Origin of the sequence: Pseudomonas sp. PDM24, assembly GCF_019218905.1 — a bacterium.
Classification (GTDB): Bacteria; Pseudomonadota; Gammaproteobacteria; order Pseudomonadales; family Pseudomonadaceae; genus Aquipseudomonas.
In genome coordinates this window covers 288,097-403,439 of the sequence record NZ_JAHUWR010000003.1, presented here as the reverse complement: position 1 = coordinate 403,439, position 115,343 = coordinate 288,097, and the positions used below count along the sequence as shown (strand labels likewise).

General features: G+C 60.3%; 102 protein-coding genes (2 of these 102 only partly in view). 46 read left to right on the top strand and 56 right to left on the bottom strand.

The window, feature by feature from the left end:
- Positions 1-959, top strand: the 3' portion of a protein-coding gene (locus KW837_RS13460) for a NahK/ErcS family hybrid sensor histidine kinase/response regulator (protein WP_218396368.1). 727 nt of this gene lie to the left of the window's left edge; 959 of the gene's 1,686 nt are visible here — the last part of the coding sequence; the start codon falls outside the window, past its left edge; the stop codon is at positions 957-959.
- On the opposite strand, the gene KW837_RS13455 is transcribed toward KW837_RS13460, so the two are convergent.
- The 7 genes from KW837_RS13455 to KW837_RS13425 all read right to left on the bottom strand — a co-directional run bounded on the left by KW837_RS13455 (position 944) and on the right by KW837_RS13425 (position 8,097).
- Positions 944-1,819 (bottom strand): aldose 1-epimerase, encoded by an 876-nt coding sequence (locus tag KW837_RS13455; protein WP_218396366.1) that lies wholly within the window; start codon positions 1,817-1,819, stop codon positions 944-946. The two genes, KW837_RS13460 and KW837_RS13455, sit on opposite strands and share 16 nt — an antisense overlap.
- Before the next feature lie 126 nt (positions 1,820-1,945).
- The gene (locus tag KW837_RS13450) at positions 1,946-3,226 is read right to left on the bottom strand and encodes a TRAP transporter large permease (RefSeq protein ID WP_007899501.1); all 1,281 of its coding nucleotides are present in this window, start codon (positions 3,224-3,226) and stop codon (positions 1,946-1,948) included.
- Entirely contained in the window at positions 3,227-3,754 is a 528-nt protein-coding gene (locus KW837_RS13445) for a TRAP transporter small permease (protein WP_218396363.1), read from the bottom strand.
- A 76-nt stretch (positions 3,755-3,830) separates the two neighbouring features.
- Positions 3,831-4,814, bottom strand: coding sequence for a TRAP transporter substrate-binding protein (locus tag KW837_RS13440; RefSeq protein ID WP_218396361.1), 984 nt, complete (start codon positions 4,812-4,814; stop codon positions 3,831-3,833).
- A 60-nt stretch (positions 4,815-4,874) separates the two neighbouring features.
- Positions 4,875-5,768, bottom strand: coding sequence for an SMP-30/gluconolactonase/LRE family protein (locus KW837_RS13435; RefSeq protein WP_218396359.1), 894 nt, complete (start codon positions 5,766-5,768; stop codon positions 4,875-4,877).
- 45 nt (positions 5,769-5,813) lie between these two features.
- Positions 5,814-6,626 carry an NAD(P)-dependent oxidoreductase gene (locus KW837_RS13430; protein ID WP_218396357.1) on the bottom strand — a complete coding sequence of 271 codons (813 nt, stop codon included), beginning with the start codon at positions 6,624-6,626 and terminating at the stop codon, positions 5,814-5,816.
- 175 nt (positions 6,627-6,801) lie between these two features.
- A complete protein-coding gene (locus tag KW837_RS13425; protein ID WP_218396355.1) occupies positions 6,802-8,097 on the bottom strand; it encodes an OprD family porin in 1,296 nt (431 codons plus the stop codon).
- A gap of 237 nt (positions 8,098-8,334) precedes the next feature.
- Between KW837_RS13425 and KW837_RS13420 the strand changes: the two genes are divergently transcribed.
- Positions 8,335-8,955, top strand: a complete 621-nt coding sequence (locus tag KW837_RS13420) for a TetR/AcrR family transcriptional regulator (RefSeq protein ID WP_007899508.1) — start codon at positions 8,335-8,337, stop codon at positions 8,953-8,955.
- 143 nt (positions 8,956-9,098) lie between these two features.
- Here KW837_RS13420 and preA read toward each other — a convergent pair whose 3' ends face one another.
- The 3 genes from preA to hydA form a co-directional block, all read right to left on the bottom strand.
- Positions 9,099-10,373 carry an NAD-dependent dihydropyrimidine dehydrogenase subunit PreA gene (gene preA / locus KW837_RS13415; RefSeq protein WP_218396353.1) on the bottom strand — a complete coding sequence of 425 codons (1,275 nt, stop codon included), beginning with the start codon at positions 10,371-10,373 and terminating at the stop codon, positions 9,099-9,101.
- Complete coding sequence (locus tag KW837_RS13410) at positions 10,374-11,741, bottom strand: NAD(P)-dependent oxidoreductase (protein WP_218396746.1); 1,368 nt, start codon at positions 11,739-11,741, stop codon at positions 10,374-10,376. It lies immediately after the preceding gene.
- 157 nt (positions 11,742-11,898) lie between these two features.
- Positions 11,899-13,338, bottom strand: coding sequence for a dihydropyrimidinase (gene hydA, locus KW837_RS13405; RefSeq protein ID WP_218396351.1), 1,440 nt, complete (start codon positions 13,336-13,338; stop codon positions 11,899-11,901).
- A gap of 622 nt (positions 13,339-13,960) precedes the next feature.
- Between hydA and KW837_RS13400 the strand changes: the two genes are divergently transcribed.
- Positions 13,961-15,445, top strand: coding sequence for an NCS1 family nucleobase:cation symporter-1 (locus KW837_RS13400; protein ID WP_218396349.1), 1,485 nt, complete (start codon positions 13,961-13,963; stop codon positions 15,443-15,445).
- A gap of 142 nt (positions 15,446-15,587) precedes the next feature.
- On the top strand, positions 15,588-16,871 hold the full coding sequence (locus KW837_RS13395; protein WP_218396347.1) for a Zn-dependent hydrolase: 1,284 nt from the start codon (positions 15,588-15,590) through the stop codon (positions 16,869-16,871).
- A 41-nt stretch (positions 16,872-16,912) separates the two neighbouring features.
- Here KW837_RS13395 and KW837_RS13390 read toward each other — a convergent pair whose 3' ends face one another.
- Together KW837_RS13390 and KW837_RS13385 are read right to left on the bottom strand one after the other, a co-directional pair.
- Positions 16,913-17,326, bottom strand: a complete 414-nt coding sequence (locus KW837_RS13390; protein WP_052964169.1) for a DUF6691 family protein — start codon at positions 17,324-17,326, stop codon at positions 16,913-16,915.
- Between the two features lie 2 nt (positions 17,327-17,328).
- The gene (locus KW837_RS13385) at positions 17,329-17,763 is read right to left on the bottom strand and encodes a YeeE/YedE family protein (protein WP_218396344.1); all 435 of its coding nucleotides are present in this window, start codon (positions 17,761-17,763) and stop codon (positions 17,329-17,331) included.
- A 167-nt stretch (positions 17,764-17,930) separates the two neighbouring features.
- Here KW837_RS13385 and KW837_RS13380 point away from each other — a divergent pair, with 167 nt between their 5' ends.
- Both KW837_RS13380 and KW837_RS13375 read left to right on the top strand, forming a co-directional pair.
- A complete protein-coding gene (locus KW837_RS13380; protein ID WP_218396340.1) occupies positions 17,931-19,427 on the top strand; it encodes a helix-turn-helix transcriptional regulator in 1,497 nt (498 codons plus the stop codon).
- A 193-nt stretch (positions 19,428-19,620) separates the two neighbouring features.
- Positions 19,621-19,869 (top strand): DUF1652 domain-containing protein, encoded by a 249-nt coding sequence (locus tag KW837_RS13375; protein WP_218396338.1) that lies wholly within the window; start codon positions 19,621-19,623, stop codon positions 19,867-19,869.
- A gap of 627 nt (positions 19,870-20,496) precedes the next feature.
- Here the strand turns inward: KW837_RS13375 and KW837_RS13370 are convergent.
- From KW837_RS13370 to KW837_RS13360, 3 genes are all read right to left on the bottom strand, one after another.
- The gene (locus KW837_RS13370) at positions 20,497-21,612 is read right to left on the bottom strand and encodes a Gfo/Idh/MocA family protein (protein ID WP_218396336.1); all 1,116 of its coding nucleotides are present in this window, start codon (positions 21,610-21,612) and stop codon (positions 20,497-20,499) included.
- 191 nt (positions 21,613-21,803) lie between these two features.
- A complete protein-coding gene (locus KW837_RS13365; RefSeq protein ID WP_008009686.1) occupies positions 21,804-22,571 on the bottom strand; it encodes an SDR family oxidoreductase in 768 nt (255 codons plus the stop codon).
- Between the two features lie 24 nt (positions 22,572-22,595).
- Positions 22,596-23,663 (bottom strand): phosphotransferase family protein, encoded by a 1,068-nt coding sequence (locus tag KW837_RS13360; RefSeq protein WP_218396334.1) that lies wholly within the window; start codon positions 23,661-23,663, stop codon positions 22,596-22,598.
- A gap of 190 nt (positions 23,664-23,853) precedes the next feature.
- Here KW837_RS13360 and KW837_RS13355 point away from each other — a divergent pair, with 190 nt between their 5' ends.
- Complete coding sequence (locus tag KW837_RS13355; protein WP_218396331.1) at positions 23,854-24,249, top strand: DUF4280 domain-containing protein; 396 nt, start codon at positions 23,854-23,856, stop codon at positions 24,247-24,249.
- Positions 24,250-24,449: 200 nt separating this feature from the next.
- Here the strand turns inward: KW837_RS13355 and KW837_RS13350 are convergent, their stop codons facing one another.
- The 11 genes from KW837_RS13350 to tssB form a co-directional block, all read right to left on the bottom strand.
- A complete protein-coding gene (locus KW837_RS13350) occupies positions 24,450-24,992 on the bottom strand; it encodes a toxin-antitoxin system YwqK family antitoxin (RefSeq protein ID WP_218396328.1) in 543 nt (180 codons plus the stop codon).
- A gap of 12 nt (positions 24,993-25,004) precedes the next feature.
- Positions 25,005-27,014 carry a type VI secretion system tip protein VgrG gene (tssI, locus tag KW837_RS13345; RefSeq protein ID WP_218396326.1) on the bottom strand — a complete coding sequence of 670 codons (2,010 nt, stop codon included), beginning with the start codon at positions 27,012-27,014 and terminating at the stop codon, positions 25,005-25,007.
- 10 nt (positions 27,015-27,024) lie between these two features.
- Positions 27,025-27,675 carry an endonuclease/exonuclease/phosphatase family protein gene (locus KW837_RS13340; protein WP_218396322.1) on the bottom strand — a complete coding sequence of 217 codons (651 nt, stop codon included), beginning with the start codon at positions 27,673-27,675 and terminating at the stop codon, positions 27,025-27,027.
- A 34-nt stretch (positions 27,676-27,709) separates the two neighbouring features.
- Positions 27,710-28,204 (bottom strand): hypothetical protein, encoded by a 495-nt coding sequence (locus KW837_RS13335; protein WP_218396319.1) that lies wholly within the window; start codon positions 28,202-28,204, stop codon positions 27,710-27,712.
- Positions 28,205-28,282: 78 nt separating this feature from the next.
- Positions 28,283-30,826 (bottom strand): type VI secretion system ATPase TssH, encoded by a 2,544-nt coding sequence (gene tssH, locus KW837_RS13330; RefSeq protein WP_218396317.1) that lies wholly within the window; start codon positions 30,824-30,826, stop codon positions 28,283-28,285.
- Positions 30,827-30,828: 2 nt separating this feature from the next.
- Positions 30,829-31,854 (bottom strand): type VI secretion system baseplate subunit TssG, encoded by a 1,026-nt coding sequence (gene tssG, locus KW837_RS13325; protein ID WP_218396315.1) that lies wholly within the window; start codon positions 31,852-31,854, stop codon positions 30,829-30,831.
- Positions 31,818-33,611: a type VI secretion system baseplate subunit TssF gene (tssF, locus tag KW837_RS13320; RefSeq protein ID WP_218396313.1), complete on the bottom strand. Its 1,794-nt coding sequence runs from the start codon at positions 33,609-33,611 to the stop codon at positions 31,818-31,820. The genes tssG and tssF overlap by 37 nt, the downstream gene beginning before the upstream one ends.
- The gene (gene tssE, locus KW837_RS13315; protein ID WP_192343647.1) at positions 33,595-34,038 is read right to left on the bottom strand and encodes a type VI secretion system baseplate subunit TssE; all 444 of its coding nucleotides are present in this window, start codon (positions 34,036-34,038) and stop codon (positions 33,595-33,597) included. The genes tssF and tssE overlap by 17 nt, the downstream gene beginning before the upstream one ends.
- 15 nt (positions 34,039-34,053) lie before the next feature.
- Positions 34,054-34,557 (bottom strand): Hcp family type VI secretion system effector, encoded by a 504-nt coding sequence (locus KW837_RS13310; RefSeq protein ID WP_038984147.1) that lies wholly within the window; start codon positions 34,555-34,557, stop codon positions 34,054-34,056.
- Positions 34,558-34,631: 74 nt separating this feature from the next.
- Entirely contained in the window at positions 34,632-36,119 is a 1,488-nt protein-coding gene (gene tssC, locus KW837_RS13305) for a type VI secretion system contractile sheath large subunit (protein ID WP_008067879.1), read from the bottom strand.
- A 28-nt stretch (positions 36,120-36,147) separates the two neighbouring features.
- Positions 36,148-36,696 (bottom strand): type VI secretion system contractile sheath small subunit, encoded by a 549-nt coding sequence (gene tssB / locus KW837_RS13300; protein WP_007906307.1) that lies wholly within the window; start codon positions 36,694-36,696, stop codon positions 36,148-36,150.
- Between the two features lie 228 nt (positions 36,697-36,924).
- Here tssB and KW837_RS13295 point away from each other — a divergent pair, with 228 nt between their 5' ends.
- The 5 genes from KW837_RS13295 to tssA all read left to right on the top strand — a co-directional run bounded on the left by KW837_RS13295 (position 36,925) and on the right by tssA (position 44,613).
- A complete protein-coding gene (locus tag KW837_RS13295; protein WP_218396311.1) occupies positions 36,925-37,374 on the top strand; it encodes a type VI secretion protein in 450 nt (149 codons plus the stop codon).
- Between the two features lie 203 nt (positions 37,375-37,577).
- Positions 37,578-38,909 (top strand): type VI secretion system baseplate subunit TssK, encoded by a 1,332-nt coding sequence (gene tssK, locus KW837_RS13290; RefSeq protein WP_218396309.1) that lies wholly within the window; start codon positions 37,578-37,580, stop codon positions 38,907-38,909.
- Between the two features lie 18 nt (positions 38,910-38,927).
- Entirely contained in the window at positions 38,928-39,695 is a 768-nt protein-coding gene (locus KW837_RS13285; RefSeq protein WP_218396307.1) for a DotU family type IV/VI secretion system protein, read from the top strand.
- Positions 39,692-43,528, top strand: coding sequence for a type VI secretion protein IcmF/TssM N-terminal domain-containing protein (locus KW837_RS13280; protein ID WP_218396304.1), 3,837 nt, complete (start codon positions 39,692-39,694; stop codon positions 43,526-43,528). The genes KW837_RS13285 and KW837_RS13280 overlap by 4 nt, the downstream gene beginning before the upstream one ends.
- On the top strand, positions 43,525-44,613 hold the full coding sequence (tssA, locus tag KW837_RS13275; protein ID WP_218396302.1) for a type VI secretion system protein TssA: 1,089 nt from the start codon (positions 43,525-43,527) through the stop codon (positions 44,611-44,613). Before KW837_RS13280 ends, tssA begins: the two co-directional genes overlap by 4 nt.
- Here tssA and KW837_RS13270 read toward each other — a convergent pair.
- Positions 44,610-45,581, bottom strand: a complete 972-nt coding sequence (locus KW837_RS13270) for a 2-hydroxyacid dehydrogenase (protein ID WP_218396300.1) — start codon at positions 45,579-45,581, stop codon at positions 44,610-44,612. The genes tssA and KW837_RS13270 overlap by 4 nt on opposite strands.
- A gap of 431 nt (positions 45,582-46,012) precedes the next feature.
- On the opposite strand from KW837_RS13270, the gene KW837_RS13265 reads away from it, so the two are divergent.
- Together KW837_RS13265 and KW837_RS13260 are read left to right on the top strand one after the other, a co-directional pair.
- On the top strand, positions 46,013-47,293 hold the full coding sequence (locus KW837_RS13265) for a serine/threonine transporter (protein ID WP_218396298.1): 1,281 nt from the start codon (positions 46,013-46,015) through the stop codon (positions 47,291-47,293).
- Positions 47,294-47,498: 205 nt separating this feature from the next.
- A complete protein-coding gene (locus KW837_RS13260; protein WP_218396297.1) occupies positions 47,499-49,175 on the top strand; it encodes a SulP family inorganic anion transporter in 1,677 nt (558 codons plus the stop codon).
- Between the two features lie 51 nt (positions 49,176-49,226).
- Here the strand turns inward: KW837_RS13260 and acnB are convergent, their stop codons facing one another.
- The gene (acnB, locus tag KW837_RS13255; RefSeq protein ID WP_218396744.1) at positions 49,227-51,827 is read right to left on the bottom strand and encodes a bifunctional aconitate hydratase 2/2-methylisocitrate dehydratase; all 2,601 of its coding nucleotides are present in this window, start codon (positions 51,825-51,827) and stop codon (positions 49,227-49,229) included.
- 674 nt (positions 51,828-52,501) lie between these two features.
- On the opposite strand from acnB, the gene KW837_RS13250 reads away from it, so the two are divergent.
- The gene (locus tag KW837_RS13250) at positions 52,502-52,972 is read left to right on the top strand and encodes a DUF1289 domain-containing protein (RefSeq protein ID WP_048394589.1); all 471 of its coding nucleotides are present in this window, start codon (positions 52,502-52,504) and stop codon (positions 52,970-52,972) included.
- Positions 52,973-53,101: 129 nt separating this feature from the next.
- On the opposite strand, the gene KW837_RS13245 is transcribed toward KW837_RS13250, so the two are convergent.
- Positions 53,102-53,965, bottom strand: a complete 864-nt coding sequence (locus KW837_RS13245; protein ID WP_218396296.1) for a universal stress protein — start codon at positions 53,963-53,965, stop codon at positions 53,102-53,104.
- A gap of 161 nt (positions 53,966-54,126) precedes the next feature.
- Between KW837_RS13245 and KW837_RS13240 the strand changes: the two genes are divergently transcribed.
- On the top strand, positions 54,127-54,735 hold the full coding sequence (locus KW837_RS13240; protein ID WP_038984135.1) for a tRNA-(ms[2]io[6]A)-hydroxylase: 609 nt from the start codon (positions 54,127-54,129) through the stop codon (positions 54,733-54,735).
- A gap of 106 nt (positions 54,736-54,841) precedes the next feature.
- On the opposite strand, the gene KW837_RS13235 is transcribed toward KW837_RS13240, so the two are convergent.
- The 4 genes from KW837_RS13235 to KW837_RS13220 form a co-directional block, all read right to left on the bottom strand.
- A complete protein-coding gene (locus tag KW837_RS13235) occupies positions 54,842-55,330 on the bottom strand; it encodes a GFA family protein (protein ID WP_218396295.1) in 489 nt (162 codons plus the stop codon).
- A 197-nt stretch (positions 55,331-55,527) separates the two neighbouring features.
- Positions 55,528-56,145, bottom strand: coding sequence for a DNA-3-methyladenine glycosylase (locus KW837_RS13230; protein WP_123495125.1), 618 nt, complete (start codon positions 56,143-56,145; stop codon positions 55,528-55,530).
- Between the two features lie 75 nt (positions 56,146-56,220).
- Positions 56,221-57,033, bottom strand: coding sequence for an isocitrate lyase/phosphoenolpyruvate mutase family protein (locus KW837_RS13225; RefSeq protein ID WP_218396294.1), 813 nt, complete (start codon positions 57,031-57,033; stop codon positions 56,221-56,223).
- A 45-nt stretch (positions 57,034-57,078) separates the two neighbouring features.
- Positions 57,079-58,161: a bifunctional transcriptional activator/DNA repair enzyme AdaA gene (locus KW837_RS13220; RefSeq protein WP_218396292.1), complete on the bottom strand. Its 1,083-nt coding sequence runs from the start codon at positions 58,159-58,161 to the stop codon at positions 57,079-57,081.
- Positions 58,162-58,286: 125 nt separating this feature from the next.
- Between KW837_RS13220 and KW837_RS13215 the strand changes: the two genes are divergently transcribed.
- Entirely contained in the window at positions 58,287-58,700 is a 414-nt protein-coding gene (locus tag KW837_RS13215; RefSeq protein WP_218396290.1) for a VOC family protein, read from the top strand.
- 3 nt (positions 58,701-58,703) lie between these two features.
- Here the strand turns inward: KW837_RS13215 and KW837_RS13210 are convergent, their stop codons facing one another.
- From KW837_RS13210 to KW837_RS13200, 3 genes are all read right to left on the bottom strand, one after another.
- On the bottom strand, positions 58,704-59,324 hold the full coding sequence (locus KW837_RS13210) for a LysE family translocator (RefSeq protein WP_218396288.1): 621 nt from the start codon (positions 59,322-59,324) through the stop codon (positions 58,704-58,706).
- A 389-nt stretch (positions 59,325-59,713) separates the two neighbouring features.
- Positions 59,714-60,004, bottom strand: coding sequence for a hypothetical protein (locus KW837_RS13205; RefSeq protein ID WP_192343663.1), 291 nt, complete (start codon positions 60,002-60,004; stop codon positions 59,714-59,716).
- Positions 60,005-60,154: 150 nt separating this feature from the next.
- On the bottom strand, positions 60,155-60,367 hold the full coding sequence (locus KW837_RS13200; RefSeq protein ID WP_008074349.1) for a DUF1059 domain-containing protein: 213 nt from the start codon (positions 60,365-60,367) through the stop codon (positions 60,155-60,157).
- Between the two features lie 242 nt (positions 60,368-60,609).
- On the opposite strand from KW837_RS13200, the gene KW837_RS13195 reads away from it, so the two are divergent.
- Complete coding sequence (locus KW837_RS13195; protein ID WP_218396286.1) at positions 60,610-61,197, top strand: LysE family translocator; 588 nt, start codon at positions 60,610-60,612, stop codon at positions 61,195-61,197.
- 156 nt (positions 61,198-61,353) lie between these two features.
- Here KW837_RS13195 and KW837_RS13190 read toward each other — a convergent pair whose 3' ends face one another.
- Together KW837_RS13190 and KW837_RS13185 are read right to left on the bottom strand one after the other, a co-directional pair.
- Complete coding sequence (locus KW837_RS13190) at positions 61,354-62,187, bottom strand: AraC family transcriptional regulator (RefSeq protein WP_218396284.1); 834 nt, start codon at positions 62,185-62,187, stop codon at positions 61,354-61,356.
- Between the two features lie 34 nt (positions 62,188-62,221).
- Positions 62,222-62,725: a VOC family protein gene (locus KW837_RS13185; protein WP_218396282.1), complete on the bottom strand. Its 504-nt coding sequence runs from the start codon at positions 62,723-62,725 to the stop codon at positions 62,222-62,224.
- Positions 62,726-63,095: 370 nt separating this feature from the next.
- Between KW837_RS13185 and KW837_RS13180 the strand changes: the two genes are divergently transcribed.
- The 4 genes from KW837_RS13180 (at position 63,096) to KW837_RS13165 (ending at position 67,009) form a co-directional block, all read left to right on the top strand.
- Positions 63,096-63,551, top strand: coding sequence for a (2Fe-2S)-binding protein (locus KW837_RS13180; RefSeq protein WP_007906916.1), 456 nt, complete (start codon positions 63,096-63,098; stop codon positions 63,549-63,551).
- A gap of 24 nt (positions 63,552-63,575) precedes the next feature.
- The gene (locus KW837_RS13175) at positions 63,576-65,744 is read left to right on the top strand and encodes a xanthine dehydrogenase family protein molybdopterin-binding subunit (protein WP_218396281.1); all 2,169 of its coding nucleotides are present in this window, start codon (positions 63,576-63,578) and stop codon (positions 65,742-65,744) included.
- Between the two features lies 1 nt (position 65,745).
- Entirely contained in the window at positions 65,746-66,324 is a 579-nt protein-coding gene (locus KW837_RS13170) for a hypothetical protein (RefSeq protein ID WP_218396279.1), read from the top strand.
- 73 nt (positions 66,325-66,397) lie between these two features.
- Positions 66,398-67,009, top strand: a complete 612-nt coding sequence (locus tag KW837_RS13165) for a GGDEF domain-containing protein (protein ID WP_218396276.1) — start codon at positions 66,398-66,400, stop codon at positions 67,007-67,009.
- Positions 67,010-67,044: 35 nt separating this feature from the next.
- On the opposite strand, the gene KW837_RS13160 is transcribed toward KW837_RS13165, so the two are convergent.
- Positions 67,045-67,470, bottom strand: a complete 426-nt coding sequence (locus KW837_RS13160; RefSeq protein ID WP_218396274.1) for a VOC family protein — start codon at positions 67,468-67,470, stop codon at positions 67,045-67,047.
- 114 nt (positions 67,471-67,584) lie between these two features.
- Here KW837_RS13160 and KW837_RS13155 point away from each other — a divergent pair, with 114 nt between their 5' ends.
- Positions 67,585-68,451, top strand: a complete 867-nt coding sequence (locus KW837_RS13155) for a LysR family transcriptional regulator (RefSeq protein ID WP_218396272.1) — start codon at positions 67,585-67,587, stop codon at positions 68,449-68,451.
- 179 nt (positions 68,452-68,630) lie between these two features.
- On the opposite strand, the gene fabI is transcribed toward KW837_RS13155, so the two are convergent.
- From fabI to gloB, 8 genes are all read right to left on the bottom strand, one after another.
- Positions 68,631-69,425, bottom strand: coding sequence for an enoyl-ACP reductase FabI (gene fabI / locus KW837_RS13150; protein WP_007906751.1), 795 nt, complete (start codon positions 69,423-69,425; stop codon positions 68,631-68,633).
- A 21-nt stretch (positions 69,426-69,446) separates the two neighbouring features.
- Complete coding sequence (locus KW837_RS13145; protein WP_218396270.1) at positions 69,447-71,057, bottom strand: ABC transporter ATP-binding protein; 1,611 nt, start codon at positions 71,055-71,057, stop codon at positions 69,447-69,449.
- A 1-nt stretch (position 71,058) separates the two neighbouring features.
- On the bottom strand, positions 71,059-72,078 hold the full coding sequence (locus KW837_RS13140; RefSeq protein ID WP_008074378.1) for an ABC transporter permease: 1,020 nt from the start codon (positions 72,076-72,078) through the stop codon (positions 71,059-71,061).
- Between the two features lies 1 nt (position 72,079).
- On the bottom strand, positions 72,080-73,153 hold the full coding sequence (locus tag KW837_RS13135) for a microcin C ABC transporter permease YejB (RefSeq protein WP_123495110.1): 1,074 nt from the start codon (positions 73,151-73,153) through the stop codon (positions 72,080-72,082).
- Positions 73,154-73,157: 4 nt separating this feature from the next.
- The gene (locus KW837_RS13130) at positions 73,158-74,999 is read right to left on the bottom strand and encodes an extracellular solute-binding protein (protein WP_218396268.1); all 1,842 of its coding nucleotides are present in this window, start codon (positions 74,997-74,999) and stop codon (positions 73,158-73,160) included.
- A complete protein-coding gene (locus KW837_RS13125; protein ID WP_218396265.1) occupies positions 74,996-76,828 on the bottom strand; it encodes an extracellular solute-binding protein in 1,833 nt (610 codons plus the stop codon). Before KW837_RS13125 ends, KW837_RS13130 begins: the two co-directional genes overlap by 4 nt.
- Positions 76,829-77,110: 282 nt before the next feature.
- Positions 77,111-78,565 carry a transglycosylase SLT domain-containing protein gene (locus KW837_RS13120; protein ID WP_218396262.1) on the bottom strand — a complete coding sequence of 485 codons (1,455 nt, stop codon included), beginning with the start codon at positions 78,563-78,565 and terminating at the stop codon, positions 77,111-77,113.
- Between the two features lie 99 nt (positions 78,566-78,664).
- Positions 78,665-79,432 carry a hydroxyacylglutathione hydrolase gene (gene gloB, locus KW837_RS13115; RefSeq protein ID WP_218396742.1) on the bottom strand — a complete coding sequence of 256 codons (768 nt, stop codon included), beginning with the start codon at positions 79,430-79,432 and terminating at the stop codon, positions 78,665-78,667.
- A 65-nt stretch (positions 79,433-79,497) separates the two neighbouring features.
- On the opposite strand from gloB, the gene KW837_RS13110 reads away from it, so the two are divergent.
- The 5 genes from KW837_RS13110 (at position 79,498) to KW837_RS13090 (ending at position 85,030) form a co-directional block, all read left to right on the top strand.
- Positions 79,498-80,256: a class I SAM-dependent methyltransferase gene (locus KW837_RS13110; protein WP_218396259.1), complete on the top strand. Its 759-nt coding sequence runs from the start codon at positions 79,498-79,500 to the stop codon at positions 80,254-80,256.
- A 92-nt stretch (positions 80,257-80,348) separates the two neighbouring features.
- Positions 80,349-80,801 (top strand): ribonuclease HI, encoded by a 453-nt coding sequence (gene rnhA, locus KW837_RS13105; protein WP_014339041.1) that lies wholly within the window; start codon positions 80,349-80,351, stop codon positions 80,799-80,801.
- 291 nt (positions 80,802-81,092) lie between these two features.
- On the top strand, positions 81,093-81,851 hold the full coding sequence (gene dnaQ, locus KW837_RS13100; protein ID WP_218396256.1) for a DNA polymerase III subunit epsilon: 759 nt from the start codon (positions 81,093-81,095) through the stop codon (positions 81,849-81,851).
- Between the two features lie 294 nt (positions 81,852-82,145).
- Positions 82,146-84,401 (top strand): Orn/Lys/Arg decarboxylase N-terminal domain-containing protein, encoded by a 2,256-nt coding sequence (locus KW837_RS13095; protein ID WP_218396253.1) that lies wholly within the window; start codon positions 82,146-82,148, stop codon positions 84,399-84,401.
- Between the two features lie 14 nt (positions 84,402-84,415).
- The gene (locus KW837_RS13090; protein ID WP_008074397.1) at positions 84,416-85,030 is read left to right on the top strand and encodes a GNAT family N-acetyltransferase; all 615 of its coding nucleotides are present in this window, start codon (positions 84,416-84,418) and stop codon (positions 85,028-85,030) included.
- Here the strand turns inward: KW837_RS13090 and KW837_RS13085 are convergent.
- Together KW837_RS13085 and KW837_RS13080 are read right to left on the bottom strand one after the other, a co-directional pair.
- The gene (locus KW837_RS13085; protein ID WP_123495102.1) at positions 84,996-85,889 is read right to left on the bottom strand and encodes a LysR family transcriptional regulator; all 894 of its coding nucleotides are present in this window, start codon (positions 85,887-85,889) and stop codon (positions 84,996-84,998) included. The genes KW837_RS13090 and KW837_RS13085 overlap by 35 nt on opposite strands.
- Before the next feature lie 88 nt (positions 85,890-85,977).
- Positions 85,978-86,214, bottom strand: coding sequence for a hypothetical protein (locus tag KW837_RS13080; protein WP_123495100.1), 237 nt, complete (start codon positions 86,212-86,214; stop codon positions 85,978-85,980).
- A gap of 184 nt (positions 86,215-86,398) precedes the next feature.
- Between KW837_RS13080 and KW837_RS13075 the strand changes: the two genes are divergently transcribed.
- Positions 86,399-86,959, top strand: coding sequence for an NADPH-dependent FMN reductase (locus KW837_RS13075; RefSeq protein WP_218396251.1), 561 nt, complete (start codon positions 86,399-86,401; stop codon positions 86,957-86,959).
- A 144-nt stretch (positions 86,960-87,103) separates the two neighbouring features.
- On the opposite strand, the gene KW837_RS13070 is transcribed toward KW837_RS13075, so the two are convergent.
- A complete protein-coding gene (locus tag KW837_RS13070; RefSeq protein WP_218396249.1) occupies positions 87,104-88,054 on the bottom strand; it encodes a DUF1853 family protein in 951 nt (316 codons plus the stop codon).
- 124 nt (positions 88,055-88,178) lie between these two features.
- On the opposite strand from KW837_RS13070, the gene KW837_RS13065 reads away from it, so the two are divergent.
- From KW837_RS13065 to pepN, 6 genes are read left to right on the top strand one after another with little or no spacing between them, the layout of a single operon-like run.
- Positions 88,179-89,069, top strand: coding sequence for an NAD(+) kinase (locus tag KW837_RS13065; RefSeq protein WP_007906781.1), 891 nt, complete (start codon positions 88,179-88,181; stop codon positions 89,067-89,069).
- Positions 89,066-90,040 carry a metallophosphoesterase gene (locus KW837_RS13060; RefSeq protein WP_185022091.1) on the top strand — a complete coding sequence of 325 codons (975 nt, stop codon included), beginning with the start codon at positions 89,066-89,068 and terminating at the stop codon, positions 90,038-90,040. Before KW837_RS13065 ends, KW837_RS13060 begins: the two co-directional genes overlap by 4 nt.
- Positions 90,037-90,909, top strand: a complete 873-nt coding sequence (locus KW837_RS13055; RefSeq protein WP_123495097.1) for a rhomboid family intramembrane serine protease — start codon at positions 90,037-90,039, stop codon at positions 90,907-90,909. The genes KW837_RS13060 and KW837_RS13055 overlap by 4 nt, the downstream gene beginning before the upstream one ends.
- Positions 90,910-90,939: 30 nt before the next feature.
- The gene (locus KW837_RS13050; RefSeq protein WP_008074411.1) at positions 90,940-91,200 is read left to right on the top strand and encodes a YeaC family protein; all 261 of its coding nucleotides are present in this window, start codon (positions 90,940-90,942) and stop codon (positions 91,198-91,200) included.
- Positions 91,197-92,027 carry a DUF2797 domain-containing protein gene (locus KW837_RS13045; RefSeq protein ID WP_218396247.1) on the top strand — a complete coding sequence of 277 codons (831 nt, stop codon included), beginning with the start codon at positions 91,197-91,199 and terminating at the stop codon, positions 92,025-92,027. The genes KW837_RS13050 and KW837_RS13045 overlap by 4 nt, the downstream gene beginning before the upstream one ends.
- A 10-nt stretch (positions 92,028-92,037) precedes the next feature.
- Positions 92,038-94,695 (top strand): aminopeptidase N, encoded by a 2,658-nt coding sequence (pepN, locus tag KW837_RS13040; protein WP_218396245.1) that lies wholly within the window; start codon positions 92,038-92,040, stop codon positions 94,693-94,695.
- A 217-nt stretch (positions 94,696-94,912) separates the two neighbouring features.
- Here the strand turns inward: pepN and KW837_RS13035 are convergent, their stop codons facing one another.
- The 4 genes from KW837_RS13035 to KW837_RS13020 all read right to left on the bottom strand — a co-directional run bounded on the left by KW837_RS13035 (position 94,913) and on the right by KW837_RS13020 (position 98,593).
- Positions 94,913-95,311, bottom strand: a complete 399-nt coding sequence (locus KW837_RS13035; protein WP_123495094.1) for a putative zinc-binding protein — start codon at positions 95,309-95,311, stop codon at positions 94,913-94,915.
- Between the two features lie 74 nt (positions 95,312-95,385).
- The gene (locus KW837_RS13030; protein WP_063340214.1) at positions 95,386-96,060 is read right to left on the bottom strand and encodes a Crp/Fnr family transcriptional regulator; all 675 of its coding nucleotides are present in this window, start codon (positions 96,058-96,060) and stop codon (positions 95,386-95,388) included.
- Between the two features lie 86 nt (positions 96,061-96,146).
- Positions 96,147-96,794 (bottom strand): two-component system response regulator NarL, encoded by a 648-nt coding sequence (narL, locus tag KW837_RS13025; RefSeq protein ID WP_052964418.1) that lies wholly within the window; start codon positions 96,792-96,794, stop codon positions 96,147-96,149.
- Complete coding sequence (locus tag KW837_RS13020; RefSeq protein ID WP_218396243.1) at positions 96,791-98,593, bottom strand: HAMP domain-containing protein; 1,803 nt, start codon at positions 98,591-98,593, stop codon at positions 96,791-96,793. Before KW837_RS13020 ends, narL begins: the two co-directional genes overlap by 4 nt.
- A 439-nt stretch (positions 98,594-99,032) precedes the next feature.
- Between KW837_RS13020 and KW837_RS13015 the strand changes: the two genes are divergently transcribed.
- The 11 genes from KW837_RS13015 to KW837_RS12965 all read left to right on the top strand — a co-directional run bounded on the left by KW837_RS13015 (position 99,033) and on the right by KW837_RS12965 (position 113,628).
- Positions 99,033-100,337, top strand: a complete 1,305-nt coding sequence (locus tag KW837_RS13015) for a nitrate/nitrite transporter (RefSeq protein ID WP_218396241.1) — start codon at positions 99,033-99,035, stop codon at positions 100,335-100,337.
- Entirely contained in the window at positions 100,315-101,712 is a 1,398-nt protein-coding gene (locus tag KW837_RS13010; RefSeq protein WP_218396238.1) for a NarK family nitrate/nitrite MFS transporter, read from the top strand. Before KW837_RS13015 ends, KW837_RS13010 begins: the two co-directional genes overlap by 23 nt.
- Positions 101,713-101,780: 68 nt before the next feature.
- Positions 101,781-105,554 carry a nitrate reductase subunit alpha gene (locus tag KW837_RS13005; RefSeq protein ID WP_218396236.1) on the top strand — a complete coding sequence of 1,258 codons (3,774 nt, stop codon included), beginning with the start codon at positions 101,781-101,783 and terminating at the stop codon, positions 105,552-105,554.
- Between the two features lies 1 nt (position 105,555).
- Positions 105,556-107,094 carry a nitrate reductase subunit beta gene (narH, locus tag KW837_RS13000; protein ID WP_038982852.1) on the top strand — a complete coding sequence of 513 codons (1,539 nt, stop codon included), beginning with the start codon at positions 105,556-105,558 and terminating at the stop codon, positions 107,092-107,094.
- Between the two features lie 2 nt (positions 107,095-107,096).
- Positions 107,097-107,852, top strand: a complete 756-nt coding sequence (gene narJ, locus KW837_RS12995; protein ID WP_218396234.1) for a nitrate reductase molybdenum cofactor assembly chaperone — start codon at positions 107,097-107,099, stop codon at positions 107,850-107,852.
- Positions 107,845-108,525: a respiratory nitrate reductase subunit gamma gene (gene narI / locus KW837_RS12990; protein ID WP_192343689.1), complete on the top strand. Its 681-nt coding sequence runs from the start codon at positions 107,845-107,847 to the stop codon at positions 108,523-108,525. The genes narJ and narI overlap by 8 nt, the downstream gene beginning before the upstream one ends.
- Positions 108,526-108,535: 10 nt before the next feature.
- Positions 108,536-109,495, top strand: coding sequence for a peptidylprolyl isomerase (locus KW837_RS12985; RefSeq protein ID WP_218396232.1), 960 nt, complete (start codon positions 108,536-108,538; stop codon positions 109,493-109,495).
- A gap of 25 nt (positions 109,496-109,520) precedes the next feature.
- The gene (gene moaA / locus KW837_RS12980; protein WP_123495087.1) at positions 109,521-110,513 is read left to right on the top strand and encodes a GTP 3',8-cyclase MoaA; all 993 of its coding nucleotides are present in this window, start codon (positions 109,521-109,523) and stop codon (positions 110,511-110,513) included.
- Between the two features lie 207 nt (positions 110,514-110,720).
- Positions 110,721-112,736, top strand: a complete 2,016-nt coding sequence (locus tag KW837_RS12975; protein ID WP_218396230.1) for a ribonucleoside triphosphate reductase — start codon at positions 110,721-110,723, stop codon at positions 112,734-112,736.
- Positions 112,737-112,768: 32 nt separating this feature from the next.
- A complete protein-coding gene (nrdD, locus tag KW837_RS12970; RefSeq protein WP_017338867.1) occupies positions 112,769-112,936 on the top strand; it encodes an anaerobic ribonucleoside-triphosphate reductase in 168 nt (55 codons plus the stop codon).
- The gene (locus KW837_RS12965) at positions 112,933-113,628 is read left to right on the top strand and encodes an anaerobic ribonucleoside-triphosphate reductase activating protein (RefSeq protein WP_218396228.1); all 696 of its coding nucleotides are present in this window, start codon (positions 112,933-112,935) and stop codon (positions 113,626-113,628) included. The genes nrdD and KW837_RS12965 overlap by 4 nt, the downstream gene beginning before the upstream one ends.
- A gap of 15 nt (positions 113,629-113,643) precedes the next feature.
- Here the strand turns inward: KW837_RS12965 and KW837_RS12960 are convergent, their stop codons facing one another.
- Positions 113,644-115,023 (bottom strand): 4Fe-4S binding protein, encoded by a 1,380-nt coding sequence (locus tag KW837_RS12960; protein ID WP_218396226.1) that lies wholly within the window; start codon positions 115,021-115,023, stop codon positions 113,644-113,646.
- Positions 115,011-115,343, bottom strand: partial view of an FTR1 family protein gene (locus KW837_RS12955; RefSeq protein ID WP_218396224.1) — the final stretch only. It continues 522 nt past the right edge of the window; only the last 333 of its 855 coding nucleotides appear in the window; its start codon lies beyond the right edge, outside the window; its stop codon occupies positions 115,011-115,013. Before KW837_RS12955 ends, KW837_RS12960 begins: the two co-directional genes overlap by 13 nt.

Genomic DNA, 115,343 nt, shown 5'->3' with positions numbered 1-115,343 from the left:
GCACGCATCAGGCGCTGGAAGGGGCGGAAGATTTGCTCACCGATCTGCTGGATATTTCCCGGCTCGATCAGGCCGCGGTGAAGCCGGATATTGCCCTGTACCGCCTCGACGAATTGCTCGCGCCACTGGTCTCGGAGTTTCAGTCGGTGGCTGCGGCAGCCGGGTTGAACCTGCGGGTCCACATGGGCGATTACGCCATTCATACCGACTTGCGCTTGATGACGCGGATTTTGCGCAACTTCCTCAGCAATGCCTGCCGCTACACCGACGAAGGCTGCATTCTGCTGGGGGCAAGACGCCGGGGCGATGCGCTGCGTATCGAAGTCTGGGACACCGGGCGCGGGATTCCTGCGGATCGTCTTGACTCGATCTTCCTCGAATTCAACCAACTGGACGTCGGGCGCGCCGCCGATCGCAAGGGCGTGGGCCTGGGACTGGCGATTGTCGAACGCATCGCCAAGATCCTCGACTACAGGATTCAGGTTCATTCGCTGCCGGGGCGCGGTTCGATGTTCAGCATCGAAGTGCCGATTTCCCTTGAGATCCCACTGCCGATCAGTCAGGCCGCGCCGCAACCAAGTACCGGCAACCCGTTGCCGGGCCGGCGGCTGTTGGTGCTGGATAACGAAGTCAGCATTCTTGAAAGCATGAGCGCGCTGCTTGGGCAGTGGGGCTGCGAGGTGGTCATCGCCACCGACGAGGCCACCGCGCTGGTGGCATTGCAGGGACAGGCGCCGGAATTGATTCTGGCGGATTATCACCTGGATCACGGCGTGGTGGGCTGTGAAGTGGTTCGGCATTTGCGCGAGCATTTCAGCCAGGCGATTCCAGCGGTGATCATCACCGCCGACCGCACCGACCAGTGTCGGCGCTCACTGCAGCGACTCGACGCGCCGCTGCTGAACAAACCGGTGAAACCCGGCAAGTTGCGCGCGGTGCTGACTCAGCTGTTGGCGTAGCGATAGCCCAGGCTGAAACCCAGCTCGGCAGATTGCCCTTGCTCCAGCAAACGCAACCCTGGCCGGCCCGGCAAGTGATGGGCGTTGACCGGATGGCTCACCGGTTCGATACAGAAAAACTCCAGGCCCACGGGGCAGTAGAGCAGATAGTAGTCGCTGCCGGTGGCTTGGCATTCCAGTTCATAACCCAGCTCGGGTTGCTTGATCAGGCAGTAGCCATCCCATGCGCAAAAGCCGTTGTCCACCAGCGTTTCGGGTAATGCCCGGGGCTGGCTGAAGTCCCATTCCTCAGGAATCGAACTGAGTTGCGTCGGCAGTTTTGCGCCGTCGCACAACCAGACCTCTCGCGCCTGCGTCTGCAACCGAGTGTCTGCAGTGCGCGGGAAGTAGGGGTGTAAACCGAGCCCATGCCAGGCGGCGTGTTCAGCCAGATGGGTGACCTGCAAATCGATGCTCAACTGGCCCTCACTCAGATGGAAACGTTGCCTTGCGCGATAAGCGAAGGGCGTGGTGCTGTCGAGTTGCAGGACGATTTCATCGCGGGTGTGCGAGACGATCTGCCACGGCTGTTGCCAGGCACTGCCATGGATCGGCAGCGGATCGGTGAGGCTGTTGGGCGTCAGCGCAAGCCAGCCATCCGGGCAGTTGAAACCACCTTCGGCGATGCGGTTCGACCATGGCGCCAGGGGATAACAGGCGAGTTTGCCGGGCAGGCCGGTGTTCAAGGCGTGTTGGTCACTGTGGCGCAACAGTGGCTGGCCGGTGCTGCGCACAGTCCAGTTGACGATGCTCGCCCCGAGTTCGGGGGCGAGGGTGAGGCGGGTGAGTTCGTCTTCGAGTTCCAGGAGTGTTGGCGTCATGTTGACCAGCGATATGAATGTTTGTGGGACATGAATGAATGGAGCTTTTTGTAGGAGCCAGGCTTGCCGGCGAAGGCGTCCTCAAGAACGCTTTCGCCGGCAAGCCTGGCTCCTACAAATAAAGGGTCACAACACCAAATGCGGCAACCACAGCGAAATGGCGGGAATGTAGGTCACGGCCATCAGCACCAGGAACAGCACGCCATAGAACGGCAGCAGCGCTTTCACGGTGCTTTCGATGCTGACCTTGCCCACCGCCGAGCCGACAAACAGCACCGCGCCCACCGGTGGCGTGATCAAGCCGATCCCCAGGTTCACCAGCATGATCATGCCGAACTGCACCGGGTCCACGCCAATGCCCAGAATCACCGGCATCAGAATCGGCGTAAGGATCAGGATCAGCGGCGCCATGTCCATCACCGTGCCGAGCAACAGCAGCATCACGTTGATGCACATCAGGATCACGTAACGGTTGTCCGACAGGGTCAGGAACATCGTGGTGATCTTCGCCGGGATCTGCATCAGCGTCATGATGTAGCCGAAGCTGGCGGCGAAGCCGATCAGGATCATCACGATCGAGATCGTGCGCACCGTGCGGTGCATCAACTTGGGCAGCTCACGCCACTTGTAGTCGCGGTAGATGAACATGGTGACGAAGAATGACCACAGCACCGCGATCGCCGCCGATTCGGTGGCGGTGAAGATGCCCGAGAGAATCCCGCCGAGAATGATGACCATCGCCATCAGGCCCCACATCGCTTCACCGCAGATTTTCAGCGCTTGCCGCAGGGGAATGACTTCGCCCTTGGGGTAGTTGCGCTTTCTGGCGAAGATCAGGCACAGCACCATCAGGCACGCGCTCATCAGCAGGCCCGGCACCACGCCGGCCATGAACAGCGAAGCGATCGAAACGGTCCCGCCAGCGGCCAGCGAGTACAGCACTGAGTTATGGCTGGGTGGCGTCAACAGGGCTTGTACTGAACCGCTGACTGTCACGGCGGTGGAGAAATCCCGCGGATAGCCGCGACGCTCCATCTCCGGAATCAGCACTGAACCGACCGACGCCGTGTCTGCCACTGAAGACCCGGAAATCGCGCCAAAGAAGGTCGAGGCCATGATGTTCACCAGCGACAAGCCGCCGCGCACGAACCCCACCAGCACCCCGGCAAAAGCCACCAGCCTGCGGGACATGCCACCCTCGGCCATGATCGCGCCGGCGAGCACGAAGAAAGGAATCGCCAGCAACGAGAATTTGTTAACGCCGCCCGCGACCTGAATCATCAGCGCCTGGAACGGGATGTCGATCCACCACGCCCCGATCAAGGCAGAAAGCCCCAGGGCGTAGGCGACCGGCATGCCGATCAGGATCAAAGCGATAAAACTGCCGAGCAGAATCAGAGCGTCCATTTAGGCGGCACCTTCGCTTTCTTCAACCAGGTCGAAACGCACGACCCGACGGTTGCTCTGGTCACCGAGCAAGAGTTTTTCCAGCACGAAAATCAGCGTCAGCACACCGCCTACGGGGATCGGCATGTAGGTGATGCCCACGCGCAAGGTAGGCAAGGCGCTCATGAACTGGTTCCAGGTGGACATGCAGAGCTTGGTGCCCCAGATGGCCATAAACAGGCAAATGGTCGCCATCAGCAGTTGCGAAACAATGCTCATGGTCTTGCGCAGTTCGGGGGCCATACGGTCAGTGAGCATGGCCACGGCCATGTGCGCTCCGGCCCGATAACTGGCGGCGGCGCCGATGAAGGTGAAGACCATCATCAGCAAGATCGCGGTGGGCTCCGGCCAGCTGGAACCGGTGCCGAGGATGTAACGGGCGAAGACGCCCCAGGGAATGATCAGGGAAATAGCCAGGACCGACAGGCCGGCGACCCAGATGCAGGTCATGTAAATCCTGTCGTTGATGCGCAGCAGCAAATTCTTCATCGGATTTCACCGTAACCGGGCGCCGCTGACGATTCACTCGTCAACGGTGCCGGGCCTTTCATGAATGCAGGGGGGGTTACTGAATGGCTTCGATGCGCTTGATCAGGTCGGCGTAAGGCGCGCCGTATTTCTCCCGGACCGACGCCGTGGCTTCATAGAAAGGTTTTTTGTCGACGGTGATGAACTCGACGCCGGCGGCCTTGAGTTTTTCTTCGCTGCTGGCGGACTTCGCATCCCACAGTGTGCGTTCCTGGGCCTGTGCGGCTTTGGCGGCTTTTTTCACCAACACTTGCTGGTCGGGGCTGAGTTTTTCCCAGGTGATTTTCGACATCACGATCGGCTCGGGCAGGATCAGGTGCCCGGTCAGGCTGTAGAACTTGGCGTTCTGGTAGTGGTTGTGTTCGAGCAGGGTCGGCGGGTTGTTTTCCGCGCCGTCGATCACCCCGGTCTGCAAGGCACTGAAAATCTCGCCGGTATCCATCGCGATGCCATTGCCGCCCATGGCATTGATGGTGTCGATGAACATCGGGTTGCCCTGCACGCGGATCTTCATGCCTTTGAGGTCGGCGAGGCTGCGAACCGGTTTCTTGGTGTAGATATTGCGTGTGCCGCCGTCCATCCAGGCCAAGGCGACCAGGTTGAATTCGGAGTGGGTGATCTTGTCGAGGATTTCGTCACCGACTTCACCGTCGATGACTTTGCGCATGTGCGCCTGGTCGCGGAACACGAACGGCATGTTGAACACGTTCACGTCCGGCACCACCGGCCCGACGATGCCTAGGCTGACCCGGGCCATCTGAATGGCGCCGACCTGGGCCTGTTCGATGACCTCTTTTTCCGAACCGAGCACACCGCCGGCGAACATCTTGAAAGTCAGTTTGCCGTTGCTGTCGGCCACCAGGGTTTTACCCAGTTGTTCTTCGGCGACCACGGTCGGGTAACCGGCGGGGTGAATGTCGGCGAATTTGATTTCCAGCGCCTGGGCGGCGCTGCTGAGGGTGAAGGTGAGTGCTGCAGTGATGGGAAGTGCGGCGGCGAGCAAGGTGCGTTTGAAATCCATGGGGTGTGTCTCCAGTCTTGTTGTTGTTTTTATTCAAGGCACAGCGATGCAGCAGAGGGGTTACAGCAATTCGTTGAACACCGGCTCGGGCAAGCCTTTGACGCCGGGGTTGAGGGCAAACACGCCGCCGGCCAGCGACTGTTCGTCATGGTCGTCAGCGGGGCGGATCGAGGTCACAAACAGCGTATCGAGCTGGCTGCCACCGAAGGCGCACATGGTCGGTTTCTTCACCGGCACGGGGAGGGAACGATCCAGTCGGCCATCGGGGGTGAAACGGTGAATCAGCCCGGCGTCGTTAGCGCAGATCCAGTAGCAACCTTCGGCATCCACCGCCGCGCCATCGGGGCGGCCGAGGAAGTGATGCATGTCGACGAACAGCCGACGGTTGGACGGCGTGCCGCTGTCGATGTCGTAATCGAAGGCCCAGATCTGCTGCACGTTCGGGTGCGAATCCGAGAGGTACATGGTCTTGCCGTCCGGGCTGAAACCCAGGCCGTTGGGCACGATGAAACCGCTGAGCCGGGCGTCGAGCGGCCCGGGTTGTCCGGCGCTGTAGCGATAGAGCGTGCCGTCGGCGGCGTTGGCGCCCATGTTCTGCACCATGCTGCCGGCCCAGAAACGGCCCTGACGATCACAGCGGCCATCGTTCAGACGCATGTCGGGGCGGGCGTGATCGACGCGGGCCAGCAGTTCGCTGTCGAGGCTGCCATCGTTGTGCGGGTGCAGGTGAAAGAATCCGCTTTCCATGCCGGCGACCCAGCCACCCGCGCTGTGACGAGCGATGCAGGCGAGCATTTGCGGGGCTTTCCAGGCGTGAACGTGCCCGCTGTCGGCATTCCAGCGCTGTAATCCACCGGCCGGAATATCGACCCAGTACAGGGCGTTTTCCTCGGGGACCCACACCGGGCTTTCACCGACCGCATTGCGGGCATCGACAATCAATTCGACTTGCATGGCAACGCATTCCCTTGGCTTTGTTATGTGGGGATTGGCGAAGGCTCAGTCGCCGAACGGCCCGGCCGCGACAAAGGCACCACCCTGATAAACCCGGGCCGGATCATCCTCGGCAGGCATTGGTTGGGCTTCGATTTTTTCGCGGAACACTTCGGACGTGTCCTGTGGCGCAAAACCCAGGTGTGCGGCGAAACGGTTGTCCCACCAGACGCTCTTGTTGGCGGACATGCCGTACACCACGGTGTGGCCGACATTCGGGGTGTACAACGCGCGTTCGAGCAGTTGGGTCATGTCGTCGAAGCTCAGCCAGGTGCTCATCATTCGGCGGTTCTGTGGTTCCGGGAACGAGGAGCCGATGCGGATGCTGACGGTTTCGATGCCATAGCGATCGAAGTAAAAACTGGCCATGTCTTCACCGTAGGACTTGGACAAGCCGTAATAGCTGTCCGGGCGGCGAGGGGAGTGGGCGTCGAGGGTTTCGTCCTGCTTGTAAAAGCCGATGACATGGTTGGAACTGGCGAAAATCACCCGCTTCACACCATGGCGACGAGCCGCTTCGTAGATATGGAACACGCCGCAGATGTTGGCACCGAGGATCTCTTCGAACGGACGCTCCACCGACACGCCGCCGAAGTGCAGGATCGCGTCCACGCCTTCGACCAGTTGATGCACCGCTTGCTTGTCGGCGAGGTCGCACGGCACGACTTCTTCGCGATCATCAATGGCTGGCGCCATGTCGGCGATGTCCGACAGACGGAGGACTTTGGCGTAAGGTCGCAGGCGTTCGCGCAGGACTTTGCCGAGGCCACCGGCGGCGCCGGTCAGGAGCAGGCGATTGAATGGGGATGTGGTCGTCATGTAAATCCCTGAACAGTAAATTGTCGTTATTGGGTTGTTGTAGGTTGTCGTATGACTTGGTCGAAGTATTGTTAGGCTTTCCGGCGCTTGTCAACGCGACTTTGGTTGAAATTGACGGAGGGTCATGTTCATTCATCCCACATGGGATTTATGCCAACCTGAAAAGGTGTCCGCCTTACAACAACGAAATCGGGTAACTGATAAAGATCCTGTTCTCATCGAATTCATTGGTGCTGAAATCGCGGCGGATGGTAGCGTTGCGCCATTTGACGTTGAGGCTCTTCAGCGCACCGCTTTGCACGGTGTAGGCCAGCTCCGATTCGCGGCCCCATTCCTTGCCATCGGTGATCGCTCCGGTGTGCACGTTATCGCCGCTGATGTAGCGGTTCATCAGCGTCAGGCCGGGGATGCCGAGGGCGACGAAGTTGTAGTCGTGGCGCACCTGCCAGGAGCGTTCCTTGGCATTGTCATAGCTGGCGTTGTAGCTGTCGTTAGCCAGCGTGCCGCCGCTGGTGCCGTTGACGCGCATCCAGGCGCTGTCGCCGCTGAGTTTTTGCAGGCCGACATAGAAGGTGTTGCCGCCGTATTTGGCCGAGAGCAGGGCGAACGCGGTTTTGTTATCGAGGTCGCCGGCCAGCGCGCTGCCGTCTTCCTTGCCGATGAAGTAACCGAGGTTGGCACCCAGGGTCCAGTCACCCATGGGCTGGCTATGGCTCAGGTTGAAATACTGCTGCTGATAAATGTCGCTGAGTTCCGCGTACCACACGCCGACCTGAGTACGCTTTTCATTGAACGCATACTCGCCGCCACCAAAGTTGAAGCGGTCGGAGGTGAACGCGCCTCTGCCGCTCATCGACATGTCTTCCATGCTCGCGTCATTGCGCGGGCTGTTGCCGCGAAACTGGCCGCCATAGAGCGTCAGGCCGCTGAGTTCGGTGGAGGTGACCTGGCCGCCGCGAAAGGTTTGCGGCAGCGAGCGACCATCATCGGAGCGCAGGATCGGCAGCACCGGCATCCATTCCCCGACCTTCAATTCGGTTTTCGACACCTTGGCTTTCAGCGCCACACCCAGACGGCCGAAATTGTCGGCGGGGCGGCCGTCATCATGGATCGGCAGCAATTGCGTGCCGCCCGTGCCCTTACCGCCGTCGAGTTTCTGCGAGTACATACCGAGTACATCCACGCCGAAACCGACGGGGCCCTGAGTGAACCCGGATTTGGCGTCGAGGATGAAGTTCTGCGTCCACTCTTCAGCCTTGCCCTGGGCATTGTTCGGGTTGGTGAAGTTGCGATTGATGTAGGCGTTACGCAGGTTCAGCGTGGCCTTGGCGTCATCGACGAAACCTTCGGCCTGGCTGGTCAGGGGCAGGAGGAAGGCCAGGCTGCTGCAACCGATCAGGCTGAGAGTATGGCGACGGACGAAGGTGGGGCGAGGGGTGCTGGCGAAGGAATTACGGGCAAGTCTGCTCACGATAACGCTCCCTTGTTTTTTGTTGTTTTTATTTTTTGTTATACGTCGTCGTACAACATTGGCGGCGATTATTTGCGAGGCTTTAAGGGGATGTCAATCACAAGTTATACGATGACTTCTCCATCAATGTTGACTGTCACCGAGCTGCAAGACCACCGTACGAAGTTTCGTGTTCCCCTGTCGCCCCGATCCAGAGCGGATGCTAGTCTTGATCAACGTTGTTGCCAGGGAGCCCTCATGGGCAATCACAAGATCGAGATTCGTCGCAGTAACGTCGAAAAAATTCTGCTGGGGGCCGAAAAAGTCTTCGCCGAAAAAGGTTTCGGCAGCACCGCCATGGCCGACATCGCCGCCGAAGTACAACTGCCGCGTTCCAACCTGCATTACTACTTCAGCACCAAGAGCGAGCTGTACAGCGCGGTATTGCTGGGTTTGCTGGAGGTCTGGAAGCAGGACGCCTTGTGCTTCGAGATGTTCGATGACCCGCGTGTGGTACTCAGCAGTTACATCCGCGCCAAGATGAACCATTCCCGCAGCCGGCCGTACGGTTCGAAAGTCTGGGCCAACGAAATCATCCACGGTGCGCCGACACTGGGTGAGAAACTGGACGCCAGCCTGTACGACTGGGCCAAGATGAAAGAAGCGAAAATTCGCCAGTGGGTGGAGGACAAACGCATCCTGCCGGTGGAGCCTTCCAGCCTGCTGTACATGATCTGGGCCTCGACCCAGCACTACGCCGACTTCGATCACCAGGTGAATATTCTTAATGATCACCAGCCGCTGTCGGACATGCAGTTCGAGCGGGCGGTGCAGACGGTGACCAGTGTGATCTTGCGGGGGATCGGGTTGGAGCCTTGAGATTTTTGGCGCTATTGCCGGCCTCTTCGCGAGCAAGCCCGCTCCCACATTAAATCTCTAGCGAACACAGTATTTGTGCACGAAGGTGATCCACTGTGGGAGCGGGCTTGCTCGCGAAGGCGTCAGTTCAGGCAACGCAGTCCTCAGACCGCGACATGGTACGGATTCCTCGGATCATGGTTCCAGTCCAGGAACGGCTTGCCGGTATCCATCGGCACCATCTCGATGCAATCCTGCACCGGACACGTGATCTGACACAGATTGCACCCCACACACTCATCATCGATCACTTCATATTTATGCGTCCCGTCCGCCTGCTTAAGGCTGGCAATCGCCTGGTGCGAGGTGTCTTCGCAAGCGATGTGGCACCGACCGCAACCGATACATGCCTGCTGATCAATCTTCGCAATCACCTGGTAGTTGATGTCCAGGTACTTCCAGTCCGTGGTATTGCCCACCGCACGCCCGGAAAACTCCGACACGCTGGCGTAGCCCTGACTGTCCATCCAGCGGGACAAACCGTCCTTCATCTCCTCGACAATCCGGAAACCATGCAGCATCGCCGCCGTGCACACCTGTACCGAACCGCTGCCCAGGGCAATGAATTCCGCCGCATCGCGCCAGCTGCCGATGCCGCCAATGCCAGAGATCGGCAAGCCTTGGGTCTGCGGGTCGCGGGCGATCTCGGCGACCATGTTCAACGCAATCGGCTTCACTGCCGAGCCGCAATAACCACCATGGGTGCTTTGGCTGCCCACGGCTGGGTTGGCGACCATGCGTTCCAGGTTGACGCTGGTGATCGAGTTGATCGTGTTGATCAGCGACACCGCATCGGCCCCGCCCCGGTAAGCGGCACGGGCCGCGACGCGGATGTCGGTGATGTTCGGCGTGAGCTTGACGATCACCGGCAGCGAGCAATAGGTCTTGCACCAGCGGGTGACCTGCTCGACGTATTCCGGCACTTGGCCGACCGCCGCGCCCATACCCCGTTCCGGCATGCCGTGGGGGCAGCCGAAATTCAGTTCGATGCCATCGGCCCCGGTGGCTTCCACCAGCGGCAGAATGTTTTTCCATGACTCTTCGACGCAGGGCACCATCAGCGACACGATCAGCGCGCGATCCGGCCAGTCCTTTTTGACCTGGGTGATTTCCCGCAGGTTGATCTCCAGCGAACGGTCGGTGATCAGTTCAATGTTGTTAAAACCCAGCACCTCCCGATTAGCCCCGAAGTGCGCCGAGTAGCGTGATGACACGTTGACCGCCGCCGGGTCTTCACCCAGGGTTTTCCAGACCACGCCGCCCCAGCCGGCCTCGAATGCGCGAACCACGTTGTAGGCTTTATCGGTCGGCGGCGCAGAGGCCAGCCAGAACGGATTGGGGGCTTTGATGCCGGCGAAGACAATCGAGAGATCGGCCATTTACGCAGCCTCCACGTTGAGCATGAGTTGAGCGTTGATGGCCTCGGCGGCCAGCTTGCCGTGTTGCACGGCCTGCACGGTGAGGTCCTGATCGAGGCTGGTGCAGTCGCCGCCGGCATACACGCCGGGGATGCTGGTGCGCAGCTGTTCGTCGACGAGGATGCGGTCGCCCTGACGCTTGAGTTCACGGGCCAGCGGATCGGCGAGGGCGCTGTTGTCGAAGGTTTGGCCGATGGCTTTGAAGATCGCGTCGGCGGCCAGTTCGAAGGTTTCGCCGGTGGTTTGCAGACGACCTTCCACCAACCGGGTGCGGGCGAAGCGCATGCCGCGCACCTGGCCCTTATCGTCGAGCAGCACCTCTTGCGGTTGCGCCCAGGTCAGCAGCCGCACCTGATTGGCCTTGGCGATGTCCTGTTCGTGACCGGTGGCGCCCATGTCCGGGGCGCCGCGGCGGTACACCAGATTCACGTCGCGAGCGCCGAGACGGGCCATTTGCACGGCCATGTCGATGGCGGTGTTGCCGGCACCAAGGACAATGCAGTGCTCGGCCAGTGGCAGTTGCGTCAGGTCATCGGCCTGACGCAGTTCGCGGATGTAGTCGGTGGCGGCGAGCAGGCCGGGGGCATCCTCATGGGCTAGCCCCAGCTGTTTGCTGGCGGCCAGACCAAGGCCGAGGAACACCGCATCGAATTGCTGATGCAGTTCGCTGAGGGTCAGGTTGTCGCCGAGTTTCTGGCCGTGGCGGATTTCGATCCCGCCAATCCCCATCAGGAATTCAAGTTCCTTCTGCGCGTAATCGTCCACCAGTTTGTACTTGGCGATTCCGTATTCGTTGAGGCCGCCAGCCTTTTCCCGCGCCTCGAAAATCACCACGTCATGGCCGTGCATGGCGCTGCGGTGCGCACACGACAAACCCGCCGGGCCGGCACCGACCACGGCGATGCGCTTGCCGGTCGAGGCGGCACGCTGGAACGGGTGTTCGCTGAAATGGGCATTGTCCACGGCATAGCGTTGCAACAGGCCGATCAGCACCGGCGCGCATTCCTGGGCGTTGTTGCGCACGCAGGCCTGCTGGCAAAGAATCTCCGTCGGGCAGACCCGGGCGCAACTGCCGCCGAGGATATTCGCCGAGAGGATTTTCTGCGCGGCGCCCTGAACGTTTTCCTGATGGATATTGCGGATGAACGATGGAATATCGATGTCGCTCGGACAGGCATTCACACACGGCGCGTCGTAGCAATACAGACAACGCGAGGCTTCCAGATGGGCCTGACGGTCGTTGAGCGGCGGCGCCAGATCGGAGAAATGGCCGGCGAGGGCGGCCGCGTCCTCATGGGGATGCGGGAGGTGGTTCAAGGTCTTGATCACGGTGTTGGCCTCACGGTTATTTGAGGTGCTGCCTCTGATGGGCATTGGTTTTTTTGTTGTCTGGGCCGGCCTCTTCGCGGGCAAGCCTCGCTCCTACAGGGGGATGCATTCCAAATGTAGGAGCGAGGCTTGCCCGCGAAGGCCGAAGGCCTCGATCTCAGCGTTTCACCGCAACCGGCCTGCACAGCTCAGCCCGCTTGCTCAGCAAATCAAACACCGCCGGATACGCCGGCCGTTCGACATACCGACCGGCACCACGCTCGGCGCGCAAATCACCATCGGCCCACACCACTCGGCCCTGGCTGACGGTGTGGCTCGGCACGCCACGCACGGTCTTGCCTTCAAAAATATTGAAGTCGACTTGCTGGTGATGGGTCTTGGCTGAAATCGTCCGCGTACCTTCCGGATCCCAGAGCACCAGATCCGCATCGGCGCCAACGCGGATTGCCCCTTTGCGCGGATAGAGGTTGAAGATCTTCGCGGTGTTGGTAGAGGTGAGGGCAACGAAGTGCTGCATCGACAAACGCCCGGTATTCACCCCTTCATCCCAGAGCACCGCCATGCGGTCTTCGATACCGGCGGTGCCGTTCGGGATTTTGCTGAAGTCGTCACGACCGGCGGCTTTTTGTTCGGCGCAGAAGCAGCAGTGGTCGGTGGCGGTGGTGTGTAGGTTGCCCGCTTGCAGGCCGTGCCAAAGCGCCTCTTGATGGCCGCGAGGACGGAAGGGTGGGCTCATCACGTAACCGGCGGCGGTCTGCCAGTCCGGGTGTTGGTAAACGCTGTCGTCCAATAGCAGATGCCCGGCCAGCACTTCGCCGTAGACCGGTTGGCCCTTGGCGCGGGCGTAGGTGATTTCGTCGAGGGCTTCCTTGGTCGAGACATGCACCAGGTACAGCGGCGTGCCGAGGGTTTCGGCAATGCGGATCGCCCGGCTCGCGGCTTCACCTTCCACCTGCGAAGGCCGCGACAGCGGATGTGCTTCCGGCCCGGTCATGCCCTGGGCCATCAATTTGCGTTGCAGGTGATAGACCAGCTCGCCGTTTTCCGCGTGTACGGTCGGCACGGCGCCCAATTCCAGACAACGCTCGAAACTCGCCACCAGCGTATCGTCGGCGGCCATGATCGCGTTCTTGTAGGCCATGAAGTGCTTGAAACTGTTGACCCCGTGGTGGCTGACCAGCTCGGCCATTTCCTCGCGGACCTGTTCGCTCCACCAGGTGATCGCGACATGGAAACCGTAATCCGACGCCGATTTCTCCGCCCAGCCGCGCCATTGATGAAACGCCTCCATCAACGATTGCTGCGGGTTGGGAATCACGAAGTCGATGATCGAGGTGGTACCGCCGGCAAGCCCCGCTGCGGTGCCGCTGAAGAAGTCCTCGCTGGCCACCGTGCCCATGAAGGGCAACTGCATATGAGTGTGCGGATCGATGCCGCCGGGCATCAGGTATTGGCCGCTGCCATCGAGCACTTCGGCATCGGTGGGAACATCGAGGTTTTCACCGATGGCTTTGATCACGCCGTCGGCGCAATAGACGTCGGCGCGATAACTTTCATCATGGGTAATAACGGTGGCGCCACGGATCAACAGAGACATTCCGAGTTCCTCGCAGGCATTGACCGACTGATGCCGGTTCTAAATGTTTTATATGAAGCAGACGCCAATCGGTGTATTCCTGTCAGCGCTGTCAAGAATAGACGCTAGCTGCAGTTTGTGGATTGAGCAAGAATATTTTTTATAAGCTTATTTCTATTTTAACTAATTGAAAAATAACGATAAAAACTGAAAATCACCAAAATGGTGAGGCCTCTCACCATTTTGACGCACTTGACAGGTTCGAAATATGGTCAAGATTTTCTATGTGAAATCAGCCGCTTGAGGATGGTCTATGGTTGATGCGCAATCTTTCAAAAAAGATCGACGCACCAGATTGAGTCCTGACTGTTCGGACAACTTGCCTGACATTCGGCCTGAGTGGCATGGCAACACACCGCGGATTCAATAGTTGGATAAATAAAGCTGATTAACATCAGTTGGTTAGCGAAATTTCATGGCTCTGCCCGATGCGTAAGCGGGGCACCCGGCACGTTTATTGATGCCGCCGCTGACACCTTGGCCGGTCCATGAAAGTTGTCAGTTTCTCCGGCCATCGTCGGGCTTGCGCACTTTGCGCCAGCCCCTGATGAGCAAAAATAATCAAAAGAACAGTGGAGCGGCCATGCAACAGATCAGATCGCAAGTGACCGAGCGCGACGGCTTGTTTGAGCTCGAAGCCGGCAGCGACGTGCTTGACAGTCCCCGTTACAACCACGACATGGCACCGACCAAGGTGCGCGAACGAACCTGGAACAAATGGCACATCACCGCGTTATGGGTCGGCATGGCGATCTGCGTGCCGACCTACACCCTCGGCGGCGTGCTCACCGCTTATTTCGGCCTGAGCGTCGGTGAAGCGCTGCTGGCGATTCTGTTTGCCAACATCATCGTGCTGATCCCGCTGACCCTGAACGCCTTCCCCGGCACCAAGTACGGCATTCCGTTTCCGGTGTTGCTGCGCTCATCCTTCGGCATCCTCGGTTCCAACATTCCGTGTCTGATTCGTGCCCTGGTGGCCTGCGGCTGGTTCGGCATCCAGACGATGTTCGGCGGGCTGGCGATTCACCTGTTTCTCGGTTCGGTGTTCGATGGCTGGAAAGCCCTCGGCGGCACCGGTGAAGTGATCGGCTTCATGCTGTTCTGGGCCTTGAACCTGTGGGTGGTGATTCGCGGCGCGGACTCGATCAAATGGCTGGAAACCCTCTCGGCGCCGTTGTTGGTGCTGGTGGGCGTGGGGCTGCTGGTGTGGGCGATGCCGAACGTATCGATGACTGAATTGATGGCGATCCCGGCCAAGCGTCCGGAAGGGGCCAGTGTGGTCAGTTACTTTGCCGCCGGGCTCACCGCGATGGTCGGGTTCTGGGCCACCTTGTCGCTGAACATTCCAGACTTCAGCCGCTACGCGAAAAGCCAGAAGGATCAGATCGTCGGGCAGATTATCGGCTTGCCCCTGACCATGTTCCTGTTCGCCTCCCTTGGAGTGGTGATGACAGCCGCTTCGGTAAAACTGGTGGGCGTCACTGTCTCTGATCCGGTCACCCTGATCGGCCATATCCAGAGCCCGGTGTGGGTCGCCCTGGCCATGGCGCTGATCATCATCGCCACGTTGTCGACCAACACCGCGGCCAACATTGTTTCGCCGACCAATGACTTCCAGAACGTCGCGCCCAAGGTCATCAACCGCACCAAAGCGGTGATGCTCACGGGTTTGGTCGGGTTGGCGCTGATGGCTCATGAATTGTTGAAAAAACTGGGGCTGATCGTCTCGGATTTGAGCCTGGAGACGGTGTATTCCAACTGGTTGCTGGGCTATTCAAGCCTGCTGGGCCCGATAGCCGGGATCATGGTGGTGGACTATTTCCTGATCAAGAAACAGCAACTGGATTTGGCCGGACTTTACCGCGATGACGTTTATCCGGCGTGGAACTGGTTCGGTTTTATCGCGTTCGGCGTGCCGGTGGCGTTGACGCTGCTGTCGCTGGGCAGCGATGCGTTCAGCTGGTTCTACAGCTACGGCTGGTTCACTGGCTCGGCCCTTGGTGGGTTGATTTATTACGGGTTGAGCGTGATGCGGCCGAGTCCTACTGCTGTGAAATCGGCGGTGTGAGGGATGGCCTCTTCGCGAGCAAGCCCGCTCCCACATTTGGAATGCATTCCCCTGTGGGAGCGGGCTTGCTCGCGAAGGCGGCCTCAAAGACACCAAAAATTCGCCTGAAGAAACCCTATAACAACTGCCTGAGGAGATCACCATGAACGCTGCCATAGACGTTCTGCAGTCCACCCATCAGCACATCAACCGCGACCGTCTGTGGCAGTCGCTCATGGACCTGGCCAAACTCGGTGCCACGGTCAAGGGCGGCGTCTGCCGGCTGGCCCTGACCGACCTCGACCGCCAGGCCCGGGACATCTTCGTGAACTGGTGCGAGGAAGCCGGCTGCACCGTCAGCATTGACGCCGTCGGCAATATCTTCGCCCGTCGGCCTGGCCGCAATCCGAATCTGCCGCCGGTAATGACCGGCAGCCACATCGACACCCAACCCACTGGCGGCAAGTTCGACGGCTGCTTCGGCGTGCTGGCCGGGGTCGAAGTCTTGCGCACCCTCAATGACCTGGGTGTGGAAACCGAAGCGCCGCTGGAAGTGGTGGTCTGGACCAACGAAGAAGGCTCGCGCTTCGCTCCCTGCATGATGGGCTCCGGCGTGTTCGCGGAAAAATTCACCCTCGAAGAAACCCTGGCCAAGGTCGATGCCGAGGGCGTGACCGTCGGCGAAGCCCTGAACGCCATTGGCTATGCCGGACCGCGCAAGGTCAGCGGCCATGCCGTAGGCGCGTATTTCGAAGCTCACATCGAGCAAGGCCCGATTCTTGAGGATGAGCGCAAAACCATCGGTGTCGTGATGGGCGCCCTCGGGCAGAAATGGTTCGACCTGAAACTGCGCGGCGTCGAAGCCCATGCCGGTCCGACGCCGATGCACCTGCGCAAGGACGCTCTGGTCGGCGCCTCGGTGATCGTCGGCGCGGTCAATCGCGCCGCCCTCGGCCATCAACCCCACGCCTGCGGCACCGTCGGCTGCCTGCAAGCCTACCCCGGCTCGCGCAACGTGATTCCTGGCGAAGTGCGCATGACCCTGGATTTTCGTCATCTGGAGCCGGCGCGACTCGATTCAATGATCGCCGAAGTTCGCGAAGTCATCGAAACCACCTGCGAGGAACACGGCCTGACGTTCGAACTGACCCCCACCGCCGACTTCCCGCCGCTGTACTTCGACAAGGGTTGCGTCGAAGCGGTACGCGGCGCGGCGCAAGGGTTGGGTTTATCGCACATGGACATCGTCAGCGGTGCAGGGCACGACGCGATCTTCCTCGCCGAACTTGGCCCGGCCGGGATGATCTTCGTGCCCTGCGAGGGCGGCATCAGCCACAACGAAATCGAAAACGCCGCGCCGGATGACCTCGCCGCCGGGTGTGCGGTGTTGTTGCGGGCAATGCTGGCGGCTTCGGAGGCGATTGCCAGTGGCAAGCAAGCGGCTTGAGGCATCGGTTGTTCGATAGCCTCATTGTGTTGGCGGGATGCTCAACGGCGGGTTTGCAACGCTTTGAACATCAGCATCCCCGCCAGCATGGCGATGACGAAAACCCAGGCCTGCCAGTGGCCCGTTGGTAGCAACACCAGCGCCGGGCCGGGACAGATGCCGGCAATGCCCCAACCGACTCCGAATAGCAGGCTGCCACCGATCAGGCGCCGATCCAGCTCACGGCTGATTGGCAACTGCATAGGCGCCCCCAACAAGGACGTTGGTTGTTTCATGGCCCAATGAAACGGCCCCCAGGCCACGGCAATGGCCCCGATCATGACCAGCGCCAGGGAGGGATCCCACACACCGGTAATGTCCAGAAAGCCCAGTACTTTGGCCGGGTTTGCCATGCCGGCCAGCAACAGGCCGATGCCAAACAGCAGGCCGGCGAGGAAAGCGGTCAGTTTGCGCATGTTCAATACCCCAGCTGATGACGCAGGACGAACACCGTCACGAAGCCGGCGAACATGAAGCTTAAGGTGGCGGCAATGGAGCGCGGTGACAGGCGCGAGATACCGCACACGCCGTGGCCACTGGTGCATCCGGAGCCATAACGAGTGCCGACGCCGACGCACAATCCGGCAATGATCAGACCCACGGCACCGGTTTTGAATTCGATGGCCGGCCACACATGAAACAACGCCCACAACAACGGCGCGGCCAATAGTCCGAGCAGGAATAGAGCTTTTTCGCCCCGTCCCGAATCATTACCCTCAAGCAGACTGCCTAGCAGCCCGCTGATCCCGGCAACGCGTCCGTTGGCCACTACCATGACGCTGGCGGCCAGGCCGATCAGCGCTCCGCCCGCGAGGGCGGACCAGGGGGTGAAATGCAGAGAATCAAACGTCATGGCAACTCTCCAGATAGGCAAAGAGCGGCACTAAAGCACTCTTTCCGTATTGGGCATAGGGCTACTTTGGGAGGGCAGCTTCTGTCGGGCTTTGCACTATCCCAACCGCCCGCGGTCGTAATCTTCATAGTGCGGCGCATGACTGCCGCCGCAATCGTGGAGTTCCAATGAGCCAGGACGTCCTGACCACCGAAACCAATCGCCGCCAGTTGCAGCAGATCATCGCCGGCCTGTCCGACGGGGTGATTCTGCTGGAGCTCGACCAGACGATCCTCTGGGCCAACGACGCCGCGCTGACCATGCACGGTGTCAGTCGGATCGGTGAGCTGGGGGCCAATGCCAAGGAGTACGCGAAGCGGTTTGCCTTGCGCTATCGCAACAATCACCCGGTGGCGACGGAGAATTATCCGATCAGCCGCGTTGCCCGCGGCGAGATGTTCAACGATGTACTGGTTGAATTGACGCCAGTCGAAAACGACGAGCGCACCTGGGTCCATAGCGTGCGCAGCATGGTGCTGGCCGACCATGCCGGCGAGCCGGAGTCGTTGGTGCTGATCATGAATGACGTCACCGAATGGGCCAGCGCCGAGCAGCGTTTCGAAAAGACCTTCAATGCCAACCCGGCCCCGGCGGTGATCTGTCGCCTCAGCGATTTGCGTTACATCAAAGTCAACCAGGGCTTCCTGGACATGACCGGTTATGCCCGCGATCAGGTGATCGGCGCTTCGACCTATGAGCTGGATGTGCTGGAGCGCGCTGAAAACAAGGACCTGGCCAAGCAGCGTTTGCGTGATGGGGCAACCATTCCGCAGATGCAGGCCGAACTGCAATTGCCCGACGGTGGCAGCAAACAGGTAATCGTTGCCGGGCAACCGCTGGAGCTCAACGACGAAGCTTGCATGCTGTTTTCCTTTGTCGACATGGAACTGCGGCACAAGGCTGAAATAGCCCTGCGCCAGAGTGAGGAACGGTTTGCCAAAGCCTTTCGCCTCACCCCGGTGCCGATCCTGGTGTGCAGCGCCGACGATCAAGTGGTGATGGATGTCAACGAAGCGTTTCTCGATACCCTCGAGTGCCCGAGTGAAGAGGTGCTCGGCAAGACCGTGGCGCAACTCGGTTTCATCGATGACGCAGGCGCTCGCACGCGACTGTTTGCGGCCCTGGAGAAAACCGGGAGTGTGGATCGCATCGATGTCAGGGTACGCCGCAAGGATGCCGGGCTGATCGATTGCGCCGTCTCGGCAGACACCGTGAACATTCAGGGTGGCACTTGCTACCTGCTGGTGTTGATGGACATTACGGAGCGCAAACGCACCGAGCTGGAACTGGTGTCAGCCATTGAAGAGGTGATGAAAGATGCCTCCTGGTTCAGCCGCACGCTGATCGAAAAACTCGCCAACGTGAAGAACGTCAATTCACCGCAGTTGCCCACTGTGTCGTTCACCGAACTGACCGCGCGAGAGCGCGATGTGCTCGGCTTGATCTGTGAAGGCCTGGCCGACAAGGAAATCGCCGCACGCCTGAAACTGGCGCCTAATACGGTGCGCAATCATGTTTCGACGGTGTATTCCAAACTCGACGTGCACAGCCGCAGCGAGGCGATTGTATGGGCTCGCGAACGGGGTCTGTTCTCCAGCGAGAGGCGGCCCAAGGGGCGACGTTAAGATGCAAATGCACTAGTTGTGATGGTGCAATTTGATGTTCTGCTCAGGGGCTGGTTTTTCTAGTCTGTGAGGGTGCGATACGTGACTTCGGGTCGGTATCGCATTTTCTTCAATGCAGCTAAAGGAACAGCCACATGGGTGCGAACAGTTCAAGCGTGGAGTCGATTTCAGGTCGTCGCCAAGGTGAATCGGGATGAATCATCTGGCGCAATTGCGTATGCAACTGGAGCGGAGTTTTTCGCCGTTGGCCTGTGAGTGCGCGCTCACCGGGGATAATTCGTTGACGGTGAAGCTATATCATCCGGCGACGGGGCAGGTGGATCTGGTGGTCAGCGGGTTGAGCATGGCGAATCTCAGGACGCCGGAGGCGTTGACGGCGTTGATTGAAGAGTTGCGATACGAGCTTGAGAACATTGGTCTGCATCGGTCCAGTGCGATGTAGGCGCTGGCCAGTAATTCGTGTCTCACGGATGTACTGTAGGAGCGAGGCTTGCCCGCGAAGACGGCCTTATAGCCTATAAATTTCCCGCTGATGTACGCGGTTCAAACGGTGGGAGCGAGCCTGCTCGCGATAGCTATTTGTCAGGCAATCGGGATTTTTGATGGTGTGCATATCCATTCCTGCGATAACGGCCAGTCTATCCGCTGTTTTTCTGGCATTGGCGGGTGGCTGGGCTATAAGGAATGCGAGGTATTTCTTTTCTGTGACGGGGCCGCAGGTAGGCGGTGTGGTTTTTGTGTCGCGGAAAATGTCGATTACTTACCGCGGGTCAACCTATGAACAGTCTTGGGATACGTATTTTTTCGCCACTGTCGCTCGTACTCTGCGCGGCGATTCTGGGTGGATGTGCCAGTCCGCCACCTCCACCACCCGCTGCGCCGCCACCACCACCGGTTCGTACCTGTCAGACCTCCGAAAACACCGATGTGCAGGGTGATATGAGGGCAGAAGGGCAGGTGACGCGGACCACGACCCTGACCCGTTGCGTCACTCAGTAAGTTTGCTCCGGTTAATGGCGTTTACCGCCAGTGGCCCTCTGCGACTGGCGGGTGTCGCCCGAGCGGCGTTTCAGACTTCCTCGATCCTGACCCAACGCGATTCGTGGGCCGCCAAACGAATCGCTGTCGCCAGGCGTTCGACTTCCCATGCCTGCTCGAAATCTGTCCCGTCCTGACCGAGGCCGGCCAGCGCCATCACCAACTCATGCACTTCCAGAGTCTTGAGTTCGTTGTAACCCAACTGATGCCCCGGTGCCGGGCTGAAAGCGGCATAACCCGGTAAATCCGGCCCTGCCAATAGCCGTTGAAAACCGCCTTGCCCTGCGCGAAACATCCGCAGTTCATTCAAGCGCTCCTGATCGAACGCCAGGGTGCCCCGGGTGCCGCTGATTTCAAAACTCAGGTGATTCTTGTAACCGTGTTTGAGCCAACTGCTGCTGAACGTCCCGCGCGCGCCGTTGGCGAACCGCAGCAACGCGTGGACCTGATCGTCAACCGCGACCTCGCGTCGTTCCTGACCGCCCAACGTAACGGGGCGTTGCGCATGAACGGTCTGGGTATCCGCGCACACCGCCTGAATATCGCCCAGCAGATGACGAGCCATGGCCAGCAAGTGACTGCCCAGGTCCGCCAAGGCACCGCCGGCGTAATCGGCGTCACAGCGCCAGGACCAGGGTGAAACGGGATCGGCCATGAAGTCTTCGCTGAATTCGCCCTGGAAACTGATGATCTGTCCCAACGCTCCGCTTTGAATCAAATCCCGAGCGAGGCCGATGATCGGATTGTGCTGGTAGTTGTAGCCGACCCGCGTCACCACGCCCGCAGCTTTAGCGGCCAGACGCATGGCGCTGGCCTGTTCGAGGTTCACCGCCAGCGGTTTTTCGCAGTACACCGGCTTGCCGGCGGCGAGGGCGGCCATGGCCATGGGGTAGTGCAAATGATTGGGGGTGGTGATGGCGATCAGATTGACCTTGGGGTCGTTGATCAGCTGTTGCCAGTCACTGTGAGCGGCATCGAAGCCCCACGCGTCGGCGCAATGTCGGGCTCGCTGCGGATCGGCGTCGGCGAGGGCGGCGAGTTTGAGCTTCAGCGGCAATTCAAAAACGGCGCTGACGTTGCGAAAGGCCAAGGCGTGGGCGCGGCCCATGAAACCTGTGCCGATAAGTCCGATACCGAGTTCGCGCATAGCCGGGGTCCTTTGGGTTTTTATTTTCAGGAGGGCTATTTATGGAATAAATATTCCCAGTATGCAAATGGTAGAATAAATATTCTTATCTTGGGTCCGGCACTGCCTGTGCAAACACCAATCTCGCTGTAGGAGCTGGTGTGCTCACGTGAGAAACAAATGGCTGCCTTCGGTTTACTCGCAGAACTCAATCAGGACAGGAACCCACCATCCACATTCAACGAAACCCCAGTCGTGTAGCTCGACGCATCACTGGCCAGGTACAACACCGCACCGGCCATTTCACTCGGGTCCGCTACACGCTTGAGCGGAATCTGCTGCAGCGCGGTTTTCAGGATGGCGTCGTTCTTTACCAGCGCCGAAGCGAACTTGGTGTCGGTCAGACCCGGTAGCAGGGCGTTGCATCGGATGCCGAATTGCGCGCATTCCTTGGCGAAGACTTTGGTCATGTTGATCACCGCCGCCTTGGTCACTGAGTAGATGCCCTGGAAGATCCCCGGCGAAATACCATTGATTGAGGCGACGTTGATGATGCTGCCGCCGCCGTGTTCGCGCATCAGCTTGCCGGCTTCCACCGACATGAAGAAGTAGCCGCGAATGTTCACGTCGACGGTTTTCTGGAAGGCGCTCAGGTCGGTGTCCAGTACGTTGCAGAACTGCGGGTTGGTCGCCGCGTTGTTGACCAGAATGTCCAGGCGCCCGAACTGTTCGCGGATGCCGGCGAAGACTTGGGTGATCTGCTCCATCTCACCGATGTGGCAGGCGACTGCCGTGGCCTTGCCGCCAGCGGCGATGATCGCGTCGGCGACGTGCTGGCAGCCGTCGAGTTTGCGGCTCGAAACGATGACGTGGGCACCTTGCTGCGCCAGCAGTTTGGCGATGGCTTCACCAATGCCGCGGCTGGCGCCGGAGACGAAAGCGATCTTGCCGTCGAGGTCGAACAACTGAGTCTTGGACATGATTTTTCCTTGTTATGGGCGCGATCAGAGGCTGGATTTATCAATGACTTGCAGGCTCATCTGCTCCAGCAGTTTGTTCATGTGAATGAACTGCGCGAAGCGTTTGTCCTGGGTCTGACCATGGAAGAAGCGGTAGTAGATCTGCTGCACGATGCCGGCCAGGCGGAACAGGCCGTAGGTGTAGTAGAAGTCGAAATTGTCGATCTGGATGCCCGCGCGTTCGGCGTAGTAATCGACGAATTCACGGCGGGTCAGCATGCCGGGAGCGTGGCTCGGCTGACGCCGCATCAATTGCACCGGCGCCGGGTCGTCGGCTTCGATCCAGTAGGCGAGGGTGTTGCCCAGGTCCATCAGCGGGTCGCCGAGGGTGGTCAGTTCCCAGTCCAGCACGCCGATGATCTGCATCGGATTCTCGGGGTCGAGGATCACGTTGTCGAAGCGGTAATCGTTGTGGACGATGCTCGACGTCGGGTGATCGGCCGGCATCTTGTCATTGAGCCAGGCCTTCACTGCTTCCCACTTCGGTGCATCCGGTGTCAGGGCTTTTTCGTAGCGCTCGCTCCAGCCTTTGATTTGCCGTGCCACATAGCCTTCGGGTTTTCCGAGGTCGCCCAGGCCATAGGCCTTGTAGTCGACCCGGTGCAGTTCCACGAACTTGTCGATGAAGCTCTTGCACAGGGTTTCGGTCTTCGCTGAATCAAGGCCTAGTTCCGGTGGTAGTTCGGAGCGCAGGATGATCCCCTTGACTCGTTCCATCACATAAAACTCGGCGCCAATTACTGACTCGTCGGTGCAGTGCACATAGGCTTTGGGGCAATAGGGAAAGCCGTCCCGCAGCTGATTGAGAATGCGAAATTCGCGGCCCATGTCGTGGGCGGACTTGGCCTTGTGGCCGAACGGTGGCCGACGCAGGACGAATTCCTGTTCGGGGTATTCCAGCAGGTAAGTCAGGTTCGACGCACCGCCCGGAAACTGGCTGATTTTCGGTAAGCCGCTCAGGCCCGGAATGTGCGCCTTGAGGTATGGATCGATCAGGCTGGCATCGAGTTCTTCGCCGGAGCGGATACGGGTGGACTGGTCAGTAAGCGCCATGCTTATCCCTTCTGCTTATTTTGGAGGCCAGACATCATTGACTAATCTAATGGTGCGCCGGGGTGGCCACAAGCGCGGCACGGTCTTATAGGTTAGCGTGTTGCCGGATAATCAGCGTTCCTGATGTGCGCGAACGGGCTCGGCGGACTATGGTTTCAGGGGAGCGTCGCTTCCAGGAAGGAGATTCGACATGGGCTGTCCGCAAGTTTGCGCCACCGCGACTCTGCAATGCAGTTTTGGCGCAGCGCCAGCGGTACTCAACGTGCTGCCGGTGAACCGCACAATGACCGGGGGCATGCCGGCGGCGAACATCATGGATCACATTCCGCTGGTCAACATCATGCCGTTCGGCACGTGCATGAGCATGGCCAACCCGATGGTCGCGGCCGCCACTGCCGCAGCGCTTGGCGTATTGACGCCGATGCCCTGCATTCCGGCCACCGCCACCCCGTGGATCCCCGGCGGCGCGCCGACCCTGCTGCTGGGCGGCATGCCGGCCATCGATGCCAACAGCACGCTGATGTGCAATTGGGCAGGGGTGATAAAAATCGTGATGCCGGGGCAAATGCAGATGCTCATTCCCTGACCGCACACGATCAAACTGTGGGAGCGGGCTTGCTCGCGAAGACGGCGTGTCAGGCAACATCGATGTTGAATGTGCCGGCCTCTTCGCGAGCAAGCCCGCTCCCACATTTGGATGTCAGTCGTACACAAAACTGTGTTCAACCGAAATCCCCTGTGTGCGAGCCTGCTCGCGATGTGGCCATGACAGTCACCACAACAGGCTCAGGCCTCGGCGGGATCACTCCAGCGCCTGAACCACCAGCGCACCCTCGAAATCGGCTTGCCCTCGGCATCCAGCGGTCGCCCATCGCTGGCAAAACCCTGTTCCGGTTCCAGTAACAGACCATTGAGATATCGAGCCTCGACGGCGGGTTTGCCGTTGGGATGAAAGCGCTGATACCGCCCCTCGCGCACACCATCGCGGTAGAACTCCGCCTCCGCCAGTTGCCCGTCGGGAAAGTAATTGAACGCCTCGCCATGCAGCAGCCCTCGGCGGTAAGTCGCCTTGCGCTGCAGCCAGCCTTGCGGCGCATAGAAACTCGCGACCCCCTGCAGCTTGTCACGAGCAAACGGCAGCTGCGCCGAGACCTTGCCATTGGGGTGGTAAAGCAGGGTAGTGCCTTGTAGCTCGCCCTGGCTGTACTGCAAATCGGCCTGCGCGCGACCGTCATCCTTGATGTGCAGTGCACCGTCGAGCTGGCCATCGAGCAAGCGACCTTTGAGCTGTTTATCGTTCTGCTGCAAGTCCAGCGGCGTGATGGCCATGGGTTCTCCTTGTCAGTTGACCTGCACCAGACCACCCTTGATGGTCAGCATGCCGCCACCGTCCACGGTCTGCGAAGCGGCGCCTTTGTTGGTCAGGCTGATCCCGGCATCGTTGGTCATGGTCGTGCCGGCCTTGTTCTCCAACGAGGTCCCCGCCTGATTGCTCAGGGACGTACCGGCCTTCTGGCTGATCGAGGTGCTGGCCTGGGCTGCCAGATCAGCGCCACTCTTGATCGCAAAACTGCCGCCGCTTTGCAGGGTCAGGGTACCGGTCACCTTGATGGTCAAATTGCCGTCCACCGTCAGGCTGTAATCGCCGGTGACCTTGTGCGTGTAGTTGCCACCGGTGCTGTGGGTCTGGTCCGCGCCCACGGTCACCGTGCGACTGTCCTTCACATCGAGAGTGTCACTGCCCGTCTGGATGGTCACGCTGCGTTTGCCTTTCTCCAGGGTCACGGTCTCGTCGCCTTCCTTCACCGTGCGCGTACGGGCGTTCTGTACGGTCAGGGTTTCGTCATGACCGACGGTGGCGGTGGTGTCGTTGAGCACGTTGATCTTCAGATCTTTTTGCGCCTGGAGAAACACTTCTTCGGCGTCCTTCTTGTCCTCGAATCGCAGCTCGTTGAAACCGCCACCGCCCTTGGACGATTGGGTCTTGATCCCGGACTGGGTCTGATTCGCTGGCAGCGCATAAGGCAGGGCGTTGTCACCGTTGTAGACGCAACCCGTCACCAGCGGTCGATCGGGATCGCCATCGATAAACGTCACGATCACTTCCTGGCCGATCCGTGGCACGAACTGCATGCCAAAACCTTTGCCGCTCCAGGGCAACACCACCCGCACCCAGCAGGAACTGGCTTCGTCGTTCTTGCCGTCGCGATCCCACGGGAACTGCAACTTGATCCGGCCGTATTCGTCGGTCCAGATTTCTTCGCCGGACTTGCCGACGACGATTGCCGTTTGCGTGTGCATGCGTGGCTTGGGTGTGATTCGCGTCGGACGGTAAGGCGTGGCCTTGGGGATGGCTTCGAAGCGATTACGATAACTGTCATGGCTGGCTTCGTGAGTCACCGCCGTTACCACCCAATCGATATTCAACGTCGAATCATCGTGCCCTGCGAGAGTGAACCAGTGCCCCGGCACCAGCCAGCGGCAGTCGCTTTCACCGACAAAACGCTTCTCCTGACTGCGCAATCCATCGACACGCTGCTTGGTCAGCGCATCGCCGCGCGCTTTGGCGTTGTAGCTACCGGGGTGCTCATACATCGACCGTGGCCCGGCGACTGCTTCGGCCTGGCTGTAGAGCGAGGTGGTCGGGGTGGTGAACTCGTAATCCGTCGCCTGATACACCCCGGCCACCGCCTGTACGCAGACCTGGCCGGAGCGAATGCCGTGCAGTTCTCGCTCACCCATTTGCTGGCCGAGGTAGGTGAGCTTCGGACCGTTGGGAATCTGCGGGAAGGCGTCGTTGCTGTCACCCAACACCAGGGTGTGCTTGCCGTCCTCATGGGTGAAAAACCAGAAAATCCCTTCCTCTTCCAGCAACCGTGAAACGAAGGCGAAATCGGTTTCGCCGTACTGCACGCAGTACTCGCGCGGGGTGTAAGTGCCGCTCAACGACAGCTTGAAATCGGTGAAACCGTGGGCTTTAAAAATTGTGATGACGATGTCTGAGGTACTGAGGTTCTGGAATACCCGGTTGTTGCTGGCCAGGGTCAGCCACCAGAGCCATGGCCTTAAAACAAGCTGATAGCGTTCGGCGGTGGCGTCGGCGGGGAGTTGGCGGATTTCGGCGACCAGCGCATCCATCGGGCGGGTCAGGGCGTCGTTGTGCAGGGTGGTGGTGAGGTGGGTGGCGATGGCGGTGGTCAGGGTTAATGAGGTGCCGTCATTGAGGCCATTCAAGGTCTGCCTGCCGAGGCCGTTGAGGGTTTCCTCGCCGGAAACGGACTCAGGATAAAGTGCCGCTAACGATGAGGCGGTCAGGGAAAGGCTGGTAGTTGTATCGATGGAACGGGGCATTAGAATCTGTTCATATGTTTATTTGAGCCCAGGCGGGATAATGGTCGCCTTTACTTGAGCTATATAATCCGCAAGAGTTAACGGCTCCTGCGGCAAAGTTATATAGCCAGAATCCATCCAGAGCGCCCCCGCCGAAGTGCGAACTACCCGGTATGGCCCATGCCCCAATAGCAGATCTTCCCGCAGCTTGATTGAAGTCTCCTCCCACAATGACGGGATTGGCACCTACCAGCGCGATAATTCGACCCATAAGATTTCCTGCTATCAGGTCCCAGTCATTTCCTGTCGGCGACCATGCATGAATGGTACATAAATAAAGCGTCGCTCCCCCACGGGCAATGGTTGTATACAGGACTCCTCGACTCACTCCGTCCGGGTGAACGATGATATTCGATGCCGTTGCACCCAATCCCTGGCGAGTAAGTACGCTGGTAGCGCCCTGGTAGCCGCCATGCCAGCGCGATCGTGTACCGCCATACAAAATCCCGGGCCTGCTGGAAGTTCCTGTGCGTCCCTGAAAGTCGTAGGTATATCCTTGAACGTCCCCCGACTCGGCCGACTCTTGTAAAAAAATAACGTCGGCGCCGTCGGTGAGCAGTTTTTCTACATGCACTTCAACAGCATTACTACCTTGCGTATTCCATGTCACACAAGTAAGCATGTAATAACTCCTTTCGCCCATCTGAATGGCTTAATTAGGTCGCTTCACCTACTGAAAAATTTGTCTTGATCAATTTTTGCATCAATATCTTTATCTCGCTCAGCAAGTTCTCTGGTTGGGAGGTGATTGTATGGGTGGCTGCGGATATTTTTGCTTTCTTGCCTTCTTCTTTCATCAGGCTTTTTGACGATGTTTTAACATCAAGCTCTTCGTCTTCGTCAACTTCAAGCTGGTAATAGATCGAGCCATTGTTTTTTCCTCCTACCAACGTGATATGGAAATAAGTCCACATCCCTGAGTCATTGGGGACAATGGATATATGAGCCCTGTTCTGACCGATCTTGAGACCGTCAAGCACTAGCATCCCGGAGCGGGTACTAGTCACCAGCCCTGTACCGCCAACTGCGCCAATTACCTCCACGTCCTCGCCGTAGATTTTTCCGGTGTTGATGATCGAGTTCACCATGGGCGTCCAGGGATCTTGTGTGGAAATACTTGCCGCCGTGAGTGTGGATTGCGCATAAGTCATGATTTTCGTCACTCCTGTAAAAGAAAAAGTATTCAAATGCCCCGCTTTCATGATCACCGGACAACCGGATGAGGACATTTACTCCAACACCCACTCCGCCAACTTCCCCGTCACCTGTGTCATCAACACATTCTCGACATCCCGTGCCCCGGCAGCACTGCACTTGGCCAACACCGCCTGCACTATCCCGGCATCAAACTCAAACTGTTTCCCGGTCGCGGCCTTATACCGTCCACGCAATTTCTCCAGTTTCGCCAACACAATCCCTTCCAGCGTCGTCTCATCCAGCGGCCGATACGCCACCACCGTCATGCGCGCGAGAAACGCTGGTCGAAACGCTTTCAGCAGCACTTTGTGCAACGCTTCGTTGAAGGCATCGGTGCCCAGTTGCGTGGTCGGTGTGTCGAGCAGCAGTTCAGCACCGACATTGCTGGTGGCGAGCATCACGGTGTTTTTGAAGTCCACCACCAATCCGGTGCCGTCTTCCATCACGCCTTTGTCGAAGACGTTGTAAAAGGCTTCGAGCACATCCGGATGGGCTTTTTCGATTTCATCCAGCAGCACCACCGAATAAGGTTTTCGCCGCACCGCTTCGGTGAGTACGCCACCGCTGCCGTAACCGACGTAGCCGGGCGGGGCGCCTTTGAGTTGGCTGACGGTGTGGGCTTCCTGGTATTCCGAGAGGTTGATACTGATGAGGTTGCGTTCGCCGCCGTAGAGCGCGTCGGCCAACGCATAAGCGGTTTCGGTTTTGCCCACGCCCGTGGGGCCGACCAGCAGGAATACGCCGACTGGTTTTTGCGGGTCGGTGAGGCCGGCGCGGTAGGCTTGCAGGCGTTGGGCGATGGTGTTCAGCGCGGTGCTTTGGCCCATGACCCGTTGGCCCATGCGCTGGCCGAGGGTGCGTACGGCGTGGGCTTCGTCGGCGAGCATTTTGCCCACCGGAATTCCGGTCCAGCCGGCGATGACGGCGGCCACGGTTTTTGCGTCGACCTGTTCCGGCACCAGCGGATCGTCCTGGCGAATGGCGTCCAGACCGGCCTCGAGTCGTACCAGTTCAGCAGCCAGATGATCGATACGGCTGTCGGTGGCTTCGTCCGGTTTTTCGTTGTCGGCGCGTTCGCTCAAGGTGAGTAACTCGCGGCGGGTTTCCAGCAGTTCGCGCACGGCGATCCGTTCTTCGTTCCAGCGGATTTCCATGTCGCGAATGGACTGCACATTACTGACGGATTCGGTTTCCAGCAGGGTGATGCGTTCACGATGATCGAGCCCGGTGGCTTGTTCGCGACGCAGGCGTTCGACTTCGTCTTTGAGACTTTGCTGGCGATGACGCAGGCTTTCCAGCGGTGGCGGCACGTCGTGCTGGCCAAGGGCGACCCGGGCGCAAGCGGTGTCGAGCACGCTGATAGCCTTGTCCGGCAATTGCCGCCCGGAGATGTAGCGGTGGGACAGTTTCACCGCTTCGTGAATCGCCGCGTCCAGCACCTGCACGCCGTGGTGCTGTTCCAGTTTCGCGGCCACCCCACGGAGCATTTCCACGGCGGTGGTTTCGTCCGGTTCCTCGACTTGCACCAACTGAAAACGGCGGGCGAGGGCCGGGTCTTTCTCGAAGTATTTTTTGTACTCAAGCCAGGTCGTGGCGGCCAGGGTGCGCAACTCGCCACGGGCCAGCGCGGGTTTGAGCAGGTTGGCCGCGTCGCTGCCGCCTTCCGCGCCGCCAGCGCCAATCAGGGTGTGGGCTTCGTCGATGAATAGAATGATCGGTTTGTCGGCGTTGCGCACCGCGTCAATTACACCTTTGAGCCGCTGTTCGAACTCGCCTTTGACCCCGGCGCCGGCCTGCAACAAACCGAGGTCGAGCACCCGCAGACTGACTTCCTGCAACGACGGCGGTACATCGCCAGCAGCAATGCGCAGGGCCAGACCTTCGACCACTGCCGTCTTGCCCACGCCCGGTGCGCCGACCAGGATCGGATTGTTCTGCCGACGCCTGAGCAGGATGTCGATGCACTGGCGAATCTCGCCGTCGCGCCCGACGATGGGGTCGATGCGCCCGGCGTGGGCGTCGGCGGTCAGGTCCTGGGTGAACTGATCGAGCACCGAATCCTGTTTCGGCTGCGGCTTGCCGGCATTGACAGGCCGCGTGCCGCCGACGTGTTCGCGAGAGTTTTCGGTCCACTCCAGCAGGTTGCTGCGCAAGGCTTCCCGCGGAATTTTCAACAGCGACGAGGCGCTATTGAGCAGCAGGCTGCGGCGTTCATCGCGGTCGAGCAAGGCCAGCAGCAGCAAGCCGGAACGGATGCTGTCGAGACCGAGCACACTGGCCTGAACCACCGCGTCTTCGAGCAGCCCGATGGTTTGCGCCGAGAGCGCCGGGGTGCGGGTGCTGCCGGATTTGAACAGTTCCAGGGCCTTGTTGATTTCCGCCGTCAGGGCATCGCGCTCCAGGCCGAAGCGCGGCAGCAGCCAGGCGAAGTCACCGCCCTCGATGTCCAGCAATTCAAGCAGCAGGTGCTCGATTTCGACGTAATGATGACCCCGTTGCAGGCAGCGTTGCGCGGCCCGTTCGAGGGCGCGGCGGTTGTCCGGGTTGAGGCGTCCGATCAGGCTGGCCAGTTCCATGTTCAGGTGATCTCCAGCTGACGAAGACGGGTTTCGATCTGCTGCACGGCGAGGCTGGTCTGGCGTTGCAGGCCACCGTTCCAGCTGAGCAAAGGCGGGGCCTGGCGACCGAGTTTTATCGGGCTGGCACCGCGCACCAACAGCACCAGCGTGCAATCCAGATCGGGGCCGAAATACAGCGCGCTGAGGCTGGCCAGTGCCGGATGGGATTCGCCATCGGGCAGAAACCGCGTCGCCTGCGCCGAGGTCAGCGGGCCGAGGGTCAGGCGGATGCCGGCGTGTTCATCCCAGACCCGGGTGCCGGCCACGGCGCTGCGGCCCAGTTGCAGGTTGCGGCCGCCCGGTTGCAGGCGACTGCGACTGGCGGGTGGGATTTCCCGCCAGGCACCTTCATAGGCGCTGAGTGCGACCGGCAGTTCGAAGTGCTCGCGCACGATCGCGGCGAAGCCGGCGAGGGAGCGACGACCGTCGGCAAACAGCGCGCTGCATGCCAGTACGGCGGAATCGGGAACGGCCTGACGTTCCTGCAAGGCTTTGGGCAACAACCCGGTCAGCGCCCGCAGTTGCGCCTGCACCGGGGACGCGCCGGGGGCCGTAAAACCGACGGCAATCCGGTGTTTGCGCATCACCTTGTACAGCAAGCTGAGCAAGCGATGCTGGAACAGGTCGAGGAATTCGGCCGGCGCATGATCCTTGGCGCGAGCCCTCTGTTGCAGCCATTCCTGATAGGCGTAGGGCAGGGGGCCGTCGGGCCCGCCGAGGCCAAACACCGGGGTACTGAGCGTCGGTTGCTGACCGGGTTCCTGGGTCAGGCTTTCGATTTCGCTGGCGGAAAAAAGCGCCGTCAACGGCCCGCGCAGGCGCAGGGCTTCCGCTTGAGGCGCGGTGCCGCTGCCCAGGGATTCGGCTTGCGGGTGTTCACGCTCCAGCAGCAGCAACGCCTGCAATAACTCGAACGCCTGCGGGTCGCGCCGCAGCTTCTGGCTCAGGCTCAGAGGGAAAGCGGCATGCCGGCTTGGGGTTGCCATGTCTTGACCTCCTTGTCTGACTGGACCAGGACCGTGCGCACAAAGCGATTGGCCGTGGCATAGAGTGAAAAGAACTGCGCCAGCACCGCTGAAAACAACACGGCGCTGCTGCCGACGAAATGCTGCGGATCGAGTTGCAGCTGAACCTCCAGCCCATTGCGCCAGCCGCGCCAGGCATCTTCGCCGACATGGGCGATCACTCGTTCGCAGCCAAGACTTATCAAACCTTCGATCTGCCGCAGGGCGCTGGCCTCGTCACGCAGGTTATGCAGTTGGAGGATTTCCTTGAGGGCATCCAGCGCCTGCGGACCCTCGACCAGTGACAAATGATTGAGGGTCAGTTGCGACACCAACCGCCAACGGGATTCGCCATCCAGGCGCGGCAAACTCTGCGGGCTGGGAGGGTTGCGCAGACGAGCCCAGGCCACTGGCCCCGGTCGTTCGAAACCCAGTGGCGTACCGGCCGGCAGGCTTTGGGCCAGGTGTCGGTTGGTACACAGCAGTTCGGCGGTGAGGCTATATTCGGTGGTCTCGGACAATGGGTCGAGCCGGGTGTCCACCAGGCTCACCATCAGGTCGGTGCCCAGACGATTCGGGGTCATGCCGCTGACCCGTCGCGCGTGCCAGTAGCATTGCTTTTCACCGCCGATATGCTGGCTGCCGTAATAGGCGGGAACGCGCAGCACACCCTGACTGGAACTGGCGCGCATCGCCCGGATGCTGTGGATCTCGACGCTGTTTTCCCGATGACTGTCGGCCACCAGGCGGTACTCGCTGCGGGTGCCGTCCGGGCGCAGGGGCTCCGAGGTTCGCGGAAACAGGTTGATCACCGGCGCACAGCCCAAGGCGAAGTCGCTGGCTTGAAGGTGCAGACGGCTGGCCGGGGCGCGGTCAAAGACGATGTACAGGTACAGCGTCTGGCTGTCGCTGGTGGCACCGGCCAACGGGATATCGAAGAAATTGAATTTGTCCGGGAAGGCAAAGTACTCGGCGAGCAGGCGCATGCCCGGATGCACGCCGTCCTCGTCCGGCAACAGCACCTCGTCGCTGGCAAAACCGACAATGTCTGGCAGCCCGGCCAGCACTTTCGGCACGCTGCCGATGGGGCCGGCCAGCACCTTCACGGCGTGGGCGCCGAGCAGGTCATACAGGCAGGCATTGATCACCGGGGAGGCGGCCAGGTGCACGCGCAACTGTTTGATCGCCAACTCCGACCACTGGCTTTCGCCGAGGCAACGCAGGCTCAGGCGCAGGGCCGAGCGCGCTTGCGCCACACCGGTCAGGGCCTGCGCTTCGTCGCTGCCCAGCAACAGCGCTTCATTGATTTCCAGCGGCCACAAGCGAACCGCGGCGCTGGTGCGAAAATGGATGCTTTCGCCTTTGCTGGTGGTGACGAACAGCGGCGTGTCTCGTGGCAGCGGGTAACCGCCGGCGAGGTTGCCCTTGCTCGGGTCCGGCTCGAACTGCACGATCGCGCAGGACGGTAATGGCCGCATCGCCAGCGGGTAAAGCTGTTCGAGCAAGGCGTCGCTGAATTCGGCGTAGTCGTCATCGAGCCGCCGTTGCAAGCGCGCCGCGAGCAAGGCGAAACCTTCGAGCAGGCGTTCGACATGCGGGTCGGGGCATTCACCGGGGGACAATTCCAGGCGTCTGGCGACCTTGGGATAACGCTCGGCAAAAAGGCTCCCGGCGTGCCGCAGCCAGGTCAGTTCGCGCTGGTAGTAATCGAGCAGTTGCGGGTCAATCGAGTCGCTCATGACGCACCTCAAGGCCATCGCCGGCCTTCTCGATGACAAATGCCACGGGCCAGTGCTGCTGGCCGCTGCGCAACTCGCCCAGCAGCCGAATGCTCAGTTGCTGCGGATGGCCGGGGACCGGATTGACCTGAACCTCGCCCAGTTGCAGGCGCGGTTCGAAGTGGGTGATGGCCACGCGGACTTCCCGTGCCAACTGACGACGGTCATCGCTGCGCTGCTGTTGCAAGGCGGTCCAGTCAGCGATGCCGTAGTCGAGAATGCTCGGCGGGGAGGTCAGTGGACGTTGGCCGCGTCGGGTATTGAACAGGCGCAGCAACTCCGTGTGCACCGAGTCGAGCAGCCCCTGGCGATCGAACACCTGCACGGTGTCGACCTCGCTTGCGGCGAGGCGCTCGAACAACGGTGGGAGAATACCGGTGCCTGCCATGGCCGACGCGTCCGCTTACTTGGCTTTGATGAGCTTGTTGGCGGCCATGTCCCAGGTCGAGGCGGCCGTGCCCTCCTTGGTGCCGTCGTCTTTCTGGGCGGTGAGCTCCCACTTGATCTTGGTGAAGTTCAGTGACAGGGTTTCCACCGGTTTGCCACCGGTACCGCCACTGACGCTGACGTTGGACAGCACGACGTTGGTCAGGGTGTAGATGATGAACGGCATCAGCTGACCGCTGCCTTCGGCGGCGTTGCGGCCGATGGTGATTTTGGCTTCCGGGATCGGTTTGCCGGCGCAGCAATACTCGTTGAGAGAGGGTGTCGAGCTGTCGACGAATTTGGTCAGGGTGAACTCGCCGATGTGCGGCTTGCCGGAGGTCCGCTCCGAGTTGCTGACGTCGTTGGTCACCTGCATCGCCACGTTGTGGCTGTAGGACATGACTTCGATTTTGTCCTTGTAACCCTCGAGCAGGCTATCGCCTTTGATGTCGCCGCCGAGGTCGAGAATGATTGCATCCATCGCATGAAACTCCTGAAAGTAATCGTGCTAGATAAGCAGGGGGAATCCCGCCGGGTTGGCCGGCGGGAGGCAGGTCAGGCGGCTACCGGTGGCGGCAGGGTCGCGACCAGGCGGATCGATGCGGTCAGCTCTTCGAGCTGGAAGTGCGGCCGCAGGAACACCGTGGCCTTGTAGGCACCCGGTTTGCCGGCGACCTCGGTCACATCCACCCGGGCTTCACGCAACGGGTACTGCGCCTTGATCTCTTGCGGCGCGTTGTCGTTGATCAGCACGTAGTCGGCGATCCAGTTGTTGAGGTAGGTCTGCACGTTGTCGCGGGTCATGAAGCTGCCGACCTTGTCGCGCATGATCACCTTCAGGTAGTGGGCGAAGCGCGAGGCCGCGAGCACGTACGGCAACATCGCCGAGATCCGCGCGTTGGCGTTCGCCTCATTGGTGTTGTAGAGCTTGGACTTGTTGGTGGTCTGGCCGCCGAAGAACACCGCCACATCGCTATTTTTTTTGTGACACAGGGCGATGAAACCGAGGTCATTGAGCTCTTTCTCGCGACGGTCGGTGATCGCCACTTCGGTCGGGCATTTGAGCGACAGATCACCAGAGGTGGTGCGGAAGGTATGGGCCGGCAGGCCTTCCACCGCACCACCGCCTTCGGCACCGCGAATCGCCGCGCACCAGCCGTACTTGGCGAAGGCTTCGGTGATTCGTTGCGACAAGGCCCACGCGGCATTGCCCCACAGGTATTTGCCGTGGTCGCTGCCGTTGACGTCTTCGACGTAGTTGATGCCTTCCACCGGCGATGTGTCAGGGCCGTAGGGCAGACGCAGCAGGAAGTGCGGCAGCACCAGCGACACGTAGCGCGAATCTTCGCTTTCGCGGAACGAGCGCCACTTGATCAGCTCCTGGCTTTCGAAGACTTTCGACAGGTCACGGGGCACGGCCAGTTCGGTGAAGCTGTTCATGTCGAACAGCCGAGGGCTGGCGGCAGCAATGAACGGCGCGTGAGCGGCCGCGGCGACGTTCGAGAGTTTCTCCAGCAGGCCGATGTCCTGCGGGTGCCGGCCGAAGGTGTAGTCACCCACCAGCAGGCTGAACGGGTGGCCGCCGAAGGTGCCGTATTCTTCTTCGTAGATCTTCTTGAACAGCGCGCTCTGGTCGAACTCGACGGCTTTTTCCAGATCGTTCTGCAGCTCTTTCTGGGTCACGTTGAGCAGACGCAGTTTCAGTCGGGAACTGGTCTCGGTGTTTTTCACCAGCAGGTGCAGGCCGCGCCAGGAGGCTTCGAGTTTTTGCAGGTCCGGGTGGTGCAACACTTCGTTGAGTTGAGCGCTGATCAGCTCGTCGATCTGGCTGATGCGGTCGTTGATCATCGCCACGGTGTCCTTGTCGATGGCCATGCCTTCGTCGAGTACCTGGGTGGCGAATTCCGCGAGCATGTCGCGGGCGTAATCTTGCTGGCTGTCGTCATGGGCCATGCGGCCTTTGGCGATGATTTCATCGAGCAGAGACAAGGTCTGGGCGGTACTGTCGCTGGCTTGGCTCTGGGCGGCGGATGAGGCGGGCATGGCAAATTCTCCCTAAGTGGATGAACGATCAGGCTTGCGGTTCGGCCGGTACTTCTGCATCGCCTGCGGGGGCGGGGGCGGCGGTTTCCGGGCGGGCAGACTTGATCTCTTGCAGGCCCTCGGTGTTGGCGATGACGTCACGCAACAGCTTGTCCAGATCATCGTTGCCATCGAGCTTGGTCAGCAGATCGCGCAGACGCTGACGGGCTTCGAACAGACGCCGCAGCGGGGTCACTTGCTCAACCACCTTGACCGGGTCGAAGTCGTCGATGTGTTTGAAGTTGAGCTCGATGTTGAGTTTGCTGTCGTCGCCGCTGAGGGTGTTGGTGACCTGCAAGGTGGCGCGCGGGCCGATCGAGGCGAGCACTTCGTTGAAGTTATCGCGGTCGATTTCGGTGAAGCGCCGTTCATTCAGTTTCGGGAGTGGCTCGAGAGGTTTGCCGGAGAGGTCGGCAAGAATGCCAACAACCAACGGCAATTCTTTCTTCTCGATGGCGTTGCCGATTTCGACGTCGTAGGTGATTTGCACCCGGGGCGGGCGAACCCTGTCGAGCTTGTGCTGAGTACTTTCTGCCATGGTGGCTGACTCCGATGCATGAGGCGGGCGCAATGCATCGGGAGGCCCGTTTCATCGCATTCCCTTACTGGACCGTAGGTTAGAAAGGGAGGGCAGAGGACCTGTCATTCCTTTGACGAACCTTCCACATTCGTCGTGCTGACCGAACTACCCAAGACGCTAGAACAGGTCTATAAAAAAGCAAACAAAAAGCATTTTTGGACTGTATCGAGAAAAGGAAAATTCATTTTGTACGCACGTTTTTTTTCTTTGGTTCTGCTCCTGTCACTCCCCGGGTGTTCGTTGTTCGGACCTCGTGTCGACCTCGATAACCTGACGCTGGACGTCGCGCCCCGCGCCAACGATGACACGCCGATCGCGGTGGACTTCATTGCGGTGAACGACGCGGATCTGCTCAAGCAGTTGTCGGGCATCACCGCCCGGCAGTGGTTCGCCGAACGCGAGCAGTTCCAGCGTGACTACCGACAGCTGATGACGGTCTGGGGACTGGAGCTGGTGCCCGGTCAATTCATCGACAAACAACCCTTCCCGCTGGGGGGCAAGCGGGCGGCTGGACTTTTAGTCTTCGCCAGCTATAACACTCCCGGAGCACACCGGTTACGGCTGGACGATCAGAGCAACGCCTGGCTCAAGTTCGACAGTCGCGAGATGACGCTGGTCAGCGATCACCCGAACTGAACACCGGGGTTAAGGGCACATCGGACCTGTAGGAGCCAGGCTTGCCGGCGAAGGCGTCTGTAAGAGCGCCTTCGCCGGCAAGCCTGGCTCCTACAAAAAAGCGGTAAAGGGGCAAGCCCCCTCGCCACAGGGATTGCGGTGTTCAAGTCCGGGCCAGGCCGCCCATTTTTTGTGCGGCAATAAGAGATGTCGAAAGGAGTCGTATGAGTCTGCTACCTGACGCGGTTTGCTGGCATGAGGGCATGCAGTTATTGCCCCAGCATTTTCAGTTGCAAGGGTTGCGGGCCGAGGCGCTGGTGGCGCATTTCGCCCAGGCCTGTAATCCGTGGTTCTGGGGCGTGACGCGAGTCGAGTTCGATCCTTCGGCATTGAGCGCCGGGCTCGTCCGGCTGATCAATTTGCAGGCGACCTTGCCGGACGGTTTGCCGGTCAATCTGCAGGCCGGTGTGGGGCCGATGCTGGAGCTCGACGTCAGTGAAGTGATCGATGCCACGGACAATGCCACCGTCACCGTTTACCTGGCGATCAGTCCACTGTGGCGCGCCGGGCAGTTGCTGCCGCTCAAGGGCCGATTGCAATCGGTGGTCGGCGATGCGTTGCCGGATCTCACGAGCGGCGAGTACCCCGAGTCGATCACGGTCTGGCGTCCGAACCCGCGCTTGTGCACGCAACTGAACAAGGCGGATTCCGTCTGCCTGCCACTGCTGAGGATTCGCAAGGAGGGCGGCGGCTTTCTTCAATTGCCGTACACCCCGCCAACGCCATGCCTGTTGCCCGAGTCGGTAGTGGGGCGGCGCGTGGCGGGGCTGTGTGCCCGGGCGCGGGAGAAATGCATGTTCCTCGCCGGTCGTTTGCGCCAGGCGCAGCAGGCTGGCAATCAGGACGACGCGCTGGAAATTCGTCGCCAGTTGACGGCGCTCTGGGCGCGGCTGCCGGAAGTCGAAGGCCTGCTGAACAGTCGGGTGGCGACGCCTCAGGCGCTGTATGGATTGCTGCTCGGGTTGGCCGGCGCCTGGTCGTCGCTCGATCCATTGGCCGGTGTTCCGGCGTTCGCACCGCTGGACTTTCTTGAGTTACAGCGCGGCTATGAAGCGGTGCTCGACTGGCTTGAAAAGACCCTCGAACTGATCCGCGCCGGTTATCGCAGCCTGGCGTTCGAACGCAGTGAACAGACCTTCTCGATTCAATTGCCCGACGATCAGCCGAGCCAACGGCTGGTCATCGGTTTGCGCATGCCCAACGGTGCCAGCGAGCAGGCCGCGAGCGAATGGTTGCGCGGGGCGATCATTGCGTCGCAGCCGCACATCGCATTGCTCAGTCGTCAGCGCATGAGCGGTTTGTCCCATCAGGCCATGAGTCGCAATGAACAAGTGGCCTACAGCGTCGGCGACGATACGCGGTTGTTTGTGGTGACGGCCGAAGGCCAATGGTTCGACGGGCAGTTGCCGTTGCTGATTGCCGCACCGGCTTCCAGGCTGGCCAGCAGTCCATGGCAAGTGGTGCTGTTTGTCGCCCAGGCGAGTGAGAGTGCTTGATCAAGGAAGGAACGTCCTATGTCTGAGGGCAATGTCGGATCGGGTACACGAGGCCTCCACGAAGCGCCGCTGAGCAGTGCTTTTCGCCAGGCCTGGCAGCAATGGTCCCAGGACTGGAACCAGTTGCCCAAGGACAGCGAGGACGAAGCGCTGGTGGAAGCGGTGGTCGAACTGTCCACGCAAATCTCCCAACGACTGTGGCGAACCGCATTCGCCAAAGTCGGTGACGCCGCCACCGAGCAAGTCAAGGCGCTGGTCTATGCCTTTGTCGCGCTGGTCGATGAAACCTTGCTGTTCACGCCGTGGCCCGGGCAATCGGCCTGGCAGGAAAAACCCTTGGAGTCGCGGTTGTACGCCAGCCGTCAGGCCGGTGAGCGGATACCGCTGGCGATCAAGGAATTGCTGGACGAGCAGATTCCCACCACTCGCGATCTGGCCAACGTCTATTTGCAGTGTCTGGTGCTGGGATTTCAGGGACGGCTGCGCGGCGAACCGAATCAGACTCAGCATGAAAAATGGCGCCTGGCGCTGTTCACCTTTGCCTGGCAGCACGAGGCGGATTATGCCGACGTCAGTGCCCGGCTCGAACAACCTTCGGCCGTGCCGCCGCTGCAATTGCCAGTGCGCCGTTCGTTGCCCGACGGTTTTCGCCTGGGCCTGGGGATTCTTGCCATGGTCCTGCTGCTGACCGGGTTGGGGCAGTTGTTCTGGCGTGACATTCGTCTGGAGCTCGAACCGGTGTTGCAGATGACCGATTCCGTGACCGCCTCGGAGCAAGACTCATGAGCACGCTGGGGATTCTCGGCCTCGTCATTGCCGTGCTGTTGCTGCTGGCGATTGTCGGGGTAGCGGTCTGGTGGTGGCGCACGCAAAGCGGTGCGGCGATTCGCAGTTTTTACCTGGCGGTGCGGCACATGGAGCAAGAGCAGGGCGCCCAGGACCGGTATCAGATTCCATGGCTGCTGATGCTCGGCAACGAAACCCAGGGCACGCAGTTGTGTAGCCAGTGGCGTTTGCAGCCGACGGACAAACCGGCCTGGTTCGGCCGCTGGTGGTCGGACCCTGAAGGTGCAGTGTTGGTGGTGCCACAGGCGCTGTTTTTGCCGGATGAAGGCATGCACCTGCAACGGGGCGGCTGGTGGCGTTTGCTGGGATTGATCCTGCGCTTGCGCAGTCAACGTCCGCTGGACGGAGTGATCTGGACGGTGCCGGTCAGTCGACTGGGCAACGTCGAGCAAGCCGCGACCCTCGGGTTGGCGGCACGTCGACGCTTCATCGATCTGTTGCAACGGTTCGGGCTGAGCCTGCCGGTGTACGTGGTGATTACCGGCATGGAAGAGTTGCCGGGCTTTCAGGAGTTGATCACCGCGCTGCCGGTCGAGGCCCGTGAACGCACGCTGGGCTGGTCGTCGCCCCACGGGACCGATGCGGTCTGGCAAGCGCAATGGAGCGATCAGGCACTGGATCAGGTGACTCGGGCCTTGGCGGAATCGATCATCGAAATCGGCGCCTTGTCCGGGCAACTGAGCACAGAGCTGTATGGCTTGCCGGAACGTTTCGACGCCTTGCGGCGCCATCTGCAATCCTTGTTGGAGCCGGTTTTCCAGGGCAATGCGCAAGGTGAGGCACCGCGCTTTCGCGGTATCTATTTCACTGCCAATCAGCCCGCGGAAGACAGCGCCGACGGATTTTCGGCCTACGACACCGGGTTGCAGCAGAGTGCCTTCGCCCGGCAATTGTGGCAGCGGCGGGTGGTCGCCGAGCGCGGTCTGGCCCAGGTGGTGCCGCGTCTGTTACGCCTGCGTCAGCGCTGGCAGCGCGTGACCGGTGGGGTGGCGCTGGTGGTCGCGGTGGTTTGGGGCGTGGGCATGCTGTGGGTCTGGCAGGATTCGGTCAAGGAGGCCCATGAACTCTCGCGCCTGTTGCAAGGGGCGCAGAAAAACTACGCGGCGGTCACGGATGAATCCCATCGGTTGGAGTCGACCCGGCGCAACGTCCAGGGTTTCTGGCGGGTGCTGGAAAAGGCGCCGGGCTGGAGCTTCACCTCAGTGGTATTTCCGACCTCCTGGTTCTCTTCGCTGGATGCGCAGTTGGCGAGCGAGTTGCGCCTGACCGCCCAGAGCCATTTGATGCTGCCGTTGCGCGACCTGTTGAGCGCGGAGCTGGCGCAACTCAAGACCATCCGCAACACCGAACGACGGGGTAACGTCGAAAGCGAAGATCCGGCCCAATGGCAAAACTACGTCAAGGCCAAGGATCTGGTGGAGCGCGCGGTGAATCTGGAGCAGCAGAACCAGTGGTTCAGTCAGGCGCTGAACAACCCCAAGGCCCCTCTCGAAGATCTGGTGTTGCTGAGCAACAACGCGTTGTCGCTGAACCTCAACGTCGGCACGTTGCACCGCGCCGGTTTTTACAATCGGGCGTTGTTCGAGGCTGATGGCAGCGATTTGCGACCGCTGGATCTGACCGTCGAGCGCCCGGTGATCGAGGAAAATTTCCTCGGGCTCATGGAGCGCTGGCTGGACCAGTATTTCCTGGCCGACAATTTCGTGCGCCAGGCCGGTTATCTCAAGCTGCATCTGGAACGGCTGGAAGCCGGCAGTGGCAACTCCCTCACCGAGCTCGAAGATTTGCGCGCACTGGTCGATGACCTGCAAACCGTGATCGGCTTGACCAATTCGGCGTGGGGCCGCGGCAAGGGTCAGGACCTGGTGCCTGGCTACCGTGAGTTGCTGGACAACGTGCGCAAAAGCGCCTTGCTCGGACCGCAACTGGAACAACAGTTGGAAATGCAGGCGGCCAAGCTGCAACAGAGTTTTCGCGATCAATGGATCGTCCAGGCCGGCTCCCGGGACAATTTATTGATCCAGCAAGGCAGCGGGCAACTGGTCTTGCAGGAACATGTGGTGCAGCTCAACAACGCGGTGCAGGCGCTGTTCAAGCGTGACTTTGTGGCCATCGCCTTACAGGCGGATCGCTCTGAAGCCCCGGATGGGCAAGGGCAGGGCGTTGATGGCGACGACCTCGACAGTGCGCTGAACTATTTCGCCAGCTACAAGAGTTACGCCGCCGAAGAGTTGCCACGCATTCCCCCGGCGTATCGCGGCGCCTTGTTGCAAGCGGCCGAAGGCGCAGTGGTCAAGGCCATGTTGTCGAGCCTGCGCGAGCACAATGCTCAGGTCCATGGCGGTGTTTTCAATGTGCAGGCCTCCCAGGCGATTGCTTTGCAAAAAGCCTTTATCGAGGTGCGTCGCAGTGATCTGGCCACGCGTTTGCAAACGGCCTTGAACCGCCGCGCCCTGGCCGAAATCGTCAGCGGCCTCGACGAAATCGTCGCCCAGCCGCTGTTCAGCGGGCGCACCGAAATCAGCCAGTGGGACGGCTCGAAAAACCTCGGCCTGCAACTGTATGGCGCCAACGACGTGCAGGATTTGAAACTGAGCCTCAAGCAGCAATTCAACACCATGCTCGGCATCACCGAGCGACGCACCTCGGCGCTGGAGTGGCTGAAAGTCCAGCAACAGAACCTCTCGGCGCTGGATTATGAACGCGTGACGCAGTTCAGTGCGCTCAACGACGAACTACTCAAATACAAGGAACAGAACCCCGCCAGTTCGCCGGCGCAGATCGAACAATTGGTCAGTCGCGACTTCATCGAAATGGACGCCACGTCCTGCAGCCAGATCCTGCAAACCGCCAACCTGTCTGGCGGGCGCGGAACACTGGCGTTGCGGGCGGTGGATCTGCAACAAACTGCCATGCAACGCTGCCAGTTCCTGCAGCAGCAACAGGCAGCGGCCGCATGGAACGACCTGGCCAACTATTTCAATCAGTACCTGGCGGAGCGCTTTCCGTTTGCCAATGGCCTTCAGGCCGCCGACGCTGACCCGGCCAGGGTTCAGCATTTGCTGGAGCTGATCGACAAGCGTTTGCCGGTGGCGCAAGCCGGATTGCTGCTGAGCCAGACCCCGGAACGCCTGGCCGCCGAAGACTTTCTCAATCGTCTGAAGCAAGCCAGTACCTGGCTGGGGCCGATGTTTGTACGCGACAAGAGCGGTGTGTTGGGGCTGGAGATGGACGTGCGCTGGCGCACCGATCGAGAGGAAGAGCGCGGTGCCGATCAGGTGATTGCCTGGGGCTTGAATGCCGGCAATCAACAGCTCAGCTATCCCGGCGAGCCGCAGCAGAACCTGCGCTGGATGGTTGGCCAACCGATCCGGCTGACCTTGCGTTGGGCCCGAAATGGCTACCAGCGCCCGGCCAACGATCCGTTGCAGCCGAGCCTGGTGGTGCGGGATCTGGAAGCGGGCTGGGAGTACAGCGGTCCGTGGTCGTTATTGCGCTTGATGCGCTCGCACGTGTCGGTGCAGCGCCAGCCGAACATGGACTACACGGACTTTCCGTTGACCTTGCGCCTGCCTGTGACGACGCAGTCCAGCACCACCACCGCCGAGCAAACCCTGATGTTTGTGCGCCTGTCGTTGATGACCCAGGGCTCGAAATTGCCGCTGTCCATTCAGCCCTTGCCAACCCGGGCCCCACGCTCTCCGTTCATGGTGACGAGATCGACCGCGGGCATTGAAGCCCATGACATCGAATCCCAAAAGGAGGGCCTGTGAATCAACCTTCAACGCCGTTGCCGGAACTGATTACTCAGTTGCTCGAACCGATCAGCGAGCAGGCGCCCTGTGGTCAGGATCTGCGTTATGAGCCTGAGTTCGACCGGTTGCGCGAACTGCGCCGTGAGGACGACACCAGTTTGCCCACGGGGGTGTGGCAGTCGTCGATCAAACGCGCCCAATGGCCAGAACTGGAAAAACTGACCACCAGCCTGCTGCTCGAACGCAGCAAGGATTTGATGCTCAGCGCCTGGTTGGGTGAGGCCTGGCTGCATCAGGATGGGCTCGAAGGGTTGCCGGGCAGCCTGGCGCTGGTGGCCGGGTTATGCGAGCGCTACCCCGAGCACCTGCACCCCCAGGCGGAGGACGGCGATCAGTCATGGCGGGTGATTCCGCTCGAATGGCTGGCTCGACGCTACGCTGAAGTGCTGCTGACCCGCGTGCCGTTGTTCGAGCCGCGCAACAATGAATTCGATAGTTTCTGTCTGGATGCCTGGCGCCGATTGCAACTGCAACAGGTACAGGCCAGCGACAGCAAAACGGCCAAGACCTCGGCTGAAAACGCGCGCAACGAACAGAAAAAGTTGACCGAACAGATTCGCGCCACCCCGTTGTCATTCTGGTTGCGCAGCCAGGGCACGTTGCTGCTCAGCCAGCAGCACCTGCAACGCCTGGAGGTGTGGAGCGACGCTTATCTCGGCAATCAGGCCCCAGGCTTCAAAGCGTTGCAGGACGTGATTGAAGCGTTGTTGACGCTGGTTCAGGAGTTCATCGCCATGCACCCACGAAAACCGACCCCGGCGCCTGTCGAAATTCCAGCGGTGGCGGCATCGAGCCCGGCCGACGTGCCGCCCGTCATTGCGGCGCCTCAGGTGTTCAGCGAGCCGGCGAATCGTGAAGAGGCGTACCGGCAATTGCTGTTGATCGCCGAGTACCTGGCGCGCACCGAACCCCACAGCCCGGTTCCCTATTTGATCAAACGAGGCGTGGAATGGGGCAACAAGCCCCTCAGTGAGCTGCTTGGCGAACTGATCAGCGCCGATGCCGAATCCCGGCGACTCTGGACGCTGTTGGGCGTCCTTTAATGAGTGTTGCGGGCGGCTGCCGACGGCCGCGGTAAAGCGATGGGGGTGAGCACCGGTTGACCGGAAAAAAATGCCGTCAGGTTTTTGCCGACCAGTTCCACGGTGCCTTGGGTGGCCTCCGGGGACAACCCGGCGACATGCGGGGTCAAAATCACGTTGGCCAGTCCCTTGAGGGCGTCCGGCACCTGCGGTTCGTGATCGAAGACATCCAGCGCGGCGCCAGCGATCCGTCGTTGTTCCAGCGCGCTGATCAGGTCAGCCGTGACGATCACGCTGGCCCGCGCGATGTTGACGATAAATCCGTTAGGCCCTAAAGCGTCGAGTACCTGCCTGTTGATCAAGTGCTGAGTGCCGAGCCCGCCGGGTGCGGCAACGATCAGAAAATCCGAATGGCGTGCCAGTTCGGTCGGCGTCGAGCAAAAGCTGTAGGGCACGTCGCTGCGATGCTGGCGGTTGTGGTAACTCACGCTCATGTCGAAGCCGTTGGCGGCACGTTTGGCGATAGCGATGCCGACGGCACCGAGGCCGAGGATGCCCAGGCGCTTGCCAGCCAGGGAAGGGCGCATGATTTTCGGCCACTCGCCCCGACGCACGGCAGCATCGGCCCGAGGAATATCGCGCACCAGTGCCAGCAGCAACGCCATGGCGTGGTCGGCGACGGAAGAGGCATTGACGCCGGCCCCATTGGTGACGGTGATACCACGGTCGGCCGCGGCTTGCAGGTCGACGTGTTCGTAACCGGCCCCGATCACGCAGATGAGCTTAAGGTTGGGCAGGGCGGCCATTTCATCGGCACGCAGGCCCAATGGACCGCGCGTCAGCACCGCATCGATCTGGCTGCCCTGTCGGGCAATGGCGGCGGCGCGCTCGGCCGGGGTCGGGGCCAGGATCAAATGAAACCCCTGATGTTCGAGAATCGGCAGGTATTCATTGATGGTTTCAACCAGTACCAGAACAGTTGCGGTCATGCTGGGCTCCTGTGGGCAGCGGAATTTCGGGGTTTGAACGTCGTTTCAGGTTGCTGACTCCAGAGCGGTTTGGCAATGGTCAGGGGCTTTGGCTCCCGGTGTCGGAGCTGGCGAAGCCTGCGATCCTTCTAATGACAACACTAGATCATTTGCCCGCGATTCGTAGGAGCGAGGCTTGCCCGCGAAGAACGATTACTCGGTATTCCTGATGGACCGAGGCGACTGGTTCGCGGGCAAGCCTCGCTCCTACGGGAGAACGCGTGTTTCGCCAGCTGCATCTGATCCGCATAACCATTCCTCAGCTAAGTCTTTGCTTCTGTTGATTAATCCCGGACAATCGCGCCCCTGTTTCGGCCAGGGCGCTGCCTGTCGGTTTTTTCCGACTCGTCCTGACCGGGTGGCAAGTGACCGGAAAGCGGAGATCCGACCGGATGAATGATCAGGCCAATAGCGTCGACGAACGCTATGTAGCGGCAACACCAGCGAGCCTAGAAAGCTGGAATCGCCATGACACCACCTGGATGCTGGGCCTGTTTGGCACGGCAATCGGGGCCGGCACCCTGTTTTTGCCGATCAACGCGGGGCTGGGCGGCTTCTGGCCGCTGCTGATCCTGGCGGTGCTGGCATTCCCTATGACGTTTTACGCCCACCGTGGCCTGACCCGCTTTGTCTTGTCCGGCCGCGAAGGCGCCGACATCACCGAAGTGGTGGAAGAGCACTTCGGCATCAAGGCCGGCGCGTTGATCACGTTGCTGTATTTCTTCGCGATCTTCCCGATCCTGCTGATCTACAGCGTGGCCCTGACCAACACCGTGGGCAGTTTCCTCGAACATCAACTGCACATCATGCCGCCACCGCGCGCCGTGCTGTCGTTCGTATTGATTCTCGGCCTGTTGGCAGTGGTGCGTTGCGGCGAGCAGGTGATCGTCAAGGCCATGAGCCTGATGGTCTATCCGTTCATCGTCGCGCTGCTGTTTTTGGCGGTGTTCCTGATTCCTCACTGGAATGGCGGCATCCTCAGCACCGCCTCCACGCTGCCTGAGTCGTCAGCGCTGCTGCACACCCTGTGGCTGGCGATTCCGGTGATGGTGTTCTCGTTCAACCATTCGCCGATCATCTCGGCGTTCGCAGTGGACCAGAAGCGTCGCTACGGCGCGCATGCCGAAGAGCGCAGCTCGCAGATCCTGTCCCGCGCCCACCTCTTGATGGTGGTGATGGTGCTGTTCTTCGTCTTCAGCTGCGTGCTGACCCTGTCGCCGGCGCAACTGGCCCAAGCCAAGGCGCAGAACCTGTCGATCCTGTCGTACCTGGCCAACCACTTCAGCAACCCGACCATCGCCTTCGCGGCGCCGTTGATTGCCTTTGTGGCCATTTCCAAGTCGTTCCTGGGCCACTACATCGGCGCCAGCGAAGGCTTGAAGGGCCTGATCGTCAAGAGCGGCAAACGCCCGGCACCGAAGACGCTGGACCGCATGACCGCGGCGTTCATGTTGGTGGTCTGCTGGATCGTTGCCACGCTGAACCCGAGCATTCTCGGCATGATCGAAACCCTCGGTGGCCCGATTATCGCGGCGATCCTGTTCCTGATGCCGATGTACGCGATCCGCAAGGTTCCGGCAATGGCGCGCTTTCGTGGTCAAGCCTCTAACGTCTTCGTGACGGCGGTAGGCCTGGTGGCGATTTCGGCGTTGATCTACTCCCTGACTGCCTGACGCATACCCCGTAGGAGCGAGGCTTGCCCGCGAATCAGTCGCCTCGGTCCATCAGGCATACCGCGTTATCGTTCTTCGCGGGCAAGCCTCGCTCCTACGGGGTTCAGGGCAACCTGATCCAGAGCACACCATTCCAGGGTATTAACGGCTAAGCTGCGGGTTGCATTAGCGCATCATCGTGGAGCGCTTTCTCTGGAGACGCTTTATGGCAGGTGCCACTGGCGCAACGGCGCAACCCCGTGCCGATATACCCAATCGCTGGCTGGACGTATTGGCCGGCTTGTCGATTGCCGGTTTGTTGTTGCCCGAGGCGGTCGCCTATTCCAGCATTGCTGCGTTACCGCCACAGGCCGGGGTCATTGCGTTGTTTGCCGGTCTGCTGTGCTACGGGCTGTTAGGCACCAGCCGTTTTGCCATCGTTTCCGCGACCTCTTCCTCCGCCGCCGTTCTGGCTGCCTCCACCGCCACGCTGGCCAACGGTGATTCCGCCCTGCGTATGAGCCTGGCGATCGGTCTGGTGCTGGTGACCGGTGGGTTCTTTTTGCTGGCCGGTCTGCTCAGGCTCGGCAGCGTGACTTCGTTCATTGCCAAACCGGTGTTGCGCGGCTTTGCCTTGGGCCTGGCGATGACCATCATCCTCAAGCAGGCGGCGAGCGCCGTCGATGTGCACTTGAACAGCGGCAATCTGATCCACCTCATGCCGCAGTTGCTGGAGCAGTTGCCACAGTGGAATCGCGTCGGCGCGCTGGTGGCGGCGGTGTCATTGGTGGTGCTGTGGCTGTGCGCGCGGGTCCGGCGTTTGCCCGGAGGTTTGCTGGTCGTGGCGCTCGGCATTGCGGCCGGCCAGTGGCTGAACTTACCGGCCTACGGGGTGAAACTGATCGGTGTGATCGACCTGAGCCTTGAAATGCCTCGGCTGCCAGTATTGCCGTTTACCGACTGGCTACGTCTGGGGGAATTGGCGTTTGCCATGGTGATGATTCTGTATGCCGAGTCTTACGGATCGATCACCTCGTTTGCGATCAAGCACGGTGACCGCGTCTCCTCGAACCGTGATCTGCTGGCCCTCGGTGCGGCCAATCTGCTGTCCGGGCTATTCCATGGCATGCCGGCGGGAGCCGGTTACTCCGCGACGTCGGCCAATGAGGCAGCGGGGGCCGGTTCGCGTCTGGCCGGCGCGGTGGCGGCGGGGGTGGTCTTGCTCATCGTATTGACGGTACTGCCCTACATCGCCCTGACTCCCGAGCCGGTGCTGGCCGCCATCGTCATTCATGCCTTGGCGCGCGGTTTGAGCCTGCAGCCATTGGGGCGCTATTTCATCTGGCGCCGCGACCGCTTGCTGGTGATCTGCGCGGTGGCGGCGGTGCTGGTGTTGGGGGTGCTGGACGGCTTGCTGGTGGCGGTGGTGATCAGCGTGGTGCTGATGCTGAAACAGATGTCTTCGGCGGATATTCAAGTGCTGGGGCAAATGGGCAGCGGTCACGATTACGTTGATCTGCAACGTCATCCTCACGCCGTGCAAACCCCCGGCATATTGATCCTCAGACCCAGCGAGGCACTGTTTTTCGCTAATGTGGAACGCATTCTGGGTGGTGCCCTGCACCTGGCCCGGCACTCAGAGCCACTGGTGCATACGATTATTCTCAGTCTCGAAGAGTCGCCTGATCTGGACGGCACCAGCATCGAAGCGCTGGAAGCGTTCTTTTTGCAGGTGCGGGCGTTGAACATGTTGTTGATCCTGGCGCGGCTCAAGGACCAGGCTCAGGCGGTACTCTCGATATTGCCCGCCCAGGAGCGCGAACAGGTCATTCTCAGCGACCTGAGTGTCGACGTTGCCGTACACCAAGCGCTCACGTTGGCCGGGCAGGTGTCGCAGGCATAAAAAAACGCCGCTCATCTCACGATGGGCGGCGTTTTTTATGGCGTTGTAACGTTAGGCTTGAACGACCGGGATGTTGGCGTTCGCAGCAGCTTCACGGAACTCGGCGATCTGGTCGAAGGACAGGTAGCGGTAAACGTCGGCCGCCATGCTGTCGATCTTGCCAGCGTATTCCATGTACTCCTCGACGGTCGGCAGGCGACCCAGGATGGACGCAACGGACGCCAGTTCGGCCGAAGCCAGGTAGACGTTCGCGCCGTCACCCAGACGGTTCGGGAAGTTACGGGTCGATGTCGACACAACAGTCGAGTTCGGCTCTACACGTGCCTGGTTACCCATGCACAGCGAGCAGCCTGGCATTTCCATGCGTGCGCCGGCCTTGCCGTAGATGCCGTAGTAGCCTTCTTCGGTCAGCTGGTGCGCGTCCATTTTGGTCGGCGGCGACAGCCACAGACGGGTTGGCAGCTGCCCCTTGACCTGATCCAGCAGTTTACCGGCAGCGCGGAAGTGACCGATGTTGGTCATGCACGAACCGATGAACACTTCGTCGATCTTCTCGCCAGCAACGCTGGACAGCAGACGGGCGTCGTCCGGATCGTTTGGCGCGCAGAGCACAGGCTCCTTGATGTCGGCCAGGTCGATTTCGATGATTTCAGCGTATTCGGCGTCAGCATCGGCCACCATCAACTCAGGGTTGGCGATCCAGGCTTCCATCGCTTGGGCACGACGTTCCAGGGTACGCACATCACCGTAGCCTTCACCGATCATCCAGCGCAGCAGGGTGATGTTCGATTGCAGGTACTCGGTGATCGATTCTTTCGACAGCTTGATGGTGCAACCGGCAGCCGAACGTTCGGCCGAGGCGTCGGACAGCTCGAAAGCCTGTTCGATGCTCAGGTTGTCCAGGCCTTCGATTTCCAGGATGCGGCCGGAGAAGGCGTTCTTCTTGCCTTTCTTCTCGACGGTCAGCAGGCCAGCCTGAATCGCGAAGTAAGGAATGGCGTGAACCAGGTCACGCAGGGTGACGCCCGGTTGCATCTTGCCTTTGAAGCGCACCAGGATCGATTCCGGCATGTCCAGCGGCATCACGCCAGTGGCAGCGGCGAATGCGACCAGGCCGGAACCGGCCGGGAACGAAATGCCCATCGGGAAACGGGTGTGGGAGTCACCACCGGTACCGACGGTGTCCGGCAGCAGCATGCGGTTCAGCCAGCTGTGGATGATGCCGTCGCCCGGACGCAGGGAAACGCCGCCGCGGGTCATGATGAAGTCAGGCAGGGTGTGGTGGGTGGTCACGTCGATCGGCTTTGGATAAGCCGCGGTGTGGCAGAACGACTGCATCACCAGATCAGCGGAGAAGCCCAGGCACGCCAGGTCTTTCAGTTCGTCACGGGTCATTGGACCGGTGGTGTCCTGGGAGCCGACGGTGGTCATCTTCGGTTCGCAGTAGGTGCCTGGACGCACACCGGCTACGCCGCACGCCTTGCCGACCATTTTCTGCGCCAGGGTAAAACCCTTGGTGCTTTCGATCGGGGCATCCGGTTTCTTGAACAGGTCGAACGCTGGCAGACCCAGTTCGGCGCGAGCCTTGTCGGTCAGGCCACGGCCGATGATCAGCGGAATACGACCGCCGGCACGGACTTCGTCCAACAGCACTGGGGTCTTCATTTCGAAGGTGGTGATGACTTCGTCGGTACCGTGCTTGCAGACTTTGCCAGCGTGCGGGTACAGGTCGATCACGTCGCCCATGTTGATGTTGGTCACATCGAATTCGATTGGCAGTGCGCCGGCATCTTCCATGGTGTTGTAGAAGATCGGAGCGATCTTGCTGCCGAAGCAGAAGCCGCCAGCACGCTTGTTCGGCACGTAAGGAACGTCGTCGCCGAAGAACCACAGCACCGAGTTGGTGGCCGATTTACGCGACGAACCGGTACCGACCACGTCACCGACGTAGGCGATCGGGAAGCCGCTGTTGCGCATTTCTTCGATCTGCTTCATCGGACCGATGGAGCCTTGCACGTCCGGCACGATGCCGTCGCGAGCCATTTTCAGCATGGCCAGGGCGTGCAGCGGGATGTCCGGGCGGGACCAGGCATCAGGAGCAGGAGACAGGTCGTCGGTGTTGGTTTCGCCAGGAACCTTGAACACGCGCAGGCTGATCTTGTCGGCCAGTACAGGGCGGTTCTTGAACCACTCGCCGTCGGCCCAGGATTGCAGCACGCCTTTGGCGTGAACGTTGCCGTTCTTGGCGCGTTCCGCGACGTCGTGGAAGGCATCGAACATCAGCAGGGTGTGCTTGAGTTCTTCGGCGGCCACTGGCGCCAGTTCGGCGTCGTCCAGCAGATTGACCAGCGTCACGATGTTGTAGCCGCCCTGCATGGTGCCGAGCAGTTCAACAGCGCGTTTCTTGTCGATCAGAGGGGATTTGGCTTCGCCTTTGGCGAGGGCAGAGAGGAAACCGGCCTTTACATAGGCAGCTTCGTCCACGCCTGGCGGAACGCGATTGGTGATCAGGTCAACGAGGAAGGCTTCTTCGCCAGCCGGGGGATTCTTCAGCAGCTCGACCAGGCCTGCAGTTTGTTCGGCGTTAAGCGGCTGGGGAACGATACCCAGTGCTGCACGCTCTTCGATATGTTTGCGGTAGGCTTCAAGCACAGTTATTACCCTCATCAGTGGTCCCAAATGGGTGTCCGGGACGCTCATCCCGAAATTGCCGTACTCATGCGCTGCGTGGCGTTGTGGGCCGCTTAGCCAGAATTACCGGCAATTCCTTACAGAAGCTGCTTTCAAAGTTTTACGCCTGCAGAACGGGGAGCTGATGAGGGTTGGCGTCAGGTTTTTCACCGCTGAAAAACCCTTCGCCAACACCGCTCTGAAGGAACGACTGTGCTCGTGACGCTTTGAAAACAGCTTCTAACGGACATTGGCGCCTTAAAAGGCTGGCTGATTCTACGGCAAAAAAAAATTAAAGGTAAGTCAGGGTCTATTGAACTTTGGTGGCGAGCCGCGTTGCTGGGCCAACGTGTGCGAGGCAAGGCGCGGGATGCCGCCAATGGTTGTTCCCTTGGCAAATCCTGCAACGCAGCCTCGCGCACGTTGGCACGCAACCCGAAGGGACGGAGCCCGCTTGGTGCAGGGCGGCGTTGCTCGGAACTTATTTGGAACAACCAAACTGCGTTCCTCGCGCCTTGCCCTGCACCAAGCGGGCATCCGTCGCGGCCGTCACCAAAGTCCAATAGACCCTGAGCCCTCGAATTTTGAGGGGTGATGAATGTTAGACAAAGGGCTAACATGCCGACCTGTTCTGCTTTCCCGTGTTTTGCCTACCTATGCCCAATCAGACCATCAAGACCCCCTGCGTCGGCCTCTGCTCCACTGTTTACGGTGACCTGGTGTGCCGTGGCTGCAAGCGTTTCCACCATGAAGTGATTCACTGGAACGGTTACAACGAGGAAGAAAAACGCGCGGTGTGGCTGCGTCTTGAGCAACTGTTATCGCAAGTGATGGCCAGCAAGGTGGAAATTTTCGATCCCGCGTTGCTGCGTCTGCAGCTGGAGCAGCGCAAGATCCGCTTTGTGCCGCATCAGTCGGAATATTGCTGGGCTTATCAGCTGATCGCCCGGGGGGCGCGGGTTATCAACAATCTGGAAGCCTACGGGATGGTGCTGCTGCCGGAGTTCCGCGACTGGAACCTGCCGGAATTGCGCGATGCCATTGATCGGGAATTTTTTCTGCTCTCGGAAGCGCATTACCAGCGCTACATTGCGCCGGGGTTTCTCAAGGATGCGTTTGGCGGTTAAACCTTAAAAGCTTCGCGAGCAAGCCCGCTCCCACATTGGATCTGTGTCGTTCACAAATTTCATGTCCAATGGAGATCCCATGTGGGAGCGGGCTTGCTCGCGAAGGCTATTTATCTGACGCCGAAAATCTCAATGCTGGGTCACGATCTCTTCCAGATGATCCATGATCGTATCCGGCTTGAGCACCAGCACATCGCTCTCCAGCGCATCCAGCACCACCTCCGCCGTATTCCCGATCAACGCCCCCGACAACCCGGTCCGCGCCACGGTGCCGATCACCGTCACCGATGCCCCCAGCTTATGGGCCATGTACGGAATCAACACATCCGCCGGACCTTCCTTGATATGCAGATGCTCGTCATCAATGTCGAACTCGGCCTGAAAGGCTTTGCACTGCTCGCGATAGCGGGCCTCAATGGTTTCGCTGAGCTGAAACGTCGGGTCGGCCGCCGACAGCATCGGCGATGGGTGAGCGCTGATCACGTGTAAATGGGCCTTGGCCAGGCTGGCGATGTCGTAGCCATGATCGATGATGCTGGCGTGCAAGGTACGGTGTTCGCCGTCGATGTTGCCAACATCGATGGCCGCCAGGATCACGCCGCCGGTCCAGGGCTTGGCGGTTTTCACCAGCAGCACCGGGGTAGGGCAATAACGCAGCAGTTTCCAGTCCGCCGGGGTCAGCAGAGCTTTTTTCAGCGGGCTGTCAGCGAAATGCTGCTTGACCACCAGCCCGCAGCCTTCGGCTTGCTGCACCTCGACGATGGTTTCGTGCAGGCTTTCGTTCCAGGCCTGTTCGGTGGTGACGCTGTAACCGTCCGCCACCAGCGCAGCCTTGAGCACGCCAAGCATGCCAGCGTGATCATGCTTTTTATCGCAGACCAGCAGGTGCAGATGGGCCTGGGTCACGCCAGCGATCAGTTTGGCCCGTTTAAGCGCCAGGCTTTCCGAGTGTTCGGGTTCGATGACCACCAGGATGCTGCGAATGGCTTGCATGATCGGGATCTCCATGAAGATAAAAAACACTGCGTTGGACAACTATAGTTGCTGGCCGGCATTCGGCGACTTGATGCATATCAACGGTTGGCGTCTGGTGGTCTGTCGGCAGGCCGGTATAATCGGCGCCCTTCGTTTTGTACCTTTTATCCGTGAGCCCCATGATCCTTCCCGAAATTCACGAGTTCCTCGGCTGCCGCACGCCTGATGGCTGGGTCCAGGCCGCGCTGGCCGATCAGGAAACCCTGCTGATCGACCACAAAAACTGCGAATTCAAGGCGGCCAGCACGGCGTTGAGCCTGATTGCCAAGTACCACTCCCACGTCGATCTGATCAACCTGATGTCGCGTCTGGCCCGGGAAGAGCTGGTGCACCACGAACAGGTCATGCGCCTGATGAAAAAGCGCAAGATCGGGCTGCGTCAGCTGTCCGCCGGGCGTTACGCCTCGGGGCTGCGCAAAGTGGTGCGCAGCCACGAACCGGTGAAGCTGGTGGATACCCTGGTGGTCGGCGCCTTCATCGAAGCCCGCAGCTGCGAGCGTTTCGAGGCGTTGGTGCCGCATCTGGATGAAGAGCTGGGCAAGTTCTACTTCGGCCTGCTGAAAAGCGAGGCGCGGCATTTCCAGGGTTACCTGAAACTGGCCTATCAGTACGGTGACGCCAAGGACATCGCCCAGGTGATCGACAAGGTTCGTGACGCCGAGCAGGCGTTGATCGAGTCGCCGGATGTGGAGTTTCGCTTTCACAGTGGTGTGCCCGCCGCCGCATAACCTTGTAGGAGCGAGGCTTGCCCGCGAAGGCGATCTCAAGGACGCTTTCGCCGGCAAGCCGTGCTCCTGCAATTGCGTCGGGAACTGTCAAAGACTGTAAAGCGACCTAACGGCTCAAACCCAGGCGCTCATGCCATTGGGCGATGGATTCTTCGGGATAGACGTCGAACTGCTGGTCGCCCGGATGCGCCTCGACTTCTACCCATGGCGCCTTGGAGCCGAGCATCAGATGCGTGTGTTCCGGTGGTACCGGCAACGGAGTGTCGATGGCCGAGGCAAACGGGTGAATCAATTCCGGCCATTCAGGGCTGAACAGCCATAGTCCCGAGCCGCAAACGGAACAGAAATGCCGCTCGGCGGTGCTGCGATGGGCGCGTATGTCACCTTTTTCCTTGAGCCGCGCATGGTAAATCGAGATGTGCTTGCGACCGCGCACCTTCAGGCTGGCGGCATCGCCAGCAATGTTGATCGCATAACCGCCACCGCCCTGGGTCCTGCGACAGATCGAGCAATAGCAGCGTTGATAAGGGTAGGGGTGGGCGCTGGTCAGGCTGAACGACACCGCGCCGCAATGGCAGGAGCCTTCGAGCTGCATGGGAACCTCCAATGAGGTTGGGATGACTCAGGACAGCCTAGACTGTCAGTGTTCCTTGTCAGTTGAATTTATGTTGGCTGGCGGGCCTCTTCGCGAGCAAGTCCGCTCCCACACTTAATCGTTTTCGTACACAAAATCTGCGTTCACTGAAGATCTAATGTGGGAGCGGGCTTGCTCGCGAAGAACGATAACGCGGTCTACCGCCCGGGCACCCGCCACAAGTACCACGCCGCCACCGTCCGATAAGGGCGCCACGCCATCCCGATTTCAATCATCTGCTTACGAGTCGGCTGTACTTCCAGCCCCTTCAGCCGCCGATAACCCTCACGCACGCCAAAGTCATCGGCCGGTAAAATGTCCGGCCGCTCCAAGCTGTAGATCAGCAGCATTTCCACGGTCCAGCGACCCACCCCACGCAAGGTGATCAAGCGCTCGATCAAGGCTTCATCGTCCATCGCCAGCGCCGTGGCGTAATCCGGCACCACGCCGTCCAGAGCGGCCTGAGCAATGCCCTGAATGGTCGCGATCTTGCTGGCGGAAAACCCGCAACCACGCATCTGCTCGAAGTCGGTCGCCAGAATCTGCTCAGGCCTTGGGAAGGTGCTCGCCGGAAACAACGCCAGCAGCCGGCCGACAATCGCATCGCCGGCCTTGGCATGCAGTTGCTGATAGGCAATTGCCCGCACCAGCGATTCGTAAGGATCGCGAGCCGCATGGGGCTGATGCAGGCAGGGGCCGATGGCGCTGATGTGGCGTTGCCAGTCGGCGTCGAGGGCCGAGAGAAATTCGCTGGCCAGTTGGTAGGTGTCGGGCATGGAGCATCCTGAAGCGCGGGTGACTGCGGGGGAGATTAGCCCTCACTCCGCAGCGCCGCACTCCATTGCTTGCGGTCAAACTTTGCCGGAGGAGGCCAGCAGGGCGTTCACTTGGCCATAAGTGAAGGCCTTGAGGTCGCTGCTATCGAGTTTTCCGGTTTCCAGAAAGCTTTTGGCTACCGACGCCATGGCGCCGTAGAGGAATTCGGCGATGCTCGAGCCGGCGCTCAAACGGCGCACGCCGAGGGTTTGCAGTTCTTCAGGCGAAGGCAGGCCCGCGAAACCCAGCACGTTCACCGGCAGCGTTGTGCCACGGCACAACGCTTCAATCTCATACGCCGCCGTGACGCCCGCCGCGAACAGCCCGTCGGCCCCTGCGGCCTGATACAACGCGGCCCGTTTGAGTGTTTCTGCGACGCGATCTTCGGCCGGTACCAAGCCCTTGAGATACACGTCGGTGCGAGCGTTGATAAACAACTTCACGTCCCGGCGATTGGCAACCTGGCGAGCGATTTCGATCTTGTGGGCCAGCAGCTCGGGCGGCGAAGCACCGTCCTCGATATTGATCCCCACGGCACCGGCGGCGATGACGGCGTCGATCACTTCTGCGACCCGACCCAGGTCATCGGAATAACCGGCCTCAATGTCCACGGTCAACGGCACCGTGATGACTCGGGCGATGGATTCAACGGTGGAAACGAGACGTTCAAGCGGCAAGGTATTGCCATCCGGGTAGCCGTGAACCCAAGCCACCGCCGCGCTGCTGGTGGCGACAGCCTTGCTGCCTAGCTGTTCCACCAGTCGCGCCCCGGTGGCATCGGCGACGTTGGTCAGAATCAGCAAACCGCTCTGATGCAGTTGGTGAAATTGGTTGTCGAGTGTGTCCATCGAATGTCCTTCCTTATGACTTTTTTTGAATAAACGGTGGCGTGATCAGAACGCGAGTTGCTCGGTGATTTGCACCGCGGCGCTTTCCAGCCTGAGCAGAAACGCCTTGCGCGGCTGTCCTCCACCATAGCCGGTCAACGAGCCGTCTGCACCGATCACCCGGTGACAGGGCAGGATAATCGCCAAGCGGTTTTGTCCGTTGGCCAGGCCCACGGCGCGACTGGCGCCGGGGTTGCCCAGTTGTGCGGCGATGGCGCCATAAGTAGTGGTCTGGCCGTAGGGGATTTTCATCAGTTCGGCCCATACCTGCCGGGCGAAAGCGCTGCCGGGCAGGCGCAGTGGCATGTTGAATTCGGTTCGTTTACCAGCGAAGTATTGCGCCAGTTCTTGTTCAGTCTGCTGCAAATGCCCGTTGTGTCCGGGTACCACGGCGTAGCCATAACGGCTCTGCAATTCTTCGATTTCCTTGGTCAATGCCGGTCGATCGAGAAACTCTAGCAGCACCAGGCCACGCTGTTCGGCCATGGCGATCATTGGCCCCAGCGGCGTGGTCAGTCGAGTGAACAGCAGCGGCTCGCTGTGGGCCGCGCGGCCGGGCGTGATATGGAACGACTTTTGAAACGCATCGCGAAAGCCGCTCAGGGATTCGTAGCCGGAGTCGAACGCGGCGTTGTCGATGGATGCGCCCTGTTTGATGCCACCGAGGGCGATGCCCAGGCGCCGGCTGCGCAGCCAGGCGTGAAAGGTCATGCCGAAATGCTGCTTGAACCAGCGGCGCAGTTTCAGCGGCTCGATGCCCTCGGCCAGCAACTGGGCATCGGTCCAGCGCAGATCGGGGTCGGCGTCCACGGATTTGAGCAGCCGCTGCACCCAGTCCGGCGCGATGGCCGCGGCGTCCAGCGGCTTGCAACGCAGACAGGCCCGATAGCCCGCCGACATCGCCTCATCGGCATGGGCGAAAAACTCAACGTTTTCCGGCTTCGGTTTGCGCGCCGTACAGCCGGGGCGGCAGAAAATGCCGGTGGTTTTGACCGCGGTAAAGAACACCCCCTCGTAGGCGGTGTCGCGTTCGAGCATGGCGCGAACCATCTCGGCGTGGGGCGGAAGCACAGCGTTTTGTAGGTTCATGGGCTGAGCATATGCTGCGTCGCCCGGCGCCTCCACCGGAAAATCGATAGTGAATTTTTGTGGCCCTGCGCTACAGTCATCGGGTCGCCGGTCATGCTGTAAACGATATTTACAGGAATCATCCTATGCAACCGTTCACGATCAAACACATCGATCACATCGTCCTGCGCGTCAAGGATCTCGAACGAAGTATCACTTTTTACGGCGAGGTACTCGGCGCCGAACTGGTCAAGCGCCGTGACGATCTGGGCCTGGTGCATTTGCGTGCGGGCACCTCGATGATCGACCTCGTCGACATCCAGGGCGAACTCGGCCGCAAGGGCGGTGCTGCCGCTGGCCACGAACGGCGCAACGTCGATCACTTCTGCCTGCGCATCGAACCGTTCGACGAGGAAGCGCTGGTCAGTCACTTGCAGTCCTTCGGCCTGCCCCCCGAGAAAGCCGCCGTGCGTTTCGGCGCCGAAGGCCACGGGCTGTCGATCTATTGCTTCGATCCGGACGGCAATCAGGTCGAACTGAAAGGGCCGTCCCAAGGGTAAAGTTCAGGCCCGTTTCGCCATCAACAACACTGAGGCCGCAGCCGACAACAATCCCGCGCAGCAACGGTTGAAGATCTGCTTGCCCCGTGGTTCGGCGAACCAGCGGCGCATGTGCAGGCCCATGTAGGCGTAGGCGCTGATGGCGATCCATTCCAGCAGCAGGAACAACGCGCCGAGTACGACGAATTGCGCGGCAATCGGTCGAGTCGGGTCGACGAATTGCGGCAGGAATGCGGTGAACAGCAAAATAGCCTTGGGATTACCCGCAGCCACCAGAAACTCCTGCCGCGCCAGAGCGACAATACCAATTGGTGCGGCGGTCACAAGCTGCTCGGCCTCGGGATTGGCGCGCCACAATTGCCAGGCCAGGTACAACAAGTAAGCGGCGCCGATGATCTTGATCGCATAAAACAGCCATTCCGAGGTTTTCAGCACCACCGACAACCCGGCGGCGGCCAGGGCGATCATCCCGGCAAACGCCAGCAAACGACCGACGCCGGCCACGCAGGCGCGACGATAGCCATAACGGGTAGCGTTGCTGACCGACAGTAGATTGTTCGGGCCGGGAGCCATGTTCAGGGCGAAGCAGGCCGGGAGAAACAGGGTGAGGGTGGCGAGGTCCATGACGACGGCTCCAGTAACGAGAACCGTATTTTTATCATGAGTGACGAGTGGGCCGGCCCATACAGCGGTGAACGCAAATCGCCATACACTTGTGCCGGCTTGGTTAGCGCTAATGTCAGTCGGTTAGCGCAGTCGTGGGAGCGGGCTTGCTCGCGAAAGCGGTGTGTCATTCAACATTTATGTCGACTGACCTGACGCCTTCGCGAGCAAGCCCGCTCCCACAGGTTCTGCGCCTTAACTGGCTGGCATTGAATGCTGGTCAGTTAAGGGTAAATCGGACATGTAGGAGCCAGGCTTGCCGGCGAAGGCGTCCTTCAGAGCCTTCGCCGGCAAGCCTGGCTCCTACAAGGGATCTCCTTCGTCATTCAGCGATCAACCGGAAAGGCACGCTATTTGATCTGCACAATCACCGGACCTTCCGTCACGATCGGCGGGTTTGCGTGAATATTCGAGGCATTCTTCTGAATCCAGTCGCGTGCGACTTTCAAGCTCGCATCGCTGCCGGCCTTGTCCGTGCAAACAGTCACCGCCGTACCGCCATCACCCGTGTTCAGCAGTGTGTAGCTTACCAGGCCTGGCACTGTCCGCAGGGTAGCTTCGACGTCGGCCTTGCGCTGTTCCAAAAGCTCGAAAAGCTGCTTTGCTCCAGCACCCAGGTAGGTTCTTATAACCGCATACATGGTCGTCTCCTTTGGGGAAAACAGGGGACAGACCACGATTGCTCGGCATATGCCTTAAATCGTGGTCTGTCCCTTTTTATGTATCCCTATTTATGTTCCCGGCGGTCCTGATGAAGATCAAGATCAAAAGATCGCAGCCTTCGGCAGCTCCTACGCGGGACGTGGTGCTTCAACAGGCGGAGTACCGTCGTGAAACATCGTCTTCAGTTGCGCACGCAGTTCCGGTGAGTCGGTGTGCTTGTGAACGCTGACCGCATGCTGTGCGGCGGCCTCGAGCAGTTCGTTTTCAGAGTCTGCGGACAGCGCGACCGAGCATTTGGAATCGCTTGGAAACTCGCGGCAGTCGATGTATTTACGCGCCATGATCTTTTCCTCCCTACGACGAAGGCAGGCCGTGGCCTGCGTGAACGATCACTCGACGCGATACCACGTACATCAAACACGATTGCAGGTCGCTTCGAGTGTGCCAACTCTTAGAGTATAGGCTCGCCACAAGGCGCATCGTGGCAGGCTTGCAATGACGCAGAGGGGTGTTTTCTTCAATACGGCGTTCAGGCTGCTCATTACCTTGAAGCCTGGTTCAACTGAATTGAAGAAGGTATGCAATGAGTCTGATTCTTTCCATGGCCGCGTTTGCGCTGGCAGCTTCGATTACACCGGGACCGGTGAACATTGTGGCGTTGAGCTCTGGCGCGCAGTTCGGCTTTCGCGCCAGTCAACGGCATGTGACCGGGGCGACCCTGGGGTTTGTTCTGCTGTTGGTGCTGATGGGGTTGGGATTGCATGAGGTGTTGCAGCGTTGGCCGGCGCTGACGCGGGTGGTGCAATGGGCGGGGGTGGCGTTTCTGTTGTTCATGGCTTTCAAATTGGCCACTGATAACGGTCAACTCGATGCCAAGGAGTCGGGGCGGGCGCCATCGATGCTGTATGGCGCGGTGATGCAATGGCTCAACCCGAAAGCCTGGCTGGCCTGTGTGGCGGGGATGGGCGCGTTTGTCGCCGATGGCGAGGCGCGGCTGGTTTGGCAGTTTGCGGCGGTGTATCTGGTGATCTGCTACTTGTCGGTGGGTTGCTGGGCCTATGCCGGCACGTTTTTGCGCGGCTATCTGAGCAACCCGGCGGGGATGCGCCTGTTCAATCGGGTCATGGCGTTGTTGCTGGCGGTGAGTGCGGGGTATTTGCTGCTGCCGTAGGTTTGCAATGGTGGTTACCGGCACAACTCTTATTGCCAATGCTTTCCCTGTGGGAGCGGGCTTGCTCGCGAAAGCGGTGTGTCATTCAACATTGATGTCGACTGACCTGACACCTTCGCGAGCAAGCCCGCTCCCACAGGGGATTTTGTGTTGGCATCAACCGCGATACTGCCCCGGTGTCGCCGCCAGATGCTGTTTGAACGCGCGCTGAAAATGCGCCTGATCAGCAAACCCGGCTTCCAGCGCCACATCGGCAATCAACTTGCCGCTACGCAGTTGTTCCTGCGCGAACTGGATGCGCCGGTTGATCAGAAACGCATGGGGCGTCATGCCGTAATGCTGCTTGAACGCGCGGATCAGGTACGACGGCGACAGTTGCGCCGCCTCGCAAATATCCTCGAGCTTGAGCATGTGCGTGCAGTTGTCGCGGATATAGTCGGCGGCCCGTTCCAGCTTGAAATTGGGTTCGCGCAGCGGTTGCTCGACAGGGTTGAGCCGCTGTTGCACGTCGGTGAAAAATTCCACCGCCGCGCTGTGCTTGCGCAGCACGTCTTGCTGCGGGTCGATCAACACCTCGTACAAATTCTTCAGGCCAGCAAACAGCTCGGCGTCACGATTGTGAGTGATGGAAAACCGGCGAAACGCCGAGTCCTGGCTGAAGCCGAGCTGATGCTGCAAATCGGTCAGCCAAGGCGTCTCGACGTACAGCATCAGGTACGACCACGGCTGGTCGTCGATCGGGTTGCAGGCATGCACATCGCCCGGATTCATCAGCACCACGGTGCCGGCACTGACCTGAAACTCCGATTGCTCGTGAATATAGGTGCTGCGCCCGGCGGTGATCGCGCCAATGGAAAAGTGCGCATGGGAATGCCGGCTGTAGCAGACCTCGCGACCGTCGGCGATGGAACGGGCTTCGATGAAGGGCAGCGCGTCGTCACGCCAGAAGCGCGGGGCTTTGTCTGCATCTTTGGTGACGGCGTGCTTCATCCTGGCGTCCTCGGCGGTTCAGCTCTGGAGTGTATTAGCTCTCGCCGTCAAAGGCTCGTTGCAGCATGGCGATGTCGAGTTTTTTCATTTGCAGCATCGCCGCCATGGCGCGCTGGGATTTGGCTGTGTCGGGGTCTTTCATCATGTCCATCAACGCCACGGGCACGATTTGCCACGACACGCCGAATTTATCCTTGAGCCAGCCGCATTGCTGGGCTTCAACGGGACCGCCCGCAGACAGGCGCCCCCAGAAGTGGTCGACTTCTTCCTGAGTGTGACAATTGACCTGGAATGAGATCGCCTCATTGAACTTGAAAACCGGGCCACCGTTAAGGCCGGTGAAGCTCTGCCCATCGAGTTCGAAACTGACGGTCATCACCGAACCTTCCGGCCGGCCGTGGATTTCCTGACCGGCCTTGCCGTAATGGGTGATGCCGGCGATTTTGGAATGATCGAAGATCGCGCAGTAAAACTTCGCGGCGTCCTCGGCCTGATCGTCGAACCACAGGCAAGGCGTGAGTTTTTGAACGCGGTGCATGGCAGTGCTCCTCTGCGGGTTAATCACTCTGGATTATCAGCGTAGTCAGCCTGTGGTGGTCCGGTTGTGCCATAGATCGACAAGTCGTGAGAATTTCCCCAACCCGTTTGGAGCGAATGGGCGGCGACCGGTGGTCGATGAACATGGCTTGTGGGTCAAATTGCGCTTAGCTGTATGGATAACCCAAGGCGCGCGTAACCCGCCGACCTTGTAGGAGCGAAGCTTGCTCGCGAAGGCGTCATTGCTGTCACACCGCGTTATCGTGCTTCGCGGGCAAGTCGGATCGCCGCACCGCTCGCTCCTACACAAAAATGATGGCGCCGAGGCAGAGGCGCCCCTTCAGAACACCGTGAGTCTGAGGAAACCCGCAATGCTGACCCTTAATATCAATGGCAAGGACCAGGAACTGGATGTCCCGGCGGACATGCCGTTGCTCTGGGTGCTGCGCGATGTCGCGCACCTGACGGGCACCAAATTCGGTTGCGGCATGGCCCAGTGTGGCGCTTGCACCGTACACGTCGACGGCGCGCCGCTGCGCTCTTGCATCACGCCTGCCACGGCGGTGGCCCACGGGCAGAAAATTCTCACCATCGAAGGCTTGTCCGCTGATGGGTCGCACCCGGTCCAGCAAGCCTGGGCCGAACTCGACGTGGTTCAGTGCGGCTATTGCCAGTCGGGGCAGATCATGTCGGCGGCCGCGTTGCTGGCGAAGATCCCCAAGCCCACCGACAGCGACATCGACCAGGCGCTGTCCGGCAACATCTGCCGCTGCGGCACCTACCCAAGAATCCGCGCCGCGGTCAAACGCGCCGCCGAGATCGGTTGATACCACGTCGAAGGGAGCTGACCCATGAACAGAATCAACCCTGTCTCGCGTCGCGGTTTTCTCAAGGGCAGTGCGGTGTTGGGCGGCGGTCTGGTGGTGGCGTTTGTCATCCCCGGTGCCAATCGCTTTGCCCTAGGCGCCGAGAATCAAGGAAACGTCTTCGCCCCCAATGCCTTTTTACGCATTGGCAACGACAACAGCATCACCGTGCTGCTCGGTCATTCGGAAATGGGCCAGGGCATCTGGACCGGCCTGACCATGTTGATCGCCGAAGAGCTGGACGCCGACTGGTCGAAAATCCGTGTCGAACATGCGCCGGCTTCGGCGGCCGATTATGGCCTGCCGGCGTTTGGCGGGATGCAGATCACCGGCGGTTCGACGTCGACCTGGATGGAGTTCGACCGCTATCGCCAGGCCGGAGCGGCGGCGCGCTTGATGCTGATCGAGGCGGCGGCCAAGCGATTCGACGTGGCGCCTTCGCAGATCCGCACCGAATCGGGCGTGGTCATGGCCGGCGACAAGCGCGCCACTTACGGCGAATTGGCGGATGACGCTGGCAAGCTGCCAGTGCCGGATCCGGCTTCGATCAAGTTCAAGGAAGCCAAAGACTGGAAGGTCATCGGCAAACCCACCAAGCGCCTCGACACCCCGGAGAAAATCACCGGGCAGGCGAAGTTCGGCATGGATGTGCAATTCGATGGGCTGATGACGGCGATGGTTGCACGTCCACCGGTGTTCGGTGGCAGCGTCAAATCCTTCGAAGGCGCCGAGGCACTGGCGGTGCCGGGCGTGCACAAAGTGGTGCAGGTGCCCACGGGTGTCGCGGTGATTGCCGATCATTATTGGGCGGCGAAGCTGGGGCGCGATGCGCTGAAGGTCGAATGGGACCTGGGGCCGAACGCCGGGCTCGACAGTCAGAAACTGCTGGAAAGCTTCCGTAAACTCGCCGCCACCCCCGGCACTTCCGCCAGTCGGGCCGGGGATGCGACGGCGACACTAGGCAAAGCAGCGAAGACGATTGAAGCAGAATACAGCGTGCCGTACCTGGCTCACGCGCCGATGGAGCCGCTCAACTGCACGGTGAAAATTTCCAAGGACAAATGCGAAATCTGGACCGGCACGCAGTTTCAGACGCTGGATCAGATGATCGCGGGGAAGATCACCGGGCTCAAACCCGAACAGGTAGAGATCCACACCCAATTCCTCGGTGGCGGTTTCGGGCGTCGGGCCAACCCGACCTCGGATTTTGTCAGCGAAGCCGTGTACGTCGCCAAAGCGGCGGGCGCGCCGGTAAAAACCGTCTGGGCCCGAGAGGATGACATTCGCGGCGGTTATTACCGCTCGGCGTTCCTGCATCAAGCGCGCATCGGCCTGGATGCCGACGGCATGCCAATGGCCTGGAAGCATGTGCTGGTCGGGCAGTCGATTCTGACTGGCACGTCGTTCGCGGCGACCATGGTCAAGGATGGCATCGACAAAACCTCCGTCGAAGGCGTGGCCGACAGTCCTTACCTTGAGGGGCTGGCCAACCACCAAGTCGAACTGCATTCGCCGCAAACCGGCATCAGCGTGCTGTGGTTGCGTTCGGTGGGGCACACCCACACTGCATTCGTCATGGAGTCGTTGATCGACGAACTGGCAGACGCCGCCGGCAAGGACCCGGTGGAATACCGACGCGCTTTGCTCAAGGCGCATCCGCGGCATCTGGGCGTCCTGAATCTGGCAGTAGAGAAAGCCAACTGGAAAGCACCGTTGCCAGACGGTCACGCATTGGGCGTGGCGGTGCATGAGTCTTTCGGCAGTTATGTCGCCCAGGTGGCCGAGGTGTCCCAGGACAATCTGGCGATTCGCGTGCACCGGGTGGTGTGTGCGGTGGACTGCGGCATTGCGGTCAATCCGCAGAGCATCGCCGCGCAGATGGAGTCAGGCATCACCTTTGGTCTCAGTTTTACCTTGCACAGCAAACTGACGTTCAAGGACGGTCAGGTGGAACAGTCCAATTATCACGATTATCAGGTCCTGCGCCTGAACGAGATGCCGGTGGTCGAGGTGCATATCGTCCCCAGCAGCGACAAGCCCGGCGGCATCGGCGAGGTCGGTGTACCGCCCGTGGCGCCGGCCGTGGCGAACGCGGTGTTTGCCCTGACCGGGCAGCGTCTGCGGGAACTGCCGTTGCAACTGTCGGGGGTGTGAGATGAGACGACATATATTTTGGGGCGCGGTGATGCTGATCGGCCTGGGTGGTTATACCTCGGACCTGTTCGCTGATGATAAAGAGGCGGTGAAGGCGTTCGACACGGTGCAGAAGGTGTTCCAGAGCCCGCGTTGCCAGAACTGTCATATCCCCGGCGATTCACCGTTGCAGTTCGACGCCGGTGTTCCTCACGCAATGAATGTGGTTCGCGGCCTGGACGGCAAGGGCGCAGCCGGTTTGCCGTGTGCCAGTTGTCATGCCGAACGCAATCCGCCGGCCAGCTATGGCCCCAACGCTCCACCCGGAGCACCGCATTGGAGCCTGCCGCCAGCCGCACACAAGATGGCCTGGATTGGGCTGCCAGCCGACAAGTTGTGCGCGATGATCAAGGACCGTTCCAGTAATGGCGACCGTGATTTTGCGGCGCTGATCAAGCACGTCAGCGAGGACAAACTGGTGCTCTGGGGCTGGCGCCCGGGCGAGGGGCGGGCGCCGGTGCCGGTGCCCCACGACATTTTTGTCACCCAGTTCAAGCTCTGGGCCGATGCTGGAGGGCCGTGTCCGGTTGCAGGAAGCTGACCAGCGGCGCGTTTATAGGGAGTCATACCGGGTATGAGCGACTCTAACGTTCATACCCATCAAGGAGTGAGTGATGTTAACCCCAGGCAAATCGTTTAAACCCGGCGTTGGCGCAGATGCCTTGCGTGCACCGAATATCCTCGACAGCGCGGCGCAGGATCGCGATGTATTGCGCGACCTGGCGCGAAAGGCCGAGCAAGAACTGACGGGCGTGCAGATGGCGAGCATGGATGAATTGACGCTGCTCTCCAATCGTCATGGCTTCGAGGCTTTGGCCCGGTTGGCGCTGGAGGCCTGTCAGCAGTTGGGCATACCCGCGACGCTGCTGTTTTTCGACCTTGATGACTTCAAACGCATCAACCAGCTGTACGGTCGCGCCGAGGGCGACGATGCCCTGAAAACCTTCGCCGATGTGCTACGCATCGCCTTTCGTGAAAGCGATGTGATCGGCCGGCTCGGCAGCGATGAGTTTGCTGCCTTGTTGACCGGCACCGACGCCGTGGAAATCGCCGCGATCAGAGCGCGCCTCGAAGAAATACTCGATGAACGCAATGCCACGGCGCATCGTGGCTATGACATTCGCTTCAGTATCGGGCAGATCGAGTTTGATCCTCGGCTACACCAGACGGCGGAAGACTTGCTGGCCTTGGTCGATAAGGCGCTGCGCGACGTCCGTCATTGTTGAATGGCGTCTTGCAATAGCGCTGCAACGTGCTCGGATCATTTGGCGAACAACTGGTCGATGTTCTTGAATGCCTTGAACTCCAGGGCATTGCCGCAGGGGTCGAAGAGAAACATCGTCGCCTGTTCGCCCACCAATCCCTGAAAGCGGATACCCGGTTCGATCACGAAGCGCGTGCCAAGGGCTTTCAAACGCTCGGCCAGGGCCTCCCATTCCGCCATCCCCAATACCACACCGAAATGCGGCACCGGTACGTCGTGGCCATCCACGGCATTGGTGTATGCGGCTTCCTGAGAAGCGTTTTTCGGTGCCAGATGAATGACCAGTTGATGGCCGAAAAAGTTGAAATCGACCCAGTGGTCGCTGGAGCGACCTTCTTCCAGGCCGAACACTTCACCATAGAAGCACCGGGCAGCGGCCAAGTCGTAAACCGGGATGGCCAAGTGAAAAGGGGACAGTTGCATCGGACGTGCCTCGACGGGTTGAGCGTTAAGACCGAGTTTAGTCCTGTGCTTTTTGATTGAAAGACGATAGTTTTTGCGACGAGCTCAAATTATTTCGATCAATCGGAGAGTCGCATGCTGCGGGAACTGAAAACCTTCATTGCCGTGACGCGTCATGGCACGTTCGCTGCGGCAGGCATGCACATTGGCCTGACCCAGTCGGCGGTCAGCGCGCAGATCCGCAACCTCGAACAGGCGTTGGGCATTCGCCTGTTCGATCGCACCGGACGTCAGGCGGTTCTCAACGCCGCGGGGCAGCGGGCGTTACCGATGGCTCGGGAAATCCTTGAGACCTTCAGCCGCATGGCCGTCAGTGATAGCGTCGGCGAGTTTCGTGGCGAATTGAAGATCGGCGCGGTGGCCACCGCCCAGACCGGGTTGTTGCCGCGCGCGCTGTTGCGACTCCGGCAGCAGGCGCCATTGCTGGAGGCGAAGCTGGTGCCGGGGGTATCCCTGAGCCTGTTGAGTCAGGTGGACACCGGCGAAGTGGATCTGGCGATTCTGATCAAGCCACCGTTTGAATTGCCCAAGGAATTGTCGGTGCAAGTCATTCGCCGGGAGCCGTTTGTGCTGATCGTACCGGCAGACCTTGAGGGCGACGACCCGCTGCAGTTACTCGCCAACCATCCCCACGTACGCTACGACCGCAATTCTTTCGGTGGGCGCTTGGTGACTCGCTTTTTACGTGAGCAGCAGATTGATGTGCAGGTAGCTCTGGAGCTGGATGAGCTGGAAGCTATCGTCAAAATGGTCGAATGCGGGCTGGGTGTTTCGCTATTGCCCGAGGCTGGGCTGTGGCTTGAGCATGGGGCGAAGGTGCGGATCATCCCGTTGGGTGAGCTGACGTTCTACCGGGAGATCGTGCTGTTGCAGCGTTATAGCCAGCGCACACAACCGATCCAGCAGTTGTTTGCGCGGTGTTTGACACAGATCGATGACTAAACGCTAACCCCTGTGGGAGCGGGCTTGCTCGCGAAGGCGGTGTACGGCATACAGAAAGTGTCGACTGGCGCACCGCTTTCGCGAGCAAGCCCGCTCCCACATTTGACCGCGTCAATCCTGGAATTGAAGCCATAAAAAAACCCGCCTGAAGAGGCGGGTTTTTAATGGCTAACCGAAGATCACTCTTCGATGTTGCCCATGGCGGTGGTGTTGAAGCCGCCGTCTACGTACATGATTTCGCCGCTGATGCCGGACGCCAGGTCCGAGCACAGGAAGGCGCCGGCGTTGCCGACTTCGTCGATGGTGACGTTACGACGCAGCGGGGTTTGCGCTTCGTTGGCGGCCAGCATCTTACGGAAGTTCTTGATGCCGGAAGCGGCGAGGGTGCGGATCGGGCCAGCCGATACGCAGTTCACGCGGGTGCCATCCGGGCCCAGGGAGCCGGCCAGGTAACGCACGCCAGCTTCCAAAGAAGCCTTGGCCATGCCCATCACGTTGTAGTTCGGCATGGTGCGCTCGGCGCCCAGGTAGGACAGGGTCAGCAGGCTGCCATTGCGGCCTTTCATCATTTCGCGACCAGCCTTGGCCAGGGCCACGAAGCTGTAGGCGCTGATGTCGTGAGCGATGCGGAAACCTTCACGGGTGGTGGCTTCGGTGAAGTCGCCGTCCAGTTGGTCGCCCGGGGCGAAGCCGACGGAGTGCACGATGCAGTCCAGGCCGTCCCACTTCTTGCTCAGTGCTTCGAAGACCTTGGCGATTTCTTCATCGCTGGCCACGTCGCACGGGAAGCACAGCTCAGGGCTCGAGCCCCAGCCTTGTGCGAATTCTTCGACACGACCCTTGAGTTTGTCGTTCTGATAAGTGAAGGCAAGCTCAGCGCCCTCGCGATGCATGGCGGCAGCGATGCCGGATGCGATGGACAGCTTGCTGGCGACACCGACGATCAGTACGCGCTTACCGGCGAGAAAACCCATGTGTTGCTCCTCTTTTCAGGTTTATTGCGCAGTGGCTGGTGCCAGAAAAGCGGCTTCCAGCAACTGCTGTGTATACGGATGTTGGGGGGCGGCAAAGATACTTTGCGCGTCTCCCTGTTCGACCACTTGGCCATGCTTGACCACCATCAGCTGGTGGCTCAGCGCTTTGACGACAGCCAGGTCATGGCTGATAAACAAATACGTCAGGTTGTACTTGGTTTGCAGTGAACGTAGCAGCTCCACCACTTGGCGTTGCACGGTGCGGTCGAGGGCCGAAGTCGGCTCGTCCAGCAGAATCAACGCCGGTTTTAGCACTAATGCCCGGGCAATGGCGATTCTTTGCCGTTGCCCACCGGAAAATTCGTGGGGGTAGCGGTGCCGGGTTTCCGGGTCCAGACCTACCTCCTTGAGTGCCGCAATAATCGCTTGTTCCTGTTCTGCCTCGGTGCCCATCTTGTGGATCCGCAGGCCTTCGCCGACGATCTGGCTCACGCACATCCGTGGGCTCAGGCTGCCGAACGGGTCCTGGAACACCACCTGCATTTCCCGGCGCAGCGGCCGAACTTCGCTCTGCGTCAGGCAGTCTAGCTGCTTGCCTTCAAAACGTATGACGCCTTTGCTACCGATCAGCCGCAAAATCGCCAGGCCGAGCGTCGACTTGCCGGAACCGCTTTCTCCCACAATCCCCAGGGTCTGGCCCTGGGGCAGGCTGAAATTGATGCCGTCGACCGCTTTGATATGGTCCACGGTCTTTTTCAGAAAGCCTTTCTTGATCGGGAACCAGACTTTCAGGTCCTCGACCTGCAGCAACGGCGGGCCAATCAGATTGGTCGCCGGCTTGCCGCTGGGCTCCGCTGCCAGCAGTTCCCGCGTGTACGGATGCTGCGGCGCGCGGAACAATTCTTCGCACGATGCCTGTTCGACGATGCAACCGCGCTGCATGACACATACCCGATGCGCAATTCTTCGTACAAGGTTCAAATCGTGACTGATCAGTAACAACGCCATGCCCAGACGGGCCTGTAATTCCTTGAGCAGTTCGAGGATTTTCAGTTGAACGGTCACGTCCAGGGCCGTGGTCGGTTCGTCTGCGATCAGCAATTCCGGCTCATTGGCCAGGGCCATCGCGATCATTACCCGTTGGCGCTGGCCGCCGGACAATTCGTGGGGCAGGGCCTTGAGACGCTTCTGCGGTTCGGGGATGCCGACCATTTCCAGCAGTTCCAGCGTGCGCTTGGTCGCGACTTTGCCGGTCAGGCCTTTATGGATACCCAGGATTTCGTTGATCTGTTTTTCGATCGAATGCAGAGGGTTGAGCGAGGTCATCGGCTCTTGAAAGATCATCGCAATCCGGTTGCCGCGGATGTGGCGGATGGTTTTCTCTTTCAGGTCCAGCAGATTCCGGTCGGAATAAGTGATAGTTCCGGACGGATGCCGGGCCAGCGGGTAGGGCAGCAGCCGCAGGATCGAGTGGGCGGTCACCGATTTGCCGGAGCCGCTTTCGCCCACCAGCGCCAGGGTTTCGCCGCGCTTGATGTCGAAGCTGACGCCCTCGACCACCCGCTGCACGCGCTCACCGACGACAAACTCGACGGCCAGGTCGCGCACTTCGATCAGATTGTCCTGATTCATTTCACTTCCTCGGGTCGAAGGCATCGCGAGCGGACTCGCCGATGAACACCAGCAGACTCAACATCAACGCCAGCACCGCAAACGCACTCATACCCAGCCACGGCGCTTGCAGGTTGGATTTGCCCTGGGCCACCAGTTCACCCAGGGACGGCGCGCCCGGCGGCAGGCCGAAGCCGAGGAAGTCCAGGGCGGTGAGCGTGCCGATGGCGCCGGTCAGGATGAACGGCATGAAGGTCATGGTCGAGACCATGGCGTTGGGCAGGATGTGGCGGAACATGATCGCACCATTCTGCATGCCCAGCGCCCGCGCCGCGCGCACGTATTCCAGATTCCGGCCGCGCAGGAATTCGGCGCGCACCACATCCACCAGGCTCATCCACGAGAACAGCAGCATGATCCCCAGCAGCCACCAGAAATTTGGTTGCACGAAACTGGCCAGAATGATCAGCAGGTACAGCACCGGCAACCCGGACCAGATCTCCAGAAAACGCTGCCCGGCCAGGTCGACCCAGCCGCCATAAAAACCCTGCAAGGCCCCGGCGATCACGCCGATGATCGAGCTGAGAATGGTCAGCGTCAAAGCGAACAGCACCGAAATCCGGAAGCCATAAATAACCCGGGCCAGCACATCGCGGCCCTGATCGTCGGTGCCCAGCAGGTTATCGGCCGAAGGCGGCGCGGGGGCCGGGACTTTCAGGTCGTAGTTGATGCTCTGGTAGCTGTAGGGGATCGGCGCCCACAAGACCCAGGCGTCCTTGGCCTTGAGCAGTTCGCGAATGTACGGGCTCTTGTAGTTGGCTTCCAGCGGGAATTCGCCGCCGAACGCGGTTTCCGGGTAGCGCTTGAGGGCCGGGAAGTACCAGGCGTTGTCGTAATGCACCACCAGCGGTTTGTCGTTGGCGATCAGTTCTGCACCGAGGCTTGCGCCGAACAGAATCAGGAACAGCCACAACGACCACCAGCCACGCTTGTTGGCCTTGAACAGCTCGAAACGTCGGCGATTGAGAGGGGACAGGTTCATCTCAATGCTCCCGGCTTTCGAAGTCGATGCGCGGATCGACAAAGGTGTAAGTGAGGTCACCGATCAATTTCACCACCAGCCCCAGCAGGGTGAAGATAAACAGCGTGCCGAAGACCACCGGGTAATCGCGGTTGATCGCCGCCTCGAAACTCATCAGTCCCATGCCGTCGAGGGAGAAGATCACTTCCACCAGCAACGAGCCGGTGAAGAAGATCCCGATGAACGCCGAGGGGAAACCGGCGATCACCAGTAGCATGGCGTTGCGGAACACATGGCCGTACAACACGCGGTGGCGGGTCAGGCCCTTGGCCTTGGCGGTGACTACGTACTGCTTGTTGATTTCATCGAGGAAGCTGTTCTTGGTCAGCAAGGTCATGGTTGCGAAGTTGCCGATCACCAAGGCGGTCACCGGCAGTGCCAGGTGCCAGAAGTAATCGAGGATCTTGCCGCCAGTGCTCAGTTCATCGAAGTTGTTCGAGGTCAGGCCCCGCAACGGAAACCAGTCGAAATAGCTGCCGCCGGCGAACACCACAATCAGCAAGATGGCAAACAGGAACGCCGGGATCGCGTAGCCGACGATGATCGCCGAACTGGTCCAGACGTCGAAGTGGCTGCCGTGTCGCGTCGCCTTGGCGATCCCCAGCGGGATCGACACCAGGTACATGATCAGCGTGCTCCACAGCCCAAGGGAGATCGACACCGGCATCTTTTCCTTGATCAGGTCGATGACCTTGGCGTCACGGAAGAAGCTGTCACCGAAATCCAGGGTGGCGTAGTTCTTGATCATGATCCACAAACGCTCCGGCGCCGATTTATCGAAGCCGTACATGTGCTCGATTTCCTTGACCAGCGCCGGGTCCAGGCCTTGCGCCCCACGATAGGCCGAGCCGGCCACCGACACCTCGGCACCGCCGCCGGCAATGCGGCTGGTGGCGCCTTCGAAGCCTTCGAGCTTGGCGATCATCTGTTCCACCGGCCCGCCGGGGGCGGCCTGGATGATCACGAAGTTGATCAGCAAAATGCCGAGCAGGGTCGGGATGATCAGCAGCAGTCGCCGAAAAATATACGCCAGCATCTGATTACTCCGTGCCCGCAGGGTCGGCTTGCAGTTTGGTTTCGACTTCTATCGGCAATGTCGCGTTGGGCTTGACCCACCAGGTATTGATGCCGATGTCATATTTGGGCGAAACCTTCGGGTGGCCGATGTGGTTCCAGTACGCCACGCGCCAGGTTTTGATGTGCCAGTTGGGGATCACGTAATAGCCCCATTGCAGCACCCGGTCCAGCGCCCGGGCGTGGGCCACCAGGCTTTGTCGCGAATCGGCGTTGATCAGTTGCTCGACCAGTTGATCCACCACCGGGTCTTTCAGGCCCATGGAGTTGCGGCTGCCGGGTTTGTCGGCGGCGGCGGTCATCCAGAACTCGCGCTGTTCGTTACCCGGCGAATTGGATTGCGGGAAGCTGCCGACGATCATGTCGAAGTCCCGGGAGCGCACGCGGTTGATGTATTGCGAGACGTCGACCCGGCGAATCACCAGATCGATGCCCAGGTCGCTGAGGTTGCGCTTGAACGGCAGCAACACCCGCTCGAAGTCGGTCTGGGCCAGCAGGAATTCGATGGTCACCGGTTTGCCGGTGGCGTCGACCATTTTGTCGTCGACGATTCGCCAGCCGGCCTCTTGCAGCAGTTGATAGGCCTTGCGCTGCTGGGTGCGGATCATGCCGCTGGCGTCGGTCACCGGGTTCTGGAACGCCTCGCTGAACACTTGCTCGGGAATCTTGCCGCGGAACGGATTCAAAATTTCAAGCTGGTCGGTGTCCGGCAGGCCGGTGGCGGCCATTTCCGAGTTTTCGAAGTAACTGCGGGTGCGCGCGTAAGCACCGTTGAACAGTTGCTTGTTGGTCCATTCGAAGTCCAGCAACAGGGTCAGTGCCTGACGCACACGCACATCCTGAAACACCGGGCGGCGCAGGTTGAACACGAAGCCTTGCATGCCGGTGGGGTTGCCGTTGGGGATTTCTTCCTTGATCAGCCGACCTTCGGCCACCGCCGGAATATTGTAGGCCTTGGCCCAGTTTTTCGCGGCCGATTCCAGCCAGAAGTCGAACTGACCGGCCTTGAGCGCTTCCAGCGCGACGGTGTTGTCGCGGTAGTAGTCAGTGGTCATCACGTCGAAGTTGTAGAAGCCGCGATTGACCGGCAGGTCCTTGCCCCAGTAATCCTTGACCCGCTCATAGCGCACCGAACGTCCGGCCTTCACTTCGCTGACCTTGTACGGGCCGCTGCCCAGCGGCAGTTCCAGGTTGCCCTTGTTGAAATCGCGGGTGGCCCACCAATGCTTGGGCAGCACCGGCAATTGGCCGAGGATCAGCGGCAATTCGCGGTTGTTGTTGTGCTTGAACTTAAACAGCACTTTGAGCGGGTCTTCGGCGACCACGTCCTCCACGTCGCTGTAATAGCCGCGGAAAAGCGGGGCGCCGTCCTTGATCAGGGTCTGGAAGCTGAACACCACGTCTTCGGCACGTACCGGATGGCCGTCGTGGAAGCGTGCTTCGGGACGCAGGTAGAAGCGCACCCAACTGTTGTCCGGGGCTTTTTCGATTTTGCCGGCGATCAGGCCGTATTCGGTAAACGGCTCATCCAGACCCTGTTTGGCCAGGGTGTCATAGATCATGCTGATGTCGTCGGCCGGCACGCCTTTGTTGATGAACGGGTTGAGGCTGTCGAAGCCACCGAACCCAGCCTGGCGAAAGATCCCGCCCTTGGGCGCGTCGGGGTTCACGTAATCGAAATGTTTGAAATCGGCCGGGTATTTCGGCGGCTCGTTGTACAGGGTCAGGGCATGTTGCGGGGCGGCGCAGGCCAGCCCGGCGAACAACAGACCGCTGGCCTGCAAGAGCAGGGCGCGTACGGGTTTCATCGATCTTTCTCCGAAGATTTCAGCCACCACGCGCTCAGGCCCAGGGTGTAGGGCGGCGTGGTGACGAAGGCGAACCGGTTGCGGTAGGCCAGGCGGTGATAATTGAGGTACCAGTTGGGAATGATGTAGTGCTGCCACAGCAGCACCCGGTCGAGCGCCTTGCCGGCGGCGACTTGTGCATCACGGGTCTGGGCGGCGAGCAGTTGTTCAAGCAAATGGTCGACCACCGGGTTGGCGATACCTGCGTAATTCTTGCTGCCCTTGACCCCGACCTGGCTGGAGTGGAAGTACTGCCATTGTTCCAGGCCCGGGCTGAGGGTCTGGTTGAGGGTCATCAGGATCATGTCGAAATCGAACTGATCGAGGCGCTGTTTGTACTGGGCGCGATCGACCGTGCGCAGCCGTGCGTCAATGCCGATGCTGGCGAGATTTTCGACGTAGGGCTGAAGGATGCGTTCCAGGTTCGGGTTGACCAGCAGGATCTCGAAACGCAACGGTTGGCCAATGGTGTTCTGTAGCCGTTGACCGTTGAGCTTCCAGCCGGCCTCGGCGAGCAGCTCCAGGGCCTTGCGCATGGTTTCCCGCGGAATGCCGCGGCCTTCGGTCTGCGGCAGGCTGAACGGCTCGGTGAGCAGCTTGGAGGGCAACTGATCGCGATAGGGCTTGAGCAGCAGCCACTCATGACCGACCGGTAGCCCGGTCGCGGAGAACTCGCTGTTGGGGTAATAACTCATGGCGCGTTTGTAGGCGCCACTGAACAGCGTGCGGTTGGTCCATTCGAAGTCGAACATCAGCCCCAGCGCTTCGCGGACCTTGGCCTCGGCGAAGGTTGGCCGCCGGCTGTTCATGAACAGGCCCTGGCTCTGGGTCGGGATCTGGTGCGCGATTTGCGCCTTGATCACATCGCCACGGCGCACGGCCGGGAAGTTGTAACCGTTGGCCCAGTTCTTCGCCTGGTGTTCGATGTAGATGTCGAACTCACCGGCCTTGAACGCTTCGAAGGCCACGTCGCTGTCACGGTAGAACTCGACTTCCATGCGATCGACGTTGTACTTGCCGCGATTGACGGGCAGGTCTTTGCCCCAGTAATCCTTGACCCGTTCGAAGACGATCTGCCGCCCGGGCGTTACCGAGGTGATGCGATACGGCCCGCTGCCCAATGGCGGCTCGAACGTGGTGGCCTTGAAATCGCGACCTTCCCAGTAATGCTGGGGCAACACTGGCAACTCGCCCAGACGCAGGATCAGCAGCGGATTACCGGAGCGTTTGAAGACGAAACGGATGCGCCGTGGGTTGAGAATATCCACCCGCGACACTTCCTGAAGGTTGGTGCGGTATTGCGGGTGACCTTCCTTGAGCAGTAAACGGTAAGAGAACGCCACATCGTAAGCGGTGATCGGCGTGCCATCATGGAAACGCGCTTCGGGGCGCAGGTTGAACACCACCCAGCTGCGGTCCTCGCTGTATTCCACCGATTGGGCAATCAGGCCATAACTGGAGGTCGGCTCATCGCCGGACGGCGCGTATTGGCCGGTGCCGACCATCAACGGTTCATTGAGTTCGTTGATGCCGTATTGCAGGAAGTTGGCGGTGGAAACCGGGCTCGAACCCTTGAAGGTGTATGGGTTGAGCGTATCGAAGGTGCCAAACGCCATCACCCGCAACGTACCGCCCTTGGGCGCTTGCGGGTTGACCCAGTCGAAGTGGGTAAATCTGGCCGGGTACTTGAGCGTGCCGAACTGCGCATAACCATGGCTTTCGCTGATCGTCGCGCTTGCGGGGGAGCTCAAGGCCAGGCTGATCAGGAGCAGGAGGAGGGGACGCTTCAAGTCAGAGATCCGATCCAGGCGGCTTGGGCTTTGTGGGCCGTACAGTAACAGCTTGTATCGACAGGAAAAAGACGGGGGGTTAATGCGTTGTTAATTGTGAGGTGATGGTCCGGTGGATTGCAGAACCTGTGGCGAGGGAGCTTGCTCCCGCTCGGCTGCGAAGCAGTCGTAAACCTGACTGCGCGGTGTCAGAAATCATCGGGTTTCAGGTTTTGGGGTTGCTTCGCTACCCAGCGGGAGCAAGCTCCCTCGCCACAAAAAAGCCCCATTGCCCGAAGCTGCTTAATGCGGCGAAGCAACCGTCAGCATCTGCCCCGGTTTCAGCGCCTGGCCAACCCGAGGGTTCCAGCGCTTGAGGTGCTGCATTTCAACGTTGAAGCGTTTGGCGACCATGTACAGCGAGTCGCCTTGCTTGACCTTGTATTGGGTCTGTTGCGTTTTGTTTGTAACCTTGCCGTTGGTCTTGCTGTTCGCCGCGACCACAGTGTTGACGCGCCCGGATTTGCGCTTGGCGGTGTCCTGCATCACCAGGGTCTGGCCGACCTTGAGGTCTTTGCCGTTCAGCTTGTTCCAGCGTTGCAGGTCTTTGACCTCGACCTTGTTGGCCTTGGCGATGGTGCCCAGATTGTCGCCGCGTTTGACCCGATAGGCGCGCTTGAGGCTGGCGATTTCGCTGTCGTCTGCCCCTTCGAACACCGGCTTGAGGGATCGCTGGCTGATCAGCTCGTCAGGACGCATGGTCGACAGGCTGGCGGTCAGCAGTTGCGCCTTGGACGTTGGCACCAGCAGATGCTGGGGGCCGTCGATGGTGGTGCGCTGCTTGAAGGCCGGGTTGAGCTGGAACAGTTCGTCTTCGTCGATATTGGCGACGGCGGCAACCTTGGACAGGTCCATGCGCTGGTTGATTTCGACGACCTGGAAGTACGGTTCATTGGCGATCGGGTTGAGGTTCACGCCATAGGCGTCGGGCGCCAGGACCACTTGCGACAGGGCCAGCAGCTTCGGCACATAGGCCTGGGTTTCCGCTGGTAGCGGCAGGTTCCAGTAGTCGGTCGGCAGGCCGAGTCGTTCGTTGCGCTCGATGGCCCGGCTGACCGTGCCTTCGCCGGCGTTGTACGCCGCCAGGGCCAGCAGCCAGTCGCCGTTGAACATGTCGTGCAGGCGGGTCAGGTAATCCATGGCCGCGGTGGTCGAGGCGGTGATATCGCGACGGCCATCATAGAAACGGGTTTGACGCAGGTTGAAATAACGCCCGGTGGAAGGGATGAATTGCCACAAGCCAACCGCATCGGCCCGGGAATAGGCCATCGGGTTGTAGGCGCTTTCAATCACCGGCAATAGCGCCAGTTCCAGCGGCATGTTGCGTTCTTCAAGGCGTTCGACGATGTAGTGAATGTAGAGGCTGCCGCGTTCGCCGGCGTTTTCGAGGAAGGACGGATTACTGGCGAACCACAGGCGCTGTTGCTCGATGCGCGGGTTGACGCCCAGGTTGTCCTGCAACTGGAAGCCCTGGCGCATGCGCTCCCAGACGTCCTGTGGAATTTGCGGTGTTGGTTTTTCGCTGAGCCAGACAGGTTTTTGCTTGGCTCGAGCGGCGATGTTCGGAGTGTGTGTCGCTTCGGTCTGCGGCACATGGCTGGAACAGCCCGCCAGAGTGGCGGACACAGCCACCGCGATGGCTTGAGCCAAGCGGGTCAATGCGTCTGAATTGATGGCTTTACGAATAGGTGACGACATTGGCTGGAAGTAAGTTCCGGGCAAAAATGTCGGGCGATTCTAGAAAGCGCACCCCCTGCGGTCAACCATTCAGAATTTTTGTACCAACGTGATGGCTACTTAGAACTTATCTTTCCAAGCGCGTAGAGCAGCAAAAACCGCACTCGGAGCCCGGTTTTGGGTTCCATTCCGTTCGTCCACTTTTTCTTTAACGGATGTTTCGTCAACACGCAAAAACGGGTTGGTAAGCTTTTCAAGCGCCAGAGTAGAGGGCAGCGTCATGATTCCGGCTTCACGTTGTGCGGTGACTTTTTCCAGACGTGCGGCGGTGTCCGGATTGCCCGGTTCGACCGCTGCGGCAAACTTCAGATTGCTCAGGGTGTACTCGTGAGTGCAGTAGATCAGCGTGTCTTCGGGCAGCGCCGCGAGGCGGCTCAGCGAGTGATGCATTTGCTCCGGCGTGCCTTCGAACAGGCGCCCGCAACCGGCGGCGAACAGGGTGTCACCGCAAAACAAATGGCCCTGATGATAAAAGGCGATGTGCCCGAGGGTATGGCCCGGCACCTGGATAACATCGAAGTCCCAGCCCAGCACGCTGATGCGGTCATTGTCCTTGAGCGCCACGTCCCGCGCCGGGATGCTTTCGCTGGCCGGGCCGTAGACTGTCGCGTCTGTCGCTTTTTTCAGCCGCTCGACGCCGCCGACATGGTCATGATGGTGATGAGTGATCAAAATATCGCTTAACACCCAACCCGTGTGCGCCGCGAGCCAGGCTTGTACTGGCGCGGCATCGCCCGGATCGACCACGGCGCAGCGCTGGGTGCTGTGGTCTTGTAACAACCAGATGTAGTTGTCGGTGAAGGCGGGCAGGGCACTGATCTGTATCATCGTCGGATTCGCCAAGCGGAAAACATTGGCGCATCTTAGAACTTCCTGGCGCGTTGGAGAATGCAATGACCGATAAAGCGTTCGCTCAGGCCGATCCTGAGTGGCTGACATTGATCAGCGCGGCCCGTGAATGGCTGTCCGGCCCCATCGGGCAATTTCTGCTGGACGAAGAACGACGCATGCTCGAAGACGAGTTGGGGCGCTTTTTCGGCGGCTACCTGGTGCATTACGGCCCTTCGGCGCAGACGCCGCCGTCGGCGCCGCAGGTCCAGCGCAATGTGCGGCTCGGCGCGCCGTTGCCGGGTGTGGAGATCGTCTGCGAAGAGCAGGCCTGGCCTTTGAGCGAGCACGCCGCCGATGTGGTGGTGTTGCAGCACGGGCTGGATTTTTGCCTGTCGCCCCACGGTTTGCTGCGCGAAGCGGCGAGCAGCGTTCGGCCTGGCGGGCATCTGCTGATTGTCGGGATCAACCCCTGGAGCAGCTGGGGCCTGCGTCGTGTGTTCGCCCATGACGCCTTGCGCAAGGCCCGTTGCATTTCGCCGTCGCGGGTTGGCGACTGGCTGAATCTGCTGGGCTTCGCGCTGGAGAAACGCCGCTTCGGGTGCTATCGTCCGCCGCTTGCGTCGCCTGCCTGGCAAGCCCGTCTGGCCGGTTGGGAGCGCAAGGCCGGTGACTGGCAGTTGTCGGGTGGTGGCTTCTATTTATTGGTCGCGCGCAAGATTGTTGTGGGCCTGCGGCCGGTGCGTCAGGAACGGCGCGAACCGATGGGCAAACTGATTCCCTTGCCGATGGCCAAGGTCAACCGTCGTCACCTCGAACCGTAATACACATTTTATTTTCCCGGCCGGGTTCGCCCCGGCCTCGGGCATCGTCGGTCACCAATCGGCGAGCCACCGCATTTTCTGGATAGATTGGCATGAGCGATAGCGTAGAACTCTTCACCGATGGCGCCTGTAAGGGCAACCCTGGCCCGGGCGGCTGGGGTGCATTGCTGGTGTGCAAGGGCGTTGAAAAAGAACTCTGGGGCGGCGAAGCCAACACCACCAACAACCGCATGGAGTTGATGGGCGCGATCCGTGGCCTGGAAGAGCTCAAGCGCTCCTGCGACGTACTGCTGGTGACCGACTCCCAGTACGTGATGAAAGGCATCAACGAGTGGATGGCCAACTGGAAGAAACGCGGCTGGAAAACCGCGGCCAAGGAGCCGGTGAAAAACGCCGATCTGTGGAAACTGCTCGACGAGCAGGTCAGCCGCCACAACGTCACCTGGAAATGGGTGCGCGGGCACATCGGCCATCACGGCAACGAGCGGGCCGACCAACTGGCCAACCGTGGCGTTGATGAAGTGCGTGGGTACAAGCAGGCCTGATTTCGGTTCTACCGATGCACCGCGTCATCGTTCTTCGCGAGCAAGCCCGCTCCCACATTCGACCGAGTTCTCTCAGGGGAATGCGATCAAATGTGGGAGCGGGCTTGCTCGCGAAGGCCACGACTCGGTGTTCCTGCCAGGGCGCATCGCGGGCAAACCCGGCTCCTCAAGAAATCACAGCATCAAAATCGCGGCGGCCAGTTGCTGGTCTGAATACCGGTCGTTGACGATCTCGCGAGCGTGTTAACATCGCCGCTTTTGCACGATTGACCCGTTGAGAGCTGAGCACTGATGGCCACCAGATCCGTTGTACTCGATACCGAAACCACCGGCATGCCGGTGACCGACGGCCACCGGATTATCGAAATCGGTTGTGTCGAGTTGATCGGTCGGCGCCTGACCGGCCGGCATTTCCACGTTTACCTGCAACCGGATCGCGAGAGTGACGAAGGCGCCATCGGCGTCCACGGCATCACGAACGAATTCCTGGTGGGCAAGCCGCGTTTCACTGAAGTGGCCGATGAGTTCTTCGAGTTCATCAAGGGCGCACAGCTGATCATCCATAACGCGGCGTTCGACGTTGGCTTCATCAACAACGAATTCGCCCTGATGGGCCACCACGATCGCGCGGACATCACGCAACACTGCTCGATCCTCGACACCCTGATGATGGCCCGGGAGCGTCACCCGGGGCAGCGCAACAGCCTCGACGCCTTGTGCAAACGCTATGGCGTCGACAACTCCGGCCGTGAGCTGCACGGCGCCTTGCTCGACTCCGAGATTCTCGCCGACGTCTACCTGACCATGACCGGCGGCCAGACCAGCCTGTCGCTGGCCGGCAACGCGTCCGATGGCAATGGTTCAGGTGAGGGCGCGGATAACTCCGCCACCGAAATCCGTCGTCTGCCGGCCGATCGTCAGCCGCTGCGGATCATTCGCGCGAGTGAAGAAGATCTGGCCCAGCACATTGCGCGCCTTGAAGCCATCGCCAAATCCGCCGGCGCTCCGTCGTTGTGGCAGCAATTGGCCGAGGCCAAGGCTCAGGCCTGAGCCCCTTCGAGCGGAAGGGCTTTTGTGGCGAGGGAGCTTGCTCCCGCTCGGCTGCGCAGCAGTCGCAAATCCTGCCAATACGGTGTATCTGAGCGAGTGCAGGGGGCCGCTTCGCAGCCCAACGGGAGCAAGCTCCCTCGCCACAGGTAAACTTTCTGAACAATGGGTTTGCTGGCCACTTGCTGGTGCACCCGCCGACCCACTTCAGGGCATCCCCCTCGCCACATGCGCTCCAACCCTCTACCCTGAGGTTATTGGCAGGCCACGGTCTGCCGCCTCAGGACACCGAGCCCCATGTATAAAGATTTGAAATTCCCGGTCCTGATCGTCCACCGCGACATCAAGGCCGACACCGTTGCCGGTGATCGTGTGCGTGGCATCGCCCGGGAGCTTGAGCAGGAAGGCTTCAGCATCGTCTCGGCGGTCGATTACAACGAAGGGCGTCTGGTCGCCTCGACCCATCACGGCCTCTCTTGCATGTTGATTGCCGCCGAAGACGCCAGCACCAATGCTCATCTTCTGCATAACATGGCGGAGCTGATCCGCCTGGCACGGGTTCGGGCGCCGGACCTGCCGATCTTTGCCTTGGGTGAACAGGTGACCCTGGAAAACGCCCCGGCCGATGCCATGGCGGAACTCAATCAACTGCGCGGCATTCTTTATTTGTTCGAAGACACCGTGCCCTTCCTCGCCCGTCAGGTTGCCCGCGCGGCGCGCAAATATCTGGACGGGCTGTTGCCGCCGTTTTTCAAGGCGCTGGTGCAGCACACGGCCGATTCCAATTATTCTTGGCATACCCCCGGCCATGGCGGCGGCGTGGCGTATCACAAGAGCCCGGTGGGGCAGGCGTTTCACCAGTTCTTCGGGGAAAACACCCTGCGTTCGGATTTGTCGGTGTCGGTACCGGAACTCGGTTCGCTGCTCGATCACACCGGCCCGCTGGCCGAAGCGGAAGCGAGAGCCGCGCGTAATTTCGGCGCCGATCACACCTTTTTCGTGATCAATGGCACCTCGACCGCCAACAAGATCGTCTGGCATTCCATGGTGGCCCGCGATGACCTGGTGCTGGTGGATCGCAACTGCCACAAGTCGGTGCTGCATTCGATCATCATGACCGGCGCGATTCCGCTGTACCTGTGCCCGGAACGCAATGAGCTGGGAATTATCGGCCCGATTCCGTTGAGCGAATTCAGTCGTGAATCGATCCAGGCCAAGATCGACGCCAGCCCGCTGACCAAGGGCCGCGAACCCAAGGTCAAGTTGGCGGTGGTGACCAATTCGACTTACGACGGCCTCTGTTACAACGCCGAATTGATCAAGCAGAGCCTGGGCAACAGCGTCGAGGTCTTGCATTTCGACGAGGCCTGGTACGCCTACGCAGCATTTCATGAGTTCTTCGCCGGCCGTTACGGCATGGGCACCTCTCGCAGTGAAGACAGCCCGCTGGTGTTCACTACGCACTCCACGCACAAATTGCTGGCGGCGTTCAGTCAGGCGTCGATGATTCACGTTCAGGACGGCGGTGCGCGGCAGCTCGACCGCGACCGTTTCAACGAAGCGTTCATGATGCACATCTCGACCTCGCCGCAGTACAGCATCATCGCCTCGCTGGACGTGGCGTCGGCGATGATGGAAGGGCCGGCTGGCCGTTCGCTGTTGCAGGAAATGTTCGATGAGGCCCTGAGCTTTCGCCGAGCCCTGGCCAATCTGCGTCAGCACATCGCCGCCGATGACTGGTGGTTTTCCATCTGGCAACCACCCTCGGCCGAAGGTATCGAACAGGTAGTCACCGAAGACTGGTTGCTGCAACCCGACGCCGATTGGCATGGCTTTGGCGGCGTAACCGATGATTACGTACTGCTCGATCCGATCAAGGTCACGCTGGTGATGCCGGGTTTGACGGCGGGCGGTGCCCTGAGCGCGCGGGGTATTCCGGCGGCGGTGGTCAGCAAATTCCTCTGGGAACGCGGACTGGTCGTGGAAAAGACCGGGCTGTATTCGTTCCTGGTGCTGTTCTCCATGGGCATCACCAAGGGCAAATGGAGCACGCTGCTGACCGAGTTGCTGGAGTTCAAGCGCAGTTACGACGCCAATGTCAGCCTGGCCACCTGCCTGCCGTGCGTGGCGCAACACAATATTGCCCGTTATCAAGGCATGGGTTTGCGCGATCTGTGTGATCAATTGCACGCCTGTTATCGCAGCAATGCCACGGCCAAACACCTCAAACGCATGTACACCGTATTGCCGGAAGTCGCGATGAAGCCGGCGGACGCCTATGATCAATTAGTACGCGGGGAGGTTGAGGCTGTTTCGATCGATGCTCTGGACGGGCGGATCGCAGCGGTAATGCTGGTGCCATACCCGCCGGGCATCCCGTTGATCATGCCCGGCGAGCGGTTCACCGAGTCGACCCGTTCGATCATCGATTACCTGAAGTTTGCCCGTACGTTCGACAGCAGCTTTCCCGGATTTGTCGCCGATGTGCATGGCTTGCAACACGAAGACGAGGGCAATGGACGGCATTACACCGTCGATTGCATCAAGGAATGAGGACCTTTCCGAGTATGCAACCAGTCATGAATCCCAAATACCCAGGCCTCTCGGTGCGTGTCGCCGATGAGGGGTTTGCGGCTTATATCTGGGGCAGTGATTTCAGTTTTGAAGTCGCCGCCTATGGTGCCGCGCAAATCGGTAAGCCGGTGGCGCAGTGGCCGGTGACGCCAATCACCCCGTATCGCAAGTGTTACGGCATTGATCCCGAGGAATTCAGCAGTTTTCGCGATGCCGCAGACAGCGCGATTTTCATGGCCTATCTGGATGACGAGCCGGTGGGGCATTTAGTGGTCAGCACCAACTGGAACGGTTTCGCCCATATCGATGAATTGGCGGTGCATGCGCCGGCGCGCCGTCATGGCGTGGCCAAGGCGTTGCTGGACGTGGCGCAGTTCTGGAGTCGCAAGAAAAAACTGCCGGGTATCATGCTGGAAACCCAGAACAACAACCTGGGCGCCTGTCGGCTTTATGAGCGCTGTGGCTATGTGGTCGGCGGAATCGATCACCTGCGCTACCGCGGAATCGATCCGAATACCGCTGAAATGGCGTTGTTCTGGTATCGATTATTCGATAATCCGCTGGAAAACCCGCTCAGCTCGCCAGCATCGCCACGGCTTGTTCCGTGATGATGTCCAGCAGCGCTTGAACGGCCGCAGAGGGCTCGGCGCTCTTCAGGCTCAAGGCATACACGCTGATTGGCACGGCAGGCGCCAGCGGGCAGGCATCGAGCCCGGCCGATTTGGCGCCGAGGGCGGTAAATGGGTCGACGATCGCCAGACCTTCACCGGCCTCGACCATGCTGCGCATCATCTGATGAGTCTGTACCCGTGTCTGAATGACCGGGGCAGGGCGCAGCGCATGCAGCTTGTTGTCCAGTGCCGGGCTTAACGGATCGTGACCTTCCAGGCCAACCATCGACTGGCCAGCCAGGTCCTGCAGCGAGATGTACTTCTGTTTCGGTTGCAGCCAGCCATGGGGTGCCAGCAGCTGGAGCTTGCCTTGAGCGATGACCTGGCAATGGATATCGGCGTGGTCCGGGTCATGCAGGCTCAGGCCCAGGTCGCTTTCACGCAGCAGCAGGCTTCTGACAATCGCGCCGGTCGGCTGGCTCAGGAGGGTGCAAGGTGCGTCGGGGAGGCGTCGGCGCAGGGCCGCGATGCTGTGTGGCAACAGGTGTTGTGCCAACGGCGGGGTGCAGATGATGCGCAGGGGCGGCGCCAAATACTGCTTGAGGCTGCTGGCCAGTCGCTGGACCGGCTCGAGGGCTTCGTAGACGTGGGCGATCTCGACTTGCAGCTCCCGTGCTTCGCGCGTGGCTTGCAGACGACCACGCACGCTGGCAAACAGCATGAAACCCAACTGATCCTCGGCATCCCGCAGAGTGCGTTCAACCTCGGCCACTGGCAGCTGCAGCCATTCGGCGGCGGTGCCCAGGTGACCGGTCTGCAGGAGCGCCTGGATCACTTCGATATGACGTAAACGCATGCGTGAAGTCCATGTTCAGCAGGTGAGGGAGTCAGTCACTGAATCCTAACTCAAGTGCGCGCATATGACTTCTGCTCATAACAGCGAGTTATGAGGCCACGTTCGTTTCAGGTTCGCGAGTGAGGGTGACGCCCGATTGCACCAGCACAAATTCGTTGTCGTCGAGTTTGTTGAGCCGGTCGCCAATGGCCAGCTTATAGGTGCTGACAGGCACCGAGCCGGCGAGGCCGTCGTGCGACGGGGTGGATTCCTGGAACTCATGCACGGAATAAACGCGGCCTTCCGCGTCTCTTGCATGGAACTGACCGACGAGTACTGCTGCCATCTGCTTAGAACCTCTGGAGATAAATCACTCAATTTGCGGTTCTGTAGACCGTGGTTGGGCGAGGTAAGTTTTCCTACAGGAAAAAAATAGTCAGGGGCGTCGATTTTCCGTCGCCCGCTGGTTGAATCGTCATTTGATCATCTATAACTAGAAGCTCTTCCCATTGGACAGTCGAGAATCTTCCATGAACAACGTCTATGAGATCGCCGTTCTGGTCGGCAGCCTGAGAAAAGCATCGATCAACCGCAAGGTCGCGCTGGCGCTGGCCGAGCTGGCGCCTGCCAATCTGAAGCTGAACATCGTCGAAATCGGCGATTTGCCGCTCTACAACGAAGACATCGATGGCGAATCACCGCCGGCAGCCTACAGCACTTTCCGACAACAAGTGAGTTCATCCGACGCGGTGCTGTTCGTGACCCCGGAATATAACCGTTCGGTACCGGCGCCATTGAAGAATGCGATCGATGTGGGGTCGCGCCCTTATGGCAAGAGCGCCTGGAACGGCAAGCCGGGTGCGGTGATCAGCGCTTCACCGGGCGCCGTCGGCGGATTTGGCGCCAACCACAACGTGCGCCAGTCCATGGTGTTTCTCAATGTGCCGTGCATGCAACAACCGGAGGCCTACCTGGGTGGCGCTGGTTCAGCATTCGACGAGGCAGGCAAGTTGTCGGAGTCGGTCAGGCCGTTCTTGCAGAAATTCATCGATGCGTATGCGCTGTGGGTTGAGCAGCATAAAAAGCAATGACCGTCCCCATCTAGACCGCGTTGGGTCCATTCGCGGGCAAGCCTCGCTCCTACAGGTTTTGTGTGGATTGCAAAATTTGTGAACGACGCTTATCTGTAGGAGCGAGGCTTGCCCGCGAAGAGGCCTACACAGACGCTACAAGACTCAACCATTCCCCGGCACATTCGGCCAAAGATCGGACACCAGAAACAGCCGCTCGGCTTCTTCCCAATCTCCTTCGCCATTCTCTGTCAGCCGCACCATCAACTGCGCCGGTGCCAGCGGGTCCAGATCGCTCAGCCATGCGCTCAGCTGTTCAGCATTCCAGGTCTGCTCTTCGGGATAGTGCGCCGGCGCCAACCAGGCATGGCGGGGCAGGGGTTGCCAGCGGCCGAACGGGCGTTGCACGACAAAGTCCGCCCAGTCCTTCTGATGCAGCCAGCTACCGCGCAAATGTTGAGGGTGCGCGCCGCTCGGTGACTCGGACTGTCCCGGCCACGGATAGAGCAGATAACCGCCCAGCCACAGATGCGCACTGAACTGCTGGATATCCAGCGACGCCAGCACTGCACGGCTCTCCGCCCGCGCGGAAATCGGTAATTGATGCTGGCTCAGGTGTTTGAGTTTACGGTCGAGCCGATCATGACAACCCGGTCCGAGCCACTGCGCGGTGTCGTGGCCGTCACCGTTCTGTGGACCCAGATAGAGCTTGATCGCCAGTTCCAGGTGATGCACGCCATCGCGATCACGCAGCAGCATGTCCAACTCACCCAGGGTGTGGCCTTCACGGCGGATCGGCATGTTGGCGGCGATCAGCTCGATGCCCGGCGCGTGTCGCACGGCGTATTGCCACAGCCGCTCGTAGTACAGACCCAGCCGCCGGGTCCTGGCCTGAGCCAGCCAGTGCAGCAGGTCGTAGCTGTCGCGATCCAGTTGCCGGAGCCAGTGTTCCAGGAGCTCCGGTGCCTGCACCCAGTCGCTGCCCGCCAGCGGATGACGCTGCGGCCACGGGGTGACGCTGAGCATTGGCGGCGCGAGGATGACCCAGGCCAGGTCGCGCACTTCGGGGTGGCGCAACTGGTGAGGTAACTGGAGCAAATCTGGAAATAGGATCATCTTGCGAGCATAGCCCGAAACGCGAGCGCACCGTCGTGGCTGAAAGGGTTTTGTCTACGCCGCGCTTTCGCCCATAATCGTGTTTTTCGCCGTCGCAGGCCCTCCGCATCCTAATAGGAGCCCCATGGAGCAATTTCGTAATATCGGCATCATCGGTCGCCTGGGCAGTTCTCAGGTGCTGGATACCGTCCGCCGACTGAAACGGTTTCTGCTCGATCGTCACCTGCACGTGATCCTCGAAGACACCATCGCCGAAGTCCTGCCGGGTCATGGCCTGCAAACTTCGTCGCGCAAGATGCTCGGTGAAGTCTGTGACATGGTGATTGTGGTCGGTGGTGACGGCAGCCTGCTGGGTGCCGCCCGGGCGCTGGCCCGACACAATATTCCGGTGCTCGGCATCAACCGGGGCAGCCTGGGGTTCCTGACCGATATTCGCCCCGATGAGCTCGAAGTCAAAGTCGCCGAAGTGCTCGACGGCCACTATCTGGTAGAAAACCGCTTCCTGCTGCAAGCCGAAGTCCGGCGCCACGCCGAGGCCATCGGCCAGGGCGATGCGCTGAACGACGTGGTGCTGCACCCCGGCAAATCGACGCGGATGATCGAGTTCGAGTTGTACATCGACGGCCAGTTCGTCTGCAGCCAGAAGGCTGACGGCCTGATCGTCGCCACACCGACCGGATCAACCGCCTACGCGCTGTCGGCGGGCGGCCCGATCATGCATCCCAAGCTCGACGCTATTGTGATTGTGCCGATGTACCCCCATACCTTGTCAGGTAGACCGATCGTGGTCGATGGCAACAGTGAGCTGAAAATCGTCGTGTCCAAAGATATGCAGATTTACCCGCAAGTTTCCTGTGACGGGCAGAATCACTTCACCTGCGCGCCCGGTGACACCATCACCATCAGCAAGAAAGCGCAGAAGCTGCGGCTGATTCATCCGCTGGACCACAACTACTATGAAGTCTGCCGGACCAAGCTCGGCTGGGGCAGCAAGTTGGGTGGTGGAGGCGACTGATGCTCGATCCCGCGCGTAGCTACGACCTGATCGGTGACGTGCACGGTTGCGCTCTGACCCTTGAGCACTTGCTCGACCGGCTCGGTTACCACAAACAGGCTGGCGTCTGGCGGCATCCGTCGCGCATGGCGGTGTTCCTGGGCGACATCATCGACCGCGGCCCGCGGATTCGCGAGGCGCTGCACATCGTCCACGACATGGTCGAAGCCGGCCAGGCGCTGTGCATCATGGGCAACCATGAATTCAACGCCCTCGGCTGGAGCACGCCGGCGCTGCCGGGCAGCGGCCAGCAGTTCGTGCGCGAACATACGCCGCGCCACGGTCGCCTGCTCAAGGAAACCCTGACTCAGTTTGAAGATCATCCCGAAGATTGGCATGACTTTCTGCAATGGTTCTATGAATTGCCTCTGTTCGTCGATGCCGGGCGTTTCCGGGTGGTGCATGCCTGTTGGGACGCCGGCCTGATCGAGCCGTTGCGCGGCTTGTTCCCCGACGGCTGCATCGATGAGCATTTCCTCCAGGCCTCCGCGGTGCCGGGCAGTTTTGCCTGCACCGTGTTCGATCGCCTGTTGCGCGGCACCGACATGCGCTTGCCCCACGGGTTGACCATGACCAGCGGCGACGGCCTGACGCGCTCGTTTTTCCGCACCAAATTCTGGGAAGACGACCCGCAAACCTACGGAGATATCGTGTTCCAGCCCGACGCCTTGCCTGAGCCAGTGGCCCGCACGCCGCTGTCGTCCAGCGAAAAAGACAACTTGCTGCGCTACGGCGTCGATGAGCCGTTGTTGTTCGTCGGCCACTACTGGCGCAGCGGCAAACCGGCGCCGATCCGCCCGAACCTGGCGTGCCTGGATTACAGCGCGGTGCTCTACGGCAAACTGGTCGCTTATCGTCTGGATCAGGAAACCCGTCTCGACCCGCATAAATTTGTCTGGGTCGATGTCGAACGGCCGGAGGTGCTGCAATGACGGCGGTGGCGGTATTGCGTCTGCCTCTGGCGGTGGATTTGAGCGGGTTCGTCAAACTGCTGCAACGCATGCAAGTGCCCCACCGGGTCAGCGAAGAGGCGGGCGAGCAAGTGCTGTGGGTCCCGGCCAACATCAGCGAAGACGTGCGCTCATTGTACGAACGCTTTCCGGCGGGTGACCCCGATCAGCAACTGGATATCCCGATCGCGCAGACGCAGCCGCGTCCGGGCTTCGTCGAGCAGTTGCGCTACAGCAAGGCTACGGCGTTGGTGCTGTTGCTGAGCCTGATCGTCGCCATGGTGACGCTGCTGGGCGATAACCTCGAGACGATACGCTGGCTGACCTTCCTCGATTTCCGTGTGGTCGGCGAGTACATCCATTTCACGCCATTGGCCGACAGCCTGGCGGCGGGGCAGTGGTGGCGTCTGGTCACGCCGATGCTGATCCACTTCGGCATCCTGCACCTGGCCATGAACGGCATGTGGTACTGGGAACTGGGGCGGCGCATCGAGTCGCGGCAGGGCAGCATCAACCTGATCGGCCTGACGCTGCTGTTCAGCCTGGTGTCCAACTATACCCAATACCTTTTCAGCGGCCCGAGCCTGTTTGGCGGGTTGTCCGGGGTGCTGTACGGTCTGCTCGGGCATTGCTGGATCTTCCAGGTTCTGTCGCCGAACCCGGCGTATCGCCTGCCCCGAGGGGTGTTGGTGATGATGCTGGTGTGGTTGCTGCTGTGTCTGTCCGGGCTGGTCTCGATGATCGGCTTCGGCCAGATTGCCAACGCGGCCCACGTCAGCGGGTTACTCATCGGATGCTTCACCGGTTTGTTGGGCGGTTTGTACAACCGCCGTAAACTGACTTCCAAATAAGCTATGTGATTAAAGAGCGCGGAGCCCTTGATGTCCTCTTTTAACGAAATGATCAAAAACATCACCCCGGATATCTACCAGAGCCTGAAACTGGCGGTGGAAATCGGCAAATGGTCCGACGGTGGCAAACTCACCGCCGAGCAGCGCGAACTGTCCCTGCAAGCGATGATCGCCTGGGAAATCCAGAACCTGCCCGAGGAAGAACGCACCGGCTACATGGGCCCGCAGGAATGCGAGTCGAAGTCGATTGAAGTACCAAACATTCTGTTCAAATCGGATGCCGTCCATTGATCGAGATTGGCCGCGGTGCAATCAGCAAAATGTCGGCGCGCCTTGACGGGCCGAACGTTCAGTACGCTTTTCGTCTGGGCGACGCCGAGGTACCGGTCAATCCGTTGATCGGCACCACGGTGCGCCTGGAATACCTGGGGGCGATCCACTGCACCCATTGCGGACGCAAGACCAAAACCAGTTTCAGCCAGGGTTACTGCTACCCGTGCATGACCAAACTGGCCCAATGCGACCTCTGCATCATGAGCCCGGAGCGTTGCCACTACGACGCCGGCACCTGCCGTGAGCCTGCGTGGGGCGAAAAATTCTGCATGACCGATCATGTGGTGTATCTGGCCAATTCGTCGGGGATCAAGGTCGGCATAACCCGCGCCACGCAACTGCCCACTCGTTGGCTCGATCAGGGCGCCAGCCAGGCCTTGCCGATCATGCGCGTCGCGACCCGTCAGCAGTCAGGCTTCGTCGAAGACCTGTTCCGCAGCCAGGTAGCCGACAAGACCAACTGGCGTGCTTTACTCAAGGGCGATGCGGTATCGGTGGATCTGGTGCAGGTTCGCGATCAGCTGTTTGAAAGTTGTGCGCCAGGTTTGCAAGGTTTGCAGGAACGATTTGGCCTGCAAGCAATCCAGACCATTACCGATGTAGAACCTCTGGAAATCCGCTATCCGATCGAGCAATACCCAGCCAAGATTGTCAGCTTCAACCTGGACAAGAACCCGATTGCCGAAGGCACGCTGCTGGGGATCAAGGGCCAGTACCTGATTTTCGACACCGGCGTGATCAATATTCGTAAATACACGGCTTACCAGCTCGCCGTGCATCAGTAAGGATTCCAGCATGCGCACCGAACAACCGAAGATGATCTACCTGAAGGACTATCAGGCGCCTGAGTACCTGATCGACGAGACGCACCTGACCTTCGAGTTGTTCGAGGACCACAGCCTGGTCCATGCGCAACTGGTGATGCGTCGCAATCCTGAACGTGGCCCTGGCCTGCCGCCGCTGGTGCTGGATGGCCAGCAACTCGATCTGCTGTCGGTGACGTTGGCCGATCGCGAACTGAGCGCTGCCGACTATCAGCTGACCGAGAATCACCTGACCCTGCACCCGACCAGTACAAGCTTCACGGTCGACACCAGCGTCAGGATCCACCCGGAAACCAACACCGCCCTGGAAGGCTTGTACAAATCCGGCACCATGTTCTGCACCCAGTGTGAAGCCGAAGGTTTCCGCAAAATCACCTATTACCTCGACCGCCCGGACGTGATGAGCACGTTCACTACCACGGTGGTCGCCGAGCAGCACAGCTATCCGGTGCTGCTGTCCAACGGTAACCCGATTGCCTCGGGGCCCGGCGAAGACGGCCGGCACTGGGCGACCTGGGAAGACCCGTTCAAGAAGCCTGCCTACCTGTTCGCGCTGGTGGCCGGTGACCTGTGGTGCGTCGAAGACACCTTCACCACCATGACCGAGCGCTCCGTGGCGCTGCGCATCTATGTCGAGCCGGAAAACATCGACAAGTGCCAGCACGCGATGAACAGCCTGAAGAAGTCCATGCGCTGGGACGAAGAGGTTTACGGTCGCGAGTACGACCTGGACATCTTCATGATCGTCGCAGTCAACGACTTCAACATGGGCGCCATGGAAAACAAGGGCCTCAACATCTTCAACTCCAGTGCCGTGCTGGCCCGCGCCGAAACCGCCACCGACGCCGCGCATCAGCGGGTCGAAGCGATCGTTGCCCACGAATACTTCCACAACTGGTCGGGCAACCGTGTGACCTGCCGCGACTGGTTCCAGCTGTCGCTCAAGGAAGGCTTCACCGTGTTCCGGGATTCGGAGTTCTCCGCCGACATGAACTCGGCCACGGTCAAGCGCATCCAGGACGTGGCGTACCTGCGCACCCACCAGTTCGCCGAAGACGCCGGCCCGATGGCACACGCTGTGCGCCCGGACAGCTTCATCGAGATTTCCAACTTCTATACCCTGACCGTGTACGAAAAGGGTTCGGAAGTAGTCGGCATGATCCACACCTTGCTGGGCGCCGACGGTTTCCGCAAAGGCAGTGACCTTTACTTCGAACGCCATGACGGCCAGGCCGTGACCTGCGATGACTTCATCAAAGCCATGGAAGACGCCAACGGCGTTGACCTGACTCAATTCAAGCGCTGGTACAGCCAGGCCGGCACTCCACGTTTGGTGGTGAGCGAGTCCTACGACGCCGCGGCAAAAACCTACAGCCTGACCTTCCGCCAGAGCTGCCCGGAAACCCCGGACAAGGTGGAAAAACTGCCGTTCGTGATTCCGGTGGAACTGGGCCTGCTGGACAGCAAGGGCGGCGAAATCGCCCTGCGTCTTGCCGGTGAAGCCAGTGCTCTAGGCACTTCGCGGGTTATTTCGGTGACTGAAGCCGAGCAGACCTTCACCTTCATCGACATCGCTGAAAAGCCGCTGCCTTCGTTGCTGCGCGGCTTCTCGGCGCCGGTGAAACTGAGCTTCCCGTACGACCGCGATCAGCTGATGTTCCTGATGCAGCACGACAGCGACGGCTTCAACCGCTGGGATGCCGGTCAGCAATTGTCGGTGCAGGTGCTGCAAGAGTTGATCGAACAGCAACAGAAGGGTGAAGCGCTGGTGCTGGATCAGCGTCTGGTTTCAGCACTGCGTACCGTGCTGTCCGATGAGACGCTGGATCAGGCGATGGTCGCCGAAATGCTGTCGTTGCCGGGCGAGGCATATCTGACCGAGATCAGTGAAGTGGCTGACGTAGAGGCCATTCACACGGCTCGCGAGTTTGCCCGTAAGCAATTGGCTGAAGGTTTGTTCGAGGCATTGTGGCTGCGTTATCAGGCCAATCGCGATCTCTCGAAGAAAACGCCGTATGTGGCCGAGGCCGAGCATTTCGCCCGCCGCGCGCTGCAAAACATTGCGCTGTCGTACCTGATGCTCAGCGGCAAGCCGGAAGTCTTGGCGGCAACCCTCGAACAGTTCGACACCAGCGACAACATGACCGAGCGTCTGACGGCGTTGGCGGTGTTGGTCAATTCGCCGTTCGACGAGCAGAAAGCCACGGCGTTGGCGACCTTCGCCGAGCACTTCAAGGATAATCCGCTGGTCATGGATCAGTGGTTCAGCGTTCAGGCCGGCAGCACATTGCCGGGCGGTCTGGAGCGGGTCAAAGCCTTGATGCAACACCCGGCGTTCACGATCAAGAACCCGAACAAGGTGCGGGCACTGATCGGCGCGTTTGCCGGGCAGAACCTGATCAACTTCCACGCGGCCGACGGTTCCGGGTATCGGTTCCTGGCGGATCTGGTGATCGAGCTGAATGGGTTTAACCCGCAGATCGCCTCTCGCCAACTGGCGCCGCTGACTCGGTGGCGCAAATACGACAGCGCTCGTCAGGCGTTGATGAAAGGTGAGCTGGAGCGGATTCGCGCTTCGGGGCAACTGTCCAGCGATGTGTTTGAGGTGGTTAGCAAAAGCCTGGCCTGAGTTTGGCCTTGCTCCCGCAGGGTTCACTCGAATCCCTGTGGGAGCTGGCTTGCCCGCGAAGGCGGCCTGATAGCCGACCTGTCTCTTGCAGATGTACACCAATCAAATTGTGGGAGCGGGCTTGCTCGCGAAGAGGCCCTGTCAGTCGACATCAATGTTGAATGTAAGTCCGCCTTCGCGAGCAAGCCCGCTCCCACATTTGGATTTTCGTTGGCCCTCAGGCCATCGTTTTCTGCCGGCTTTCATGCTGGCGAGCATCACTGGCAATCAACTGCCTGATCCCTTCAAACAACTCATCACTCTGCGCCTGCGTGCAATCCTCACCATGGCGTTTACGCAGCCCGTAATGGCTGAGAATCAGATGCACATCAGCATGCAGCCCATGTTGCTTGAGGCAGTTTTCAACACATTGCAACGGGCAACCATCCAGCGCGAAGATCCGCCGCCCCGAGCGTGCCTTGTTGACCAGCGCCGCCACATGCCCGCCGACACCAACGATGCAGGACATTTCAGCCAGGCCACTGCGGTCCAGGCGCACGGCCAGGGTATTGGCCAGTTGGGCGACGTTGGAGCAACCTGAGCAGGAGTAAACCAAAGGCAGGGTTGAACGGGGCATTTGCACTCTCCGTGGATGGACGCTGCCAGTGTGCAAGGCGCTTGGCATTGCGCCTTGATGGCGGTCAATTCCGACTACTGGAAAGCCGCGAGCTCCTCTTCAGCGAGAATGCTGATATGGCGACGCTCCATGGCGATCAGGCCGCACTCCACCAGGCGATGCAAAATCCGCGAGAAGGTTTCCGGCTGAATCCCAAGCTTCGACGCCACCAGGCGTTTGGACACCTGCAAGACAATCTGGCCGGTAACCGGGTGGCGTTCCTGGAACAGAAAATTGATCACCCGACGAGTCGCACTGGCCATGGTCAAGGTATCGATGTCGCGCAGACGCAGGTGCAGGTGAACGCTCATGCTCGCGAGGATCGCCAGACAGACTTTCGGCTGGTCCTCCAGGGCATTGCGGTAATGGTTGCCCTCGATACTCACCAGCACGCTGTCCTTCAGGGCCGTGGCGCTCACCGGGTAGAGCCGGGCCTGGCTGAACAGCAAGGCTTCGGCAAAGGTCTGGCCGGGCTGGATGATCTCTACCAGATTTTCCTGGCCTTCGCCGGTGAGCCGGTACAACTTGACCTGGCCGCTGACCAGCAGGAAAAAACGCCTGGCCGGATCCCCTTGATGCATGAGCGTGCTGTGACAACTCAGGCGCTTGAGCATGGCCAGGCTGCAGACTTCCTCGAAGACTTTCTCCGGCAGTTGGCTGAACAGATGATGACGGCGCAACGTTAAAACGATGGAAGGGTGGGTCAGCATGGCGTACCTCCGCTGACCGTCATAGTAGAGAGCGCAGGCCAATTGACCTATGCCTCTGCAGGCCTACCTCCAAGGAGGGATGCCTGTCAGCCTGCACTGCGCAGATGCTCCATGGCCCACACCGCTGCCTCCACCCGCGAGCGCAAGCCGAGTTTGTGCAGCAGGTTTTTCACGTGGACCTTGACCGTCCCTTCGGTGATGCCCAGCTTGTGCCCGATGACCTTGTTGCTGAAGCCGCTGGCGATGGTTTTCAACACTTGGCGCTCACGCTCGGTCAATTCCACCACGGCCTGGCGCGGCGGCGAGCGCAGCGCCTGGGCCATGACTTGGGTCAGCCCCGGGCTGATGACCAAGGCGCCGTTCAAGGCATCGCGGATGTACTGGATCAACAGTTCCGGTTCCATATCCTTGAGCAGATAACCGTCGGCATCCAGGCGCAGTGCATCGCGAATATCGTCTTCTGCATCCGACACCGTAAACAGCAGCACTTTGCCGGTGTAGTGCATCGCCCGTAATCGGCGCAGGGTTTCGATGCCATTCATTTGCGGCATGTTGTTGTCGAGCAGGACCAGATCCGGTCGAAGCGGCTCAATCAGACCGAGTGCTTCTTCACCCTGGCTGGCTTCGCCGACGATGAGGAAATCATCTTCGAGTTCGAGCATCTGGCGAATGCCGTGACGCATCATCGGGTGGTCGTCTACCAGCAGGATTCTGTGTTGCGGGGACGGGGTCATAGGGTGCTGCCTTCTGTTTGCTGCCCGAGAAATTCCGGGTGGAATTCCAGTTGGACACGGGTGCCTTGGGGTTCCCTGGAGATGATCTGTAGCTGGCCGTGCAAGCTGCGAGCCCGCTCATCCATGATGTTCAGGCCGTGGTGTTCGCGTTGGTCGACATTGCCGCTGAAGCCGCGACCGTCGTCTTCGACCGACAATCTGACTGTCTCGCCATCTTGGCGCAGTTGCAGCCAGGCGTTTTGCGCGTGGGCGTGGCGCAAGCAGTTGGAGAGCGCCTCGCGGGTGATCTGCAGAATGTGGATCTGTTCGCTGGCCGATAGCTGAAAGGCCAGGGTGTCGACGTGCAGGTGCACCTGGAATTCCCCGCGCCGGGAAAACTCCTCGGCGGTGTCCTTGAGTTCCTGCACCAGTCCCGCGTCGTGAATCTGTAAACGAAAAGTCGTCAGCAACTCGCGTAACTGGCGATAGGCATTGTTCAGTCCCTCGCGCAATTCGGCGGTGACGGTTTCCAGGGTCTGGACCGGTTCGCCCCGGCGCATCAGGGTCTGCATGCGGCTGACTTGCAGCTTCATGTAGGACAGGGCCTGTGCCAGTGAATCGTGCAGCTCGCGGGCGATGATCGTGCGTTCTTCGAGCAGCAGCAGGCGATGATCCTGTTCCCGTTGGCGCTTGAGCGAGAGCGAGGTGCCGATCAGGTTGGCCAGGGCCTGGATCAGTTGGGTTTCCCAGGCTTGCATGGGGTGCCCGTCGACAAAGTGCGCCTTCAGCTCACCCAGCTCACTGCCCTGGTTGCTGATGCTGAAGGCTTGCGGATTGGCTTTGTGGTGCTTCTGGCAAGTGGCGCAGTCGCTGCTGGCGCAGACTTCGCGGATGTTCGCGCCGTGCAGGGCCAGTAACTGTTGGGCCGGTGCCTGCAGTTGACCTTGCAGACACAGCGACAGACGCAAGCCGGGCAGGCGTTGCTGGAAGCGTCGAATCAACTCATCCAGGCCTTCGGCATTGGCCAGGCGTGTGGCCAGGCTTCGGCTGCTTTGATACAGCAGCTCCAGGGCGGCATTGGCTTGTTGCAGGTTCAGGGTTTTTTGCCGGACCTGACTTTCCAGGGTGCGATGCGACTCTTCAATCGTCTCGGCCATGGTGTTGAAACTCGTGGCCAACTGGCCCAGTTCATCCTGGGACTGATGGTTGACCCGCACCTTGAAGTCGCCGCGACGAAAGCGCTGGGTTGCGTCCACCAACTCCTTGAGGGGCGTGACGACACCGTATTGCAACTCGTACAACCCGATCAGCAGGACAATCATGGTGGTGAACAAGGCCAGGCCCTGGATCACCTGTTGCCAGCCTTGCTTTTGTTCGCTTTGACGCTGCAACAGGTTGACGAACTGGTTCAGTTGTTCAACGAAGGGCAGTGCCTGGACCTGAAAATAGGCGGCATCGCCGCGCAGCAGTGCGGGGAGTAAATCCTCGTTCCATTGTTGCTGGATTTGCCTATAGCTGACTTGCAGGGCGGCGGTGGGGCCATCTTCCAGCACGGCCTTGAGTGACTGGCTGGTGAGACGGGTTTGCAGGCTGTCGGTGATGCCGGCGATTTCTGAGGGCGTTGCACCCGCGGCCAGTTTCCAGCTCAGGTGATAAGTCTCCATGCGCACTGAGCCTGCGGTATTGATGGCGGCGGCATCGCCCTGGCTGAACCAGGCGATCAGCCCGGCGCTCAGCGAACTGGCGAGCGCCAGCACGGCGATCAGGATCACCGCCAGCCCGGCGCGAGCGGGCAGGGAGCTGCGCAACCAGCGCATCATCGGCGCAGGTCCCGGAAGACATCAGGAAAACAGAGCATGTGCAGCACCAGAGTAGGTTGTTGTTCGTTATGGCCTCTTCGCGGGCAAGTCGGATCGCCGCCCGCTCGCTCCTACAGGATCAAGGCCGGCCATAAAAACGGGAACGACTCCAATCCTGTAGGAGCGAGGCTTGCCCGCGAAGGCGATTTAAAGAAGAACCACCGTTCCCAGACGCGCTACCTCTAAAGAGTTGTCGACAGTTCCTTGTCAGCAAAAGCGTGGGTTAAAACTCTTAATAGACTGATAAATAAAGGGTTTTAAGGCTTTTCAGGACTACCTCCTTAGAGGTAGACCGCACAAGCATAGGCCTATGCCCCCATGGGCTTCGTTGACATGGGTCAAGTTTTTGCGGGGTTGGCCTCTCTAGTCTGCCGCCATGGCTAACTGACTGGAGAGCATTGTGAACCCACCGCGTGTACGACAAGGCTTGGTGCTGGGCATGAGCACGCTGGCCTTCACTGTGTGCTTTATGGTCTGGATGATGTTTGCCGTGCTCGGGGTGCCGATCAAGGACCTTCTCCAGCTCAACGAAACCCAGTTCGGCCTGCTGGCCGCGACCCCGGTGCTGACCGGCTCGTTGGTGCGTTTGCCGCTGGGTTTGCTGACCGACCGTTTTGGCGGGCGCAGCGTGTTCTTCCTGCTGATGCTGAGCTGCGTCGCGCCGCTGTACCTGATCAGCCACGCGACTGCCTACTGGCAGTTCCTGGTGCTGGGTTTGTTCGTCGGCCTGGCCGGCGGCTCGTTCTCGGTCGGGATTGCCTACGTCGCCAAATGGTTCGACAAGGAGAATCAAGGCTTCGCCATGGGCATCTTTGGCGCCGGTAACGCCGGAGCCGCGGTGACCAAGTTTCTCGCGCCGGCGCTGATCGCTGCCGGTAGCTGGCAGCTGGTGCCGAAAGTCTTCAGCGCGATCCTCTTTATTACCGCACTGCTGTTCTGGTTTCTCAGTGCCGAGAACAAGGACCACCGCAGTGCATCCGGCGCTACCTTGCGTGAGCAACTGCGCTCGTTGAAAGACCCTGCGGTGTGGCGCTACTGCCAGTACTACTCGATCGTCTTCGGTGGCTACGTCGCCCTGGCCCTATGGATGACCAAGTACTACGTGCAGGAATACGGTTTCAGCCTGCAAAGCGCGGCGCTGCTGGCGGCCTGTTTTTCCCTGCCCGGTGGCGTGCTGCGCGCCGTCGGCGGCTGGATGTCAGATCGCTGGGGGGCGCAAAGCGTGACCTGGTGGGTGTTGTGGGTCAGCTGGATCTGCCTGTTCCTGCTCTCGTATCCCCAGACCCAACTGCAAGTGCAGACCATCGACGGCCCGGTGGATTTCCACATCGGCCTGAGCCCCGCGCTGTTCACCGTGCTGCTGTTCGTCATGGGCATCGCCTTCGCGTTCGGCAAGGCCTCGGTTTTCAAATACATCGCCAATGACTACCCGAAAAACATGGGTGCGGTGTCCGGCATCGTCGGCCTCGCCGGTGGCCTGGGTGGTTTCGTGCTGCCGATTCTGTTCGGCGCCCTGGTGGACCTCACCGGCGTGCGCTCTTCCTGCTTCATGTTGATGTACGGCGTGGTCTGGGTCTCCCTCACCTGGATGTACTTCAGCGAAATACGCAAAAGCCCGGTGCTGGGTAAGGCGCCGCTGCTGACCCCGTCCCCGATTTCCAGCATTGCCCTAGGAGAAGAACATGTCCGTTCTGCAAAAGCCTGACAAAGGCCCGGTCATCCATGACTGGCGCCCCGAGGACCCCGCGTTCTGGGGAAGTAGCGGCAAACAGACCGCCACGCGCAACTTGTGGATTTCCATTCCTGCGCTGTTGTTGGCCTTCGCGGTGTGGATGGTCTGGAGCACGGTGATCGTGCGTTTGAACGCCATCGGCTTCACCTTCACCACTGACCAGCTGTTCTGGCTGGCGGCGTTGCCGGGGCTGTCCGGCGCGACCTTGCGCGTCTTCTATTCCTTTATGGTGCCGATCTTCGGCGGCCGTCGCTGGACCGCCCTGAGCACCGCGTCGCTGTTGCTGCCATCAATCTGGATGGGCTTCGCCGTGCAGGACCCGAGCACGTCCTACAGCGTGTTTGTGTTGATTGCCTTGCTCTGCGGTTTTGGTGGCGGCAACTTTGCCTCGAGCATGTCCAACATCAGCTTCTTCTATCCCAAGTCACAACAGGGCACAGCCCTGGGCCTCAATGCCGGCCTAGGCAATCTGGGCGTCTCGGTGATGCAGTTCTGTGTGCCGCTGGTGATTACCTTCGGAGTGTTCGGCTTCATGGGCGGCTCGCCGCAAGCACTGCCGGACGGTGGTCAGTTGTGGCTGCAGAACGCCGGCTTCATTTGGGTACCGTTTATTGTCCTGGTGACGGTGCTGGCCTGGTTCGGCATGAATGATCTGTCCAGTGCTCGCGCTTCGTTCAGCGAACAGGCGGTGATCTTCAAGCGCAAACACAACTGGCTGATGTGCTGGTTGTACCTGGCGACCTTCGGTTCATTCATCGGTTTCTCCGCCGCGTTTCCGCTGCTGATCAAAACTTCCTTCCCCGACGTGATTGCCTTGAAATTCGCCTTCCTCGGCCCGTTGGTCGGCGCTCTGGTACGCCCATTGGGCGGGTGGCTGGCGGACAAGCTCGGTGGCGCAAAAGTGACCTTGTGGAACTTCGTGGCGATGATCGCGATGGTCTTCGGGGTGATGCACTTTTTGCCGCAGAACGGTGCCGGCGGCAACTTCTACGGCTTCCTCGGCCTGTTCATGCTGCTGTTCATCACCACTGGCGTCGGCAACGGCTCCACCTTCCGGATGATCCCGGTGATCTTCCGCACCCAACACGAAAAAGCCTCGGCCGGAAAACCGCCAGCCGTACGCGAACAAGCGCTCAAGGATGCCGGTAAAGAATCGGCCGCCGTCCTGGGCTTCAGTTCGGCCATGGGCGCCTTCGGTGCGTTCTTCATTCCCAAATCCTTCGGCTCTTCGATGGCCCTGACCGGCGGCCCGGAGATGGCCTTCTACATGTTCGTCGGCTTTTACCTGAGCTGCATCGTGGTGACCTGGTGGTGGTACGCGCGCAAAGGCGCCGCGACACCCTGCTGAGACGACCGAATTCAATCATTGCGTGGGCGGGGCACAGACTCCGCGACAAAGCCTGAGAGGACTACACCGTGAGTCATTTACTGGATCAATTGCGGTTTTTCAACCGTAAGCAAAACGAGTTTTCCGACGGTCATGGAGAGACCCGCAAAGAGTCTCGCGACTGGGAGAACGTCTACCGTTCGCGCTGGCAGTACGACAAGATCGTGCGTTCCACCCACGGGGTGAACTGCACCGGCTCCTGCTCGTGGAAAATCTACGTCAAGAACGGCCTGATCACCTGGGAAACCCAGCAGACCGACTACCCGCGTACCCGTAACGATCTGCCGAACCATGAGCCCCGTGGCTGCCCCCGTGGTGCCAGTTACAGCTGGTACATCTACAGCGCCAACCGGCTCAAGTACCCGAAAATCCGCAAGCCGTTGCTCAAGCTCTGGCGCGATGCGCGGCAGACCATGGCGCCGGTCGAAGCCTGGGCCAGCATCGTCGAGGACAAGGTCAAGGCCGACTCCTATAAAAGCAAGCGCGGCATGGGTGGCTTCATTCGTTCCAACTGGGAAGAAGTCAACGAGATCATTGCAGCGGCCAACGTTTACACCATCAAGCAATACGGCCCGGACCGGATCGTCGGCTTCTCGCCGATTCCGGCCATGTCGATGGTCAGCTACGCCGCAGGCTCGCGTTATTTGTCGCTGATCGGCGGTGCCTGCCTGAGTTTCTACGACTGGTACTGCGACTTGCCCCCGGCCTCGCCGATGGTCTGGGGCGAGCAGACCGACGTGCCGGAATCGGCCGACTGGTACAACTCCAACTACATCATTGCCTGGGGCTCCAACGTCCCGCAGACCCGTACCCCGGATGCGCACTTCTTTACCGAAGTCCGCTACAAGGGCACCAAGACGGTCGCGATCACCCCGGACTACTCGGAAGTCGCCAAGCTCACCGACCTGTGGCTGAACCCCAAGCAGGGCACCGACGCGGCGCTGGCCCAGGCGTTCAACCATGTGATCTTCAAAGAATTCCACCTGGACAAACCGAGCGCCTATTTCACCGATTACGCCAAGCGCTTCACCGATTTGCCAGTGCTGGTGCTGCTCAAGCAAATGGTCGACAAGGCACCGGGCGCCGGTTACCAGCCGGACCGCTTCCTGCGCGCCAGCGACCTGACCGACAACCTCGGCCAGGAAAACAACCCGGAATGGAAAACCATCGCGCTGGATGTCAGCGGTGAACTGGTGTCCCCTCAGGGCTCCATCGGTTATCGCTGGGGCGAGAAGGGCAAGTGGAACATCCTGCCTCGTGAAGGCGGCGAAGGCCGTGAGATCGATCTGAAGCTGAGCCTGATCGGCGATGACGTGGCCGAAGTGGCGTTCCCGTATTTTGCCGGTGAGTCCCACGAGCACTTCCAGCACGTGGCCGGCGATGCCGTGCAATACCGCCGCGTGCCGGTGCATAACGTGGTGCTGGCGGACGGCAGCGTGGCCAAAGTCGCCACAGTGTTCGACCTGTCGGCCGCCAACCTGGCCATCGATCGCGGCCTCGGCGGCGCTAACGTGGCCAAGGATTACAACGACGCCTCGGTGCCCGGCACCCCGGCCTGGCAGGAGCAGATCACCGGCGTCAGCCGCGAGAAAGCCATCCAGATTGCCCGTGAGTTCGCTGACAACGCCGACAAGACCAAGGGTCGCTCGATGATCATCGTCGGTGCGGCGATGAACCACTGGTACCACATGGACATGAACTACCGCGGGCTGATCAACATGCTCATGCTCTGCGGGTGTGTTGGCCAGACCGGTGGCGGTTGGGCGCACTACGTTGGCCAGGAAAAACTCCGTCCGCAATGCGGCTGGCTGCCCCTGGCGTTCGGCCTGGACTGGAACCGTCCGCCTCGCCAAATGAACGGCACCAGCTTCTTCTACGCCCACAGTTCGCAATGGCGCCACGAGAAGATGAGCATGCACGACGTGCTCTCGCCGCTGGCCGATAAATCACAATTTCCCGAGCATGCCCTGGACTACAACATCCGCGCCGAACGCGCCGGCTGGTTGCCCAGCGCACCGCAACTCAACACTAACCCTTTGCACATTTGCCGCGACGCCGCTGCGGCCGGCATGGACCCCAAAGACTACGTGGTCAAGTCGCTGCAGGACGGTTCACTGCGCTTCTCCTGCGAACAGCCGGACAGCCCGGTCAACTTCCCGCGCAACATGTTCATCTGGCGTTCCAACCTGCTGGGCTCCTCGGGTAAGGGCCACGAGTACATGCTCAAGTACCTGCTGGGCACCAAGAACGGGGTGATGAACGAAGACATCGGCCAGGTCGGCGACTGCAAACCCGAAGAAGCCGAATGGGTGGACGAGGGCGCCATCGGCAAGCTCGATCTGGTCACCACGCTGGACTTCCGCATGTCCTCGACCTGCGTCTATTCCGACATCGTCTTGCCGACCGCGACCTGGTACGAAAAAGACGACATGAACACCTCGGACATGCACCCGTTCATTCACCCGTTGTCGGCCGCCATCGACCCGGCGTGGGAATCGCGTTCCGACTGGGAAATCTACAAAGGCATCGCCAAGGCGTTTTCCAGCATGGCGGTCGGGCATCTGGGCGTGGAGAAAGACCTGGTGACCATCCCGTTGATGCACGACAGCGTCGGCGAACTGGCCCAACCGTTTGGCGGCACCGACTGGAAAAGCGCTGGCGTGGCACCGGAGCCGGGCAAGAACGCGCCGAACCTGCATGTGGTGGAGCGTGACTACCCGAACATCTACAAACAGTTCTCGTCGCTTGGGCCATTGCTGGAAAAACACGGCAACGGTGGCAAGGGCATCAACTGGAACACCGACGCCGAAGTGAAATTTCTCGGTGAACTCAATCACAAAGAAGGCGATGCCGGTATCAGTCACGGCCGTCCGAAAATCGACACGGCGATCGATGCCGCCGAAGTGATTCTGTCCCTGGCGCCGGAAACCAATGGCCATGTCGCCGTCAAGGCCTGGGCGGCGTTGTCGGAATTTACCGGCATCGATCACAGCCACCTGGCGCTGTCCAAGGAACACGAGGCGATTCGTTTCCGCGACATTCAGGCGCAGCCGCGCAAGATCATTTCCAGCCCGACCTGGTCGGGACTCGAAGACGATCACGTCAGCTACAACGCCGGCTACACCAACGTTCACGAAGGGATCCCATGGCGCACCATCACCGGTCGCCAGCAGTTCTACCAGGATCACCCGTGGATGCAGGCGTTCGGCGAGCAACTGATGAGTTATCGCCCGCCCGTCAACACCCGCACCATCGAAGGGGTGAAAGGCAAGCGCAGTAACGGCCACAAGGAAATCGTCCTGAACTGGATCACCCCGCACCAGAAGTGGGGCATCCACAGCACCTACAGCGACAACCTGCTGATGCTCACCCTCAGCCGAGGCGGGCCTATTGTCTGGCTCTCGGAGAACGACGCGAAAAGCGCCGGCATCGAGGACAACGACTGGATCGAATGCTTCAACGTCAACGGTGCACTGACCGCCCGGGCGGTGGTCAGCCAGCGCGTCAAGGACGGCATGGTGATGATGTACCACGCACAGGAACGGATCGTGAACGTGCCCGGTTCGGAAACCACCAAGACCCGTGGCGGCCACCACAACTCGGTCACCCGGGTGGTGCTCAAGCCGACCCACATGATCGGCGGCTATGCCCAGCAAGCCTACGGTTTCAACTATTACGGCACCGTCGGTTGCAACCGCGACGAATTCGTTGTGGTACGCAAAATGTCCAAAGTCGACTGGCTCGATGGTTCAAGTGGCGATGACCTGCCACGTCCGCTGCCGACCGATATCGAGGAGAACTGAGATGAAGATTCGCTCACAAATCGGCATGGTTCTGAACCTGGACAAGTGCATCGGTTGCCACACCTGTTCGATCACCTGCAAAAACGTCTGGACCAGCCGCGAAGGCATGGAATACGCCTGGTTCAACAACGTCGAATCGAAACCCGGGATCGGCTACCCGAAAGAATGGGAAAACCAGGACAAGTGGAAGGGCGGCTGGATCCGCAACGCCAACGGCACGATCAACCCGCGCATCGGCGGTAAATTCCGCGTGTTGGCGAACATTTTCGCCAACCCGGACCTGCCGAGCCTCGACGATTACTACGAACCGTTCGACTTCGATTACCAGCACCTGCACACCGCGCCGCTGGGCGAGCATCAGCCCACCGCGCGTCCGCGTTCGCTGATCTCCGGCAAGCGCATGGAAAAAATCGAGTGGGGCCCGAACTGGGAAGAAATCCTCGGCACCGAATTCGCCAAGCGTCGCAAGGACAAGAACTTCGACAAGATCCAGGCGGACATTTACGGCGAATACGAAAACACTTTCATGATGTATTTGCCGCGCCTGTGCGAGCACTGCCTCAACCCGACGTGCGCGGCGTCGTGCCCGAGCGGGGCGATCTACAAGCGTGAAGAAGACGGGATTGTCCTGATCGACCAGGAGAAATGCCGTGGCTGGCGGATGTGCATCAGCGGCTGCCCGTACAAGAAAATCTACTTCAACTGGAAGAGCGGCAAGTCCGAGAAGTGCATCTTCTGCTACCCGCGGATCGAAGCCGGAATGCCGACCGTTTGCGCCGAAACCTGTGTCGGACGCATCCGTTACCTCGGCGTGCTGCTGTATGACGCCGACCGCATCAGCGAAGTGGCGAGCACCGCCAATGAGCAGGATCTGTACGAGAAACAACTGGAGATCTTCCTCGATCCGAATGACCCGGCAGTGATTCGTCAGGCCCTGGCCGATGGCGTACCGCAGTCGGTGATCGACTCGGCGCAACGTTCGCCGGTCTACAAAATGGCCGTGGACTGGAAACTCGCACTGCCGCTGCACCCGGAATACCGCACCTTGCCGATGGTTTGGTACGTGCCGCCGCTGTCGCCGATCCAGAACGCCGCCACTGCCGGCACCGTCGGTATGAACGGGGTGATCCCTGATGTCGACAGCCTGCGTATTCCACTGAAGTACCTGGCCAACCTGCTGACGGCGGGCGATGAAAAACCGGTCAAGCGTGCGCTTAAACGCTTGCTGGCGATGCGCGCCTACAAACGTTCCGAGCAAGTCGATGGCGTTCAGGACCTGCAAGTACTGAAGGACGTCGGCCTGAGTGTGGCCCAGGTCGAGGAGATGTATCGCTACCTGGCGATCGCCAACTATGAAGACCGCTTTGTGGTACCGAGCGCGCACCGTGAAGACGCCATGAGTGACGCCTTTGCCGAACGCTCCGGTTGCGGCTTCAGTTTCGGCAGCGGCTGCAGCGGTAGCTCCGACACCAACATGTTCGGTGCGAAGAAAGCCAACCGCCGCGACATCCTGAAAACCGTCCAGTTGTGGGAGGAATGAGCATGCAAATTCTCAAAGTGATTTCGCTGCTGCTCGATTACCCGACCGAGACGCTGATTGGCGGTCGCGACGAACTGGAGAAAGCGATCATCCAGTCACGGGAAATCAGCCCTAAACAGCGCGGCGCGTTGTTCGAATTGCTCGAGCTGATCTGCGCCAATGACCTGATGGACGGGCAGGAGCACTACGGTGCGCTGTTCGGCCGTGGTCGTTCGCTGTCGTTGCTGTTGTTTGAACATGTGCACGGCGAGTCCCGCGACCGTGGTCAGGCGATGGTCGACATGATGGCGCAATACGAAGAAGCCGGTTTTGCCATCGGCGTCAAAGAGCTGCCGGACTATATCCCGCTGTACCTGGAGTTCCTGTCCACCCGCGAAGACATCGAGGCCCGCGAGGGCCTGGCGGATGTTTCGCACTTGCTGGCCTTGCTCGCCGCACGTCTGGAAGAGCGCGAAAGCGCCTATGCCAGTTGCTTCCGCGCGCTGCTGCAAATCGCCGGGGCCGAACCGCATCAGGCGGTGGCCGATCTGCGGGCGCAGGTGGCGGCGGAACCGCGCGACGACTCTCTCGAAGCTCTCGACAAGATCTGGGAAGAGGAGGCCGTGGACTTCCTCCAGGCCGAACAGCAGGACCGTTGCAGTGGACTGCCAAGCGCACCGGGCAAGGTTCGGGAAGAAAGCGCGGTGCCGTTGCACTGGGTGGATTTTCAGCATGAAGGGTTGGCCGCCGCGCCAGCCAAGGAGGTCGGTAATGTCTAAATGGAATCTGTTGTTATTCGGGATCTATCCCTACGTCGCTTTGGCCATTTGCCTGATCGGCAGTTGGGCACGCTTCGACCTGTCGCAATACAGCTGGAAGGCAGGTTCGAGCCAGATGCTCAACCAGCGCGGGATGCGCGTGGCGAGCAACCTCTTTCACGTCGGTGTGTTGTTCGTGCTGGCCGGGCACTTCGTTGGCCTGCTGACCCCAGCGTCGGTCTATCACCATGTCATCAGCACCGAGAACAAGCAGTTGCTGGCGATGGTGTCCGGCGGGTTCTTTGGCCTGCTGTGCTTGATCGGCTTGCTGATGCTGGTCAATCGGCGGCTCACCGATCCTCGGGTACGCGCCACCTCCAGCCCTTCGGACATCCTGATTCTGCTGGTGCTGCTGGCGCAGTTGCTGCTGGGGCTGCTGACGATTGCGGCGTCCACCGCGCATATGGACGGCTCGGTGATGGTGATGCTCGCCGATTGGGCGCAGAACACTGTGCTGTTGCGGCCGATGGAAGCGGCGGCGGCCATCGCGCCGGTCGGGCTGACCTACAAGCTGCACGTGTTTCTCGGTTTGACCCTGTTTGTGCTGTTCCCCTTCACCCGTCTCGTACACATGATCAGCGCACCGATCTGGTACCTGGGGCGTCGTTATCAAATCGTTCGTCAGAAGTACTGAGGAGACAATCATGTCAGGTGGATGTGGATGTGGTGGTGGTAACGGCGGCAGCGGTGGCTGCGGGTCTTCCAAAAAAGCCGAGGACGTTCTCGACATCGCGCCGCTCGCAGCGGCGCAGTTTGAAGCTCTCTCGGTTGAGCCGGCAGCTGCCCACGACGCTCCGGCGCAGTTGATCGCCAGCAGCGAGCAGGAGTGGCCGATCATCAGCGTCAACGAGGTCTCGATCACCCCGGAAGCGATGGCCCAGGAGCTGCAATATCACCCGGCCGAAAGCCGCGAAGAAGCGGTGTACCTGGCCGCCCGGGCGTTGGTGATCCGCGAGTTGTTGCAACAGCGCATTGCCGAACTCGGCGTGTCGATGGAGATCGGTGCTGGCGAGAACGAAGAAGAAGCGGCCACGCGCTTGTTGCTCGAACGCGAGGTGCACGTACCGCAGTGCGACGAGGAAACCAGTCTTCGTTACTACGAAAACAATCGCGGGCGCTTTCACAGCGCACCGTTGCTGGCGGTTCGGCACATCCTGCTCGAGTGTGCGCCGGATGATGTCGAGGCGCGCGCCCTTGCCCATGATCAGGCAGAAGTTCTGCTGCAACGTCTGGAAGACTTTCCCGGCAGTTTCGCCGAGCTGGCCGTGAAGTATTCGGCCTGCCCGTCGAAGGCTCAGGGCGGTTCTCTGGGGCAAATCAGCAAGGGCCAGACCGTGCCCGAACTGGAACGTCAGCTGTTCACCCTGGCGCCGGGCCTTGCCAGCAAACCGCTGGAAAGTCGCTACGGCTGGCACGTGGTCAGTGTCGATCAGCGGATCGAAGGCATGCCGTTGCCCTATGAAGTGGTGTCGACGGCGATTCGTACGCAGTTGCAGCAAGGCGTCTGGCAAAAAGCGCTGGTGCAGTACCTGCAAACCCTGATCGGTGCGGCGGATATTCGCGGTATTCACTTGCAGGGCGCCGACTCACCGCTGGTGCAGTGAGCATCGAGGCAAACCGGGAGATGTGATGAACGCTGTAATGCAGGATGGCTTTGGACGGCAGATCGATTATCTGCGGATGTCGGTGACGGACCGTTGTGATTTTCGCTGTGTGTATTGCATGGCGAAAAACATGACCTTCCTGCCGCGTCAGCAGGTGCTCACGCTGGAAGAGTTGCAGCGTCTGGCAACGCTGTTCGTCGGGTTGGGTGTACGCAAAATCCGCCTGACCGGCGGCGAGCCGCTGATTCGTCCGGGCATTGTCGAACTGTGCCGCAACATCGCCGCGCTGCCCGGTTTGCGCGAACTGGTCATGACCAGCAACGGCTCGCAACTGAGCCGCCTGGCCCGGCCATTGGCAGAGGCGGGGGTCAAGCGGATGAACATCAGCCTCGATAGCCTGGACGGGCAGAAATTTCGCGCGATCACCCGCATCGGCGATCTCGATCAGGTGCTCAACGGCATCGAAGCGGCGCGGGACGCGGGGTTTGAGCGGATCAAACTCAACTGCGTGGTGATGAAGGGCCGCAACTTCGATGAAGTCCCGGCGTTGGTGCAATACGCCATCGATCAGCGCATCGATATCAGTTTTATCGAAGAAATGCCCTTGGGCGACGTCGGGCGTTCCCGGGGCGAATCGTTTTGTTCCAGCGACGAGGTACGGGCGCTGATCGCCAGCCAGCATCGGTTGCTCGATAGCACTGAAAACAGCGGCGGACCGGCGCGCTACGTGCGCCTGGAACGCCATCCCGATACCCGGATCGGTTTCATTTCGCCCAATAGTCACAACTTCTGTGGCAGCTGTAATCGGGTGCGGATGACGGTTGAAGGGAAGCTGTTGCTTTGTCTTGGGCAGGACGATGCGCTGGATTTAAGAGGATTGCTGCGGCGTTATCCGCTGGATGATCAGCCCGTGATCAATGCCGTGCAGAAGGCCTTGCGCGGCAAGCCGTTGCGCCACGATTTCAGTCCCGAAGGGGAGGTGCAGATAGTGCGGTTCATGAACATGAGTGGTGGTTGAGCTGCTCTGCACGGTTTGTAAGAACACAGATGATCAAATGTGGGAGCGGGCTCCTCGCTTGCCACAGAATCTGTGTCGTCATCGGACGTTTTTTTCACCGCCAAATCTTGATATCGATCAATTGCAGATCAGCCCTTTGTCCGTAGTCTTCACTGCATGTTGTGGTTTTAAGTTTATTTAAGTCTATATGTAGTGTTTGGAGGCCAAATGCAGAGCACGCTGATCGCAGTAGGATGTAACCGCTTGCACAAGCGCGATGGCAGTCTGGTCGCCTTCGATGCGGACAAGATCCGTCAAGCATTGATCGCTGCCGGCAAGGCAACCGGGGAGTACACCGAGGTTGAGGTTGAAGACTTGCTTCAGGCGGTACTCGCCCGGCTGGACGGACTGCCAAGGCTGCATGTCGAGCAGATCCAGGATCGTGTCGAACGGGTGTTGATGGACGCCGGTTTCTTCTTCGCCATGCGGGCCTACATCGTCTACCGCGAACAACACGGGCGTTTGCGTCGGGACCGCCGGACCATGGTCGAAGTGGCGACCTCGATGAACGAGTACCTGGATCGTGAAGACTGGCGGGTTCAGGCCAACGCCAATCAGGGGTATTCCCTGGGTGGGCTGGTGTTGAACGTGTCGGGCAAGGTCACTGCCAACTACTGGCTGGACGAGGTGTACAGCGAGGCCATCGGCCAGGCCCACCGCGAGGCGGACTTGCATGTGCACGACCTGGACATGCTCGCCGGTTACTGCGCCGGGTGGTCGCTGCGCACCCTGTTGCACGAAGGGCTCAACGGTGTGCCGGGGCGTGTTGAAGCCGGTCCGCCGAAGCACTTGAGCAGCGCTTTGGGGCAGATGGTGAATTTCCTCGGCACCCTGCAAAACGAATGGGCCGGTGCTCAGGCATTCAGCTCCTTCGATACCTACCTGGCGCCATACGTACGCAAGGACCAGCTGAGTTATCAGGAGGTGCGCCAGGCGATCCAGGAGTTCATCTACAACCTCAACGTACCCTCGCGCTGGGGCACCCAGACGCCGTTCACCAACCTGACTTTCGACTGGGTGTGCCCGCAGGATTTACGCGAGCAGATACCCGTCATCGGCGGGGAGGAAATGCCGTTTGCCTATGGCGACCTGCAAGTCGAAATGGACCTGCTCAACCGCGCCTACATCGAGGTGATGCAGGCTGGCGATGCGAAAGGGCGAGTGTTCACCTTTCCGATCCCGACCTACAACATCACCCATGATTTTCCGTGGGACAGTGAAAACGCCGACCGTCTGTTCGAGATGACCGCGCGTTACGGTTTGCCGTACTTCCAGAACTTCCTCAATTCGGATCTTCAGCCCAATCAAGTGCGTTCGATGTGCTGCCGGTTGCAACTCGATGTGCGGGAGTTGCTCAAGCGCGGCGGCGGCTTGTTCGGCTCGGCGGAACAGACCGGGTCGCTTGGCGTGGTGACTATCAACTGCGCCCGTCTGGGTTATGTGTTCAAGGGCAACACCAGTGGTTTGTTGCAGCGCCTGGACACGCTGATGGAGCTGGCGATGGAAAGCCTGGAGGTCAAGCGCAAAGTCATTCAGCACCACATGGACGCCGGTTTGTACCCGTACACCAAGCGTTACCTGGGCACCTTGCGCAACCATTTTTCCACCATCGGCCTCAACGGCCTGCATGAAATGCTGCGCAATTTCAGCGGCGACGAGGAGGGCATGCACACCGAACAGGGCCGCAAGTTTGCCCTGAATATGCTCGACCATGTGCGCGCCACGTTGCTGCGATTCCAGGAGGAAACCGGTCATCTCTACAACCTGGAAGCGACACCGGCAGAAGGCACCACTTACCGCTTCGCCAAGGAAGACCTCAAGCGCTATCCGGACATTCTCCAGGCCGGCAGTGTGCAGGCGCCGTATTACACCAACTCCTCGCAACTGCCGGTGGGCTACACCGAAGACCCCTTCGAGGCCCTGGAACTTCAAGACGAACTGCAATGCAAATACACCGGCGGCACGGTCCTGCACCTGTACATGGCCGAGCGAATTTCTTCGACCCAGGCTTGCAAGCAACTGGTGCGAAAAGCCCTTGGCCGCTTCCGCCTGCCGTACCTGACCGTGACCCCGACGTTCTCCATCTGCCCGGTGCACGGCTACCTCGATGGCGAGCATGAGTTCTGCCCTAAGTGCGACGAGGTCCTGCTGCTGCAAGAGCAGAAAGCCGGCGCCGTTCATTGATTTCGATCCACTCAACCGCAAGGAGCTTCACCATGACTGCATCGCAAACACTGCCCCAGGCTCAACGTCAACGCTGCGAAGTCTGGACCCGGGTGATGGGCTATCACCGTCCTGTGTCGGCGTTCAATCCGGGTAAACAGTCGGAGCACCGTGAGCGGGTGCACTTCACTGAAAGCGCGGCACTGGCCGGGCGCCAATGAGTCGAATGCTTCGGGTCGGGGGCATGGTGCCCCTGACCACTATCGACTATCCGGGACAGCTCGCCTGCGTGCTGTTTTGCCAGGGTTGCGCCTGGCGTTGTCGTTATTGTCATAACCCGCAGCTGATTCCCCCTCGTGGCAGTGAGGAAGTGGATTGGCGGCGGGTGTTGGCATTTCTGCAACGTCGTCAGGACCTGCTCGATGCGGTGGTGTTCAGCGGCGGTGAGCCGACTCTGCAGGACGGCTTGCTCGGCGCCATGGATGAAGTGCGGGACATGGGATTTCGTATCGGCTTGCACAGCGCCGGGATCAAGCCGGCTGCATTTGCCAAGGCACTGACCGGGGCGGATTGGGTCGGTTTCGATGTCAAGGCGTTGCCCGAGGATTGCCAGGCCATCACCCGGGTCGAGGGCAGCGGCACCGCCAACTGGCGCAGCCTTGAGCATCTGCTGGCCAGCGGTGTCGACTACGAATGTCGCACCACGGTGCATTGGCATCTGTTCGAACCGGCGCGTCTGCTGATCCTGGCCAAACGCTTGAATACACTCGGCGTTAAACGCTTTGCCGTGCAACTGGTTCGCACCGAACGGATGTTCGATCCGCTGTTGCCGAGCGTGTCGGCTCAAGCGTTGCTGCCAGAGTTGTGGGAGGCCATGCGCGAGTTGTTTCCAGCCTTCGTGTTGCGGGGGTAACGGGGGCTGGGGAACTCAAGCCCAGCCCCAGAATTGCAACCACCAGCCAAATCCCACCATGCCTTCGGCCAGGAGCAGGCAAGCGATGGCGGACCCGCGTCGCACCTGGGGAAGACCTTCGCGACTCAGCCGTTTCCAACCCAGTAGCAGGCTCCAGCCCATCGCGGCCAATAACAGACAGGCCCTGGCCGGTTGTACCCACTCCAGCAGCAGACCTTCATAACGCAGTAATTTGACGGTGGTGGCCGACAGCCCGAGAAACAGGCCGGCCCCCCCCAGGGGCGTGAGTGTCAGCGCCAGGGGCCAATACAGTGTGCGATCTCTCGCCAGTCGGGCCGTCAGACGCAGAAGCAGCATCAACGCCGTGCCGAGCACTATCGAACTCAAACTCAGGTAAGCGACGATGCTGAAACCGTCGAGCCAACTGAAGCTGTCGTTGAGCTGCGGGTAATGGGTGAGCAGCCACCAGCGAGCGTTGTCCTGCAGGGCCCAGAACTGGTTGTGTTCGACCAGCCACTGGGCCAGGGATTGTTTGAGGGCGACAAACCATGGGCTGACCGTCCACTGAAACGCGCCCATGGCCAAGCCGATCACGCCGAACAGCAGCAAGCGTGCATCCCAAGGGGACAGGGTCTGTGCCGTCGCGTAAAGAATCTCCTGATTGCTGGAGCGGGCGATCAGTTGCACCGCACCGCGTTGCCCGCTGCAGCGTCCGCAGGCGTGGCAATCACTGGCGCCTTGCAGGCGGCGGATATCGAGCAGGGGAGCGCAGTTGGGCGGCGGCAGGCGTGGTGCGGCATTTTCTAGCCAGCGTTGTTCATCGACCTGAAAGTGCACGGGGGCCAGCCTTGCGAGCAGGGCGAAGACACCGCTGACCGGGCACAGGTAACGGCACCAGACTCGCTTGCCCCGGGCGAACAACAACCCGACGATGACCGCTGCGACGGTCGAACCGCCCAGAATCAACAGCGCGGCCTGGGCGTAGTCATAGACGCTGATCAATTGGCCGTAGAGGGTCGTCAGGCAGAACGCCAATGTTGGCCAGCCGCCCCAGCGCAACCAGCGCGGCACACCCAGGCCTTTACCGTAATGGCTGGCCCATTCGCTGAGCGAGCCTTCCGGGCACAAAACACCACACCAGAGTCGACCGAAGAACACCATCGACAGCAACACGAACGGCCACCAGATCCCCCAGAATAGAAACTGCGCGAGCAAGGTCAGGTTGTCGAGTATCCGTGCCTGGCTGTCTGGCAGCGGCAACAGCGCCGGGGTCACCAACAGCACCGCATAAAACACTACAACAGCCCACTGCACCGCACGGATGACGGACGCATGGCGACGCATCCCGTCGCCCAGGCGTTGGAGCCATCGATTGCGCCGGCTCAGGTCGGGCATGGCAGGTTTTCCGCAGTCCGTTGCCGTAGCCAGCCGCCGACGGCCAGCCAATAACCGATCCACACCAACAAGGTCAGGCCACTGGGGCTTGCCCGATAACCGGCGAACCCGGCAAGAAAACCACCCAATCCGTGGCTGTCGTTCAGCAACGTGCTGCTATCCCAAAGCGCTTCGCCAACGAGGCTATAAACCACGTCCGGTAAATCCAGGGCGAGCAGTTGGCCGCCGATTCGTTCGGTGCCGCTGACCAGCAACGCTGCGCCGAGCATGAGTAGGATAACTTCGCTGATGGCAAAGAATCGCTGCCATGAAATGAATCG

Bases quoted from the DNA above. Each gene is read 5' to 3' on its own strand.
- KW837_RS13455 (WP_218396366.1), bottom strand. From the start codon at position 1,819: ATGACGCCAACACTCCTGGAACTCGAAGACGAACTCACCCGCCTCACC.
- KW837_RS13450 (WP_007899501.1), bottom strand. From the start codon at position 3,226: ATGGACGCTCTGATTCTGCTCGGCAGTTTTATCGCTTTGATCCTGATC.
- KW837_RS13445 (WP_218396363.1), bottom strand. From the start codon at position 3,754: ATGAAGAATTTGCTGCTGCGCATCAACGACAGGATTTACATGACCTGC.
- KW837_RS13440 (WP_218396361.1), bottom strand. From the start codon at position 4,814: ATGGATTTCAAACGCACCTTGCTCGCCGCCGCACTTCCCATCACTGCA.
- KW837_RS13435 (WP_218396359.1), bottom strand. From the start codon at position 5,768: ATGCAAGTCGAATTGATTGTCGATGCCCGCAATGCGGTCGGTGAAAGC.
- KW837_RS13430 (WP_218396357.1), bottom strand. From the start codon at position 6,626: ATGACGACCACATCCCCATTCAATCGCCTGCTCCTGACCGGCGCCGCC.
- KW837_RS13420 (WP_007899508.1), top strand. From the start codon at position 8,335: ATGGGCAATCACAAGATCGAGATTCGTCGCAGTAACGTCGAAAAAATT.
- preA (WP_218396353.1), bottom strand. From the start codon at position 10,373: ATGGCCGATCTCTCGATTGTCTTCGCCGGCATCAAAGCCCCCAATCCG.
- hydA (WP_218396351.1), bottom strand. From the start codon at position 13,338: ATGTCTCTGTTGATCCGTGGCGCCACCGTTATTACCCATGATGAAAGT.
- KW837_RS13400 (WP_218396349.1), top strand. From the start codon at position 13,961: ATGCAACAGATCAGATCGCAAGTGACCGAGCGCGACGGCTTGTTTGAG.
- KW837_RS13395 (WP_218396347.1), top strand. From the start codon at position 15,588: ATGAACGCTGCCATAGACGTTCTGCAGTCCACCCATCAGCACATCAAC.
- KW837_RS13390 (WP_052964169.1), bottom strand. From the start codon at position 17,326: ATGCGCAAACTGACCGCTTTCCTCGCCGGCCTGCTGTTTGGCATCGGC.
- KW837_RS13385 (WP_218396344.1), bottom strand. From the start codon at position 17,763: ATGACGTTTGATTCTCTGCATTTCACCCCCTGGTCCGCCCTCGCGGGC.
- KW837_RS13380 (WP_218396340.1), top strand. From the start codon at position 17,931: ATGAGCCAGGACGTCCTGACCACCGAAACCAATCGCCGCCAGTTGCAG.
- KW837_RS13375 (WP_218396338.1), top strand. From the start codon at position 19,621: ATGAATCATCTGGCGCAATTGCGTATGCAACTGGAGCGGAGTTTTTCG.
- KW837_RS13370 (WP_218396336.1), bottom strand. From the start codon at position 21,612: ATGCGCGAACTCGGTATCGGACTTATCGGCACAGGTTTCATGGGCCGC.
- KW837_RS13365 (WP_008009686.1), bottom strand. From the start codon at position 22,571: ATGTCCAAGACTCAGTTGTTCGACCTCGACGGCAAGATCGCTTTCGTC.
- KW837_RS13360 (WP_218396334.1), bottom strand. From the start codon at position 23,663: ATGGCGCTTACTGACCAGTCCACCCGTATCCGCTCCGGCGAAGAACTC.
- KW837_RS13355 (WP_218396331.1), top strand. From the start codon at position 23,854: ATGGGCTGTCCGCAAGTTTGCGCCACCGCGACTCTGCAATGCAGTTTT.
- KW837_RS13350 (WP_218396328.1), bottom strand. From the start codon at position 24,992: ATGGCCATCACGCCGCTGGACTTGCAGCAGAACGATAAACAGCTCAAA.
- tssI (WP_218396326.1), bottom strand. From the start codon at position 27,014: ATGCCCCGTTCCATCGATACAACTACCAGCCTTTCCCTGACCGCCTCA.
- KW837_RS13340 (WP_218396322.1), bottom strand. From the start codon at position 27,675: ATGCTTACTTGTGTGACATGGAATACGCAAGGTAGTAATGCTGTTGAA.
- KW837_RS13335 (WP_218396319.1), bottom strand. From the start codon at position 28,204: ATGACTTATGCGCAATCCACACTCACGGCGGCAAGTATTTCCACACAA.
- tssH (WP_218396317.1), bottom strand. From the start codon at position 30,826: ATGGAACTGGCCAGCCTGATCGGACGCCTCAACCCGGACAACCGCCGC.
- tssG (WP_218396315.1), bottom strand. From the start codon at position 31,854: ATGGCAACCCCAAGCCGGCATGCCGCTTTCCCTCTGAGCCTGAGCCAG.
- tssF (WP_218396313.1), bottom strand. From the start codon at position 33,611: ATGAGCGACTCGATTGACCCGCAACTGCTCGATTACTACCAGCGCGAA.
- tssE (WP_192343647.1), bottom strand. From the start codon at position 34,038: ATGGCAGGCACCGGTATTCTCCCACCGTTGTTCGAGCGCCTCGCCGCA.
- KW837_RS13310 (WP_038984147.1), bottom strand. From the start codon at position 34,557: ATGGATGCAATCATTCTCGACCTCGGCGGCGACATCAAAGGCGATAGC.
- tssC (WP_008067879.1), bottom strand. From the start codon at position 36,119: ATGCCCGCCTCATCCGCCGCCCAGAGCCAAGCCAGCGACAGTACCGCC.
- tssB (WP_007906307.1), bottom strand. From the start codon at position 36,696: ATGGCAGAAAGTACTCAGCACAAGCTCGACAGGGTTCGCCCGCCCCGG.
- tssK (WP_218396309.1), top strand. From the start codon at position 37,578: ATGAGTCTGCTACCTGACGCGGTTTGCTGGCATGAGGGCATGCAGTTA.
- KW837_RS13285 (WP_218396307.1), top strand. From the start codon at position 38,928: ATGTCTGAGGGCAATGTCGGATCGGGTACACGAGGCCTCCACGAAGCG.
- KW837_RS13280 (WP_218396304.1), top strand. From the start codon at position 39,692: ATGAGCACGCTGGGGATTCTCGGCCTCGTCATTGCCGTGCTGTTGCTG.
- KW837_RS13270 (WP_218396300.1), bottom strand. From the start codon at position 45,581: ATGACCGCAACTGTTCTGGTACTGGTTGAAACCATCAATGAATACCTG.
- KW837_RS13265 (WP_218396298.1), top strand. From the start codon at position 46,013: ATGAATGATCAGGCCAATAGCGTCGACGAACGCTATGTAGCGGCAACA.
- KW837_RS13260 (WP_218396297.1), top strand. From the start codon at position 47,499: ATGGCAGGTGCCACTGGCGCAACGGCGCAACCCCGTGCCGATATACCC.
- KW837_RS13250 (WP_048394589.1), top strand. From the start codon at position 52,502: ATGCCCAATCAGACCATCAAGACCCCCTGCGTCGGCCTCTGCTCCACT.
- KW837_RS13245 (WP_218396296.1), bottom strand. From the start codon at position 53,965: ATGCAAGCCATTCGCAGCATCCTGGTGGTCATCGAACCCGAACACTCG.
- KW837_RS13240 (WP_038984135.1), top strand. From the start codon at position 54,127: ATGATCCTTCCCGAAATTCACGAGTTCCTCGGCTGCCGCACGCCTGAT.
- KW837_RS13235 (WP_218396295.1), bottom strand. From the start codon at position 55,330: ATGCAGCTCGAAGGCTCCTGCCATTGCGGCGCGGTGTCGTTCAGCCTG.
- KW837_RS13230 (WP_123495125.1), bottom strand. From the start codon at position 56,145: ATGCCCGACACCTACCAACTGGCCAGCGAATTTCTCTCGGCCCTCGAC.
- KW837_RS13225 (WP_218396294.1), bottom strand. From the start codon at position 57,033: ATGGACACACTCGACAACCAATTTCACCAACTGCATCAGAGCGGTTTG.
- KW837_RS13220 (WP_218396292.1), bottom strand. From the start codon at position 58,161: ATGAACCTACAAAACGCTGTGCTTCCGCCCCACGCCGAGATGGTTCGC.
- KW837_RS13215 (WP_218396290.1), top strand. From the start codon at position 58,287: ATGCAACCGTTCACGATCAAACACATCGATCACATCGTCCTGCGCGTC.
- KW837_RS13210 (WP_218396288.1), bottom strand. From the start codon at position 59,324: ATGGACCTCGCCACCCTCACCCTGTTTCTCCCGGCCTGCTTCGCCCTG.
- KW837_RS13205 (WP_192343663.1), bottom strand. From the start codon at position 60,004: ATGTATGCGGTTATAAGAACCTACCTGGGTGCTGGAGCAAAGCAGCTT.
- KW837_RS13200 (WP_008074349.1), bottom strand. From the start codon at position 60,367: ATGGCGCGTAAATACATCGACTGCCGCGAGTTTCCAAGCGATTCCAAA.
- KW837_RS13195 (WP_218396286.1), top strand. From the start codon at position 60,610: ATGAGTCTGATTCTTTCCATGGCCGCGTTTGCGCTGGCAGCTTCGATT.
- KW837_RS13190 (WP_218396284.1), bottom strand. From the start codon at position 62,187: ATGAAGCACGCCGTCACCAAAGATGCAGACAAAGCCCCGCGCTTCTGG.
- KW837_RS13185 (WP_218396282.1), bottom strand. From the start codon at position 62,725: ATGCACCGCGTTCAAAAACTCACGCCTTGCCTGTGGTTCGACGATCAG.
- KW837_RS13180 (WP_007906916.1), top strand. From the start codon at position 63,096: ATGCTGACCCTTAATATCAATGGCAAGGACCAGGAACTGGATGTCCCG.
- KW837_RS13175 (WP_218396281.1), top strand. From the start codon at position 63,576: ATGAACAGAATCAACCCTGTCTCGCGTCGCGGTTTTCTCAAGGGCAGT.
- KW837_RS13170 (WP_218396279.1), top strand. From the start codon at position 65,746: ATGAGACGACATATATTTTGGGGCGCGGTGATGCTGATCGGCCTGGGT.
- KW837_RS13165 (WP_218396276.1), top strand. From the start codon at position 66,398: ATGTTAACCCCAGGCAAATCGTTTAAACCCGGCGTTGGCGCAGATGCC.
- KW837_RS13160 (WP_218396274.1), bottom strand. From the start codon at position 67,470: ATGCAACTGTCCCCTTTTCACTTGGCCATCCCGGTTTACGACTTGGCC.
- KW837_RS13155 (WP_218396272.1), top strand. From the start codon at position 67,585: ATGCTGCGGGAACTGAAAACCTTCATTGCCGTGACGCGTCATGGCACG.
- fabI (WP_007906751.1), bottom strand. From the start codon at position 69,425: ATGGGTTTTCTCGCCGGTAAGCGCGTACTGATCGTCGGTGTCGCCAGC.
- KW837_RS13145 (WP_218396270.1), bottom strand. From the start codon at position 71,057: ATGAATCAGGACAATCTGATCGAAGTGCGCGACCTGGCCGTCGAGTTT.
- KW837_RS13140 (WP_008074378.1), bottom strand. From the start codon at position 72,078: ATGAACCTGTCCCCTCTCAATCGCCGACGTTTCGAGCTGTTCAAGGCC.
- KW837_RS13135 (WP_123495110.1), bottom strand. From the start codon at position 73,153: ATGCTGGCGTATATTTTTCGGCGACTGCTGCTGATCATCCCGACCCTG.
- KW837_RS13130 (WP_218396268.1), bottom strand. From the start codon at position 74,999: ATGAAACCCGTACGCGCCCTGCTCTTGCAGGCCAGCGGTCTGTTGTTC.
- KW837_RS13120 (WP_218396262.1), bottom strand. From the start codon at position 78,565: ATGTCGTCACCTATTCGTAAAGCCATCAATTCAGACGCATTGACCCGC.
- gloB (WP_218396742.1), bottom strand. From the start codon at position 79,432: ATGATACAGATCAGTGCCCTGCCCGCCTTCACCGACAACTACATCTGG.
- KW837_RS13110 (WP_218396259.1), top strand. From the start codon at position 79,498: ATGACCGATAAAGCGTTCGCTCAGGCCGATCCTGAGTGGCTGACATTG.
- rnhA (WP_014339041.1), top strand. From the start codon at position 80,349: ATGAGCGATAGCGTAGAACTCTTCACCGATGGCGCCTGTAAGGGCAAC.
- dnaQ (WP_218396256.1), top strand. From the start codon at position 81,093: ATGGCCACCAGATCCGTTGTACTCGATACCGAAACCACCGGCATGCCG.
- KW837_RS13095 (WP_218396253.1), top strand. From the start codon at position 82,146: ATGTATAAAGATTTGAAATTCCCGGTCCTGATCGTCCACCGCGACATC.
- KW837_RS13090 (WP_008074397.1), top strand. From the start codon at position 84,416: ATGCAACCAGTCATGAATCCCAAATACCCAGGCCTCTCGGTGCGTGTC.
- KW837_RS13085 (WP_123495102.1), bottom strand. From the start codon at position 85,889: ATGCGTTTACGTCATATCGAAGTGATCCAGGCGCTCCTGCAGACCGGT.
- KW837_RS13080 (WP_123495100.1), bottom strand. From the start codon at position 86,214: ATGGCAGCAGTACTCGTCGGTCAGTTCCATGCAAGAGACGCGGAAGGC.
- KW837_RS13075 (WP_218396251.1), top strand. From the start codon at position 86,399: ATGAACAACGTCTATGAGATCGCCGTTCTGGTCGGCAGCCTGAGAAAA.
- KW837_RS13070 (WP_218396249.1), bottom strand. From the start codon at position 88,054: ATGATCCTATTTCCAGATTTGCTCCAGTTACCTCACCAGTTGCGCCAC.
- KW837_RS13065 (WP_007906781.1), top strand. From the start codon at position 88,179: ATGGAGCAATTTCGTAATATCGGCATCATCGGTCGCCTGGGCAGTTCT.
- KW837_RS13055 (WP_123495097.1), top strand. From the start codon at position 90,037: ATGACGGCGGTGGCGGTATTGCGTCTGCCTCTGGCGGTGGATTTGAGC.
- KW837_RS13050 (WP_008074411.1), top strand. From the start codon at position 90,940: ATGTCCTCTTTTAACGAAATGATCAAAAACATCACCCCGGATATCTAC.
- pepN (WP_218396245.1), top strand. From the start codon at position 92,038: ATGCGCACCGAACAACCGAAGATGATCTACCTGAAGGACTATCAGGCG.
- KW837_RS13035 (WP_123495094.1), bottom strand. From the start codon at position 95,311: ATGCCCCGTTCAACCCTGCCTTTGGTTTACTCCTGCTCAGGTTGCTCC.
- KW837_RS13030 (WP_063340214.1), bottom strand. From the start codon at position 96,060: ATGCTGACCCACCCTTCCATCGTTTTAACGTTGCGCCGTCATCATCTG.
- narL (WP_052964418.1), bottom strand. From the start codon at position 96,794: ATGACCCCGTCCCCGCAACACAGAATCCTGCTGGTAGACGACCACCCG.
- KW837_RS13020 (WP_218396243.1), bottom strand. From the start codon at position 98,593: ATGATGCGCTGGTTGCGCAGCTCCCTGCCCGCTCGCGCCGGGCTGGCG.
- KW837_RS13010 (WP_218396238.1), top strand. From the start codon at position 100,315: ATGTCCGTTCTGCAAAAGCCTGACAAAGGCCCGGTCATCCATGACTGG.
- narH (WP_038982852.1), top strand. From the start codon at position 105,556: ATGAAGATTCGCTCACAAATCGGCATGGTTCTGAACCTGGACAAGTGC.
- narJ (WP_218396234.1), top strand. From the start codon at position 107,097: ATGCAAATTCTCAAAGTGATTTCGCTGCTGCTCGATTACCCGACCGAG.
- narI (WP_192343689.1), top strand. From the start codon at position 107,845: ATGTCTAAATGGAATCTGTTGTTATTCGGGATCTATCCCTACGTCGCT.
- KW837_RS12985 (WP_218396232.1), top strand. From the start codon at position 108,536: ATGTCAGGTGGATGTGGATGTGGTGGTGGTAACGGCGGCAGCGGTGGC.
- moaA (WP_123495087.1), top strand. From the start codon at position 109,521: ATGAACGCTGTAATGCAGGATGGCTTTGGACGGCAGATCGATTATCTG.
- KW837_RS12975 (WP_218396230.1), top strand. From the start codon at position 110,721: ATGCAGAGCACGCTGATCGCAGTAGGATGTAACCGCTTGCACAAGCGC.
- nrdD (WP_017338867.1), top strand. From the start codon at position 112,769: ATGACTGCATCGCAAACACTGCCCCAGGCTCAACGTCAACGCTGCGAA.
- KW837_RS12965 (WP_218396228.1), top strand. From the start codon at position 112,933: ATGAGTCGAATGCTTCGGGTCGGGGGCATGGTGCCCCTGACCACTATC.
- KW837_RS12960 (WP_218396226.1), bottom strand. From the start codon at position 115,023: ATGCCCGACCTGAGCCGGCGCAATCGATGGCTCCAACGCCTGGGCGAC.